100 protein-coding genes, 4 tRNA genes and 1 pseudogene (1 of these 105 running past the window's edge) are annotated in these 115,343 nt (G+C 44.0%); 65 read left to right on the top strand and 40 right to left on the bottom strand.

Features of this window, described 5'->3' with window-relative positions; translation table 11 throughout:
• The first annotated feature begins 298 nt into the window (after positions 1–298).
• The gene (locus tag GJQ68_RS15450; protein WP_162418211.1) at positions 299–538 is read left to right on the top strand and encodes a hypothetical protein; all 240 of its coding nucleotides are present in this window, start codon (positions 299–301) and stop codon (positions 536–538) included.
• 52 nt (positions 539–590) lie between these two features.
• Here the strand turns inward: GJQ68_RS15450 and GJQ68_RS15445 are convergent, their stop codons facing one another.
• From GJQ68_RS15445 to mltG, 5 genes are all read right to left on the bottom strand, one after another.
• Complete coding sequence (locus GJQ68_RS15445; protein ID WP_162418210.1) at positions 591–821, bottom strand: hypothetical protein; 231 nt, start codon at positions 819–821, stop codon at positions 591–593.
• Positions 822–1,895: 1,074 nt separating this feature from the next.
• Positions 1,896–1,980, bottom strand: a tRNA-Ser gene (locus tag GJQ68_RS15440).
• Between the two features lie 150 nt (positions 1,981–2,130).
• On the bottom strand, positions 2,131–3,090 hold the full coding sequence (locus GJQ68_RS15435; protein WP_162418209.1) for a YihY/virulence factor BrkB family protein: 960 nt from the start codon (positions 3,088–3,090) through the stop codon (positions 2,131–2,133).
• Positions 3,087–3,515: an acyl-CoA thioesterase gene (locus GJQ68_RS15430; protein WP_162418208.1), complete on the bottom strand. Its 429-nt coding sequence runs from the start codon at positions 3,513–3,515 to the stop codon at positions 3,087–3,089. The genes GJQ68_RS15435 and GJQ68_RS15430 overlap by 4 nt, the downstream gene beginning before the upstream one ends.
• On the bottom strand, positions 3,515–4,561 hold the full coding sequence (gene mltG, locus GJQ68_RS15425) for an endolytic transglycosylase MltG (protein ID WP_162418207.1): 1,047 nt from the start codon (positions 4,559–4,561) through the stop codon (positions 3,515–3,517). Before mltG ends, GJQ68_RS15430 begins: the two co-directional genes overlap by 1 nt.
• Before the next feature lie 226 nt (positions 4,562–4,787).
• Here mltG and GJQ68_RS15420 point away from each other — a divergent pair, with 226 nt between their 5' ends.
• The 5 genes from GJQ68_RS15420 (at position 4,788) to GJQ68_RS15400 (ending at position 11,200) form a co-directional block, all read left to right on the top strand.
• Entirely contained in the window at positions 4,788–5,417 is a 630-nt protein-coding gene (locus GJQ68_RS15420; RefSeq protein ID WP_162418206.1) for an L-threonylcarbamoyladenylate synthase, read from the top strand.
• Between the two features lie 63 nt (positions 5,418–5,480).
• A complete protein-coding gene (locus GJQ68_RS15415) occupies positions 5,481–6,116 on the top strand; it encodes a WbqC family protein (protein ID WP_162418205.1) in 636 nt (211 codons plus the stop codon).
• A gap of 84 nt (positions 6,117–6,200) precedes the next feature.
• Entirely contained in the window at positions 6,201–8,726 is a 2,526-nt protein-coding gene (locus GJQ68_RS15410) for an ATP-dependent Clp protease ATP-binding subunit (protein WP_162418204.1), read from the top strand.
• A 252-nt stretch (positions 8,727–8,978) separates the two neighbouring features.
• Positions 8,979–9,908, top strand: a complete 930-nt coding sequence (locus tag GJQ68_RS15405; protein WP_162418203.1) for a hypothetical protein — start codon at positions 8,979–8,981, stop codon at positions 9,906–9,908.
• Between the two features lie 2 nt (positions 9,909–9,910).
• The gene (locus GJQ68_RS15400) at positions 9,911–11,200 is read left to right on the top strand and encodes a hypothetical protein (RefSeq protein ID WP_162418202.1); all 1,290 of its coding nucleotides are present in this window, start codon (positions 9,911–9,913) and stop codon (positions 11,198–11,200) included.
• Positions 11,201–11,227: 27 nt separating this feature from the next.
• On the opposite strand, the gene GJQ68_RS15395 is transcribed toward GJQ68_RS15400, so the two are convergent.
• Positions 11,228–13,507 (bottom strand): GH92 family glycosyl hydrolase, encoded by a 2,280-nt coding sequence (locus GJQ68_RS15395; RefSeq protein ID WP_162418201.1) that lies wholly within the window; start codon positions 13,505–13,507, stop codon positions 11,228–11,230.
• Between the two features lie 14 nt (positions 13,508–13,521).
• On the bottom strand, positions 13,522–14,544 hold the full coding sequence (gene galE, locus GJQ68_RS15390; RefSeq protein WP_162418200.1) for a UDP-glucose 4-epimerase GalE: 1,023 nt from the start codon (positions 14,542–14,544) through the stop codon (positions 13,522–13,524).
• Positions 14,545–14,703: 159 nt separating this feature from the next.
• Between galE and rpsU the strand changes: the two genes are divergently transcribed.
• Genes rpsU through hpf form a run of 3 tightly spaced genes read left to right on the top strand, consistent with a single transcriptional unit; the run spans position 14,704 to position 16,176 of the window.
• Positions 14,704–14,898 (top strand): 30S ribosomal protein S21, encoded by a 195-nt coding sequence (rpsU, locus tag GJQ68_RS15385; RefSeq protein ID WP_162344160.1) that lies wholly within the window; start codon positions 14,704–14,706, stop codon positions 14,896–14,898.
• 56 nt (positions 14,899–14,954) lie between these two features.
• A complete protein-coding gene (locus GJQ68_RS15380) occupies positions 14,955–15,839 on the top strand; it encodes a tyrosine-type recombinase/integrase (protein ID WP_162418199.1) in 885 nt (294 codons plus the stop codon).
• 31 nt (positions 15,840–15,870) lie between these two features.
• Positions 15,871–16,176, top strand: a complete 306-nt coding sequence (gene hpf / locus GJQ68_RS15375) for a ribosome hibernation-promoting factor, HPF/YfiA family (RefSeq protein WP_162418198.1) — start codon at positions 15,871–15,873, stop codon at positions 16,174–16,176.
• 72 nt (positions 16,177–16,248) lie between these two features.
• Here the strand turns inward: hpf and GJQ68_RS15370 are convergent, their stop codons facing one another.
• Entirely contained in the window at positions 16,249–17,901 is a 1,653-nt protein-coding gene (locus GJQ68_RS15370; RefSeq protein ID WP_162418197.1) for an ArnT family glycosyltransferase, read from the bottom strand.
• Between the two features lie 78 nt (positions 17,902–17,979).
• A complete protein-coding gene (locus GJQ68_RS15365; RefSeq protein ID WP_162418188.1) occupies positions 17,980–19,074 on the bottom strand; it encodes a Gfo/Idh/MocA family protein in 1,095 nt (364 codons plus the stop codon).
• 192 nt (positions 19,075–19,266) lie between these two features.
• Between GJQ68_RS15365 and GJQ68_RS15360 the strand changes: the two genes are divergently transcribed.
• The 3 genes from GJQ68_RS15360 (at position 19,267) to GJQ68_RS15350 (ending at position 21,579) form a co-directional block, all read left to right on the top strand.
• Positions 19,267–20,220 carry a glycosyltransferase family 2 protein gene (locus tag GJQ68_RS15360; RefSeq protein WP_162418186.1) on the top strand — a complete coding sequence of 318 codons (954 nt, stop codon included), beginning with the start codon at positions 19,267–19,269 and terminating at the stop codon, positions 20,218–20,220.
• On the top strand, positions 20,201–21,049 hold the full coding sequence (locus GJQ68_RS15355) for a lysylphosphatidylglycerol synthase transmembrane domain-containing protein (protein ID WP_162418185.1): 849 nt from the start codon (positions 20,201–20,203) through the stop codon (positions 21,047–21,049). Before GJQ68_RS15360 ends, GJQ68_RS15355 begins: the two co-directional genes overlap by 20 nt.
• A 116-nt stretch (positions 21,050–21,165) precedes the next feature.
• Positions 21,166–21,579 (top strand): NUDIX domain-containing protein, encoded by a 414-nt coding sequence (locus GJQ68_RS15350; protein ID WP_162418183.1) that lies wholly within the window; start codon positions 21,166–21,168, stop codon positions 21,577–21,579.
• Between the two features lie 1,533 nt (positions 21,580–23,112).
• Here the strand turns inward: GJQ68_RS15350 and tsf are convergent.
• From tsf to trhA, 8 genes and pseudogenes are all read right to left on the bottom strand, one after another.
• On the bottom strand, positions 23,113–23,940 hold the full coding sequence (tsf, locus tag GJQ68_RS15345; protein ID WP_162418182.1) for a translation elongation factor Ts: 828 nt from the start codon (positions 23,938–23,940) through the stop codon (positions 23,113–23,115).
• A 108-nt stretch (positions 23,941–24,048) separates the two neighbouring features.
• Complete coding sequence (rpsB, locus tag GJQ68_RS15340) at positions 24,049–24,810, bottom strand: 30S ribosomal protein S2 (protein ID WP_162418181.1); 762 nt, start codon at positions 24,808–24,810, stop codon at positions 24,049–24,051.
• Between the two features lie 47 nt (positions 24,811–24,857).
• The gene (rpsI, locus tag GJQ68_RS15335; RefSeq protein WP_162344170.1) at positions 24,858–25,244 is read right to left on the bottom strand and encodes a 30S ribosomal protein S9; all 387 of its coding nucleotides are present in this window, start codon (positions 25,242–25,244) and stop codon (positions 24,858–24,860) included.
• 12 nt (positions 25,245–25,256) lie between these two features.
• A complete protein-coding gene (gene rplM / locus GJQ68_RS15330; RefSeq protein ID WP_162418179.1) occupies positions 25,257–25,700 on the bottom strand; it encodes a 50S ribosomal protein L13 in 444 nt (147 codons plus the stop codon).
• Positions 25,701–25,894: 194 nt separating this feature from the next.
• Positions 25,895–26,501: pseudogene (locus GJQ68_RS15325) on the bottom strand (Uma2 family endonuclease).
• Positions 26,502–27,843: 1,342 nt separating this feature from the next.
• Positions 27,844–28,554 (bottom strand): RluA family pseudouridine synthase, encoded by a 711-nt coding sequence (locus tag GJQ68_RS15320; protein WP_162418177.1) that lies wholly within the window; start codon positions 28,552–28,554, stop codon positions 27,844–27,846.
• Positions 28,555–29,077: 523 nt separating this feature from the next.
• A complete protein-coding gene (locus GJQ68_RS15315) occupies positions 29,078–29,470 on the bottom strand; it encodes a DUF302 domain-containing protein (RefSeq protein WP_162418175.1) in 393 nt (130 codons plus the stop codon).
• Positions 29,471–29,589: 119 nt separating this feature from the next.
• Positions 29,590–30,234, bottom strand: coding sequence for a PAQR family membrane homeostasis protein TrhA (trhA, locus tag GJQ68_RS15310; RefSeq protein WP_162418173.1), 645 nt, complete (start codon positions 30,232–30,234; stop codon positions 29,590–29,592).
• Positions 30,235–30,594: 360 nt separating this feature from the next.
• On the opposite strand from trhA, the gene rimO reads away from it, so the two are divergent.
• From rimO to GJQ68_RS15255, 11 genes are all read left to right on the top strand, one after another.
• Positions 30,595–31,920 carry a 30S ribosomal protein S12 methylthiotransferase RimO gene (gene rimO, locus GJQ68_RS15305; RefSeq protein ID WP_162418172.1) on the top strand — a complete coding sequence of 442 codons (1,326 nt, stop codon included), beginning with the start codon at positions 30,595–30,597 and terminating at the stop codon, positions 31,918–31,920.
• A 26-nt stretch (positions 31,921–31,946) separates the two neighbouring features.
• The gene (locus tag GJQ68_RS15300; protein WP_162418170.1) at positions 31,947–33,110 is read left to right on the top strand and encodes a hypothetical protein; all 1,164 of its coding nucleotides are present in this window, start codon (positions 31,947–31,949) and stop codon (positions 33,108–33,110) included.
• Positions 33,110–33,934 carry a class D beta-lactamase gene (blaOXA, locus tag GJQ68_RS15295; RefSeq protein WP_162418169.1) on the top strand — a complete coding sequence of 275 codons (825 nt, stop codon included), beginning with the start codon at positions 33,110–33,112 and terminating at the stop codon, positions 33,932–33,934. Before GJQ68_RS15300 ends, blaOXA begins: the two co-directional genes overlap by 1 nt.
• Positions 33,935–34,154: 220 nt before the next feature.
• Entirely contained in the window at positions 34,155–35,327 is a 1,173-nt protein-coding gene (locus GJQ68_RS15290; protein WP_162418168.1) for a tyrosine-type recombinase/integrase, read from the top strand.
• Between the two features lie 40 nt (positions 35,328–35,367).
• Positions 35,368–36,525, top strand: coding sequence for a hypothetical protein (locus GJQ68_RS15285; RefSeq protein ID WP_162418166.1), 1,158 nt, complete (start codon positions 35,368–35,370; stop codon positions 36,523–36,525).
• Positions 36,526–36,695: 170 nt separating this feature from the next.
• Positions 36,696–37,799 carry an NAD(P)H-dependent flavin oxidoreductase gene (locus GJQ68_RS15280; RefSeq protein ID WP_162418164.1) on the top strand — a complete coding sequence of 368 codons (1,104 nt, stop codon included), beginning with the start codon at positions 36,696–36,698 and terminating at the stop codon, positions 37,797–37,799.
• Positions 37,800–38,088: 289 nt separating this feature from the next.
• Complete coding sequence (locus GJQ68_RS15275) at positions 38,089–39,657, top strand: type I restriction-modification system subunit M (RefSeq protein WP_162418162.1); 1,569 nt, start codon at positions 38,089–38,091, stop codon at positions 39,655–39,657.
• Complete coding sequence (locus tag GJQ68_RS15270; RefSeq protein WP_162418160.1) at positions 39,647–40,783, top strand: restriction endonuclease subunit S; 1,137 nt, start codon at positions 39,647–39,649, stop codon at positions 40,781–40,783. Before GJQ68_RS15275 ends, GJQ68_RS15270 begins: the two co-directional genes overlap by 11 nt.
• A complete protein-coding gene (locus GJQ68_RS15265; RefSeq protein ID WP_162418158.1) occupies positions 40,780–41,298 on the top strand; it encodes a hypothetical protein in 519 nt (172 codons plus the stop codon). Before GJQ68_RS15270 ends, GJQ68_RS15265 begins: the two co-directional genes overlap by 4 nt.
• Positions 41,299–41,301: 3 nt before the next feature.
• Entirely contained in the window at positions 41,302–42,120 is an 819-nt protein-coding gene (locus GJQ68_RS15260) for a hypothetical protein (protein WP_162418157.1), read from the top strand.
• Positions 42,121–45,339, top strand: coding sequence for a type I restriction endonuclease subunit R (locus GJQ68_RS15255; RefSeq protein WP_162418155.1), 3,219 nt, complete (start codon positions 42,121–42,123; stop codon positions 45,337–45,339).
• A gap of 373 nt (positions 45,340–45,712) precedes the next feature.
• On the opposite strand, the gene GJQ68_RS15250 is transcribed toward GJQ68_RS15255, so the two are convergent.
• Positions 45,713–46,858, bottom strand: coding sequence for an IS91 family transposase (locus GJQ68_RS15250; RefSeq protein WP_162418152.1), 1,146 nt, complete (start codon positions 46,856–46,858; stop codon positions 45,713–45,715).
• The gene (locus GJQ68_RS15245) at positions 46,848–47,603 is read right to left on the bottom strand and encodes a tyrosine-type recombinase/integrase (RefSeq protein ID WP_162418151.1); all 756 of its coding nucleotides are present in this window, start codon (positions 47,601–47,603) and stop codon (positions 46,848–46,850) included. Before GJQ68_RS15245 ends, GJQ68_RS15250 begins: the two co-directional genes overlap by 11 nt.
• Before the next feature lie 402 nt (positions 47,604–48,005).
• On the opposite strand from GJQ68_RS15245, the gene GJQ68_RS15240 reads away from it, so the two are divergent.
• Positions 48,006–49,202 (top strand): DUF418 domain-containing protein, encoded by a 1,197-nt coding sequence (locus GJQ68_RS15240; RefSeq protein WP_162418153.1) that lies wholly within the window; start codon positions 48,006–48,008, stop codon positions 49,200–49,202.
• A 250-nt stretch (positions 49,203–49,452) separates the two neighbouring features.
• Here GJQ68_RS15240 and GJQ68_RS15235 read toward each other — a convergent pair whose 3' ends face one another.
• Complete coding sequence (locus GJQ68_RS15235; protein WP_162418152.1) at positions 49,453–50,598, bottom strand: IS91 family transposase; 1,146 nt, start codon at positions 50,596–50,598, stop codon at positions 49,453–49,455.
• The gene (locus GJQ68_RS15230; protein WP_162418151.1) at positions 50,588–51,343 is read right to left on the bottom strand and encodes a tyrosine-type recombinase/integrase; all 756 of its coding nucleotides are present in this window, start codon (positions 51,341–51,343) and stop codon (positions 50,588–50,590) included. The genes GJQ68_RS15235 and GJQ68_RS15230 overlap by 11 nt, the downstream gene beginning before the upstream one ends.
• Before the next feature lie 394 nt (positions 51,344–51,737).
• On the opposite strand from GJQ68_RS15230, the gene GJQ68_RS23375 reads away from it, so the two are divergent.
• From GJQ68_RS23375 to GJQ68_RS15200, 7 genes are all read left to right on the top strand, one after another.
• Entirely contained in the window at positions 51,738–51,899 is a 162-nt protein-coding gene (locus tag GJQ68_RS23375) for a DinB family protein (protein WP_235941584.1), read from the top strand.
• Between the two features lie 27 nt (positions 51,900–51,926).
• The gene (locus tag GJQ68_RS23370) at positions 51,927–52,205 is read left to right on the top strand and encodes a DinB family protein (RefSeq protein WP_235941582.1); all 279 of its coding nucleotides are present in this window, start codon (positions 51,927–51,929) and stop codon (positions 52,203–52,205) included.
• Positions 52,206–52,551: 346 nt separating this feature from the next.
• Positions 52,552–53,073, top strand: a complete 522-nt coding sequence (locus GJQ68_RS15220; RefSeq protein WP_162418149.1) for a TetR/AcrR family transcriptional regulator — start codon at positions 52,552–52,554, stop codon at positions 53,071–53,073.
• On the top strand, positions 53,073–53,624 hold the full coding sequence (locus GJQ68_RS15215) for a hypothetical protein (protein WP_162418147.1): 552 nt from the start codon (positions 53,073–53,075) through the stop codon (positions 53,622–53,624). Before GJQ68_RS15220 ends, GJQ68_RS15215 begins: the two co-directional genes overlap by 1 nt.
• Before the next feature lie 6 nt (positions 53,625–53,630).
• Positions 53,631–54,230, top strand: coding sequence for a GNAT family N-acetyltransferase (locus GJQ68_RS15210; protein WP_162418145.1), 600 nt, complete (start codon positions 53,631–53,633; stop codon positions 54,228–54,230).
• A 533-nt stretch (positions 54,231–54,763) separates the two neighbouring features.
• On the top strand, positions 54,764–55,351 hold the full coding sequence (locus GJQ68_RS15205; RefSeq protein WP_162418143.1) for an OsmC family protein: 588 nt from the start codon (positions 54,764–54,766) through the stop codon (positions 55,349–55,351).
• A 290-nt stretch (positions 55,352–55,641) separates the two neighbouring features.
• Positions 55,642–56,511 carry an SDR family NAD(P)-dependent oxidoreductase gene (locus GJQ68_RS15200; RefSeq protein WP_162418141.1) on the top strand — a complete coding sequence of 290 codons (870 nt, stop codon included), beginning with the start codon at positions 55,642–55,644 and terminating at the stop codon, positions 56,509–56,511.
• A 186-nt stretch (positions 56,512–56,697) separates the two neighbouring features.
• Here the strand turns inward: GJQ68_RS15200 and GJQ68_RS15195 are convergent.
• The 3 genes from GJQ68_RS15195 to GJQ68_RS15185 form a co-directional block, all read right to left on the bottom strand.
• Positions 56,698–56,771: transfer RNA gene (locus GJQ68_RS15195), tRNA-Ala, on the bottom strand.
• A gap of 42 nt (positions 56,772–56,813) precedes the next feature.
• On the bottom strand, positions 56,814–57,434 hold the full coding sequence (gene recR, locus GJQ68_RS15190; RefSeq protein WP_162418139.1) for a recombination mediator RecR: 621 nt from the start codon (positions 57,432–57,434) through the stop codon (positions 56,814–56,816).
• 11 nt (positions 57,435–57,445) lie between these two features.
• Positions 57,446–57,733, bottom strand: coding sequence for an ATP-dependent Clp protease adaptor ClpS (locus GJQ68_RS15185; RefSeq protein ID WP_162339987.1), 288 nt, complete (start codon positions 57,731–57,733; stop codon positions 57,446–57,448).
• Positions 57,734–57,786: 53 nt separating this feature from the next.
• Here GJQ68_RS15185 and GJQ68_RS15180 point away from each other — a divergent pair, with 53 nt between their 5' ends.
• Complete coding sequence (locus GJQ68_RS15180; RefSeq protein ID WP_162418138.1) at positions 57,787–59,238, top strand: sodium:solute symporter; 1,452 nt, start codon at positions 57,787–57,789, stop codon at positions 59,236–59,238.
• 29 nt (positions 59,239–59,267) lie between these two features.
• On the opposite strand, the gene GJQ68_RS15175 is transcribed toward GJQ68_RS15180, so the two are convergent.
• The 3 genes from GJQ68_RS15175 to GJQ68_RS15165 form a co-directional block, all read right to left on the bottom strand.
• Entirely contained in the window at positions 59,268–59,957 is a 690-nt protein-coding gene (locus GJQ68_RS15175; protein WP_162418137.1) for a sugar transferase, read from the bottom strand.
• Between the two features lie 317 nt (positions 59,958–60,274).
• Positions 60,275–60,613 (bottom strand): MGMT family protein, encoded by a 339-nt coding sequence (locus GJQ68_RS15170; protein ID WP_162418136.1) that lies wholly within the window; start codon positions 60,611–60,613, stop codon positions 60,275–60,277.
• Complete coding sequence (locus GJQ68_RS15165; RefSeq protein ID WP_162418134.1) at positions 60,600–61,484, bottom strand: mechanosensitive ion channel family protein; 885 nt, start codon at positions 61,482–61,484, stop codon at positions 60,600–60,602. Before GJQ68_RS15165 ends, GJQ68_RS15170 begins: the two co-directional genes overlap by 14 nt.
• A gap of 82 nt (positions 61,485–61,566) precedes the next feature.
• On the opposite strand from GJQ68_RS15165, the gene GJQ68_RS15160 reads away from it, so the two are divergent.
• From GJQ68_RS15160 to GJQ68_RS15120, 9 genes are all read left to right on the top strand, one after another.
• Positions 61,567–62,247 carry an SDR family NAD(P)-dependent oxidoreductase gene (locus tag GJQ68_RS15160; protein WP_162418132.1) on the top strand — a complete coding sequence of 227 codons (681 nt, stop codon included), beginning with the start codon at positions 61,567–61,569 and terminating at the stop codon, positions 62,245–62,247.
• A gap of 19 nt (positions 62,248–62,266) precedes the next feature.
• Positions 62,267–62,947 (top strand): GIN domain-containing protein, encoded by a 681-nt coding sequence (locus GJQ68_RS15155; protein ID WP_162418131.1) that lies wholly within the window; start codon positions 62,267–62,269, stop codon positions 62,945–62,947.
• Positions 62,948–63,263: 316 nt separating this feature from the next.
• Complete coding sequence (gene thrA / locus GJQ68_RS15150) at positions 63,264–65,711, top strand: bifunctional aspartate kinase/homoserine dehydrogenase I (RefSeq protein ID WP_162418129.1); 2,448 nt, start codon at positions 63,264–63,266, stop codon at positions 65,709–65,711.
• Position 65,712: 1 nt separating this feature from the next.
• Positions 65,713–66,657: a homoserine kinase gene (locus tag GJQ68_RS15145; protein ID WP_162418127.1), complete on the top strand. Its 945-nt coding sequence runs from the start codon at positions 65,713–65,715 to the stop codon at positions 66,655–66,657.
• Positions 66,658–66,684: 27 nt separating this feature from the next.
• Complete coding sequence (gene thrC / locus GJQ68_RS15140; protein WP_162418125.1) at positions 66,685–67,980, top strand: threonine synthase; 1,296 nt, start codon at positions 66,685–66,687, stop codon at positions 67,978–67,980.
• 195 nt (positions 67,981–68,175) lie between these two features.
• Positions 68,176–69,150, top strand: a complete 975-nt coding sequence (locus tag GJQ68_RS15135) for a Kelch repeat-containing protein (RefSeq protein ID WP_162418123.1) — start codon at positions 68,176–68,178, stop codon at positions 69,148–69,150.
• Between the two features lie 63 nt (positions 69,151–69,213).
• Positions 69,214–70,128, top strand: coding sequence for an aminotransferase class IV (locus tag GJQ68_RS15130; RefSeq protein WP_162418121.1), 915 nt, complete (start codon positions 69,214–69,216; stop codon positions 70,126–70,128).
• Between the two features lie 8 nt (positions 70,129–70,136).
• Entirely contained in the window at positions 70,137–70,856 is a 720-nt protein-coding gene (locus GJQ68_RS15125; protein WP_162418119.1) for a sulfotransferase-like domain-containing protein, read from the top strand.
• 282 nt (positions 70,857–71,138) lie between these two features.
• A complete protein-coding gene (locus GJQ68_RS15120) occupies positions 71,139–72,185 on the top strand; it encodes a hypothetical protein (RefSeq protein ID WP_162418117.1) in 1,047 nt (348 codons plus the stop codon).
• A 100-nt stretch (positions 72,186–72,285) separates the two neighbouring features.
• On the opposite strand, the gene GJQ68_RS15115 is transcribed toward GJQ68_RS15120, so the two are convergent.
• Entirely contained in the window at positions 72,286–72,477 is a 192-nt protein-coding gene (locus GJQ68_RS15115) for a hypothetical protein (RefSeq protein ID WP_162418115.1), read from the bottom strand.
• 145 nt (positions 72,478–72,622) lie between these two features.
• Between GJQ68_RS15115 and GJQ68_RS15110 the strand changes: the two genes are divergently transcribed.
• Entirely contained in the window at positions 72,623–73,390 is a 768-nt protein-coding gene (locus GJQ68_RS15110) for a hypothetical protein (protein WP_162418114.1), read from the top strand.
• 49 nt (positions 73,391–73,439) lie between these two features.
• Complete coding sequence (locus GJQ68_RS15105) at positions 73,440–74,000, top strand: DUF1349 domain-containing protein (protein WP_162418112.1); 561 nt, start codon at positions 73,440–73,442, stop codon at positions 73,998–74,000.
• Positions 74,001–74,135: 135 nt separating this feature from the next.
• Here GJQ68_RS15105 and GJQ68_RS15100 read toward each other — a convergent pair whose 3' ends face one another.
• The 3 genes from GJQ68_RS15100 to GJQ68_RS15090 all read right to left on the bottom strand — a co-directional run bounded on the left by GJQ68_RS15100 (position 74,136) and on the right by GJQ68_RS15090 (position 78,805).
• Positions 74,136–75,035, bottom strand: a complete 900-nt coding sequence (locus GJQ68_RS15100) for an ROK family protein (RefSeq protein WP_162418110.1) — start codon at positions 75,033–75,035, stop codon at positions 74,136–74,138.
• Positions 75,036–75,206: 171 nt separating this feature from the next.
• A complete protein-coding gene (locus GJQ68_RS15095) occupies positions 75,207–77,534 on the bottom strand; it encodes a PIG-L family deacetylase (RefSeq protein ID WP_162418109.1) in 2,328 nt (775 codons plus the stop codon).
• Between the two features lie 26 nt (positions 77,535–77,560).
• Positions 77,561–78,805 (bottom strand): ROK family protein, encoded by a 1,245-nt coding sequence (locus GJQ68_RS15090; protein ID WP_162418107.1) that lies wholly within the window; start codon positions 78,803–78,805, stop codon positions 77,561–77,563.
• A gap of 274 nt (positions 78,806–79,079) precedes the next feature.
• Here GJQ68_RS15090 and GJQ68_RS15085 point away from each other — a divergent pair, with 274 nt between their 5' ends.
• From GJQ68_RS15085 to GJQ68_RS15075, 3 genes are all read left to right on the top strand, one after another.
• Positions 79,080–80,066, top strand: coding sequence for an isoaspartyl peptidase/L-asparaginase family protein (locus GJQ68_RS15085; RefSeq protein WP_162418106.1), 987 nt, complete (start codon positions 79,080–79,082; stop codon positions 80,064–80,066).
• Positions 80,067–80,072: 6 nt separating this feature from the next.
• Positions 80,073–80,828 (top strand): copper homeostasis protein CutC, encoded by a 756-nt coding sequence (locus tag GJQ68_RS15080; protein WP_162418105.1) that lies wholly within the window; start codon positions 80,073–80,075, stop codon positions 80,826–80,828.
• Positions 80,829–81,024: 196 nt separating this feature from the next.
• Positions 81,025–81,483 carry a CBS domain-containing protein gene (locus GJQ68_RS15075; RefSeq protein ID WP_162418104.1) on the top strand — a complete coding sequence of 153 codons (459 nt, stop codon included), beginning with the start codon at positions 81,025–81,027 and terminating at the stop codon, positions 81,481–81,483.
• A 30-nt stretch (positions 81,484–81,513) separates the two neighbouring features.
• Here the strand turns inward: GJQ68_RS15075 and GJQ68_RS15070 are convergent, their stop codons facing one another.
• The gene (locus tag GJQ68_RS15070; RefSeq protein WP_162418103.1) at positions 81,514–82,290 is read right to left on the bottom strand and encodes a YdcF family protein; all 777 of its coding nucleotides are present in this window, start codon (positions 82,288–82,290) and stop codon (positions 81,514–81,516) included.
• Between the two features lie 154 nt (positions 82,291–82,444).
• Here GJQ68_RS15070 and GJQ68_RS15065 point away from each other — a divergent pair, with 154 nt between their 5' ends.
• The 7 genes from GJQ68_RS15065 (at position 82,445) to acnA (ending at position 95,242) form a co-directional block, all read left to right on the top strand.
• Positions 82,445–85,651: a UvrD-helicase domain-containing protein gene (locus tag GJQ68_RS15065; protein WP_162418102.1), complete on the top strand. Its 3,207-nt coding sequence runs from the start codon at positions 82,445–82,447 to the stop codon at positions 85,649–85,651.
• 1 nt (position 85,652) lies between these two features.
• A complete protein-coding gene (locus GJQ68_RS15060) occupies positions 85,653–88,526 on the top strand; it encodes a PD-(D/E)XK nuclease family protein (protein ID WP_162418101.1) in 2,874 nt (957 codons plus the stop codon).
• A gap of 57 nt (positions 88,527–88,583) precedes the next feature.
• Positions 88,584–89,750 carry a response regulator gene (locus GJQ68_RS23365; RefSeq protein ID WP_235941579.1) on the top strand — a complete coding sequence of 389 codons (1,167 nt, stop codon included), beginning with the start codon at positions 88,584–88,586 and terminating at the stop codon, positions 89,748–89,750.
• 55 nt (positions 89,751–89,805) lie between these two features.
• The gene (locus GJQ68_RS15050) at positions 89,806–90,603 is read left to right on the top strand and encodes an MlaE family ABC transporter permease (RefSeq protein ID WP_162418100.1); all 798 of its coding nucleotides are present in this window, start codon (positions 89,806–89,808) and stop codon (positions 90,601–90,603) included.
• A 1-nt stretch (position 90,604) separates the two neighbouring features.
• The gene (locus tag GJQ68_RS15045) at positions 90,605–91,357 is read left to right on the top strand and encodes an ABC transporter ATP-binding protein (protein ID WP_162418099.1); all 753 of its coding nucleotides are present in this window, start codon (positions 90,605–90,607) and stop codon (positions 91,355–91,357) included.
• Positions 91,354–92,328: an MlaD family protein gene (locus GJQ68_RS15040; RefSeq protein WP_162418098.1), complete on the top strand. Its 975-nt coding sequence runs from the start codon at positions 91,354–91,356 to the stop codon at positions 92,326–92,328. Before GJQ68_RS15045 ends, GJQ68_RS15040 begins: the two co-directional genes overlap by 4 nt.
• A gap of 133 nt (positions 92,329–92,461) precedes the next feature.
• Positions 92,462–95,242 carry an aconitate hydratase AcnA gene (acnA, locus tag GJQ68_RS15035; protein ID WP_162418096.1) on the top strand — a complete coding sequence of 927 codons (2,781 nt, stop codon included), beginning with the start codon at positions 92,462–92,464 and terminating at the stop codon, positions 95,240–95,242.
• A 491-nt stretch (positions 95,243–95,733) separates the two neighbouring features.
• On the opposite strand, the gene GJQ68_RS15030 is transcribed toward acnA, so the two are convergent.
• Both GJQ68_RS15030 and GJQ68_RS15025 read right to left on the bottom strand, forming a co-directional pair.
• Positions 95,734–95,806: transfer RNA gene (locus tag GJQ68_RS15030), tRNA-Lys, on the bottom strand.
• Between the two features lie 264 nt (positions 95,807–96,070).
• Positions 96,071–96,144: transfer RNA gene (locus GJQ68_RS15025), tRNA-Arg, on the bottom strand.
• Positions 96,145–96,398: 254 nt separating this feature from the next.
• Between GJQ68_RS15025 and GJQ68_RS15020 the strand changes: the two genes are divergently transcribed.
• Both GJQ68_RS15020 and GJQ68_RS15015 read left to right on the top strand, forming a co-directional pair.
• Entirely contained in the window at positions 96,399–97,853 is a 1,455-nt protein-coding gene (locus tag GJQ68_RS15020) for a DUF294 nucleotidyltransferase-like domain-containing protein (protein WP_162418094.1), read from the top strand.
• A 100-nt stretch (positions 97,854–97,953) separates the two neighbouring features.
• The gene (locus GJQ68_RS15015; protein WP_162418087.1) at positions 97,954–99,285 is read left to right on the top strand and encodes an MATE family efflux transporter; all 1,332 of its coding nucleotides are present in this window, start codon (positions 97,954–97,956) and stop codon (positions 99,283–99,285) included.
• Positions 99,286–99,686: 401 nt separating this feature from the next.
• Here GJQ68_RS15015 and GJQ68_RS15010 read toward each other — a convergent pair whose 3' ends face one another.
• The 3 genes from GJQ68_RS15010 to GJQ68_RS15000 are packed head-to-tail and all read right to left on the bottom strand — an operon-like array spanning position 99,687 to position 102,719.
• Positions 99,687–100,370, bottom strand: coding sequence for an ABC transporter ATP-binding protein (locus GJQ68_RS15010; RefSeq protein WP_162418085.1), 684 nt, complete (start codon positions 100,368–100,370; stop codon positions 99,687–99,689).
• Position 100,371: 1 nt separating this feature from the next.
• Positions 100,372–101,631 (bottom strand): ABC transporter permease, encoded by a 1,260-nt coding sequence (locus tag GJQ68_RS15005; RefSeq protein WP_162418083.1) that lies wholly within the window; start codon positions 101,629–101,631, stop codon positions 100,372–100,374.
• Positions 101,628–102,719 carry an efflux RND transporter periplasmic adaptor subunit gene (locus GJQ68_RS15000; protein ID WP_162418081.1) on the bottom strand — a complete coding sequence of 364 codons (1,092 nt, stop codon included), beginning with the start codon at positions 102,717–102,719 and terminating at the stop codon, positions 101,628–101,630. Before GJQ68_RS15000 ends, GJQ68_RS15005 begins: the two co-directional genes overlap by 4 nt.
• A 345-nt stretch (positions 102,720–103,064) precedes the next feature.
• Here GJQ68_RS15000 and GJQ68_RS14995 point away from each other — a divergent pair, with 345 nt between their 5' ends.
• The 4 genes from GJQ68_RS14995 (at position 103,065) to GJQ68_RS14980 (ending at position 107,643) form a co-directional block, all read left to right on the top strand.
• Positions 103,065–104,012: a sensor histidine kinase gene (locus tag GJQ68_RS14995; protein ID WP_162418079.1), complete on the top strand. Its 948-nt coding sequence runs from the start codon at positions 103,065–103,067 to the stop codon at positions 104,010–104,012.
• A 12-nt stretch (positions 104,013–104,024) separates the two neighbouring features.
• Positions 104,025–106,013, top strand: coding sequence for an ATP-binding protein (locus tag GJQ68_RS14990; RefSeq protein WP_162418077.1), 1,989 nt, complete (start codon positions 104,025–104,027; stop codon positions 106,011–106,013).
• Positions 106,014–106,196: 183 nt separating this feature from the next.
• Complete coding sequence (locus tag GJQ68_RS14985) at positions 106,197–106,622, top strand: response regulator (RefSeq protein WP_235941577.1); 426 nt, start codon at positions 106,197–106,199, stop codon at positions 106,620–106,622.
• A 4-nt stretch (positions 106,623–106,626) separates the two neighbouring features.
• Positions 106,627–107,643, top strand: coding sequence for a PAS domain S-box protein (locus GJQ68_RS14980; protein WP_162418073.1), 1,017 nt, complete (start codon positions 106,627–106,629; stop codon positions 107,641–107,643).
• A 7-nt stretch (positions 107,644–107,650) separates the two neighbouring features.
• On the opposite strand, the gene GJQ68_RS14975 is transcribed toward GJQ68_RS14980, so the two are convergent.
• Entirely contained in the window at positions 107,651–108,151 is a 501-nt protein-coding gene (locus GJQ68_RS14975) for a GNAT family N-acetyltransferase (RefSeq protein WP_162418071.1), read from the bottom strand.
• A 253-nt stretch (positions 108,152–108,404) separates the two neighbouring features.
• Here GJQ68_RS14975 and GJQ68_RS14970 point away from each other — a divergent pair, with 253 nt between their 5' ends.
• A complete protein-coding gene (locus GJQ68_RS14970; RefSeq protein ID WP_162418069.1) occupies positions 108,405–109,385 on the top strand; it encodes an aldo/keto reductase in 981 nt (326 codons plus the stop codon).
• A gap of 21 nt (positions 109,386–109,406) precedes the next feature.
• On the opposite strand, the gene GJQ68_RS14965 is transcribed toward GJQ68_RS14970, so the two are convergent.
• Positions 109,407–110,210, bottom strand: a complete 804-nt coding sequence (locus tag GJQ68_RS14965) for a 3'-5' exonuclease (RefSeq protein WP_162418067.1) — start codon at positions 110,208–110,210, stop codon at positions 109,407–109,409.
• A 327-nt stretch (positions 110,211–110,537) separates the two neighbouring features.
• On the opposite strand from GJQ68_RS14965, the gene dnaB reads away from it, so the two are divergent.
• Positions 110,538–112,118, top strand: coding sequence for a replicative DNA helicase (gene dnaB, locus GJQ68_RS14960; RefSeq protein ID WP_162418065.1), 1,581 nt, complete (start codon positions 110,538–110,540; stop codon positions 112,116–112,118).
• 42 nt (positions 112,119–112,160) lie between these two features.
• Positions 112,161–113,177, top strand: a complete 1,017-nt coding sequence (locus GJQ68_RS14955; protein ID WP_162418064.1) for a quinone oxidoreductase family protein — start codon at positions 112,161–112,163, stop codon at positions 113,175–113,177.
• 65 nt (positions 113,178–113,242) lie between these two features.
• Here the strand turns inward: GJQ68_RS14955 and GJQ68_RS14950 are convergent, their stop codons facing one another.
• Positions 113,243–113,569: a tetratricopeptide repeat protein gene (locus tag GJQ68_RS14950; protein WP_162340032.1), complete on the bottom strand. Its 327-nt coding sequence runs from the start codon at positions 113,567–113,569 to the stop codon at positions 113,243–113,245.
• A gap of 47 nt (positions 113,570–113,616) precedes the next feature.
• On the opposite strand from GJQ68_RS14950, the gene GJQ68_RS14945 reads away from it, so the two are divergent.
• The 3 genes in view from GJQ68_RS14945 to GJQ68_RS14935 are tightly spaced (at most 13 nt apart) and all read left to right on the top strand, a layout consistent with a single transcriptional unit that may run on beyond the window.
• Positions 113,617–114,348 carry an electron transfer flavoprotein subunit beta/FixA family protein gene (locus GJQ68_RS14945; RefSeq protein ID WP_162418062.1) on the top strand — a complete coding sequence of 244 codons (732 nt, stop codon included), beginning with the start codon at positions 113,617–113,619 and terminating at the stop codon, positions 114,346–114,348.
• A gap of 13 nt (positions 114,349–114,361) precedes the next feature.
• The gene (locus GJQ68_RS14940; RefSeq protein WP_162418060.1) at positions 114,362–115,327 is read left to right on the top strand and encodes an electron transfer flavoprotein subunit alpha/FixB family protein; all 966 of its coding nucleotides are present in this window, start codon (positions 114,362–114,364) and stop codon (positions 115,325–115,327) included.
• 6 nt (positions 115,328–115,333) lie between these two features.
• On the top strand, positions 115,334–115,343 hold the start of the coding sequence (locus GJQ68_RS14935) for a bifunctional nuclease family protein (protein ID WP_162340035.1). The gene runs 605 nt beyond the window's last position; 10 of the gene's 615 nt are visible here — the first part of the coding sequence; the start codon lies at positions 115,334–115,336; the stop codon falls past the right edge of the window.

Raw genomic sequence — 115,343 nt, 5'->3', positions numbered from 1 at the left:
CTCAATTTCCCCGGGGAAAAAAGTTTGAATTTTGTCCGTTCCTACCAAAACCCAAACACTTTTCCCCTCCCCAAGGATACCCATGCATTCCGTCTTTCCGGATAGGACTAGCTAACCTCTTCGGTCGACCAAGATCCTATCCGACCACTCCATCCAAGCGTATCTAGTCCCATATCAGGAATCCATAGTGGAAAATGGTTGCAGGTGAAAAAAGGTAAATAGAATTTCTCAATAATTAGTCATGGATTTACAATATTTCGTTTAAATTATTAACACAAAAATGTTAATATAATAAACAATGAAAGACATCTCCATGATCGTAATGCAATTGAAAAACCGGCAAACCCAGATAGACCGGAAAATCAACCAGCTTATAGACCAGAACCTGGATCCCTTTCCATTTGAAAGGTTGGAAAAAGGTAAAAAGTTAAATGAGCTGATTCAAAAAATCCTGCAGGCCATCGAAGGGGATGACTTGATTCTGGCCGGTATGCATATTAAAGAATTGGAAATTGAGGGCTTGAAACTGGACCTTTGATTGTATTGCCGCTTTTGGTGTATTGAAAGAAAAATATTACTGGACCCGATTATTAGTGACCTCTTTGTTCCAGTTTCCTCATAAGCTCCTCGTTTCTGCGCTCAAGCTCCCTGATCTTTCTGTCGGAATTGTATTCGCTGGGTTTAGAAAGGGAATAGATAAACCAAACCCACACCGTAATGGCCACTATCAGACCCGGCCATTCGTTTTCGCTGCCCAAAGCACCAAACATGGCTACCAGGCAAATAAAGGAGACGATGAAAAGTTTGATCAGGAATCCCATTGTTGTTTTGCTGTTTAAAACGATGCCTTAAGTTACTAATTTTTGAGTTGAAATAAAAGTATTTTGGATGAAAATAATTTTATAAATTTCTTGTTGCACTAATCCTGCTTTTTTACTTTTTAAATGAATTCTGGTATCGGTAATTCACTTTTTGACCTGTCATGGCACCTTAAGCGACCCAAAAATACCGACTCAAACTCCATAAGCACTTCACCGGTTTCGCGCAACAGCGTTTTCATGCTTGGCTTTACAAGCCGCACGAAAACTTAGTTGTTATCAATAGTTTATAAATATGTACCATACAGGAAGTTGATTTTTTGATAGAGCATTTAAATAATTTAAAATGGATCAATCACAACCAATACTTAAAATACTTAAGACGTAGTGACGTGAGCAGGAGAGAATTTTATTTACAGCTATTATTGTTCTAGGTGGTCACGGGATGTCTTCATTTGACTTATTTTTTTAAAAATTTCGTAAACTTCTCAATATACAAATTCAATTCCGCCTTGCAGGTTTTGGCGTTAAGAAATCAGGACCGCGGGTTGGCAACGGCAGAGGCATGTTTGACGAAGGGTTTTGGGAAAGTTATTACCTAGATTAAAAGCTTCTTAAACCAAAACCGTGAGGAGTTTGCCTCTGTGCGGGGGGTGTCCGGATTTTAGCCAAAAGATGCACAGCGGCGGGGTTTTTGATTACTTTTTGACCTGCAGCAAAAAGTAATAATGACAAAATATATTAAGCAGCGATTATATTTTAAAAACCACCCCAACATTACACAGAAAAGGACTACAGAGGCAAAAAGCTTGGATCAAAGGATCAGGGCAGGGGAGAGGTTACCTTATTTTGATATATCTGATAAAGTCTATCAGATTACAGACTACTTCAGATAAATACAAAAGGGCTGAAACTTGAAGAGGCAACATTCATTCCTGGAGGATTTGAATGAGCAGAAATTTTAATTTATTAAGATTTAGGGTCTAAAAGATAAGCAAATTCGCCCCTGAATTCGCCCCTGATTAAAAAATAAAAACCCTAACTTACTATATTTCAAGTAGTTAGGGTTTTACTCAGCAGAGGAGGAGGGATTCGAACCCCCGGAACCTCGCGGTTCAACGGTTTTCAAGACCGCCGCAATCGACCACTCTGCCACTCCTCTAATTGTTTTATAACTCGTTCCAGCTCCTCAGCACAACCGCCCCAATCCGCCGGATTTTTACTCTCCCTGAACAATTTATCAGGTTTCGGTCTGCAAAGGTAGGTCATATTCTAGCTTTTACAAATATTTGCCGCTGAAAAAATAGCTGATTCAGTTATTTTTTTCTCTTTGCAACAAGACCTTTTTCGACCGCTTTTTGCTGCTAGCCTTGTCCAAACTCACATTGATCTCAAAACCAATCAATACCAGAATGGAAGTGATCCATAACCAAAACATGACCGCGATCATGGTGCCAATCGACCCGTATAATTTATTATAACTGTCAAAATTATTCAGATAGAAGGTAAAAAGGAAAAATCCCAGCGTAATCAATAAGCCAGCAACCACCGACCCGGTAGAAAAAAACTTCCATTTGTCATGCACGGCCGGCGCAAAACGGAAAATAAAGGCCGTGGCAATCATAAATAAGGTGAGCAACACGAAAAAGCGGAAAAAAGCCAGGGAATAGTAATAAATACTGTTGCTTACAAAGTCGAACTCAGAGATTCTTAGTAGTAATTCGCTGCCCACCAACATCACCAACACGGCCCCGCAAATGCTCACTACCAATACCAATATGATGCTTACCGCAATCAACCGGGTGCGGAAAAAACCCCGGTATTCCTTGGTCCGGTATACGGCATTAAAGGCGTTCATCATGGATATCACTCCGTTGGTGGATAGGTATAAGGCCAGGAAAAAACCCAGAGACAATAAACTTTGCCTGGGTTTGCTGACAATATCCATAATGGTGGGAGCGGCTTCATCGTAAATATTATCCGGTAAGATATCGCGCACAAATAACAATATGTTGGCTGTCGTTACCTCCGGAAAAAAAAACTGGATAAATGGAATGGTATTTAGCAAAAATAGTAGCAAGGGGAACATGGCCACTGTAAAATTAAACGCCATTGCACTGGCCCGTTCGAAAACATCGTCTTTTTGGAGATGGTAAAAAAAGATCTTCCCTACATCGTAAAGATTCTGGTCCGGATTGCCAAAATGGATCGGCCGGAGTTTTAAGGCCTGCTCGTGTAGATTATCCAGAAATCCGTCAATGCGCTTTTTCACGAGTTGTTTTTGACTGAAGTTTCAAAATAGGGTCGCATCATTTCCAGCAGCTTCTCCGGAGGACGGCAGGGGCGGTGCGTATCTGTTTTGAGAAATGTCAACAGGGTTTCTCCGGTATGGATCAATACCTGCTGCTCGTTGAAAATTTCATAGTGAAACCGGATGCGCACTCCCGGGATCTCCCGGATGCTGGTACGGATGGTCAGCTCTTCATCGTACTTTCCCGGCAAAATAAACCGACTCTGGTTTTCCAGTACGGGCATCATGATTCCGTTTTCTTCCATTTCTTTGTAGGAAAACCCAATACTTCTCAAGGCTTCCACGCGGGCTACCTCGTAGTAGGTGGCGTAATTGCCATAGTAGACGTAGCCCATTTGATCTGTTTCCGCATACCTAACCCGGAGTTGATGGTCTTTTGTAAACATTATCGGTAAATTTTTGAAGCATTTAGCGCGTTTTGGTATCGTCGGGCATTGTTGAGATGCTCTCGAAGGGTCCTCGCAAAGGCATGGTAACCCGAGAAATCCTCTTTGGCACAAAAATACAAATAATTGTGCTCCTGGAAATTAAGCACCGCTTCCAGAGAGCTGATTTCCGGAAGATTTATCGGGCCGGGAGGAAGTCCAGCATATTTGTATGTATTGTAAGGGCTTTCCACCTCTTTGTGCACATTCAATACCCTTCTGATGCTGAAATCACCCAAGGCAAATAGCAGGGTGGGATCGGCCTGCAAGGGCATGTTCCGGTCCAGTCGATTGATATATACGCCGGCGACTACCGGTCTTTCGTCAGCTTTATTCGTCTCTGCCTGCACGATGGAGGCCAGCGTGGATACCTCCAAAGGACTCATTTGGAGTTGTGCTGCTTTGGCTTTACGCTCCTCCGTCCAAAATTGATTGTATTCCCGATACATGCGATCAAATAATTCTACAGGACGCAGGTTCCAATAGACCTCGTAGGTATTGGGAATAAACATGGACATGACCGATAAGGTGTCAAAATCGTATTTTTCCAAAAAAGCTCCGTCCTCCAGCAAGGATAAGAAATCACCTTGCTCCATTTCCAGATTGGAAGTGATTTTGCCAGCCAACTCTTCCGGAAGCCGGATGTTGTTAAAGGTAATGTTTACGGGGGTTTGCATACCCGAACGCAGCAAGGTTACCAGCTCCCGGTTCGACATCTTCGGCTGAATGGTGTACCTACCCGGTTTTACGGATTCGGTATAGCTCATCACCTTCGCCACAAAGCTAAAAGTGATGATTTCATTAACGACACCTGTTGCTATCAGGCGATCCCGCACCTCGTCGAATGAACTACCGGTAGGAATGGTGAAGATTTCCGGATTGTCACGGTCTACCAAGGTGTTTGGCGAAAAAAAAGCCTGGTAAAAATAAAAACTCAGCGAAGTAAGTAAAACAGAAAATGCTACCAACCCCACCAGTAGGTATTTCTTTTTTTTGTCTGTAAGCATGTGATCCTTTGCTTGACCTGCTGGCATAGCGTCCTTATAGCAGGCAGGTCTTGTTTTCAATGTTTCCGACAAATATACTATTAAAACGGGGACTTGGTTTTCTGGACAAATAAAATCCGGATAAAAACACTGCTGTACTTTCATATTGAAGATTAAATGATTTATTTTATGGTTTTGTTTGGCATCGGGAAAAAGGTTGCCGGAAGGGCTTTATTATCCAAAAATTATGGCTGCGGCATTTATCAAACTTTATCCGGAAAATCCGGACCCAAGGAGGGTTAATCAAATAGTGGAGGTCCTTAGACAGGGGGGAATAATTATTTATCCCACGGATACCATTTACGGTATGGGTTGCGATATTTTCAACCAGAAAGCGATCGAAAGGGTCTGTTTGATCAAAGGAGTTAAACCCAAAAAGCAAAATTTTTCGTTTATATGCTATGATCTCAGCAATATTGCTGAGTATACCAGGGCGCTCAGTACCCCGGTATTCAAAATGATGAAAAAGGCCCTTCCCGGCCCGTTTACTTTTATTTTGGATGCCAATAATAAAGTGCCTAAAATGTTGAATAACAAAAAGAAAACCGTTGGTATTCGGGTGCCGGATCACAGTATTCCCCGGACATTGGTAAAGGAGCTGGGGCAACCGATCCTCACCACTTCCATTCGGGACGAGGATGATGTGATCGAATACAGTACCGATCCGGAATTAATCTACGAGAAGTACAAAGACTTGGTAGACCTGGTCATAGATGGTGGATACGGCAACAATGTAGCCTCTACCGTCGTTGATTGTACCGGCGATCAAATCGAAGTAGTGCGGCAAGGTTTGGGAGAAATGAATGAAATCGTCTGAGGAATATGTCGTTTCTTTTGTGATAAGCCTTACTTTGACCTAACTTTAGGGAAATCAAGTTGAATGAATCAGGAATCGCCCGAAGTTCTTACCGATGCCTTGTATTTACCGCCACTTTCCTATTTTGTCGCGATAGGGGATTGCCGGAAAATTATTCTACCGGGTGGGGATTTGATAAGGAGGCAATCGTTTGTAAATAAAACGGTGGTTTTGTTGGCAAATAAGACGGAGGTCCTAAGTGTGCCGGTGCATGGAGTCAGGAAAAAACAGCCGGTCAGGGATGTTCGGATCGACTACCAGCAAAAATGGTTGAATGTTCACTTAAAAGGAATACAGAGTGCCTATGGAAAGTCTCCTTTTTTTGAGTATTTTTATGCTGATCTGGAGCGTGTGTATTTACGAAAGCACCCGTATTTATTGGATTTGAACCGGGAACTACTGACACTTTGTCTCACATTTTTGAGATGGAATGTCATATTGGAGGTAAGTGAAAAAAAGGGGGAAGAATTCTCCTGTCGTGATATTCGGGGGCTTATTCACCCTAAACGGCTGAAAGATAGGGGAAACATCTATACGCCTTACCCTTATCAGCAAATATTTGGCGCAGACTTTGTGCCTGATTTGTCTATTGTGGATTTGTTGTTCTGTGAAGGTCCCGGTGCCAATCGCATTTTGAACTTGTCAGAAAAAAGTAATTGAACAATATGCAAAAGTATTGTGTTTTTAAAACAAATTCGATAACATTAGTCAACGATTTGAAATAATACCATAAGAAAGGATATAATGGAAGCAAAATTTTCAAACAGAGTTAAAGAGGTGATCTCCCTCAGCCGCGAAGAAGCTTTGCGATTGGGGCATGATTACATCGGTACAGAGCACCTCTTGTTAGGAATGATTCGCGAAGGAGAAGGTGTGGCTGTTTCCATTCTTAAGAAGCTTGGGGTCCCTTTGGACGAACTGAGAAATTCCGTGGAGCGGGCTGTAAAAGGTACAGCAAACCATAATGTTAAAAATCTGGCCAATATTCCCTTGACCCGGCAATCTGAAAAGGTGCTGAAAATAACGTATTTAGAAGCGAAAATATTTAAAAGTCAGCTGATAGGGACCGAACACCTGCTGCTTTCAATCCTGCGGGACGAGGATAATATTGCTACTCAAATACTTCAGAAATTTGATGCCACCTACGATTCGGTAAAAGAAATGCTGGAATTTCAAACCGATCAATCTCCCCGGTCCGGAACCGAGGCAGATGATTCGGATGAGGAAGGGTCCAAGTTGTTTGGTTCTTCCAGCGCGTCTACCGGAAGTTCGAAAGGTTCGGCGGAAAAGTCCCGTACGCCTGTATTGGACAATTTCGGTCGCGACCTAACCCGAATGGCCGAGGAAGATAAGTTAGACCCCATCATTGGTAGGGAGAAAGAGATTGAACGGGTAGCGCAAATCCTTTCCCGAAGAAAGAAAAACAACCCCATTCTGATCGGTGAACCGGGAGTGGGTAAAACGGCCATTGCCGAAGGCCTTGCCCTCAGAATCATACAGAAAAAGGTTTCCAGGGTTCTGTTCAATAAAAGGGTGGTAACCCTGGATTTGGCCTCTTTGGTGGCTGGTACCAAGTACCGTGGGCAATTTGAAGAGCGTATGAAAGCGGTGATGAACGAATTGGAGAAATCACCAAACGTAATCTTGTTTATAGATGAGTTGCACACCATTGTAGGTGCTGGCGGAGCTAGTGGCTCCCTGGATGCTTCCAATATGTTCAAACCTGCTTTGGCAAGAGGAGAAATCCAATGCATTGGAGCCACTACCCTGGATGAGTACCGGCAGTACATTGAAAAAGATGGTGCCCTGGCCCGAAGGTTCCAAATGGTGATGGTAGATGCTACCTCTCCTGAGGAGACCGTGCAGATCCTGGAAAACATCAAAGACAAGTACGAGGATCACCACAATGTGAATTATACCCCCGAAGCCATTCAGGCATGTGTAAATCTGTCGGACCGGTATATTTCAGATCGTTTTCTTCCGGATAAGGCCATTGATATTTTAGATGAAGCCGGTGCCCGGGTGCATATAAACAATATCCATGTACCGGAAAACATCCTGAAGCTCGAAGAAGAAGTAGAAAAAATCAAAGTAGAAAAAAACAGGGTAGTCAAGAGTCAGAAATACGAAGAGGCTGCCCAGCTCAGAGATAAAGAAAAGAAACTTCTGGAACAATTGGAAAATGCCAAAGCCAAGTGGGAAGAAGATAGCAAGACCAAACGGTACACGGTAGAAGAAGATAATGTAGCCGAGGTAATTGCCATGATGACCGGTATCCCCGCCAGACGAATCGCCCAAAATGAAGGAGCCAAGTTGCTCAACATGGGCGAGGAGCTGAAAGGGAAAGTGGTCGGACAGGATGAAGCCATTAAGAAATTGACCAAAGCAATCCAGAGAACCAGGGTAGGCTTGAAAGATCCCAAGAAACCCATTGGTTCCTTTGTATTCCTGGGCCCAACTGGGGTGGGGAAAACAGAATTGGCAAAAATGCTGGCTACCTACCTGTTTGACAAAGACGATTCGCTAATCCGTATCGACATGTCTGAATACATGGAGAAATTCTCCGTATCCAGGTTAGTTGGGGCGCCTCCGGGCTACGTGGGGTATGAAGAAGGCGGTCAGTTGACGGAAAAAGTCCGTAGAAAGCCATATTCTGTCGTTTTGCTCGATGAGATTGAGAAAGCACACCCGGATGTCTTCAATATTTTACTTCAGGTACTGGATGACGGGGTATTGACGGACGGACTTGGTAGAAGGGTGGATTTTCGAAATACGATCATTATCATGACATCCAATATTGGTGTCAGGGATTTGAAAGACTTTGGTGCGGGCATCGGTTTTGCTTCCAAAGCCAAAGAAGAGAACATGGATGATGTGATGAAATCCACCATTCAAAATGCTCTTAAGAAAGCATTCAGTCCGGAATTCCTGAACAGATTGGACGATGTGGTTATATTCAATTCCCTTACCAAAGAACATATTCATCAGATCATTGATATCAGTCTGAAGAAATTGTTCACCCGAATTACCGACTTGGGTTATGACATCGAGTTGACAGACAAGGCCAAGGATTTCCTTTCGGAAAAAGGCTACGACAAACAATACGGTGCCCGCCCCCTAAACAGGGCCATTCAGAAGTACCTGGAAGACGCGCTGGCAGAAGAGATTCTAAAAGGCGAGCTTTCGGAGGGAGACGTAATCATAGCAGATTATTCCGGAGAAGGGGATGAACTGGATATCAAAGTAACGAAGAAAGAGAAGGCCGATTAATTCGGTAAAGCTTATAGTGATACATCTTATTTGGGGCAGCCATTTTGGCTGTCCTTTCATTTTTATTTAAATGGAGCCGGTTTTAAAAACATGGATAGGTTTTTATTCGTAAAAATCAATGGTAGATTGATTCGTTTTTTAATCAGGTATTACCCAATTAGGCAATGAGCCTTAAGTTTGGGTATACAGGAGAACAATAGCTGGTGAACGCATTGTCGCTTATACCGCTCATCGCGATTAACATGTACGAAAATGAGTATTTTTATTGAAAAATTAATGAAGCTTTTCTTCCTGTTGTCAATCATTCCCTTTTTGCTATCCGAAAAGCTTCAACAGAAGTATGACCTAAAAATAAATCCTCAGGTAGCCTATTCTATTTTTACCGGGCCGAAAAAGGTTGCCAAGATTGAGGAGAACTTTATTGACGAAACCAGTGGTATGGCGGTGTCCCGAAGGTTTCCGGATTTGATTTACGTGCACAATGATAGCGATGGAGCTCCCGAAATATACGTGTTGGATACGCTTGGCAAGTATCAGGGGAAGATTCGGCTGGAAGGTGTGGTTAACCGGGATTGGGAAGACCTTGCTATGGGCCCGGGTCCCAAAGAGGGAGAATCCTATTTGTATATTGGAGATATTGGGGATAACTTCAGCAAATACGAAGAATTGATTATTTATAGAATTCCGGAACCCAGGGAGGTAAGTGCAGAGTGGGTGGTCGTTCCTGAAAAGATAACGTTGAGGTATCCCGATGGTGCCAAAGATGCGGAAACCTTACTAGTAGATCCTATCAGTGGGGATTTATTTGTGTTGACCAAAAGAGATGCCCGCAACACCCTGTACAAAGTGTCGGCTACTGACTTGAACGATGGTGATACCGTGGTATTGGAGAAAGTGATGGAATTACCCATAATGCTATCGGTAGGCGGGGATATATCGGAGGATGGTTTACAAGTGGCCATCAAAAATTATTGGGTAGTGTATTATTGGGAGAGAGTGCCAGGGATGTCCCTGGAAGAATGCCTGATGCAAAAACCCCGGCTCCTTCCCTACGATCCCGAACCGCAGGGCGAAGCACTCGCATTTAGCCCTGACGGAAATACTTACTTTACCCTTAGCGAAAAGAAATTGCGGGTGGACCCGGTTCTTTACCGTTACGAGAAAATGCAAAAAACAGATTGAAATTGACTGAATACGAAACCCCAAAAGGCCTGTCGGCCAAAGCGTACGATTCCGGTTTTGAACTGGCTCACGATTCCTACCAATCCCTAAGCAGGGCCAGTGACGGCAGGTTGTATTACGTGCTTTCATCCGAATCACTGGAAAAAGGCGGACAGCTTTTTCGCTTTGATCCCGCGACGGAGCAAATTGACCGCTTGGCTGATTTGACCGAAGCTTGCGGCGAATCCAAACTAAATGCCATCCCTCAGGGCAAAAGCCATGTGCCCTTTTTCGAAAGCGGAAAGAAGCTGTATTTTGGGACCCACGTAGGTCACTACGAAATGATTCAAGGTATGGAACGGTTACCGGAAAATCCTCCCAATGGCCTGAAACTGTATCCTGGCGGGCATTTTTTATGCTGGAATATGGAAACGGAAACGCTGGAAGACTTGGGAAAAGTTCCCAATGGAGAAGGGATCCTAACCCTGGCCATGGATACCCACCGCAACCAATTGTACGCCCTTACATGGCCCTACGGGAATTTCATCCATTTTGATCCGGAAAGCAAAGAAATCATACAGATCGGCTCCATCTCTGAAAAAGGGGAAGCTGGCTTTCCGGGCAAGGATTACCGGGTATTGTGCCGCTCCATGCTGGTGGATCCTGATAACGGAAAAGTATATTTTACCAATGCGGAAGGAGATATCTTCTCCTATAGTCCCTACCTGAAATCCAGGCCTGAAAAGCTCCGAAACGTTCATATGCGCCGGGATTACTTTGGCGAATACGATCCCAAAATACCCGGAGATATGGGATACAATTGGCGTAAAATTCTTTGGAACGGGTCAGAAAATACAGCCTACGGCATTCACGGAAACTCGGGTTACCTCTTCCGTTTTGATCCTAAAAAGGAACAGTTAGAGGTAATCGATCGCTTGTGTTCCCTGCCTTCAAAGAGAAGTGGCATGTTTGACCAGTTTAGTTATGGCTACCTGGGCTTTGATTTGGCACCCGACGGCGAAACCCTTCACTATCTCACCGGAGGACCTGTAGGAGACGGCCTGTACGAAAGCAAGAAAATTGCCAAAGGAGCCGCCAAAGCACTGGAAAACCTGCATTGGGTGACCTACCACCTTCCTTCCGGGAAGTATACGGATCACGGTCCTGTTTTTTATCCGGATGGCAGTATTCCTACCTATGTGAATTCACTTGCCCTGGACGAGGATCAGCAGGTATATGCACTCGCAAGAATGAAAAAACCCTGGGGAGAAATTCAGGATCTGATCAAATTGCAGCCCTTCGATACCGCTTAAGAAAAGCAGGGGAAGCATTTTAGAAAATTAAGGGTTTTCGCTCATTTGCAATCGAAGTACCCCACCCTTGACCAGGTCATTGTGACGAACGCCCATCTCCTGAAACGGTTTTCCATTGAAACGTTTACCATGGATATAATAGTGATCGGGTCCGTTGTTCTCCGCCCGGATGGTGATGGTTTTTCCCGGATAATAATCCGGATGTAACTGGATCACGGCTTTGTCAAAAATGGGACTTCCCAATTCATAGATAGGGTTTTCATCCGTTCCCGCATTCATCTGAAACAAGCCCAGCTTCATTAATACGGCCAGCGAACCCATAAGGCCCTGATCCTCATCGCCATTATAGCCCAGGTGTGGGGTAAGTGCAGAAAAAGCCTTGTCTAACACTTTTCGTGACCAATACTGCGTGAGATCCGGCCGGTCCAGGTAATTGAAGACATAGGCCATCTGCATGGAAGGCTGATTGCCGTAGTTTACCGGGATTCTCCGGTATTCGGGATGGGTTTCTACGGCATGAGAAGTGCCCGAGGTGAAGCCCAGTTTTTCTGCTGCTAGAAACTGTTCCTGAAGTTTTTCAACGGCTTTTTCTTTTCCGCCCATAAGTTCAGCCAGGCCAGGCAAGTCATGCGGCACAAACCAGGTAAACTGGGCGGCATTGGCTTCCACAAACCCCTTACCATACTCATAAGGGTCGAAAGGTTCCATCCATTCTCCTTCTTCGTTTTTGGGCCGCATCCAGCCGGATTCGGGATCGTAAACGTTTTGATAATGGTTTGACCGGGCCAGAAAATGGGCCGTATCTTCTTTTTTCGAAAGGGCCTTGGCCAATTGCGCCAGGGTCCAATCCTGAAAACTGTATTCCAGTGTTTGCCCCGCACCTTGCTCGTGCCCGCCAAACCGGCCCCTCGGATTGGGATAGGGGACGTATCCTTTATCTATATAGTCTTCCACATTGCCGCCCTTGGCTGAAAGGTGTTCGTATCCGGATCTGCCCATCATTCCCCCGGGGAGGTGGTTTTTCTTTAGCCCCTGATAAGCCATCTCCACGTCAAACCCTCGTATCCCTTTTTGGTACAGACCGACAAAAAATGGCGTGGAGGAAGCTCCGGTCATGACATTGGTATAATTGCCTCCGGAAGGGCCCCTTGGAATCAAGCCTCCATCCTGGTAATACTGCAGAAAACTATTGGCAAATTCCTCGGCAATATCCGGATAGACCAACGCCCATAACACACTAATGGTCCACTGCGCACCCCAGAAAGAGTCGGAATTAAAATGCCTGAAACGCGGGTTGCCGGCTTCGTCCAGCGGTACCTGTCCGATGCGCAGGCTGCTCCCCGTATGATCGGGATAGGCACCATTTACATCGCTGATGGTACGCCTTCCCTGCAAGGCCTTCCAGAGGTCGGTGTAAAATCGTCTTCGCTGGGCTTCGGTATTTCCTTCTACCTGAATCCTGCTGAGCATTTCGTTCCAGACCGCCCGGGTTTCCGACTCCACCTGCTCAAAATCCCAGTGGGGAAGTTCCTGCTGCATATTTTCCAAGGCATTGTCCGGATGGGTGTATGAAATACTTACCTTCATCTGCAGTGGTTTAGCCTCCAGGTTTCCGAAGCCTACAATGATATGAGGGGAATCCGGATGCTCCACCCAGCTCTGAATATCCTGGTCAAAGGCTACCTGAAAATGGACCGTGATCGGTTTGGGTCGTCTGGAGGTAGGAGCATTCGTGACACTCCCTACCAGCGTTCGGTTTCCCCTTTTTTCCAGGTGCCCATCCAACATTGCACTGGGTCCCAACGGCCCCCCCAGGTGGAACAGAACACCGGATTGCTTCCCGGAAGGAAAGTGGTAACGATGCATGCCTACCCGATGAGTGGCGGTAAGCTCGGCTTCGATGTCAAAGCGGTCCAGGTACACCTGATGGTAGCCGACGCGGATGGTTTCCTTATCATGGCTGTAAGGAGAATAATAGTCGTTTAGCAAGGCCTCTGGCGCATCCGTATAGCTCAGGGGCATCACCGAAACTCCAGACAGTTGCCAGGCATGAATGTGACTGAACCCCTTGATGCTGTCGGCATCGTAGCGGTAGCCACTGTTCCAGGCACCGTCTATTTCGTGGTCCGGACTTAGATTAACCATCCCAAAGGGACGGGTGGCCGAGCTAAAATAAAACCACCTGGAATTAGCGGCATCCAGCAGCGGGTAGACCATGTCTGCTGGCTGCGGGTCGGGTTTTAGCTGAAAGCTTAAAAGAGGTAAAAGAGCGATAAAGATGGCTAATCGGGACCAGCGGGTATTCATAAGGGACTATGGGGTTATGCGGGGTTTTTAGAAAGGGCTAACTGCCAATTCCAGCTGTCACGAAGGGAATCTTCCAGGGAATATTTGGCCTGCCAGTTAAGTTCACGATTTATTTTTTCGGTATCCGCCCATACTTTTTCCACATCTCCCGGTCTTCTAGGGCCAATTTTGTAATTCAAAGCCCGGCCGCTGACTTTTTCAAAAGCCCGGATTACCTCCAGAACGGTGTTTCCCGTCCCGGTGCCTACATTGAATAGGTCGTAGAGGGGAGCGGTTTTAGTTTTGAGATAGCTGATGGATTTTACATGTGCTTCAGCCAGGTCCATTACATGGATGTAATCGCGGACACAACTGCCATCGGGAGTGTCGTAATCATCCCCAAATACGGTTAATTCTTTCCGGATTCCTGCTCCCGTTTGAGTAACAAAGGGGACCAGATTGGATGGAACTCCGGTCGGCAACTCCCCGATAAGCCCCGATGGATGGGCACCAATGGGGTTAAAATACCGCAATGCGATGGCGGCCAGCCTGGCTTTGCTTTTAACCTGGTCGGTTAAGATATCCTCACAGATTTTTTTGGTGTTCCCGTAAGGGCTTTCCGCATCCTTTCTGGGAGTACTTTCTTTGACCGGTAGCGTGTCCGGCTGCCCGTAGACCGTACAGGAAGAAGAAAATACCAGGTTTTCCACCCCGTATATTTCCATGATTTCCAGTAGGACCAAAAGCGAAAAAATATTATTTCGGTAATAGTTAAGCGGATACTCGGTACTTTCTCCCACGGCCTTGTAAGCAGCGAAATGAATCACTCCGGTCAGTTCATTTTCCGAAAATATTCTTTCCATTAGGCGCTTATCGTTGCAGTCCCCCTCGTAACAAGGGATGGACTGGCCGGTAATTTTTTGCAAGCCATCCAAAACGCTTTTTTCGGCATTTGAAAAGTCATCGACAATGATGGGCTGGTAGCCAGCATCCACCAGAGCGACGGCGGTATGTGACCCGATGTATCCGGCTCCTCCGGTAATCAAAATTTTTTCCATGACCAAATATAAAGTTAAATCCCGTCGGGGAGAAATATTACCCGGGAAAAACCTGGTAAATGTACCGATGGTACCCATCCATTATTCTTTGGGATCCCGTTTTTCTTTGTATTTCCATTTACTTTATTTAACTTTGCGGGCTGAAAGGAGGTGTATTATATGATCGTAGTAAACGTAAAAGAGAACGAATCAATCGAAAAGGCGCTGAAGCGTTTTAAGAAGAAATTTGACAAAACCGGAGTCATCCGTGAGTTGAGAAGCAGGCAGCATTTCGAAAAGCCTTCCGTAAGCAGAAGGACGGAGGTAATTAAAGCCGCCTACAAACAAAGAATGCAGGAACAGGAAGGGAAATAAGAAAACCTTTCGTTTTCATAAAATTTATAAGCATATTGGTGTATTAAATCACCGATATGCTTTTTTCATTTATAAATTACCTGGAAAACGAAAAGAGAGCGAGTGCACATACCGTGCTGGCTTATAAGAAGGACTTGGAGCAGTTTTCTGAATTTTTAGAAACTGCTTTTGCCATGAATAGGCTGGAAGAAGCGAGCCATGCGGAAATCAGGGCCTGGATGGTGGATCTGATTGAGGAAGGACTTTCGGAGGCCACCGTCAACCGTAAAATGGCTACGCTCCGAACGTTTTTCACTTTTTTGCTCAAATCTGAAGTAATCAGCCGGGATCCCACGGTGAAAATACAGTCCCTCAAGAAAGGAAGAAAGCTCCCGACATTTATTCCGGAAAATGAAATGGCACTGCTGCTGGAGGCCGCAAATTTCGATGCGGGTTTCGAAGGGCAGCGTGATCGGATGGTGCTGCAGGTATTGTACCTGACCGGTATGCGGCTTTCCGAACTGATTGGTTTGCGATGGCATGCGGTGGACCTGGGAAGTGGGCAGCTAAAGGTACTGGGTAAAGGGAAAAAATACCGAATTATTCCTATAGCTACTCAGCTTCAAAAGAATATCCTTTCCTATAAAAAAGTATTCGAGGAAACATTTTCATTTGCAGACGGAAATGACTATTTTATCGTTAGAAACAACAAGGAAGCAGCTTATCCGATGATGATTTACCGAATTGTCAAAAGGTACCTTGATCTTTTTATTCAGACCACCAAAAAAAGTCCTCACCTAATGCGACATACCTTTGCCACCCATCTGCTGAATAAAGGAGCTGACCTCAATGCGGTCAAAGATCTTTTAGGCCATTCAAGCCTTGCCGCTACCCAGGTGTACACCCATAATTCGATCGAGAAACTGAAGGCTGTGTACGAACAGGCACATCCTAAAGCGTAAATAAAAGTCAAACTTTTAAACAGTGATTATTATGAAATTACAAATGCATTCAATTCATTTCGACGCCGATCAGAAGTTGATCAACTTTATCCAGAAAAAGGCTGACAAGCTGGATACCTATTACGATCAGATCATTGACGGAGAAGTTTTTATGAGGCTGGATAAAAATGATAGGAGTGAGAATAAAATCGTGGAAATCAAGCTGAATGTACCCGGAAAACAACTTTTTGCTAAAAGTCAAAACGATTCCTTTGAAGCCGCTGCCGACGATTCGGTGGAGGCATTGAGAAGGCAGATTAAAAAATTCAAGGAAAAGCTGGTAATCGCCAAGCAATAAGAAATGTTGTTCACGTAAAAAAAGCTGCTCTCGGGCGGCTTTTTTTCGTTTAAACCGTTCCGAAGCGCTTCTTTATGGAGCTAAACGCTCGACCCAATAATATTTTTTACCCCATTCCTTCTTTACGGCCTTTGTCTCTCCGCTGAAAATGGCCGCTATCATTTCCTGCCAGTGTTTTGGATCCCAATTCAGGCTGGCCAGATCGCTGGAAAACGCGCCGTTTGGCAGTTCCTTCTGGGGCTCGTCACAGATTAGGTACCGGTATTGTTCAGGTACTTCCGCCAGATTTTTAAACGTTTTCATCTTATATACCGGCCCCAATCCAATTCGGATTTTACTGGCGTAATGGGGATGGCCTAAAAAGGCGATTTGGCTGTTGCCGGGAATGGATTGTTGCTCCAGGTGTACGCGAAGCTGTACGCCTTGATGAGGGATGGAAAAGGGATGCGAAAGCAAAGAAAGGTTGAAAAATACCAGCAAAATAGAGGTACCCAATACCGGCAACCGGTAAGCAGGGACCGCAAGTTTGAAAGCCAGGAAGATACTGAGGCTTAGCCCGACTGCCCATTGAAAATATATGGGCAATGGATTTTTGAAGCCTATTACCGGCAACAGGGCTACCGTCAGCAATAGCCAGTTTATTCCCAGAAAGATCCATGCGGATACTTTCAGGCTGTTAGTTAGCGAATTTCCTTGTCTTTTAAGGAGGATTGCTGCCAGTCCAATGGCGGCTACAGGGGTGACCGGTAGCAGGTACCTTTCGTAAAAAGTGGATACCAATCCGGTCATGGCGATTATGGATGCAACCCAAACGGCTACAAACCCAAAAAACACCTTGTTTTCATGAAAAACGGAGAGAAAGTTTTTTTTCACGTTTTTAAGTGCCGGAATGAACCAGGGAACAAACAAAACCAACATTAAAAGCAAGGCCAGGGAAAAATGCCGGATAATCTGCCAGACCCTGCTGCCCATCCGCATGCCCAGTTGGTCCTCATAAAAGGAGTCCAGGTACACCGGCCCGAATTTATAGTACATGGCCACAAACCAAAACAAGCCAATGACGACACCACTTAGAAGAGCGGGAGGATAAAGCAGTTGCTTCAAGGATAGCGGCTGCCAGGGATTAAATCGCAGGTAGGCGATGGCGATCACTCCCAGTGCAGCAGCGGGAAGGCCTTTTACTTCAAACGCCAGTCCCAGGCTTAGGTAAAATAGCCAGAGGTATTTTTTTGGTGCCTGTTTTCCGTATCGGATCAATCCGCTCACCCCAAGGGCGGCAAGTGTCATAAAAAAAACCAGCAATATGTCTGGAATGGAACGGGTACTGCTAAAAATCACAATAGGATGCGTCGCCACTATCCAGGCAGAAATTTGAGGCAGTCGGCTGCTGTTGCTGATCAGGCTGGCAATCCGGTACACAAGCGGAATCAGGGATGCACCGGCGATCAAAAACAGGAGTCTGGAAGACAGGGCAGAAACTCCGAGGGTTTTGAATCCCACTAGCACCGTCCAGTAGGTAAGTATTGGTTTTTTAAAGCGCAAGTCACCATTTCCCAGATAGGTAGTCAGGTAATCCCCGTTTTGCATCATTTGGATGGCCGCATCCGTATAGTACATTTCGTCCGGATAATGCAAATGAAAATCCAGCGCAAACGGAGCAATTAAAAGCAGAAATGCCAGCAGAGGTAACTGGTAGCCTTCGTACCATTGTCGGGTTAGTTCCATATGATCAAAAAGAATGTACGAAAGTAGAAAAAAATACTGCTTTTGGGAAGGCATTTCTTCCCAAAAGCAGGCTTTCAATTAAATCGTTACCCTTCTTCCACTTTTGGCGGATTTCAAAATAGCTTCCACTATTTTAATATCCCTCAATCCTTCTTCTCCGGGAACTAAGGGGGCTTTATCTTCCAAAATGGCCAGGGCATCGTCATCCATCTGATTCGCCTGTTGCCAGGGAACCTGGTAGGGATGGTTGATTTCTCCAAGTGGGCTTTTGCCCTTCACACCTGCATAAGCCGAGTAGGGTTGCATTTCGATGTCTCCCTCTGCACAGTCAATGGTTAGGAAGTTGATGTTTTCCGCAAAACTGGTCTTGATGTCCGCATGCACGCCTCCGGGGAACTCCAATTTGGCTTCCACCACATCTGCCAGTCCGTCCTGGTATATTTCCGGACGCGTGGAGATGGCCTTAGCTGAAACGACCGCTATGGGCTCCATATTGGTACCCATGCGGGCACCTTGGATAGAATAGACACCCATGTCGTAGATGACCCCTCCGCCCATTTCTTTCTTTTGCTTCCAGTGGTCGGTTCTGTTTTCCCGGTAGCCGGCAGCACATTCCACATAGTTGACCTTCCCGAGTTTATTTTGCCGAACGATGGAGCGGTATTCCTGGGTATTGGGCTCATGTTGCAGCCGGTAACCAATGGTTAGTTGTACCTTGTTTTTCTCACAGGCATCGATCATATCCTGACATTCTTTGCTGGTCACCGCCATGGGTTTTTCACACCAGACATGTTTTCCTGCATTTGCAGCCCGTATGGTGTACTCCGCATGCATGGAAGGAGGGAGCACCACGTACACCACGTCGATATCCGGGTTGTCTGCAATACTATCAAAGTTCTCGTAGTTGTATATATTCTTCTCCGGCAGCTGGTACTTTTCCTTCCAGGCTACCGCCTTAGACGGAGTGCCGGTTACAATTCCTGCCAGGTAGCAGTGCTCGGTTTGTTGCAGCGCAGGAGCCAACAGGTCGGTGCTGTAATAGCCCAGCCCCACCAAAGCCACGCCGATTTTTTCTTTTTTGGATCGGGCCAAAAGTTGTAGGGGGTTGACCAGGGCAAGACTGCTGCCCAGCGCCATGGTTTTGAGGGCATTTCTTCTGGAATGCGTGTTCATTGGGTTTACTAGTTTGGTTTGATAAATAGAGTTTTCCAGGAATTCCTGGCTTTTTCACCATCAATATAGGGATTTTTAACCGATGGGCCAATAGCACCAAACGGGTTCAAATGGAGATATAGTTGGGAATGTTTTTAGGACTCCATTTGTCCCCGTTTTCAAAAAAGCGTAATTTTGGTAAAATTTTGTCCTATGGCCCACCCAGAGATTTCGGTAGTCGTCACCATTTTTAACGAAGAAGGCAATATCCCTCCCTTACTGGAGGCGATTTATGCGGCCCTTTCCTCCCTTAGCTACGAACTGATTTTAGTCGACGACGGCTCCACCGACCGATCCTTGGAAAAGATGAAAGCCCTGGTCAATGAGCGGACGAAAATTTTGGTTTTCAATAAAAATTACGGCCAAACCACCGCTCTGGCTGCTGGGATTGACCATTCCAAGGGGCAGTATATTGTGACCATGGATGGTGACCTTCAAAACGACCCCAGCGATATTCCGATGATGCTGGAAATGGCTAAAAAGGAAGATTGGGACGTGGTGGCCGGGAGAAGAGCTAACCGGCAGGATGGTTTTGTGCTCCGAAAACTGCCTAGTAAAATGGCCAATTGGCTCATCCGTACCACTACCAAAGTGTACCTTTCCGATTATGGCTGCAGTTTGCGGATCTACAAGGCTCAAATTGCCCAAAACATGGGCTTGTACGGAGAGCTGCACCGCTTCATTCCCGTCCTTGCCCGGCAGGAAGGAGCCCGAATGACCGAAGTGGATGTCAAACACCATCCGCGCATTCACGGAACCTCCAAATATGGGCTAAGCCGCACCTTTAAAGTGATCGCTGACCTCATTCTGATGCTATTCTTTCAGAAGTATTTTCAACGCCCCATCCATATTTTTGGTACCCTGGGATTACTGTCCCTGGCCTTGGGTGTTTTGGTGAACTTTTACCTATTGGTGGTGAAATTAATGGGAGGAGACATCTGGGGCAGACCCATATTGTTGGTAGGCTCCATTTTGGTGCTGGGCGGTATTCAGTTGATCACTACCGGCATTGTGGCCGAAATCATTGTCCGTACCTATTTTGAGTCACAGGATAAGAAAACGTACACCGTGAAAGCAACCCATCAAGGTGGTCAGGAAGCGAGTTAAACTTTTACTGAAAATACTCCTAACCGGAGCAGCGCTGTATTTGGTTTTTAACAAAATCGATACCAAGACCACCTGGCGAGTCATTCAGTCCGCACATATTGGCTGGTTGGCATTGGCCTGGATATTTTTTGTCGTCTCCAAAGTATTTAGTGCCTTTCGGTTAAACCGGTATTTTCAGGATATTGGCCTGAATCTACCCCAAATCAAAAACTTGAAATTATATGCCATCGGCATGTTTTACAACCTTTTTCTGCCGGGAGGCATTGGGGGCGACGGGTATAAGGTCTATCTGTTGAACAAAACCCATCAGGCACCCGTGAAAAAGTTAATTCATTGCGTGTTGCTGGACCGGGGGAACGGGCTTGCCGTACTCCTATGGCTGATGTTTGGGTTGATGCTATTTCTGGACCTGCCATGGGAATACCCCATTTCCTTATTCTGGGTGGGCTTGCTGGCCATGGTAGCCCTTCCTTTTGGTTTTTACCTGGTGATGTATCTTTTTTTTAGACCCTTTATGTCCTCCATTCCGGCAAGTACAGGGTACTCCTTTTTAAACCAGATCTTGCAGCTCTTCAGTGCCTACTTTATCCTGGCCGCGCTAGAGGTGGAACAACAATTCGTAACCTACCTGTTTGTCTTCCTGGTATCCAGCACGGTATCGGTTTTGCCCTTGACCATCGGTGGGGTAGGGGCCAGGGAACTGGTATTCGTGTATGCCCACGATCTGGTGGGTATCGATCGGAACGTGGCGGTTGCCTTTAGCCTGCTGTTTTTTCTGATCACCGTGTTGACCTCTCTAAGTGGGATTTTTTTTAAGTACCGGAAATAAAAAAAGTTTTTTGCTTTGAATGCATTGGTAGGGCGAAACTTTTTTTATGGACCCCATTTTGGGTAAAGATTGCACCATTTTTGAGGTATCGATTCTCTATACCAACGTATCTGCCCATGTACCGTTACGACTATCCCCGTCCTGCCCTGACCACCGATGCGGTGGTATACGATAAGTCAGAAAACCGTGTCTTGCTGATTAAGCGAAGGAATCCACCCTTCGAAGGTAAATGGGCCTTGCCCGGGGGATTTGTCGAGAAGTATGAATTACCCGAACAGGCCTGCAAAAGGGAGCTGAAAGAGGAAACATGCCTGGAATTGCCGGAAGGTGAAATGCTTGGCGTTTTTGCAGAAAAGGGCAGGGATCCCAGAGGCTGGATGGTAAGTGTGGCTTTCTTGTTCCCCATCGAACATACCCAGGCAGCCCGGGCCGGGTCAGATAGCAGCGAGGCAGCATGGTTTTCACTCTCCGAGCTTCCGGAACTTGCCTTTGACCATGGCAAAATACTTCAGCAGGCGGGGTTAATTTAAATCGTATGTTGTAAATTTTTTTCGTGACCAGTCAGCCTGTAATTGGAATGATAGAACCTACGGCTTTTTGATGCCGCTAATCCATACGTGCACAAATCCCCCTTGCTAAGGGGGTGAAGGGGGATTTTTTGTGTTTTGACCATTTATACGTTTACTGATTTCTGTAAATTTCCGGTAGGACTAACAATGAATAAAATTTAAATCTGTAAACTTTTTTCAGGACGGGGCTATTTTCGTCCCTAAATCCCCCAGCCCCCTTTGAGAAAGGGGGAATTGCTGAAAAGGAGATTTTTTGCTGAAATTAGGTAATGTAATCGGGTTGAAGGACCGTTAGGTTTTTGAATTCCGTAAAGCCAAACGGCTACAATTCCCTCCGCCGCGGCGGAGGGCAACGCCTGTCCCGACCAGAGTCGGGAGGGGATTTTTTTGTATTTTGACCAGTTTCAGGCCGGGTCACGCACCATTATCCTATATTAGGTTTACTCTTTTTTCCATTTACCGCATTTTTTGCGTAAGCCTATTTCAGGACGGGTCAATTTTTCGTCTTTTAATCCCCCAGCCCCCTTTGAAAGGGGGATTTGCTGAAATTGAGATTTTTTGCTAAAATTGGGTAATGCAATCGGGCTAATAAACGCCAAGGTTACTAAATTCCGTAAACCCGAATGCATATAGAATCCCTCCGCCGCGGCGGAGGAAAAGGGGGATTTGGATTCGTGCGGTTTACCGGGAACGGTATTAATGAGTAGCTTTTTCAGCCCGTTTCAATGATACTTATTCAGCTTTAATTGGGTAAACGTCCATTCGATTCACATGCAATAGTGGACTGCCAGCGCTTTCTGGTACTGTAACTAAATCCCCCTTTTAAGGGGGCAAGGGGGATTTTTATGCACATTTTAATTCACAAAAAATTTTATTTTTTTAAATTTAAATAATAAAATCCACTCATTGTTTAAGGACAAAATTGTTTAATCGAAGCGGTCAAGTACCTTTCTGATTTTTCGCATTTGATTGATTGGCTAGTTGAGAACGAAAAAAATCCCCCAGCCCCCTTTGAAAGGGGGATTTGCTGAAAATGGGATTTTTTGCAAAAATTAAAAAATGTAATCGGGCTGAAGGACCGTTAGGGTTTTGAATTCCGTAAAGCCAAACGGCTACCATTCCCCCTTATCAAGGGGGCAAGGGGGATTTTTTTGTATTTTGACCAGTTTCAGGCCGGGTCACGCACCATTATCCTATATTAGGTTTACTCTTTTTTCCATTTACCGCATTTTTTGCGTAAGCCTATTTCAGGACGGGGCTATTTTCGTCTTTAAATCCCCCAGCCCCCTTTGAAAGGGGGATTTGCTGAAATTGAGATTTTCGGCTGATTTGGTTTAGATTCATCCGCCTGAGCAAACAACTAAGGCAGGAAAGCATTCAGAAAGGATGAAATCCCGGTGCAGCGGAAGAACTCGATTGGGATTTTACCCGAAAACAAAAAAACCTGACCACAAAGGGCCAGGTTTTGATTTTATAATGGTTTGTTAAAGGCAATTAGCCAATGGAAATACGCTTGAAATCCACTACCGTCAGGCCTTTATTGACACTTTCCAGGTACTGGGCGATGGTCTTTCCGGGATCCTTTACAAAGGTCTGGCTAAGCAGGGTGTTCTCCTTGTAAAACTTATTCAATTTTCCCAGGGCAATTTTTTCCAGCATGGCTTCAGGTTTTCCCTCTTGCCTTGCCTGGTCTTTACCGACCTCTATTTCTCTTTCTACTACAGTGGAATCTACGCCGTCTTTGTCGATGGCGACGGGATTCATGGCAGCGATTTGCATGGCCACGTCCTTTCCTGCCTCCGTTACGGCATCTCCGGACTGGTTGAGTGCTACGAGTACACCTAATTTGCCATTGGAATGGATGTAAGGTTCTACCGCTTCACCGGAAACTTTCTCCAGATGAGAAACTTCGATTTTTTCACCGATTTTACCGGTCATTTCAGTGATTTTTTCGCCGACGGTGCTTCCGTCAAACGGCAAAGCCATTACCGCATCAATAGAATCCGCATTTCCTTTTACGGTGGCTTCCAATATGGAATTGGCAAAGCTGACGAATTCGTCGTTTTTGGCAACAAAGTCGGTTTCACAGGTAAGGGAGATCAGGGTACCGGTTTTGCCATCTGCACTGACATGCGTGGCGACCACTCCTTCTTTGGTTTCCCTGTCTGCTCTGGAAGCGGAAACCTTCTGTCCTTTTTTTCTCAGGATGTCAATAGCTTTTTCAAAATCTCCTTCTGCTTCGGTAAGGGCCTTTTTACAGTCCATCATACCGGCGCCGGTCTTTTGTCTCAATTTATTTACCTCTTGTGCAGTAATAGCCATTGGTCTATGTATTTTTTTGTTGATTGAAAATTAGGTACTGACAGTAAAACAAAAATTGAACACGAGGCCATTGCCCGTGTCCAATTTTATATAAAATGTCAAAGTGGATTATTCGTTGGTTTCAGCGTCGGCTGCTTTTTTTGCTTCTTCCTCTTCGGAAAGTTTGGCTTCGTCTTTATCTTTCTTTCGTTCAGACAAACCTTCTTCAATGGCTGCACCGAAGGCTTTCACCAGGAGTGAAATGGATTTAAATGCATCGTCATTGGCAGGGATAGGGAAGTCCACCTCGTTGGGGTTGGAATTGGTATCCACCAATGCAAACACCGGAATGCCCAGCTTTTTGGCTTCCGAAAGGGCAATGTGTTCCCTTTTGATATCTACGATAAACAGGGCCGCGGGAAGACGGGTAAGGTCGGCGATGCCACCCAGTACGTTTTCCAGTTTTTCCCGTTGACGGCTGATCATCAACCGCTCTTTTTTTGCCAGGTTGCTGTAAGCATCGTCCTTTGACATTTTGTCAATGGTGGACATTTTCTTCAGGGATTTACGGATAGTGGCAAAATTGGTCATCATGCCTCCCAGCCACCTTTCGGTAACGAATGGCATTTTGAGCCTTTTGGCTTCTTCCGTTACCAGGTCCTTGGCTTGTTTTTTCGTTGCTACAAACATGACTTTTTTGCCTGAGCGAACGATCTGCTTGATTGCGTTGGATGCTTCTTCAAGGCAAACGAGCGTTTTGTTTAGATCAATAATATGGATCCCATTCTTCTCCATGAAGATGTAGGGTGCCATTTTAGGATCCCACTTTCTTGTTAAGTGTCCGAAGTGAACACCAGCATCCAGTAAGTCTTTATATTCTATATTGGCCATTTAATAAAATTGTTGTTTTTATAGTTTGTGGAAAAGAATATCCGCAATTATCGTTTAGAGAACTGGAATCTTCTTCTTGCTTTTCTTCGTCCAGCTTTCTTACGTTCCACCATTCGGGAATCACGGGTAAGAAATCCTTCTTTTTTCAACGGTCCGCGGTGCTCCTCATTGATTTCGCACAATGCCCGGGAGATAGCCATACGGATGGCTTCGGCCTGTCCACTGATTCCTCCTCCGTCTACATTGATATTGATGTCGAAGGCTCCGTCTTCGTTGACCAATACCAAGGGTTGCTTTACCACAATTTGGTGCAACTCAAAGGGGAAATACTTGTCCAGCGCCCGTTTGTTTACGGTGATGTTGCCGTTTCCGGCCTTCATGTAAATTCTGGCTACGGATTCTTTTCTTCTTCCGATTTTGTTAATTACTTCCATTGATGGCTGGCATTAAAGTTTTACTTCTTTTGGTTTCTGCGCACTGTGAGGATGTTCTGAACCGGCATATACGTACAGGTTGGTGTACATTTTTCTGCCCAGCCTGTTTTTTGGCAGCATGCCTTTGACGGCTTTCTCTACCAAGGTCCGGGGGGCCTTCTCCATCAGGATTTTGGGGGTCGCTATGCGCTGTCCTCCCGGATATCCTGTATGACGAACGTACACCTTTTCGTTCCATTTCTTGCCTGTAAGCCTGATTTTCTCGGCATTGATGACAATCACGTTGTCACCACAGTCCACATGAGGGGTAAAGTTAGGCTTGTGCTTCCCTCTCAACATTTTTGCCACTTCGCTCGCAAAGCGGCCGAGGATTTGGGATTGGGCATCCACTATCACCCAATTTTTATCCACCGTGGCATCGTTCGCTGATATGGTCTTATAGCTTAAAGTATTCACTGTGTAAACGTTTAATAATTAGCTTGTTAAATACATTTCACCCTCAAAAAGGGACACAAAGATAGAAGTTAATTCCATCAATTGCAAAGGAATCTAAAGTTTACTACCTTATTTTCACAAGAATAGCGCCGCCGGAGAAGGCTTGTCCGGATCCAGACCTGTCCGGTTTCCAAAACCTGACAGGTCTACTCTCGCTAATCCATTTCCTTAAAAAGCGATTCCAAATCCAGCACAAATCCTTCGATGTATGCTGATTTGACGCTATCTCCACTGGTAAATAACCGGGAGGGTACATACTTGTCCGCTTTGAGTGTATACACCAGCAGGGTCTGCTCATTCGGATGAATGATCCAGTATTCCTTCACCCCACTTTCTTCGTAGACTTCGTATTTATATTGGAGTTCCTTTTTGTTATTCCCCGGGGAAAGAATTTCGATGATTAGTTCCGGCGCTCCCAGGCAACCGGCCTCATCCAGTTTTTTTTGGATCGCAAATCACACAAATATCCGGCTGCACCACGGTGAAAATTTCTTCGTTCTTCAATGATTTTACTGGTAAGCGCACATCAAAGGGAGCTTCATAGACTTCACAGGGCTTACCTTTTAAGAATTGGTACAATTCGGTGGCTATGTGCAGGGATATTTTTTGGTGCAGCCTTTTGGGAGCGGCATTCATTTTAAAATACCGCCCTTTGATGATTTCCATCCTCTCTTCCAGGTCCCAACGTAGGTAGTCGGCATAGGAATAGGGCCCGTATTCCGCTGCGGGTTCATTTACGCTGTTGGAGCGATTTTCGTCCATGTTGTAATTTACGAAAAAATGGGGGTAATGGAATTTGTTTTTCATCAAAGTTATGAAGTGGAGGTAAAAGGGACCAGGATGAAATGACTAACCTTTTACGATTGATCCCAGCCGCATATTTTAGGCAGCTCGGATGATATCCGCTTTAATATTAGGAAATCACTTACTCGTTAGGGTAGCTAGAATCCCGGTTACGCCAGTGCAAAACCTGCCAGGTCTCAATCATTTTGTAGGAAAGGATGGGTTGTATGTCTCGATAAACAACGAATATCATCCGGATTTTGATGAAAGTCAATTGAGGTTTAAGGTAATTCGATTTGATTGGGAGAAATGAATAGGATAGCTCTGCTCTGTGCAAGTCTTTCTTTCGGGGGCACAGCCCGGTGTGGATAGCTTTTGACACCCCTGAATCTGCGAGTCCAATTGCAAGTTGGGAGATTAAGTTGTTTCCGTTAATGCTTTTGTTCCCTCGTTTTCGAATTTTAAGTTCTGATTGCCTTGATTAGGGCTGCCGAAGGACAATGGTTCTATTTAGTGGTCGCTGATTCTTCTTCCTACTTTTGGGCCTGGAAATACCAAACCTGTAGGCAGGAGATCAAGATAAAAACCCTTCCCCTCGAAATCCCCACACCCTCCTGAGTAAATTCAGGACAGGCTCGCTTTTCTGCCGGCCTTTGCAATTGACTCTTTCCAAGCCGTTTCGTCAAAGATGGTAGCTACTTGTAATAAAGGGATCAAGGTTTTATGAGTTGGATTTGCTACACTAAACTAGATAGAGGAGATAAATTTCCGCCTTGCAGATTTTGGCGTTAAGAAATTCGGACGGAGGGAAGGGAAGGGCAGAGGCATGTTTGACGATGGTTTTGGTTTGTAATTGCCTTTCTTAACGAGCTTTTATTACCAAAACCTGAGGAGTTTGCCTATGCGCGGGGGGCGTCCGTATTTTAGCTAAAAGATGCACAGCGGCGGGGTTTTTGGTTACTTTTTGACCTGAAGCAAAAAGTGACAAAAGTTAAAAACCCAATTGACCGCCGAATTCCTTTTCCAGCCGGGCACCGTACCTTTTTAACACTGGCCTTTTTGAGTTTTGCAAAATGCTACCTAAGCTAATTAGCGGCTTTTGAGAGTAATTGTGATTTCCTTTAGTTAGGTGACCGCTTGAATTACCGGATTAGAAATAGAAAATCCGGTTTTCTGGAGACTCAATTCGCTCCCTTTATCGGTGCACTATCGTAGCCCTGGGTAATCAGAAGGCGCAGCCGGAGTATTTGTAACCGATTGTTCCTGGCATTAGCTTTCCAGCGGTATCCTGGACCCCACTCTTCCGTTAATCCCGCTGCTACTAACTGGTTTTCTCCAATTGCTTGATCAATACCGCGAAATCCTTGGGATAGGGGGCTTCCGCAGTAATGGGTTCACCGGATAGGCCCTCAAAGCTGATGGAATGTGCATGGAGGGAAACCCGCTGCATGATGGGCCGTTCCTCGGTGTCTTTTTTTAGGTTAAACTTGCGCTTGAGCTGGGACAGGTAGAGGGGCTTGCCGCCATACAGCGTATCCCCGCAAATGGGGGCACCCAGATAGGCCAGGTGTACCCGGATCTGATGCAGCCTGCCGGTGATGGGCTTACAGGCGATCAGGCTGTGGGTAAAATAGGTTTTTAGGGTTTTGAAAAGGGTTTGCGCCGGTTTTCCCTGTGCCGCAATGCGGGCGATCCCCTTGTTGCTGGCCGTCAGGTTGCGGTCCACCAGAACCCCGTCTAAATCGTGGATGCCCTCGGCTACGGCATGGTATACTTTTTCTACGGTACGGTTTTCGAATTGCAGGGCGATATGCCGGTAGGCTTCGGGGTTTTTGGCAAAGACCAGGCAACCGGAGGTTTCCTTATCCAGCCGGTGGCAGACCTGCAAGTCTTCCCAATACTCCTTCCCGATGGCAAGCATGTTTTGCGCTTCATGCCGGTCTTCCAGCGTGGCGAAGTAAGGAGGTTTGTTGACGATGATGTAATCCTCCGTTTCCAGCAGTATCAGTGATGTAAAGTCTATTTTTTTCATACCTCCCTATTTCGGCCCAAAGTTCCGAAATTAGCCGGTATAAAAAAACCAAAAGAAAAGAAAGGAGCGGGGTATCGCATGTTGCGTAGTATTTCTCGCAGCGGTCGCAACGGGTTCGCTACGCACGCAGCGGCTGGTTTCATTGTGCTTCGAATGCGCACAAATCTCCCTGCTAAGGTGTTGTAGCCGTTTAGGTTTACGGTATTTCAATAGCTTCACGGTCCTTCAGCCCGATTATATTTTTCAATTTTCGCTATAAAGCACATTTTCAGCAAATCCCCCTTTCTCAAAGGGGGCTGGGGGATTTAGGGACGGAAATCTGACAGAAAATTACGATCTTAAAAACGGAATACACGAAAAAATCCCCTCCCGACTCTGGTCGGGACAGGCGTTGCCCTCCGCCGCGGAGGGAATAGTATCCGTTCGGGTTTACGGTATTTCAAAAGCTTCACGGTCCTTCAGTCCGATTACATTTTTCAATTTTTGCAATAAATCCCATTTTCAGCAACTCCCCTACCTTCAATCATACCAACCCGGCAATGACCTTTGCCAGTCTTTCTTTTACTTCCCGGGCCAGGGGCTTGATTTCATCTTTGCCTACCGGGACCATAGCCGCTTCCGGGTCGATGGCCGACACCTCAAACTTGCCATCTGGTAGTTGGCGGATGCTCACATTGCAGGGCAGCATGGCGGTCATGTTGGGGTCGATGCTTAGAACCTTGTCAGCAAAACCAGGGTTGCAGGCACCCAGAATCAGCATCGGAGGATAGGTTTTGTCCAACTTCTTTTTCATCGTGGCCTGTATGTCTATTTCGGTCAATACCCCAAAGCCCTCTTCCTTCAGTGCGGCGGTTACTTTCTCTTTTACGATATCGATGGAAGCGGCTTCCAGTTGTTTATCCATGTGGTAACTCATATTCTACGTTTTTTTGGTTGAAATTTAAGTTAAAGCTACGCTAATTTCGTACCACTTCCTGTGACTTGGGTCACAGGCTATCTATAAACAGCTGGTCGCGTTAAAATGAGCATGCTGGCTCAGGTGATCATGCCCATAATGGCAATGAAATGCAACACCGTCCCTGCCAATACAAACAGGTGCCAAATCGCATGGGCATAGGGCATTTTTTTATTGGTATAAAAAATTACGCCAATGGTATAGGCCAATCCTCCTGCCGCAATGAGCAAAATGGTCTCCAGTTGGAGTTGGGCTACCAGGGGCCGGATGAAAAAGACGGCCAACCAGCCCATGCTCAGGTAGAGGATAAGTGAAAGTTTTGAAAATCGATGGGTATAAAAAATTTTAAAAACCAATCCGATCAGGGTAAGTCCCCAGACGACGCCTACATATACCCACCCCGAACTTCCTCCGAGGCCAATTAGTAAAAAGGGCGTGTAGGTTCCCGCAATCAAAAAATAAATGCTGATGTGATCGAAGGTGCGCAATAAAGATTTGACAGGGCCTTCGGGAAAAGCGTGGTAAAGGGTGGAAAAGGTGTACATCAGTAGGATGGTGGCCCCGAAAATACTGCAACTGACCACGTGGATCAGGGTTCCGTTTAAAACCGAAAAAACGACCAACAAGGCGATGGCCACGATACTGAACAGAATTCCAAAAAGATGGGTTATGCTATTGGCAAATTCCTCTTTCAGATGTTGGTTACTTTCATCGGGCCCAGGCATGGAGGTCTGACATTTGGTGTGGTTACAAATATCGGGTAGAAAATCAAGGGTAACCAGCGATTGCTTCGGAATTTATGAGAGGGAAGCTGAAAGCACCTTCCCTGGATACCCCGGCCTTAAAAAAAGGAAAAGGCACCGATTCTCATCGGGGCCTTTCGTAAAAATGTTGCAAGGAGTAATAAAAAAATTGTCGCTGTATTACTTTTTCAAAAGTAGGGGGAATTAATTTTTAACCGTACGAAGGGCGGTTAAGGATTCATTATAAAAATCGTTACCAATTAATAATATAATAACATCATCTATGACCGACCGGTAGCACTGGTTTTATGTCAGGTATATTTTGTACTTTTGCAGGAATTTATGAAAGCAAGAACCTTAAAAAAAGATAAAGTCAATATCATCACCATGGGCTGTTCCAAAAACCTGGTGGACTCTGAAGTGCTGTTAAGCCAACTGAAGGGAAATGGTATTGATGCCCGGCATGAATCCAATGCCCGGGACAATAACATCGTCATCATCAATACCTGCGGCTTTATCGACAATGCCAAGCAGGAATCGGTCAATACCATTCTGGAGTATGCTGCTGCCAAGGACAAGGGATTGGTGGACAAGGTCTATGTGACCGGTTGCCTATCCCAACGGTACAAAGATGACCTGGAGGCAGAGATCCCGCAGGTAGATGCTTTTTTTGGTACCCGGGAGTTGCCAGCTTTATTGAAAAAGTTTAAAGCGGATTACAAACATGAACTGGTGGGGGAACGGTTACTGAGTCATTCGGTGCACTATGCCTATATGAAAATTTCCGAAGGCTGCGACCGGCCCTGTTCCTTCTGCGCCATTCCGCTGATGCGGGGAGGCCATGTATCCCGGCCCATTGAAGAACTGGTAAAGGAGGCACAGCACAAGGCCGCTAACGGTACGCGGGAGCTGTTGCTGATCGCTCAGGATTCCACTTACTATGGACTGGACTTGTACAAAAAACGCCGCCTGGCGGATTTGCTGGAAGCACTTTCCGAGGTGCAGGGAATCGAATGGATCCGACTACATTATGCCTATCCGACGGGATTTCCCCTGGACATACTCGACGTGATGGCGGCGAAAGAAAATATCTGCAATTACCTGGACATCCCTTTGCAGCACGGCTCTACTTCGGTACTAAAAGCCATGCGAAGGGGCACCACTCGGGAAAAACAGGAAGCCCTGATCCACCAAATCCGGGAACGCATACCCGGTATTGCCATCCGCACCACCTTGATCACCGGTCATCCCGGAGAAGGGGAGGAGGAATTCGAAGAAATGATGGACTTCGTGCAGCGCATGCGCTTTGAGCGATTGGGGGTTTTTACCTATTCCCATGAAGAGGATACCCATGCGCATAGCCTGGAAGATCATGTGCCGGAAGAAGTAAAACAGGAGCGGGCCAACCGGCTGATGGAAGTGCAGGAACAGATCTCCTTCGAACTCAATCAGGAAAAGATTGGAAAGACCTTCAAGGTATTGATTGATAAAAAGGAGGGAGGCCATTTTGTGGGACGGACGGCTTACGATTCGGTGGAGGTGGATAATGAGGTGTTGATAGATGCGGCTAGTGGTTATTGCCGCATTGGTGATTTTGTTACGGCAAAAATAGTGGATGCTACCGAATTTGATCTGTACGCAGAGGTGATCGCAGCCAAGGCGAACTAAATTAATTTTCGATAAAAAATATACCTATGCAGTTAGTAGAAGTCCGTACCAAAGCCCATGAAAAGGAGTTTACGGAAATGGCCGTCCGGCTATACCGGGAGGAGAAGAACTGGATCCGGCCGCTGGATAAGGACATAGAAGACCTGTTTCATCCCGAAACGAATAAATTGTATAAGAGTGGCGGAAAGGCCATCCGCTGGCTGCTGCTGGATGATCAGGGAGAAACGATTGGCCGCAATGCGGCCTTTGTCAACCCCAAATGGAAAGAAAAGCAGCCCACCGGTGGCATGGGTTTTTTTGAATGTGTGGAGGACAAAGAAGCTGCCTTTTTGCTTTTTGACGCGGCCCGGGATTGGTTGCAGGCGCAGGGGATGGAGGCCATGGATGGTCCGGTCAATTTTGGCGAGCGGGACAAGTGGTGGGGCTTGCTGGTGGAGGGTTTTTCTCCTCCGAATTACAATATGTACTGGCATTTCCCGTATTACCGCTCCTTTTTCGAGGAATACGGCTTTCAGATCTATTTCCGGCAGTTTACCTACATGCGCAAGGTGCGGGGAGTGGTGATGGATCCCAAAATTGAAGCCCGGGCCAAAATCATCCGCGAAGACAAGAATATCACCTTCCGGTACCTGAAGGGGAAGGAGCTCTGGGACAAATTTCCGGAGTATTTTATGAAGGTTTATAATAAGGCCTGGACAGGCCATATGGGGAAGACCATTTCCGAGCGGGAGGCCCGGCTGATCCTGAAAAGCATGAAGCCCATCGTGGATCCGTACCTGGTCTATTTTGGCTTTTACAAGGAGGAGCCCATTTCCTTTTTTGTGAGCATTCCGGAAATCAATCAGGTCTTCAAGTACGTCAACGGAAAGTTGGACCTGATGGGAAAACTGAAATTTCTCTGGCACAAGGCCGTGCATCCGCCCGACAAGATGCTGGGATTGGTATTTGGGGTGGTGCCCGAGTTTCAGGGAAAGGGCGTGGAAAGCGCCATGGTGACCGAATACAGGGACAATATTGCCGAAAAGAAATTGTCCTACGAGACCATCGAGATGAACTGGATCGGGGACTTCAATCCAAAGATGATGCGGGTCTGTGAGCAACTAAACGCCAGTATCTATAAAACGCACCATACCTACCGGTACCTCTTTGACCGGGAAAAACCCTTTGAACGCCATAAGGTCTTAGGCTGATGAAGAAAAGCAACAGGTATTACATTCTCCGAATCCTTTTGATGGGATTGATTTTCGGGTATTTGTCCGAATCCGCCTTTGGGCAGCAGGTACAGTCTGCCGAGCTGCGGGAAATCCTGGACAAGGCAGGCCTCAGCGGGAGCATTCTGGTGTATAGTGCTGAAGCTGATACCTATTATTCCAATGATTTTGACCATGCCGAGAGGGGTCAGTTGCCCGCTTCTACCTATAAAGTCCCCCATTCCCTGATTGCCCTGGATCTGGGAATCGCCGAAGATGAGGCAACGGAATTTCCCTGGGATGGGGAAGCCCGGGCCATGTCCCAATGGGAGCGGGATTTGACCTTTAAGCAGGCCTTTCACCTGTCCTGCGTGCCCTGCTACCAGGAAATTGCCCGGAAAATAGGGCTGGACCGGATGAAGGACTACCTACGTCGGCTTGATTTCGGTCAGATGGATGTGCGTGCCAGCAACCTGGATCAATTCTGGCTGCGGGGAAATTCCCGGATCAGCCCGATGGAACAGATCGGCTTTTTAAAACGCCTGTACAGGCGGGATTTGCCCTTGTCTGCGGAAACCATGTCGATTTTTCGGGAGCTGATGGTCATGGAAGATACCGAAGACTACCGCCTTAGCGGCAAGACCGGCTGGTCAGTGGATCAGGGGGTAGACAATGGCTGGTTTGTGGGCTATCTGGAGAAGGGGGGAGCGGTGTATTTTTTTGCCAGCAACCTGGCCCCCGGCCCGGGAGTCAGTGATGCCGATTTTCTTCAGGCCAGAAAAGGGCTGACGATGGAGGCACTGCGGGTGCTGGGTTTTTTGTAGGGGGTATTTCGGAATTATTATTTCCAACTCCTTTATTTTCCCTGGCAGACACTATCACCCCTCTTTTTTGGTTTAGTCCGGCAGGTTCCGGCATCAGATACCCCTTCAATCCTGGATCGTGTCAATTCAAAAACAAACGTTTACAAACGTTTATAATCGTTTACAAACGGTTATTTTCCGGTTAATATACCCGTTTACTTTTTTATTTGGAAAAAAAGCCATGGAAAAGCTAATTCTTTACAAACCGAGCCCAAAATCCGGAAGATTTAAAGTATATATCCCCTATTCGCTAAAAGCGGAGCGAGCGCAATTTAAATCGATAAACGGAAGTTTTTACCATCCCAGCCAGCGTTTGTGGAGTCTGGTAAATACCGAAGAAAATATGGAAAGGGTTAAAAATATATTTGGTAAAAAGCTGGATATTCGTGATTCAGTGCGGCAATCGGCTAAAATGCCGGTTTTTGTCCTGAATGAAAAAAGTCAGCAGGAATTGGATCGGCTTCACCAGAAATTGGTACTAATGGGTTTTAGTCCGTCTACGGTAGGCAATTATAAAAGTGCCTTTTCTAAATTCCTGAAATTTTTTGAGTCCCGGGATTTACTGGATCTAAGCAAGGAAGAGATCGAAGGCTTTGTATACCATCAGGTAAGTAAATACAAGCTTTCCGAATCTTCCCAAAACAGCCTTATAAATGGGATAAAAGCCTATTTCGAACATGTATTGGGTAGGCCAAGGGAATACTATGAAATCCAACGCCCAAAGCGAAGCCACAGTTTGCCGAACGTGCTTAGCAAAGAAGAGGTGGTAAGCCTGATACAAAAAACTGAAAATCAAAAGCACCGCACGATCTTACTAACGATCTATAGTGCAGGATTGCGGATCAGTGAAGCCATTAGGCTACGGATTTGCGACATACATTCGGAGGAGGGATACCTTTTTATCAAAGGATCGAAGAACAAAAAGGACCGCAAAACAGTCCTTTCCCCAATTTTATTGCAGGAACTTCGGGCCTATTACAAAGCTTACCGGCCGTCTTACTGGTTATTTGAAGGACAGGAAGGGGGCCAATACTCGACGACAAGCATTCAGGCAGTATTCAGAAGAGCCGTTAAAGCCAGCGGAATCAATCCCTGGGCAACGGTGCATACCCTACGGCATAGTTTCGCCACTCATTTGCTTCAGTCGGGAACCAATTTACGGATGATACAGGTATTGCTTGGGCATAGCCGGTCCACGACCACGGAGATTTACAGCCATATCCTGGCCGTTTCCAATAAAAATGTGGTGTCTCCGCTTGATTCCTTATCCGAAATCCTTAATTTGTCCAATGAAAACCGGGAGAGGGATGATGGACATAGTACATATACACGCAACTCCCCCTCCAAGACATAGCTTTATACAATTGTTAGGCATAATTTAACGAAAGACCCATTTGAGACGAGACAGGATATATGAAGATTCGAAATTTACTGCTGATTTTTCAGTTGAAGATTGGAATGATTTAATAAAACTCAAACTCGAAAAATATTTTATAAGCAATACACTTTTTGAAAAAAACAAAGAAGTTTTAAGAACTGAATTAATCAATTATATTGGAATTTCTGAAAAACCTCATTACTTCAAATTATTTGAATGGACTTATGAGTTATATGCTGATTGCATTAAAATTGATAAACAAAAAACTATTAAGATAATTTCAGAATCTTTTCAAGACATATCCAGTACTGATATGAAATGGATGACTAATGTCTTAACTCAGCCTGATTATCAACAATTTTCTGAAAGAGATAAAATCAGTTACTACTTTAAAATAATTGATGAAACACTTGAAGGTGTATTTAAGCCAAGACTTAAGTTATTAGACAAACTAATAAGATTTAAATTAGGACAAAATGTAATTGACAATTCAAATTTTGATTTTGGAAAAATAATAAGAGAGTTTCCAACCGAATTTGAAAATGAAATATGTTTATTCTTAAAAGACCCTCTATTTTCAATATCGACAAATCAATGGAGAAATATTTCGGCACACAAATCTTATGTTATCAAAAAAGATAGCGTTGAAGTTAAATATGGTAGAAATAATATTCATTCTAAATCCATATTGATTGAAGAATTTTATAAAATTACACATTGGACTCAAGATATTTATAGAAGTATAAGACTTGGACAAGTATTTACGAACCTGAATTATATAGAAGAAATAGTAACGGAATTAGGCGGAACCGAAAATCTCAATGTACGATTTGAATCTGCATTATTACACATTACTCACAATATGCAAATTGTTGGATTTGAGTTTGTTTCGACTGAAGAACTTTCAGAGACTTTTTGTTTAAATGTAAAAGGTAAATTGAATCACGATTTGAAGTCTTCATTAATTCACGCTTCACAATGTTTAGACCAATTATCTTGTGCTGTTTATGATGACGAATTCACAAAAGAGAATTTTAAAAATACCAGAATAAGTATTTTGGATGATAACTTAAATATATTAGGCTCAGCGACAATACCAATTGATATTGCATTAAAGAAAGTGAAAAATGAAATAAGTCTAGAAGAATATTTAGACCATATGAAATTTGAATAATAAAAACTATGCCTAACAAAGGCTATAAGCAATTGGGGTTTAGGTGTTTAAATAAAAAATAGTTAATAAAATAAAGGTCAGTGCTTAACTGAAAAGTTAGGATAAAAAATCCCCAACTGCTCATAGCCACGACCGTTGGGTGCAACCTAAAAATAAAAAATACTTCAAAAATGGAAAATCAAGAAAACAAATCGTCAAGGAGAAATTTTCTCAAAACAAGTTCTTTAGGCGGAATAGGTTTGTCAACTGCTTTCATTTCTTCTACTGCACTAGCCAGTCAAAAAGTAAAAGAACGAGAGATTGGTAAATTAAACGAAAGCAGTAAAAAGCTTTTAACCCTATTCAATTTAAAATATCCATTCTTCCAAGCAGCACCTGGTGGTAGTAAATTAGCTGCAGCAATTGCAAAGGCTGGAGGAATGGGATGCGTCCAGCTTACATGGTCATCTGCCGATGATTCGTATGAATGGATTCAGGAATTGAATAAAGAGACCAATGGAAACTTTTTTGCGAATTATATTCTTCATTTTGAGCCTAAATCGATAGAAAAATTATTAGAAGCAGGTTGCCGGAACTTTCAGTTTTCATGGGGGTTACCAAGCCAAGAAATTATTTCAAAAATAAGAAATGCAGGTGGAAAATTTGGCATACAGGTATCAAGCAGAGAGAATGCAGTAAAGGCGGTCGAACTAAAGCCAGATTTCTTGATCTGTCAGGGTTTAGAGGCTGGTGGGCACATACAAGCAACACAATACAACAAATATGCTTTACCTCAAGTATTGGAAGTAGCTGGTGAAATACCTGTGTTAGTTTCTGGAGGTATCAGTACAGGGGAGGATATTCGGTCGGCTATCCACAATGGGGCTGCTGGAGTTGTTATGGGCACTCGATTTATTTCCACAAAAGAAAGTAACCTAACTGATGGTTACAGACAAAAGTTGCTTGAAGCCGGAGAGAATAGTACGGTTTATACCAATTGTTTCAATCAGGACTGGAATGCCATGCATAGAGTATTGAGAACTAGCACATTTTTGAATTGGGAAGCCGAAGGTTGCCCACTACAAGGGAATAAGCCAGGAGAAGGAGAAGTGATAGGAAAAACACCGTGGGGAGGTGATATTCTTAGGTATTCAGGACGCAGGCCTGTAGAAGGGGATACTGGAGATTTAGAGAGCATGTGTATGTACGCAGGAGAAGGAGTCGGGAAAATAAAGGATATTCCAAGTGCTGCTGAATTAATAGAGAGGCTTTGGAAAGAGTTTGAAAACAAATAAAAGGCAGCACCCAACATTTTGTATAAGTAATGGCAGGCAAAGTGCTAAATATAAAGGTTTATAACCTACTCAAACTGCATAGCGGTTTGATAGGAAACTACCACGCAATCTGCCACTACTCATACAATTTACCGTTGTGCGGCATACAAAGAAAGCCCACGCACAAACAGCACATTTGGTTTTTGCCGACACGCAAAGCCAACGCTGAAAAAACCAAAAGAGCTGTTTTTTGCCAACGCTCTGACAGAATGAACGAAATTTGAAAACGATAAAAAAGAACTTAAAATAAATGGCCAAACAGAAAGTAAAGGAAAAAGCGATTGAAGAAACATTGTGGCAATCGTGCGACAAGTTGAGAGGCTCGGTAGAGCCTGCCGAATACAAACACGTAGTACTCGGACTGATTTTCCTGAAATTCGCGAGCGACAAATTTGAACAACGCAGAAACGAACTGATTGCCGAAGGCAAAGAGAAATATGTGGAAATGAAAGATTTCTACGCTATGAAAAATGTGTTCTATTTGGAAGAAATTTCTCGGTGGAGCTACATCATCAAGAATGCCAAGCAAAACGACATTTCCTTAAAAATTGACACTGCTCTCAACACTATTGAGAAAAACAACCCTGCTTTGAAAGGTGCTTTGCCCGACAATTATTTTTCTCGTTTGGCATTGGATAAAACCAAACTTGCTTCCCTACTCGACACCATCAACGACATTGACACGCTCAAAGACAACGGACAAGATGTGATTGGACGTGTGTATGAATATTTCTTGGGCAAGTTTGCCTTGAAAGAAAGTAGTGGAAAAGGCAAAGGAGAATTCTATACGCCCAAAACCATTGTGAACTTGATGGCGGAATTGATAGAACCCTACAAAGGCATCATTTATGACCCTTGCTGTGGAACGGGCGGAATGTTTGTGCAGTCTATCAAGTTTATTGAAGCACACCAGGGAAGCAAAAAGGAAGTTTCCATTTACGGACAGGAAAATACGCCTACCACTTACAAATTGGCAAAAATGAACTTGGCAATTCGTGGTATTGCTGCCAACCTTGGCGACAAACACGCAGACACTTTTTCCAACGACCAACATAAAGACCTGAAAGCCGATTACATTATGGCGAATCCGCCATTTAACTTAAAGGATTGGCGAGGCGAAAATGAACTCTTGGATGACCCACGTTGGATGGGTTATGAAGTGCCACCCAAAAGCAACGCCAACTACGGTTGGATTTTGAATATGGTTAGCAAGCTTTCTGAAAACGGAGTAGCAGGTTTTATTCTTGCCAATGGCGCACTTTCGGGCGGTGGCGAAGAATACAAAATCCGTAGAAAACTGATTGAAAATGATATGGTGGAAGCCATTATCATCATTCCACGAGATACTTTTTATACGACTGATATTAGCGTTACGCTTTGGGTTTTGAACAAAAACAAAAAGCAACGCACGGACAATACCAAAGACAAACCTAAAAACTACCGAGACCGCACAGGCGAAATCTTGTTTATGGATTTAAGACGTTGGGGCAGCGAATACGAGAAAAAATACATTGAACTCACCGAAGATGATATAAAAGAAGTAGCCCTGAACTTTCACAATTGGCAACAAGCCGATTATGAAACCACCTACAAAGATGTACCCGAGTTTTGCAAATCTGCCAGTTTTGAAGACTTGAAAGCCAACGATTTTTCATTGGTACCGAGCAAATACATTGAGTTTGTGGACAAGGACAGCGGCATTGACTTTGACACCGAAATGAAACGCATTCAGCAAGATTTTAAAACCCTGCTACAAGAAGAAAAAGAATCACAAGCTCAATTGATAAACGCTTTTAAGATATTAGGTTATGAGTTATAAGCGTTTGGGCGATTACATACAATTGGTTGACAACCGCAATAAGGGTTTGAAGGTTACAAATCTCTTGGGCATCAACATTACCAAAAACTTTATGCCTTCTGTTGCCAATGTTTCAGGAACTGACTTGTCCAAATATAAAATCATCCAAAAAGGGCAATTCGCCTATTCTGCAATGCAAGTTGGCAGGGATGAAACCATTCGTCTTGCACTTTACACGAATGATGAACCTGCGATTATCTCGCCAGCCTATTTAGTCATTGAAAGCAAAGATGAAAACGAGTTGATTCCTGAATATATGATGATGTGGTTTCAACGCTCTGAATCTGACAGATACGGTTGGTTTATTAGTGATAGCAGCGTAAGAGCGAGTTTGGATTGGGAACGTTTTTGTGAAATTGAGATTCCTATTCCCGACATTGACGAACAACGCAAATATTTAGCCCTGTACAAAGGCTTGCTCACCAACCAAAAAACTTATGAAAACAGCTTGGAAGATTTGCAGCTGATTTGCGATACCTACATTGAGGATTTGATAAAGAAAGAACCGCTAAAAAGATTGGGAGAATATATTCAGCAATCGGATGAGCGGAATAGGGATTTACAAGTATCGTTTTTGCAAGGCGTTTCTACTTCTAAAGTTTTGATTGAAACTAAGGCAAATACAAGCGGAGTAAATTTCTCAAACTATAAAGTAGTTAGAACAGGTGAATTTGTCTATGTGGCGGATACTTCTCGCAGAGGAGACAAAATTGCTTTGGCTATGAATAGTGCAGAACCTTGCATTGTCTCAGCAATCTACACAGTTTTCAAAGTCATTAAGCCTAAAGAATTGCTTCCAGAATATTTGTATCTGTATTTCCAAAGAACGGAATTTGACCGATACGCTCGTTTCAATTCTTGGGGAAGTGCCAGAGAAACTTTTGATTGGTCAGATATGTGTGATGTAAAATTGCCCATTCCGAGCATAGAAAAACAAGAAGCTATAGTCACCATTTACCACACTTTAGAAACCCGCAAACGCATCAACGAGCAATTAAAAGAAAGCATCAAGCCGCTTTGCCCTGTGCTGATGAAAGGGGTTGTGGAGAGTATGGAAGTTGAAAACCTTAAAACAGAAGCCGTATGAATTTTATCCTAAGACTTTTTCTAACATTCAGTTCGGTTTCATTCTTTTTGATTGTTTATCTCATTCAAAATGAAGTGAATCCGTTTGAAACACAACTTGGAAATTACGCTTGGGTAACCTATGCAGTTTATGTGCTAATTCCGTTTTTGCTGACACTCATTTCACTTGGTATTTGTAAACTTTTAGCCAAGTCAACCATCAACAAAGTGGTGTCGCTTGAAACTTCCAACAATGATTTTTTGGCCAATTATTTAGCCTTCTTCTTTGTGGCATTAAGCGTAAAAGGACTTATTACTTTTTGGGTGGTTTTTGGAATGACCATCCTATTCACTTTTGTTTCTCGGGTTTCATATTTCAACCCAGTGTTTTTGGTGTTTAGGTATAACTTCTATTACGTCCATACAGGCGAAAACGTGAAAGTAATGCTGATTAGCAGAAAGAAATTAAAAAGCCCCCAGACATTCGAAGCAATGTCTGTAAGAAGAATTAACGATTACACCTTTATAGAAATCTAAAATATGAGCGAACTAATAGGAAAAGTACAAGGTGAGTACAAAAACATTTTAAACCAGACAGCAGACATCATTGCCGCCTTAGATATTACTGCTATTGAAGCCATTGATTTTACACCAAGCCATAAACTTGATGAAGACGAATGGTTTCGATTAACCAACTTTTCGCAGCAGGGTTTTTACATTGATGAATGCAATACAGCATATAGCACAGCAAGTCTAAATCAAATTGCGAATAATGAATACAAGAATATTGCAGCAATAGCGATTATTCAGAACGGACAAAAGCATTTTCAAAGAATTACACCTTCCTTATTTATCGCTCGGAAAACTATTCTTGACTATTCGGGTGCACCACAAATTGTAGAGCATAGAAATCAAATTGAAATAAGAAAGGAATCAGATGCCGTTTACCTTGCTGCAAGCGATACCCTATATTTTAAGACCATTGGAAAACTGAAATTGATATTCCCAGGAATTGAAGAACTGCACCGAGAAGCCACACAAGAGGAAGTAGATGCGTTTGTTGGCAATGATTTTATCAACTTGGATGGTGTTCAGGCTACTTCCATTGGAGCATTAAACAGAAAACGTATTGCAGATATTGGTGTAAAGTACAATGGTTTGACCGCTCAAAAGAAAACCCTTCTAATCAACTATGCAAAAGAAAAAGCGGGTGTTGATATTGAAAATGATGCATTTAAAGTTCAATCTGAAACCGACTTAAAAAAGGTTTTGTATGCAATGGACCAGCGATATTATTACGCAGATATTTATGAAGAAAACCGAGTAGCAAGTTCAGTGAGAGTAATTACAAATAACTAAATGAAATTCACAGAAGCGAAATTAGAGCAAGCATTTATTGAGCTTTTAGGAAATGAAGGCTATCCGCATTTTGTGGGCAGTAGTTTGGTACGTGCAGATGAAAGCGAAGTAATCATTGAAGAAGACCTAAAAACCTACTTGCTCACCCGCTATCAAAATGCCAATCTCACCGAGGTAGAAGCACAATCCATTATTTTACAACTCAAAACACTTTCTTCAGCAGACCTTTACGAAAGCAACAAAAAAATAATGCAGTGGTTGGCAGATGGTTTTATTCTGAAACGAGAAGACCGCAACCAAAAAGACATTCATATTTCGCTCATTGATTATGCAGGTTTAGACCGTCAGCGACAAAGTGAAAATTTAGACATCATTGCTGCTGAACCCGAGGAACAATATCCACCTGATACCAATGTTTACAAGTTTGTCAACCAATTGGAAATTGTTGGAACAGAAAGACGCATTCCAGACGGTATTTTATACATCAATGGTTTGCCTGTGGTGGTTTTTGAGTTTAAAACCGCCATTCAGGAAAACACTACCATTCACAATGCTTTTGTTCAACTAACCACTCGCTATAAAAGAGACATTCCTGAACTATTTAAATACAATGCCTTTTGTATCATTAGTGATGGCGTGAACAACAAAGCAGGTTCATTCTTTGCACCTTACGAGTTTTACTACGCTTGGCGAAGGATTGCAGGCTTGGCAAAAGACGTGGACGGCATTGACAGTATGTTCACCTTGGTTCAAGGTATGCTGCATAAAAACCGCTTGCGAGATATTATTCAGAACTTCATTTACATTCCCGATTCATCCAAAAAAGACGAGAAAATCGTTTGTCGCTATCCGCAGTATTACGCAGCTCGCAGTTTGTATGAGAACATCAAAAAAGCGGAGAAACCAGACGGTGACGGAAAAGGCGGAACTTATTTTGGAGCAACAGGCAGCGGAAAGAGTTTTACAATGCTTTATCTCACTCGCTTGTTGATGAAAAGCAAGCACTTTGAAAGTCCGACTATTGTACTTATTACCGACAGAACCGACTTAGACGACCAACTTTCAGGTCAATTTACCAACGCAAAACAATTCATTGGCGACAATGCAGTGGAAAGCGTAGAAAGCAGAGCCGATTTAAGAACCAAAATGCAAGGCAGAAATAGCGGTGGTGTATTCTTGACCACCATTCACAAGTTTACAGAAGACACCGAACTGCTCACCGAAAGAACCAATGTGATTTGTATTTCGGATGAAGCACACAGAAGCCAAACTAACCTTGACCAAAAAGTAAAAGTCACCAAAGATGGTGTGAAGAAAACCTACGGTTTTGCGAAATACCTGCACGATTCATTACCCAACGCCACTTTTGTTGGATTTACAGGAACGCCAATAGATGCAACTTTGGATGTGTTCGGAAAAGTAGTAGATGCCTATACAATGACCGAATCTGTACGAGATGAAATCACGGTACGAATAGTTTATGAAGGCAGAGCAGCCAAAGTTGCCTTGCACAACAGCGAATTAGAGAAAATTGAAAAATACTACGAGGAAGCAGCCGAAGCAGGAGCTAATGAATATCAAATAGAAGAAAGCAAAAAGGCAACGGCAACAATGAACGCCATTTTAGGCGACCCAGACCGTTTATTGAAATTGGCGGAAGACTTTGTAAACCATTACGAAAACAGAGTAAACGAAGGTGCTACGGTAAAAGGCAAAGCAATGTTTGTTTGCAGCAGCCGTGAAATTGGCTACGAGTTTTACAAAAATGTAATCGCTTTAAGACCTGAATGGGCTGAAGTACGAATAGCAGAAGAAGGAGCAGGTTTAACAGACAAGGACAAAAGGGAAATCAAACCAATGGAGCGTATCAAAATGATAATGACCAGAGGAAAAGACGACCCAAAAGAAATGTACGATTTGCTCGGCACTAAAGAATACCGAAAGGAATTGGACAGGCAGTTTAAAAATGAAAAATCCAATTTTAAAATCGCCATTGTAGTCGATATGTGGCTCACAGGTTTTGATGTGCCATTCTTGGATTCCATTTACATTGACAAGCCTATCCAGCAACACAATTTGATACAGACCATTTCGAGAGTTAACCGAAAGTTTGAAGGCAAAAACAAAGGCTTGGTTGTCGATTACATTGGCATCAAGAAGGCAATGAATATGGCTCTTGCCAAATACAACAAAGGCGAAAGAGAAAACTTTGAAGACATTCAAGAATCGCTGATAGTTGTAAGAAATCATTTGGACCTTTTAGCCAAAGTCTTCCATAAGTTCGATAGTTCAAAATATTTTGGTGGTACAGCTTTAGAACAGTTGAATGCCTTGAATATGGCTGCTGAATATGTTCAGTTGACCAAAGACTTAGAAACCCGATTTATGGGCTTGGTAAAACGCCTAAAAGCCGCTTATGATATTTGTGCAGGAAGTGAACATCTGACACAAAAAGAAAGAGATTACACTCATTTCTATTTAGCGGTTCGGTCAATCGTTTTCAAACTGACCAAAGGAAGTGCACCCGACACGGCACAAATGAACGCAAGAGTTCGGGAAATGATAAAAGATGCTTTGGAAAGTGATGGCGTTCAGGAAATCTTCAAACTCGGTGACGAAACACAAAGCGAGCAAGACCTTTTCTCAGAAGACTACTTGGCGAAGATTGATAAAATCAAATTGCCACATACCAAAATTAAATTGCTTCAACAGCTTTTAGCCAAAGCCATTGGTGAGATGAAGAAAGTCAACAAAGTAAAAGGAATTGACTTCTCTAAGAAAATGCAAACCTTGGTAGAACGCTACAACGAGCGGAAAGAAGATGACGTTTTGCGAAGCGAAGTGTACGAAGAAATGGCAGAACACTTGACAAACTTAATATGGGAAGTTCAGAAAGAGTTTTCCGCAGGAGACGAATTGGGAATTGACTTTGAAGAAAAAGCCTTTTACGACATTTTGAAAGACCTGTGCATCAAGTATGACTTCAAATATCCAGAGGACAAACTGATTGTTTTAGCCCAGGCAGTAAAAGACTTGGTGGACTCACAAGCAAAATATCCTGATTGGAGCAAACGCGAAGACATTAAATCTGCTTTAAAAGTCGGACTTATAATACTCTTGGACGAACACGGATATCCGCCAGTAGAAAGAGACGAAGTATATAAAGACATATTTGAACAAGCAGAGAATTTTAAGAAAAACAGAGTAATAACGAAATAATGCCAACGCTAAAAGCCATACACATTTGCAATTCGCACCAGCCCACGCTGCAACCAAAAATTGCAAAAGAGTATGTCTTTGCCAAAGCTCACAGACGACCGAAAAAAAAGTACGACCGCACAATAACTAAGCATTCTGACGGCTGGAACAGCCTAGTCTGAATGCAGTGTTGAACGAAAGGGTGCTGGGAATTAAAGGTACTATGGGGAATGGTTTTCTCCTTTTGCTTTTATAGTGCTGGGAGATTGAAAAAGTTACTGAGTTTAAGTTGTTCTTTGACCTAGGGTTGTTTTTCTATTAGCTATTATTCAATAGGTAAACGGTTTTGGAGCGAATTTTAAGCTGTTTTTACCATTTGGGCATACCTGTCCCATTAAGCTACCTGGCGCTTATTGTTTTGCTTGCTGATTTTGTTGAACCAGCTTGGCGGTGGCCCCCTTTGGTCGAAACATGCCACTGTATGCAGTTCTCCGTTCTTGCAATAAGGACACTTTTTGAGCAGGAGAGCTGGTTTTTCCCCTACTTCTATTATAACCTGACCGATCTGACAGTCGATATTGACTTTGTGGGTAGCCTTGAAGGCACTGGCCAGGATGCCATAATGCCTGATTCGGGTAAAGCCTTTGGGTAGGATATGAAGCGTGAACCTTCTTAGGAATTCATCTGCTTTTAGTGTGTAGGTTTCCTTTTTGCCTTGTTTCCGGTAATTCTTTACCGTAAAATCCACCTTGTTATTTTGGAATTTTTTGATTCGTTGGTTGCTGATGGCAATCTTGTGAGAGTACCTTCCCAGGTATTCGATGACCTGTTTGGGGCCAAAGAATGGTTTTTTGCAATAGATGACCCATTTCTTGGAGAACAATTGCTTTGCAGTTTTCGGGTCCAACAACTTCTTTTCCCTTAGTGCCTGCACCATTCTGGCTCTGAAGACGGTGGACATTTTCTTTACCGGAAAAAGGAAACGCCCCTTAGAGAGAGAAGCCTTCCATTTACCGGAAGGTGTTAGTCCACCAGCAGGAACAATACAGTGCAGATGGGGGTGTAAGCTTAGGTTCTGGCCCCAGGTATGTAAAACACTTACCATTCCAGTCCTTGCACCTAGCAACTTGGGATTGGCTGCAAAATCCCTGAGGACTGACCATGCGGTTTGAAAGAGCAGGTGGTAAAGTACATCAGGTTTGATCAATGCTAATTCATTGAGCGTATCGGGCAGGGTGAAAACGACATGAAAGTATGTAGTATTCAACAGGTCCTTTTCCCTGTCCTGGATCCAGCGTTCACGTAGGTGTCCCTGACAGCGGGGACAATGCCTGTTTCGGCAACTATTGTAACTGATGTGTAGCTTGTTGCAATCAGGATTGTCACAACGGTCGATATGCCCTCCCATCTCAGCGGTTCGGCAACGCATCAGCGCATAAAGCGTTCGGGCTTTCCACGTATTGGAGGCTATCGTTGGAATATCGGTATGGAAAGCCCTGATAATATCGGCAAGCTGACAGGCGGAATACCTATTGCTCATAAAGTTTCTCCAGTGGGCTAAACGGAGTCCTCCTGCCGACCCTTGCCACGTGGAGATAGACCAAGGTAGTATTAATATCCACATGGCCGAGGAGTTCTTTGAGTGTAAATATGTCAGTGCCCATCTCTAGGAGATGAGTAGCATAGCTATGTCGGAGAGCGTGAGCGGTGACTTGTTTCTGTACACCGCTAGCCCGCCGGGCTTCCCGGGCGGCCCACTGTACACCTCTGGCACTTAAAGGAACAGGTTTTCCAGCACTGTTATTTCCGTTAAAGAGATAATCGACAGGTCTTTCTACCTCCAAATAAGTTTTAATTCCTCTTGCCAGAAGATCGCAGAGAGGCACATACCGGTCTTTTCGGCCTTTTCCTTCCCGGATATGGAGCATTTTTCGGTCCAGGTCGATATCCGATATTTTGAGCTTGCAGCATTCAAAGTTCCGCAGTCCACAGCCGTAGAGCAGTGCCAGGATAAGACGGTGTTTGAGTAATTTTGGTGCTTTTAACAGTTCTCTGACCTCTTGCTGACTAAGGACGACAGGCAGTTTTTTAGGCCTTTCGATAGATGGAAGTATGACACTACTTTCCTTTCGGTCAAAGATTCGAAACAGGTAGCGCAGTCCGTAAACGGTGTGTTTGAAGAAACTATCGGAGGGAGTGTGGTGCTTACGCTTGAGGAAATGAAGGTAATCCTGTATGGCTTCGTCATCTAGTTTAAGCAGATCACAATTGAGATGAATACCCATATGAGCCAGACATCGGGCATAGTTGGTGAGAGTACTTTGGCTTTTACCGGAAATGGTTATAGATCTCCGGAGCCTTTTGAGCTGTAAATCAAAGCCCGGTACATTTTCACAGGCCTTTTCAATGATAGATTGCTTTTTTTTTCATAGCTTAAAATGTTTAATATTTATGATAAGTCTAATGTAGGAAGAAACGGCAATAATTGCCGGCTTCCTGCCTTAGCAGGATTCGTTCAACAATGGCTATACGTAATGCGGGAGAAAGTGCTGATATGAAAGTAATTACATTAAATAAACTAACTGCTAAACGGAAAGTGAAGTGCCTTGAAATCCCGCACTACGCATAGCCGAGGCCGTTAGCGGTCATTGAAAAAAACATAGAACTAGAAACAACAAACTTTACGAATGAAAAGAATTGAAGAAATAGACGCATTACGAGGTTTCGCATTATTTGGAATTGTAATGACCCATATGTTTGAAGGTTATTTGGCAAGTTTTACGCCACCTCAATATGTAGGATTCAATATTTTATCTTCAATAGATTCAGTTTCTAAAACTATTATTCAAAATTTATTTATAGGCAAATTCTATGCAATTTTTTCGATGCTTTTCGGATTAAGTTTCTATTTAATATTAGGTAGCAAGAAGGATTCGAATTCGTTAAAATTTGCTTGGCGTCTTATATTACTTTTCTTGATTGGGTATATCCATCATATACATTATCGTGGTGATTTTCTAACTGTTTATGCAGTCTTTGGTATGGCTTTAATTCCATTTAGAAAACTACCAACAAAGTTAATATTTGTCCTTGGTTTATTCTTTGCACTCAATGGACCAAGTATTATTTTAAAAACAATATCATTCATTCAGCCACCTTTAGAGATAAGCCAACCTACCACAATAAGTCCAAGTCCAGTAGAACAAGCAACTCGTTATTTTCAATTGATACTTGATGGAGAGTATAGAAAGCTAATTGTCTCAAATAGCACTATCGGATTTATCAATAAATACAACTATCTGAAATTTAGTGGCAGACTTTGGGTAATTCCAGGTTTGTTTCTTTTAGGTCTTTGGGTTGGAAGAAAAAAATGGCATGAGAATATCGAAAAAATTCCACTTATTAAATTAATTCTTGTAACGGCTGTAATCGGAATTCCATTAATCTTAATTAATTTCTATTTTTCAACGCCAATCTATTCTGAACTCGTTCGTTATTTTGCTTCAATTGCTAAAGATGCATCTAATATTTTTATCCCACTTCTTTATATAGGATTGGTTCTGCTTCTTTATAAATCAAGAATTACTCAAAAGTTTGTAAAACAGTTAATACCAGTCGGAAAAATGGGCCTTACAACGTATGTTCTACAATCTGCTTTCGGAATTTTCATTTTTTACGGTTATGGATTAGGCTTGTTATTAAAATTATCAGGAACAGGAGCACTTGGACTTGGGTTGCTATTTTTTCTCATTCAAATATTGTTTAGTAATTGGTGGTTCAGCAAGTATAAATTTGGCCCTTTAGAATGGCTATGGAGAAGTGGGACAAATGGAAGATGGCAATCATTAAAGATTACTGAAGAACAAAAAACAACGAACCGCTAATAACTAAGCATTCTGACGGCTGGAACAGCCTAGTCTGAATGCAGTGTTGAACGAAAGGGTGCTGGGAATTAAAGGTACTATGGGGAATGGTTTTCTCCTTTTGCTTTTATAGTGCTGGGAGATTGAAAAAGTTACTGAGTTTAAGTTGTTCTTTGACCTAGGGTTGTTTTTCTATTAGCTATTATTCAATAGGTAAACGGTTTTGGAGCGAATTTTAAGCTGTTTTTACCATTTGGGCATACCTGTCCCATTAAGCTACCTGGCGCTTATTGTTTTGCTTGCTGATTTTGTTGAACCAGCTTGGCGGTGGCCCCCTTTGGTCGAAACATGCCACTGTATGCAGTTCTCCGTTCTTGCAATAAGGACACTTTTTGAGCAGGAGAGCTGGTTTTTCCCCTACTTCTATTATAACCTGACCGATCTGACAGTCGATATTGACTTTGTGGGTAGCCTTGAAGGCACTGGCCAGGATGCCATAATGCCTGATTCGGGTAAAGCCTTTGGGTAGGATATGAAGCGTGAACCTTCTTAGGAATTCATCTGCTTTTAGTGTGTAGGTTTCCTTTTTGCCTTGTTTCCGGTAATTCTTTACCGTAAAATCCACCTTGTTATTTTGGAATTTTTTGATTCGTTGGTTGCTGATGGCAATCTTGTGAGAGTACCTTCCCAGGTATTCGATGACCTGTTTGGGGCCAAAGAATGGTTTTTTGCAATAGATGACCCATTTCTTGGAGAACAATTGCTTTGCAGTTTTCGGGTCCAACAACTTCTTTTCCCTTAGTGCCTGCACCATTCTGGCTCTGAAGACGGTGGACATTTTCTTTACCGGAAAAAGGAAACGCCCCTTAGAGAGAGAAGCCTTCCATTTACCGGAAGGTGTTAGTCCACCAGCAGGAACAATACAGTGCAGATGGGGGTGTAAGCTTAGGTTCTGGCCCCAGGTATGTAAAACACTTACCATTCCAGTCCTTGCACCTAGCAACTTGGGATTGGCTGCAAAATCCCTGAGGACTGACCATGCGGTTTGAAAGAGCAGGTGGTAAAGTACATCAGGTTTGATCAATGCTAATTCATTGAGCGTATCGGGCAGGGTGAAAACGACATGAAAGTATGTAGTATTCAACAGGTCCTTTTCCCTGTCCTGGATCCAGCGTTCACGTAGGTGTCCCTGACAGCGGGGACAATGCCTGTTTCGGCAACTATTGTAACTGATGTGTAGCTTGTTGCAATCAGGATTGTCACAACGGTCGATATGCCCTCCCATCTCAGCGGTTCGGCAACGCATCAGCGCATAAAGCGTTCGGGCTTTCCACGTATTGGAGGCTATCGTTGGAATATCGGTATGGAAAGCCCTGATAATATCGGCAAGCTGACAGGCGGAATACCTATTGCTCATAAAGTTTCTCCAGTGGGCTAAACGGAGTCCTCCTGCCGACCCTTGCCACGTGGAGATAGACCAAGGTAGTATTAATATCCACATGGCCGAGGAGTTCTTTGAGTGTAAATATGTCAGTGCCCATCTCTAGGAGATGAGTAGCATAGCTATGTCGGAGAGCGTGAGCGGTGACTTGTTTCTGTACACCGCTAGCCCGCCGGGCTTCCCGGGCGGCCCACTGTACACCTCTGGCACTTAAAGGAACAGGTTTTCCAGCACTGTTATTTCCGTTAAAGAGATAATCGACAGGTCTTTCTACCTCCAAATAAGTTTTAATTCCTCTTGCCAGAAGATCGCAGAGAGGCACATACCGGTCTTTTCGGCCTTTTCCTTCCCGGATATGGAGCATTTTTCGGTCCAGGTCGATATCCGATATTTTGAGCTTGCAGCATTCAAAGTTCCGCAGTCCACAGCCGTAGAGCAGTGCCAGGATAAGACGGTGTTTGAGTAATTTTGGTGCTTTTAACAGTTCTCTGACCTCTTGCTGACTAAGGACGACAGGCAGTTTTTTAGGCCTTTCGATAGATGGAAGTATGACACTACTTTCCTTTCGGTCAAAGATTCGAAACAGGTAGCGCAGTCCGTAAACGGTGTGTTTGAAGAAACTATCGGAGGGAGTGTGGTGCTTACGCTTGAGGAAATGAAGGTAATCCTGTATGGCTTCGTCATCTAGTTTAAGCAGATCACAATTGAGATGAATACCCATATGAGCCAGACATCGGGCATAGTTGGTGAGAGTACTTTGGCTTTTACCGGAAATGGTTATAGATCTCCGGAGCCTTTTGAGCTGTAAATCAAAGCCCGGTACATTTTCACAGGCCTTTTCAATGATAGATTGCTTTTTTTTTCATAGCTTAAAATGTTTAATATTTATGATAAGTCTAATGTAGGAAGAAACGGCAATAATTGCCGGCTTCCTGCCTTAGCAGGATTCGTTCAACAATGGCTATACGTAATGCGGGCGAAAGTGCTGAAATTCAGCATTTTTACTCCTGAGAAACTTCGCGGTGGGCGGACAGTGAATCGCTCCGAAACCCGCGCTACGCTTATACTTGACCGTTGGCTTTAATGTAAAACGACATTCTCGAAAACAAAAAAAAATGACCCAATCTGAACTCATAATTTTAAATTTTACAGAGATAAGGAGAAGAAGCATAAAACTTTGGAGGGGGCTTCCTGAGAGCTATTATAATTGGAAGCCAGACGAAAAGGCAATGACTGCCATAGAAATGGTAAGGCACGTTTTGGAAGCCGATTATTGATGGAATATCATAATCAATAATGGGAATATGACAAATTATCAAACCCCTTGGAAAAATCGACCATTTATTAGCGTCGCTGACGAACTTGAATTTGCTAAACCCTATAGAAATACTTTTTTAGAAAGTGTTCGGCAATTTTCGGATAGGGTATTAAACGAAACCGAAATCGTCCATCCAGGAAATGGAGAAAAGAAAATCCTTGGAAAATACTTATTGCGCATTGGATATCACGAATCTGTTCACGCAGGACAATTCCTTTCGTATTTAAGAGCAATGAAAATTAAGCGGCCGGAAATATGGGAATGAAAATGAAGAATTCGAAAGCACCTTTGTATAAGCGTAATGCGGGGTGAATAGCTAAAATTGTGGGTATTAGCTTCTTTTAAACTTTTCTTTAGGTGGGAAGGGAAATGCTTTGAATCCCGCGATACGCTTGTGTGTGCCGAGAAACAGTTCATCGGCAATTTTAATTTCGCTGCATGCTGTAAATGAGAAGATAGAACCGACTCATCAGGGTTGCTTTAGGAGGTTTGGGGTGAAACTTGCCTATCCGTGATTCTACCCATCGGCACAATTAAAAAAATCGTGATTTCAAGAAAATTTTAATCGAATCTATCATTTTTTTGTATTTTTGACTGAACAGTCAGTCAGTATGGAAAAGAAAGAGAAAATAATAGTATCAGCCTTGCATCTATTTGCAAAAAATGGTTATACAGAAACCTCTGTAGATACCATTGCGAAACACGCCAACGTATCAAAAGGATTAACCTATAGTCATTTTAAAAACAAAGAGGATTTATTAAGGGTCGTTATTGAAAGTACAATAACCGAAATGACTGCGAAAATGATGCAAATTGAAAATCATTCTATTTCATCATTGCTGCAAAATCTAAAAACAAGTCTTATAAAAGATAAGGATATGGTACGTTTGTCAATTCTTTTGCTAATTCATCCACAGACACCCGCTTTAGTAACAACAATGCTCAATAAGCAAAAATTAGAATTGATCGAATTACTCTCATCATTATTAGAAGTTAACTACAAGGAAAAAGCAAGAGTTGAAGCCGAATTACTTCTTGCAACAATTGATGGAATTACCATGGATTATGTATTGAATCCTGATATTGAAAATTTAGAGAATAGAATAGATTATATAATAAATAGATACGAATAATGATATCAAGAACCATTAAACCACCAAAATTTCTACACGATATTCACGGGAATTCAACTACTTTATTTGATATGATACTTACCTATATGGCTGGACTGATATCTATCGTGAGCATTTATATTTTATACCTGCAAAACAATCTGGATATCCCGGTTTGGAAGCTTGTTTTGCTACTCGCAATAAGTGCTGATATTGGAGCAGGTGTTGTTGCCAATTTTACAAAGGGAACAAATTCATACTATGGGGGAGAAGGTAAAAGCAAGTTAAGAATAGTGTTTATTCTATCCCACGTTTTTCATGCTGCAATTTTTCTTTATACCTTAGATTTATTTTTTATAAAGACAATAGGCTTGGCCTGTTTCGTCATTATGTCCACCTTATTAATAAACGCAATTAGAAACAAAGATGGTCAAAAAGTGGGTGCAGCACTTTCTATGGTAGTTGGGATTGGGGCAATTTTGATTTTAGAAATCTCCAATCCGCTATTGTTGTGGTTTTTTCCTTTATACATGACTAAACTTTTTATCGCATTCGGAATAAGACGCTATTAAACACCTATGAAACTAAATATCAAAAATATTGGAACTAGAGATATATATCTAGCATCTGAGCTGCTTACCAGGAATTTTGTTTCAGACCGAGGTGTCATGATGCTTTTTAAAGAGAACGACGCAAAGTATACTGAAAAAGTAAACCATTGGTTTAGAGCGACTCTGAAAATGCTAATCGATAATAAGCAAATCATAAAAGGTGCTTTTTGGGGAGATGAACTTGTTGGGGTTTCTATTGTAACACATGCTTCTTACAAACCATCCATTTTGTCATTATTAAAGTGGTCGTATTCTGTTTTTATGACCTGTGGAATGAAAACTATTCGGCAATCGGCCAAGCACGATCATTCCAGAAGAAAAACGTTTACAGATAAGAATCAATTAATTTTGGAGTTTATTGCTGTGAACCAGGAACACAGAGGTAAGGGCATTGGCAAAAAATTGTTTGAGAATTTAGCTGCTTTAGCCAACAGCAAAAATGCTTCTGTATGGTTAGAAACTACAAAGGATTACAACATTGAGATATTTAATAAGATGGGCTATCGTTTAGTTGATACAAGGAATGAAGAAACGGTTAGCTATTATGTTATGACCAATGGTAAATGAGTCAAACTCAACTCATGGCATCGTACATGCGGGTTTTTATGGTTGTCGAAGGTGATTGGACATTAAAATGTGAGGTGCATTCCGACAAGTTAATGGTTTCGTATCCGCGAGGCCCTGCCAAAAGCCGCAAAGGGAAGTTTTAGAATGTTGAATACTGAGGAAACCTGTTTACTGTCCGTAGGGGAGGCGTCATTCAGGCGGGCGTTGCCTGTTCCGTTGTCCGGCAGGAAACCCTGGCAGGGCTGATTTACAGAACTCGGGAATCCCTAAAAAATCAGTAGATGGACCTGCCCGCCCTAATGAGAATTTTCCTGTAACGGGATAGGAGTGAGGGAAGGGGCAGGGTTCTTCAATCCCATCACATCGACCCAGTTGAAAGAGAGGATGATTTTATGAATGGAAATCAGTACGATACGGATCAATCGCAAAAGTGCTAACTGACGCAACTACTTATAGTCGAGACCGTTGGTACAGATAAGCGCAAATGGATATAGTTTATAATTGAATGCTTATCATTCTAAAATAGATGTTCAATGGAAAGCGATGATATAAAATTTACAGCTAAACATTTAGCTAACAAACTTAAACTGCGAACTGGAAATTCTGAAGTAGTAAGGAGGCATAATAAACTGAAAGCAATCTATGACGATGATCCTAAGGAGGCATTAATAACGGATTCAGCAGTAGTTAAAGGTGAAAACCTGGAAGATCCCTTCCACTCTAACGTTTTCATGAACGATGAACTCAATGTACCTCTAAAAACCGGTCTTCATCGTGCTGTTGGAGGCGATCATGATTACGCCACTCCCGGGGACATTTTGTGTGCCGCATTAGCGGTTTGCCTGGAAAGTACTTTAAGAATGATCGCAGATAGGTTGGAAATACAATTAGATCAAACAAAAGTGTCGGTTGAAGCCGCTGTTGATGTCCGGGGAACATTACGGTTTGACAAATCTGTGCCGGTAGGTTTTCAGAAAATGAACTTAGAGGTAGTATCAGGTGCTAAAAATGCGGGAGAAAAGGTTTTGAATTCATTATTTGGTGCAGCCGTAAGAAGTTGCGTGGTTTATCAAACGTTAAAACCGGGAATTCCGATAACAAAAACGTTGAAAATAGTGTGAATCAATCTTAAACTGGTACGGATAGACAGGCTGGTTGACGGATCTGAATGCCGTGTGGAATCCTTGTACAGGACAACTTAAATGAACCGTTGAGCATGTGCCGGGAATTTGCGGAGATGGTTTTTTCCTTTTATTTTTAGAGCATTAGATAGTAAAAGTTGCTGTTTTTAAGTGGGTTATTTGTCCGAACTCCGGGCCCGTTTCATGTGGGTACTTTGGCTTTTTCCTTATGGGATGATAGGTTTAGCGTGAGCAAAATGATTCAAGCCAACTGCACCGTATAGATTCGAATGATGATGGTTGAAAAGGTATGTTTGATAACCGGAGGAAATTCCGGAATTGGTAAGCAAGCGGCTATTCAGTTGGCTCAAATTGGGTTTCATGTCATAGTCGGTGTCAGGAATCTGGAACGAGGAGAAGTCGCCCTGGCAGAAATCAGAGAGAAATCGGGTAAAAAGGACGTTGAATTATTACAGATTGATTTGTCATCAAAGAAATCAATAATTGATGCGTCAAACGGATTAAAAAATAGCCATGAGAAACTTGATGTTCTCATTCATAATGCAGCGGATTTTGATATTTCACGTAAGCGACCTGAAAAATCGGTTGATGGCATGGAGTCTATTTGGGCAACCAACCACATTGGCCCGGTGTTGCTGACTAATTTGCTTATGGATTTGATTAAAAAAAGTGAGCAAGGCAGAATCATTACAATTGCTTCACAGGGCTTGGTAATGCATCCAAAATTGACAGTGGATTTGGATGACCCTGAATTTGAAAATAGGAAATTTAGCGTTTCCAGTGCGTATTATCAATCAAAGCTTGCCCAGGTAATGTATACCTATTGGCTAGCCGAACAATTAAAAGATACTAACATCACCGTAAATGGTATTCGAGTAACCAATGTGCAGGTAGATATAAGCCGGTATCCAACTATTTCGAGATTGATGAAATTTCTTTACGCCATAAAAAGTAAATTTTCCATTTCACCTGAACATATGGCGAGAACCTATACTTACTTAGCAAGCTCTTCGGATGTAAGTAAAACGACTGGGAAATACTTCAATGAGAAAAACAAACCGGTTAGTTCATCCGCATACAGTATGAAAAAAGAAAATATTGATGCCGTCATGGAATTGACGATGAAGTACCTTAATTAAATCAACGCGTTCCGTTCAGTAAACCACCCATATAGTTTTGACGGTCTTCTGTAATTAGTGAAAAATTAAGTTCTTTCTTCCACATTCTGATCAGCAGAAGGGATGTTTTTGTCGATAGGCTATCGGGAATGGCAAAAAAAAGCCCCGCAACTGAGACCGTTACAGGGCATTGTAAATTGCATAAAGTGGAGGATAACGGATTCGAACCGATGACCTCTACACTGCCAGTGTAGCGCTCTAGCCAACTGAGCTAATCCCCCGAATGGGAGTGCAAATATAAATAGGTAAATCTATTCGCCAAATTATTCCGCCGAATATTTTATCCGCGTCAGGATGCTTCTTCCCAGCGTGACTTCGTCCGTGTATTCCAGTTCACCGCCCACGGGAATGCCCCGGGCAATGGTGCTAACGTGAATCCCTTTGTCTTGCAGCTTTCGGGTGAGGTAAAAAGAGGTGGTGTCCCCTTCCATGGTGCCGGGTAGCGCTAGGATCACTTCCGTAACCGCCTGCCCGGATGGAGGATGGTCGATTCTTTTGAGTAGGGATTCGATATTGATTTCTTCGGGTCCGATACCCTGTATGGGCGAGATCACTCCCCCCAGGACATGGTAAAGTCCAGTGTACTGATTCGTGTTTTCGATGGCCAGCAAGTCCGGCAAGTCTTCTACTACACAAATCAGGCTTTTATCCCGTTTATTACCCTCGCAAATGCTGCAGGTATCGCTGTCGGATACATTGTGGCAGATGGCACAATACCGGATGTCGGTACGCAACTTCAACAGCGCGTCTGTCAGGGACAGCGTAACGGGTTCTTTCTGTTTTAGGAGGTGTAGGGTTAAGCGCAGCGCCGTTTTTTTACCGATACCCGGAAGCCTGCTGATTTCAGTAACCGCGTCTTCTATTAATTTGGAAGGGAAATTCACCAAAGGCGGCGTTAGACAATGGTAGCCTGAATGCCAGCATCCAGGATGGATTCACACATGGGCTTTAACTTTCCGATGCTGCCTTTCTTTACGGAGCACTTGCCTTTGTAATGAATGATCATCGTACATTGTTCAGCTTGTTCCTGGCTGTGTTTGCAAACCTTAATCAAAATTTTGCTCACATGGTCGAACGTATTGAAATCATCGTTGAAAACAACCAGGTCGTGCTCCTCCTTGTCTACCTGCTCATCGAGCAGTAACTCTTCTTCGGTTTCCACTAAATGTTCTAAAGGTTTCATTTTGCAAAGTTAATAATTAATCACAACTTTATCGGCCTTTAGCCTGAAGCAATATGGATTCTAATTTAGTACTAATTGTCATAACGTCCTATTTTTTGTTGTTGTTCCTCATTTCCTGGCTTACTTCCAGAAAATTAACGGCAGACACCTTTTACACCGGCGACAGGCAGTCTCCCTGGTTTTTGGTGGCCTTTGGAATGATCGGCGCATCTTTGTCCGGAGTGACTTTTATTTCTGTGCCGGGGGAGGTGGGGAGTACCCATTTTTACTACTTCCAATTGGTACTGGGCTATACCGCCGGATACGCGGTGATCGCCAAGGTATTGCTTCCACTGTATTACCGTTTAAACCTGGTTTCCATTTACTCGTACCTGGAGAGACGCTTTGGGTTTTGGTCCTACAAGACCGGAGCCTTCTTTTTTATCCTTTCCAGGACACTTGGCTCTTCCATTCGTGTATTTCTGGTGGCCGGAGTGTTACAGTTGATACTATTTGACCGTTGGGGCATCCCATTTTGGGGCTCCGTATTGATTACCGTTTCGCTTATCTGGCTATATACTTTCAGAGGGGGGATAAAAACAGTCGTTTGGACGGATACGTTACAAACTCTTTTCATGTTGTTGGCGGTGGTGGTCAGCATGGTGCTGGTATCTCAGGAGCTGGGGATAGGGGGAATAGGAGATCTGGTGGGAGTGGTCGCCGATCAGCCGTATTCCCGGATCTTTGATTGGGATTGGAAGTCAGGGACGAATTTTTTCAAGCAGTTTTTTTCTGGGGCATTTATTGTAATCGTCATGACCGGTCTGGATCAGGACATGATGCAGAAAAACCTTACCTGCCGAAACCTGAAAGACGCGCAGAAAAACATGTTTTGGTTTACCAATATCCTGGTAGTGGTGAACCTGGTTTTTCTGGTTTTGGGAGTGCTGCTCTACCTGTATGCAGCGGAGAATCAAATTGCGCTACCGGAGCGGACGGATGACTTGTACCCATTGCTGGCCACTTCCTATTTCTCCACTTTTGCCGGGATTGTATTTGTGTTGGGGATAACGGCGGCGGCGTACAGCAGCGCGGACTCGACCCTCACAGCGCTGACGACATCATTTTGCTATGATTTTCTGGAAATAAATAAAAAATACGAAGGAGCCGCTGCGGTCCGTATTCGGAAAAAAGTCCATTTGGGATTTACACTGCTAATGTTTTTCGTTATTTTGGCCTTCCGCTGGATCAATGATCAGAGTGTGATCAACGCCGTATTTACCATTGCCGGCTACACCTATGGGCCCTTGCTTGGGCTTTATAGCTTCGGTTTATTTACTTCGTTTCAGGTAAAGGATAAGTGGGTTCCCTTTCTGGCGATTCTGGCTCCCTTGATCTCCTTTCTGATTTCCTTTCAATCCGAAATGTGGCTGGGAGGATACCAATTCGGTTTTGAACTGCTTATTTTAAATGGAGCGCTGATGTTTCTGGGACTGCTTATGGTCAGGAGCAAAGAAGTGGCCTGAGACTAAAAAGCAAAACACCGGTAAAGGTACTAATAGGCCTGATCCTTGTGCAACAATAGCGAAAGAATCGTCCAAACGATAATTTTCAGGTCCAATAGGGGGGACCAGTTATTGACATAAAAGATATCCAGTTTACACCTGGAATAGATATCGTAGAAATCCCTGGTTTCTCCCCGAAAGCCTTTGGCTTGAGCCAGACCGGTAATTCCAGGCTTTACCGTATGACGAAACATGAAGTTGTCAATTTCGGCAGAGAATTTATAGTTCATAGGTACTGCGTGCGGTCGTGGCCCGACAATGGACATGTCGCCTTTGATTACATTAAAAAACTGAGGCAGTTCGTCCATGCTTGTTTTGCGAAGGAATTTCCCTATCCAGGTGACCCGGGGATCGTCCTTGGTGGCTTGTTGGGTATCTGCTTGTTCATTAATGTACATGGTCCGGAACTTGTAACAATAAAAGGGAATATTGTCCTTTCCGTGCCGGAGCTGCTTAAAGATAATCGGACCCTCCGAAGTGATTTTAATGATAATCCCAATGATCGGAAACAACCAGGAGAATACAAAAACAACCAGGCCAAAACTGAAAAACAAGTCGAAGGTTCTTTTTAAAATTTGCTGGGATTCATCGAAAAATACCTCAGGAAAAGAGCGGTGAATCCCTCCTTTTCCATACATCGTTTTAATTCGTGGTTTTCTCTCTGTAAGTGTAGAGGCCATACGTGCTGGTTTTGATTCTTAATGAGTAAATTCCTTCCAAACCATTATCATGCCACAAAATCGATAATGTAATTTTGTCTTTTTAAAAATGCATTTCAAAACTAATTTAAAGGGTTTTAATTTCCTAATTTTCAAAGGTAATTTTTGATAATGGTAATATTAAAGCCTAAAAAATTAATAAATAGTTAATTTTAAACCTGTATACTTAAATATTTTGTAAAACAGATCTGCTCATAATTTGTTTCAAAAAACCACAATATAAAAGCAATGAATTAGCTGACATTCCGGTACCGGACCGGAAACTTAAAATCGGTGCTTTAGTGGATGAGGTGTTGGGTAGGGTCCCAAAAAACCCGTTCAAAATCTTTGACCTGATCCTGTTCGATAGCAACCCCTTCTTTTTCCAAGAGCCGTTGCATGGCGTTAATGTCTTGAAAGTGGTTTTTACCTGTTAGCATTCCAAATCGGTTTACCACCCGGTGTGCGGGAATGTCCTTCTGCTGATGGGAGGCATTCATGGCCCAGCCGACCATGCGGGCACTCCCTTTGCTACCCAAATAGGCTGCAATGGCCCCATAGGTACTGACCCTTCCTTCGGGAATTAGCATTACGACCTGATACACCATGTCAAAAAAATTGATCTTATCCTGCTTCATGTTCCAAATCAATGAGGGTTTGGTTGACAAGTCTTCTGATTTTCTTTTCAGCCAGCTTGGAAGGGGTGTTTAATTGGATTTGCAACTTTAATTTAACGGTGTCCTTCCTGATATCGAGCGCCTTCAGGTTTATTCCGTTTGCTTTTATTTCCTGATGAAAGGGTTTTAGGGTAAGTTTAAGTTTTTCTTCGGTCCGGTCCACGTTTAGGCTTGGGCGATTGCTCATTTCAAACTCAAAGGTGAGTCTTCGTACGCTTTGGCGACTGTGATTCACCACTTGGGAGGAAAGGATCAGGCTATTAGGAATCAATACCAGGTCGCCGTCATCATTATTTAGTACTACATTCAGTAGGGTGATGTCTTGGATGATTCCTTTTTGGTCGGCGATTTGGATGAAATCCCCTAGGGTAATCTGGTCTGAAAACATGATAATCAGCCCGTTAAACATATTGGTGATGTAATCTTTGGATAGAATCGCAATAGCCGCAGCCACCAGAGCGATGCTACCGAGGAACTCCATGGGTTTAATTTGGAAAAAAATCATTACGGCAAACAGAAAAAAGATCACATTTAGCATGTTGGCAATGTGATTGATTCCCAGTACAAAATTAGAATGCAATGATTCGGATTTCTTTTTTCTCAGGTAAAATCGAACCAGGAATAGCCTTCCCAGGGAAATCAGTATGTTTCCTGCCAGAAGAAAGACAAGGGCGTCCATCATGGAAGAAAATCGGAGCAGCAGGGGATCTCGCTCCCAATCAAGGATCTCCCGGAGAAATGCTAAAATAAGGTAGGCAAGAATTTTTAATACAAAAACAACCCGTCTTCTCCGTTCATTTGCCTCCAACTTGCTTTTTCCTAATTCGACCATGTTTCTTAAAAATAAATCTTAATTTTATGTTTTGGCTTTTGCCATGCAAAAGTACCGGATTGTAACCAAACTAAATAATAGCATGAATAGAAATATTATCATTACGGGAAGTGCAGGGAATTTAGGCGGGGCAGTAGTGAATAAGTTCAAACGAGAAGGGTTTAAAGTCATCGCTGTCATTGAACCGGACAGTGGGCATGAGGTGGAGGATGCCGACGACACCTACCAGGTGGATGTCTCCGATGAGCGTTCGGTGGAAGCCTTTAGCAAAGAATATCAGATGCAGTATGGAGACCTGGAATGCGTAGCCTTGCTGGTGGGCGGTTTTGGCATGGGGGGAATCGAATCCACCAGCACGAAGGATTTGGATAAGATGATCCGTCTTAATTTTTTCAGTGCATTCAATATGGTGAAATATTTTCTACCCATAATGAAAAAAGCGAATAATGGCACCTTTCTTTTTGTCGGGGCTAAACCTGCCTTGCAGCCCGAAGAAGGGAAAGACGTTTTGGCCTATGCACTAAGTAAAGGACTGGTGATCGATCTGGCGGAGTTTACGGCCAATGAAACAGCCGACCTAAAGGTGAGGTCGCATGTGTTTGTGCCCAGTATCATCGATACCCCGCAAAACAGGGAGTCCATGCCCAAAGCGGATTTTGGTCAATGGGTTAAACCTTCAGAAATAGCAGAAGCCATGCACTACGCAGCTACTAATGCTTCCCTGAGAAACATGACGTTTAAATTATATGGTGGCGTGTATTAATGAATAAATGGATATGAGTATGCAAGGATTTCTAGCAGTTGTTTCATTGATTCTGATCGGATTCATGGCGGAAGCCCAAACGGTATCGGAAACCAGAACCCTGAATGCATTTGATCAGTTAGTGCTGAGTAACTCCATTGAGGCGGAGCTGGTGCCGGGAGATAAATATGAGGTTACCATCACCGCATCCGGGATAGCACCGGAAAAGGTGCTGACGGAAATAAAGAAAAGGAAGTTGGCAGTCAGCATTTCCGGTAGTAATCCTAAATCCAGCGCTGTAAAAGTGGTGATCAGCTATAAGCTACTGGATGATGTGGAAGTGGATGCCGGTGCCAAAGCAATTATAAAAGGGGTGTTAGATCAGAAATCCATCCGGCTGCAGGTCGCCAGTAACGGCTATCTGGAAGCTGAAGTAAATGCAGACGACCTGTATCTGTGGGCAGAGACAAATTCCAAAATGTATGTCAAAGGCAATGCCAACAATCTGGATTATAATGCCTTTACCAATGCTGAAATAGATGGGGAAGGCCTCGTGGTCACTAATGCGGAGGTGCGCACCAATACCAACGCATCGGGCTCTTTTGAAGTGTTGGAATCCCTCAAAGGATCAGCCGCTACCCGGGGCCGGATCAAATATAAAGGAGATCCAAACGTGCTGGACATCAAAGAGAGTATTGGTGGTGCGATCGAAAATTGGTGACGCAGCATGAACGCCTGATTTGCAAACGGTTTTTTATCTATATGCCTATGGGCATTTCTAGTCTAAAAAACTTGTGTTATATAAAATTTGTCCTTAGAATTGTGCCTTCAAACAAAAACGCATGGTTTTCGCAGTAAGAAGTATTTTCAATCCCTTGGCAACCGGACCCGTTCCGCTTGCTGGCTGCAGCATTTTTTTGAGCCGTACCACCACCACTTCCATCACGGGGTAATCCCGTGTGCAGATCCATAGTGCCCTAATCCCAAAAAGGTCTTCCACCACCTTTTCTTTTACATTTTAACCGAAATAAGTAGCAATGAAAATAGTAAAATTCGGAGGTTCGTCAATCGCTGATTTGGATAGCATACAGAACGTGCTATCCATCATAAAAAATGCATCCCAAAAGGAAGAGTTGGCCGTTGTTTTTTCTGCCTTTGGAGGGGTAACGGAAAACCTGCTGATGTGCGCACATCTGGCCAGACAAAACGATCCCGATTACCAGCCACTGCTTCGGGGAATGGAAAAAAGACACCTGCAACTGGTCAAGCAGTTGATTCCTGTACAGAAGCAGTCCAGCGTGTTGACCTATGTAAAAATACGGTTCAACGAACTGGAAGATTTGTATCATGGGATTTTTCTGATCAAAGAGTTTTCGCCTCGTACCTCAGACTATGTCGTAAGCTTTGGGGAGCGAATTTCGGCCTTTATTCTGGCAGAGGCACTAAAGGAAATTGATTTGGACACCCATTTTGTGGATGCCAGAGACCTGATCCGCACCAACGATCGGTTTGGAAATGCCAAGGTGATTTTTCCGACCACCAACCAATTGATATACGATTTTTACTCCAAACACAAGGGGTTGCTGGTTATTACCGGGTTCGTGGCTTCCACCCATAAGGGCGAAACCACCACCCTGGGAAGAAGTGGATCGGACTATACCGCCGCGATCTTTGCGGCGGCGTTAAAGGCGGATAGCCTGGAAATTTGGACGGATGTGACTGGAGTCATGACCGCAGACCCGAAATTGGTGTATTCCGCCATCACCATACCTCAGCTCAGCTACAGCGAGGCGATGGAGCTTTCTCATTTTGGAGCCAAGGTGGTCTTTCCGGCTACCATGCAGCCAGCCATGAAGCGAAAGGTGCCCATTTATATTAAAAACACCTTTCACCCGGAAGAAGAAGGAACGCTTATTTGCGAATCTTCCGAAAACACCAAATTGATAAAAGGGATCTCTTCCTTAAGCCACATCTCTTTATTAAATGTACAGGGCTCCGGGCTGGTGGAAGTCGTAGGAGTGAGTAGCAGGGTCTTTGGAACCCTGGCCCAGGCACATGTAAACGTGGTACTGATCAGTCAGGCCTCCTCGGAACACAGTATTTGCATTGCCATAAAAAGCGATGATGCAGACATGGCCAGAGAAGTGCTCGAAAAGGAATTTCAATACGAAATCCTGGCCGGCGAGATGGATAAAGTTCAAATCATGCCTAATATGGCTGTTATAGCCGTGGTAGGAGAAAACATGAAGCATCATCCGGGAGCCAGCGGCAGGTTATTTCAGGCACTTGGAAGAAATAATATCAACGTTTCGGCGATTGCCCAGGGCAGCTCTGAATTGAATATTTCGGCTGTCATCAGACAGTCTGATCTTCAGAAAGGACTGAACGCCCTTCACGAGGCGTTCTTCTTGTCCGATAATAAGGTATTGCACGTGTTTCTGATCGGAGTGGGGCTGATAGGGAAAACACTCATAAAAATGATCCATAGCCAACTGGCCAAATTGCAGGAAGATAACATGTTGGATATCAAAATCCACGGCTTGGCCAATTCCCGTTTTATGGCTTTCGATGAAGATGGTTTTGACCTTTCCACCTTGCCCGTACCTTCGGAAAAAGATCTGCCCATGAATCTTCAGGTATTCCTGAATACCATGAACAGTATGAATTTTTCCAATTCTGTTTTGGTGGATTGTACTGCCAGCCAGGAAGTAGCAGATACCTATCAGCGGGTGCTGGAATCAAAAGTGGCCATTGTGACCCCAAACAAAAAGGCCAACTCCGGCACGCTGGAAAAATATAAATCCCTGAAAAGGCTTTCCGATCAGCGTAATATTAAGTTCTTTTACGAGACCAACGTGGCGGCAGGACTTCCGGTCATCAATACCCTGCATGACCTGATCTTGAGTGGAGACAGGGTGATCCGAATTGAAGGAGTGCTAAGTGGTTCTATGAATTACATCTTTAGCGAGCTTAGTAAAGGTACTCCTTTTAGTAAGGTAGTGGCACAGGCCAAAGAAAAAGGGTATACCGAACCGGATCCCAGAGATGATTTGAGTGGGATGGACGTGGCCCGAAAGATTCTTATTTTGGGTAGAGAAGCAGAGCAGGAGATGCATTTTGACGATGTGTCGGTTCAAAGTATGGTTCCGGAAGATTGTGCCAATATCGAGTCGGTGGAGGCTTTTCTGCAAAAGTTAGAGGAGCACGATGGGCATTTCAAGCAGCTATTAGACGAGGCAGACCAAAAGAATGAAAAACTCCGCTTCATGGCTGTCCTTGAAAATGGAAAAGCAACCGTCGGATTAAAGTCGGTAGCTAGCAACCACCCATTTTATTCCCTGGTAGGAAGTGATAACATGATCCTCTTCACCACGGAGAGGTACCATGAGTTTCCCATGATCATCAGGGGACCGGGAGCCGGGGCAGATGTAACGGCAGCCGGCGTATTTGCAGACATCATCAGGTTAGGAAATTATTCGAGATAAAATGGAAAGGCAAAAAGTCACCGCATTCGCACCGGCCACCGTGGCAAATGTTTCTTGCGGGTTCGATATATTGGGGTTTGCCATCGAAGACCTTGGGGATAAAGTCAGCGTGTACCTTTCGGATACCCCTGGTATTCGGGTGATCAGGATTGAGGGTGACAAGGGGAAGCTTCCCTATGAAGCCGATAAAAACACTTGCTCGGTAGCCATTCGCGCCATGTTAGATGCACTTGATTTCAAGGGCGGGGTGGAAATCGAACTTTTCAAAGGCTTGCCACTCGGAAGTGGAATGGGCTCCAGTGCCGCCAGTGCAGTCGCTGCTTTGGTGGCGACCAATACCTTATTGGGAAATCCCTTTGAGAAAAAGGATTTGTTGCCTTTTGCTATCGAATCGGAGCGGATTGCCTGTGGAGCAGGGCATGCGGATAATGTGTCACCAGCTTTGCTGGGAGGGTTTGTGCTGATCCGGGAATACCATCCCCTGGACGTGATTCCCCTGCACGTGCCCAGAGGCTTGTATTGCACGCTGGTCCACCCTCACCTGGTGCTGAATACCTCCGATTCCAGAAGTGTGTTAAGAAGAAATGTCTCCCTTCAGGATGCGACAACGCAGTCCGGAAACATAGCGGGGTTGGTAGCGGGTCTTTTTCAGGAAGACATGGCACTTATCAGCCGCTCCCTGAACGATGTCATCGCGGAACCTTCCCGATCTGTATTGATTCCGGGCTACGAAGAGGTTAAGGAAGGAATCAAGCCCGCAGGAGCCTTGGGTTGTGGTATTTCAGGGTCCGGCCCCACCATCTTTATTTTATCTCCTTCCGAGGAAATCGCCTGGGAAGTGAGCCGAATGGCACAGAAAATTTTTGATGCCATGCAACTGCCCATAGACCTGTATGTTTCAGCCATTAACACCAGGGGGGCTTACATCATTGACGAGGAAATTTGATCCACATGACACCCAGGTAGCGTTACCATGAACTATTTCAGTACCAACAATTCGAATCATAAAGTCTCCTTAAAAGATGCCGTTATAAAAGGCCTGGCTCCGGACCAGGGGCTGTATATGCCTGAAAGAGTACCGGAATTGCCCAAACGTTTTTTTGAGCAATTACCCACGCTTTCGTTCCGGGAAATGGGTTACGAAATCATGGGGGCACTTTTTTCCGACGACCTGAGCCCTGCCCAGATTAAGGAATTGGTAGACCATACCCTGGTATTTGATGCCCCTTTGGTACAGGTGGAAGAAGGAATTTACAGTTTGGAATTGTTTCATGGCCCCACCCTTGCCTTTAAAGATTTTGGTGCCCGATTTTGCTCTAAACTCATGAGCATGCTTCAGGACAAGCGGGAATTAAAAGTGCTGGTGGCTACCTCAGGAGATACCGGCAGTGCCGTAGCTAATGGCTTTTATGGGGTGGAGGGAGTGGAAGTAGTCATTCTTTACCCCTCTGGTAAAGTGAGTGAGCTTCAGGAAAAACAATTTACCACATTGGGAGGAAACGTTCGGGCCATAGAAGTAGATGGCGTGTTTGACGATTGTCAGCAAATGGTAAAACGGGCATTTCTGGATCCGGAATTGAACAGTAAGGTGTTACTGACATCTGCCAACTCAATTAATATCGCCCGGTGGATTCCACAGTGCCTGTACTACTTCTATGCCTGGTCCCGACTACCTCAGAATAATCAAAAAACGGTTTTTGCGGTGCCGAGTGGTAATTTTGGCAATCTTGCTGCGGGGATACTGGCAGAGAGAATGGGCTTGCCTATTGACTATTTTGTAGCAGCTACGAATATTAATAAAGTGGTGCCGGATTACCTGAATGGAACCGCTTTTTCTGCGAAGCCCTCCTTACAGACCATCAGTAATAGCATGGATGTCGGGAATCCCAGCAATTTTTACCGCTTGCTTGCTTTGTTTGGAAACGATGAATCCTTACTCAAGGAACGAGTAAAAGGATTTTTTTATACCGATGATATGACCCGGGAAGCGATGCGAAAGGTCCGGGCACAAACCGACTACATCATGGATCCCCATGGTGCGATTGCTTACCTGGGGCTGAAAGATTTTATGGAAGCTGCTTCTGAGCAATATCAGGGCGTGTTTTTGGAGACAGCTCATCCCGGGAAATTCAGGAATGTAGTGGAAGAAACCCTGAAAATCCAACTACCCCTGCCGGAACGTCTGCAGGCCTTTATGAAGCAGGAGAAGCAAGCGGATAAGATGGCCAATGACTACGAGGATTTCAAGCGGTATTTGCTTGAGAATTAAATTTAAAAAGTCCCTCAAGGCTTTTCAAAACAGGGAAGTATTCTCCGGGTAATTACGTAAAAAAATAGGAAGGGCAATTCGAAAAAAAGACCTGTCTCTAAGGGAGCTGAAAAAAGCTTCTACATTTATCCCTTACAAACCCTGTAATTTTGTACTTTCACATCTAACAAGTACAACAAAAGAACCCAACCAACTATGAAGTGGATACAAATGATTGCATTGCAGGGCCTATTGCTGGGCCTCCTGCTGCCGGCAAATGCCCAGGACTGGGAGACGCTGGAACCTGAAACAACTTGTACCGCCAGACACGAATGTGCTGGTGCGGCGGTGGGAGGCAAACTGTACCTGATGGGTGGAAGAGGGGAAAAACCAGTGGAAGAATACAACCCGTCTACCGACAAATGGGAAACTAAAGGTTACGCTCCCTTTGAAATGCACCACTTTCAGGCAGTACCTTATCAAGGGAAAATATATGTTATAGGGGCTTTCACCGGAGGTTACCCCCATGAAACGCCGGTAAGTCACGTGTACATTTACGATCCCCGGGACGATAGCTGGACCAAAAGTCATGAAATCCCGGAATCCCGTAGGAGGGGAGCAGCCGGAGTGGTAGTGTACCGGGACAAGTTTTACCTGCTGGGTGGCGCGCAAGATGGCCATTGGGCTGAAAACAGGGACTACTTAGACGAATACGACCCAAAGACGGGTGAGTGGAAAACATTGCCCTCCATGCCCAGGCTTAGGGACCATTTTCAAGCAGTAGTAGTGGATGACTTGTTATATGCTGTGGGTGGCAGGAGATCCTTTGCCAAAGAGGGGCATGGCTTTGAACTTACCTATGAAGAGGTAGATGTATACGACTTTGACAGTGGTAAATGGACGACCTTGGAAGACCATCCGCTTCCGACCGAGCGTGCCGGCAGTTCGACGATTGCCTACAAGGAGGGTTTTTTGGTATTAGGAGGAGAAAGCGATGCTCAGGTAAAAGCCCACGATGAAGTCGAATATTTTCATCCCACCGAAGGATGGATGCTATTGAATCGACTTGAAAGAGGAAGGCACGGGTTTCCTGTCGTGGATATTGGGGGAGATTTGTATTTGGCGGCAGGTTGTGGAAACCGGGGAGGCAATCCGGAACTGAACAGCTTGGAAGTAATGGCGAAAGATTGATTTTTTTTAGTTGATCCAGCAAGCCAGGCTGGATTTAGAATTAGGTAAAATTGAATAGAAAAAATGGTTAAGGGTACACATCAGGCAAAGGAAGATCCCAGAAACAAGGACATACAGATTTTTATTAATGGCACCTTCCATGCCCGGGATCAGGCTAAAATTTCTGTATTTGACAGTGGGTATTTGGTTGGCGATGGGGTATGGGAAGCTTTCCGGGTTCATGAGGGAAAATTAGTGTTTATAGAACAGCACCTGGACCGGCTGTGGCAATCGGCAAAAGTGACTGGTATTGACCTTCCGTTTTCAAGGGAAACGTTGATAGACGATATTCGAAAGACCCTTGAGGTGAATGACATGCATGATCACATTCACGTTCGGGTAATGGTCACCCGGGGGATTAAGAAAACACCTTCACAGGATCCCAGGCTTACGATTTCCGGTCCCAATCTGGTGATCATCGCCGAGCATAAACAAGCGGCAGCGGAAAGTAAAAATCAGGGAATTCGGCTTTTCACCAGTACCTTCCGAAGAGGAAGCCCCGATTACCTGGACCCACGGCTAAACTGCCACAGCAAACTTCATGAAGTGCAGGCCCTCATGCAGGCCATCGAGGCGGGCGCAGATGAGGCCTTGATGCTGGATGTGAATGGCTTCGTATCCACTTGCAATGCTACCAACTTCTTTATGGTAAAAGATGGGGAGGTGTGGACTTCTACCGGACAGTACTGTATGAACGGGATAACCCGCTCAAAAGTAATAGCCCTATGTGAGGCCAAAGAGGTAGTTTGCTATCAAAAAAACTTCTCCCTATTTGATGTTTATGGGGCAGATGAAGCCTTTGTCACCGGTACCTTTGGAGGGCTTACTCCGGTGGTAAACATTGATGGCAAATCTATTGGAGGTGCAGAAGCAGGACCTGTAACCCGGCAGTTGAGCACCTGGTATGAAGAACTTATTTTACAGGCAATTCACTCTTGAGTAACCCCATGTCTACCAAACGATTATTTTTATGGTCCGGCCCACGAAATATTTCCACGGCCCTGATGTACAGTTTTTCCCAACGGGAAGACTGTTTAGTGGAAGATGAGCCGCTGTACGCCCATTACTTAAGTCGATCCCCTGCCCGGCCTTACCATCCTGCTTCGGAGTTAATACTGCAGCAAATGGAAAATGATGGACAAAAAGTAGTGCAGCACATGCTCTCCAAAACAGGAAAGCCTTTATTATTTTTTAAAAACATGACCCACCACCTGATTGAACTCGATTGGTCCTTCATGAAGCAGGGAATGAACGTAATTCTAACCCGGAACCCCAGGGAAATGCTTTTGTCTTTCTCCAAGGTGATAGCCAAACCCGTAATGGAGGATGTAGGCTACGCCATGCAATGGAACCTGCTCCAATACCTGAGGAAAAATGATTTCCCTTTTGTGGTAGTAGAGGCCAAAAAGTTCCTTCTGGATCCGGAAACGCAACTTCGACAGTTGTGTATGGAGTGTAGTATTCCCTTCGATCCTAATATGCTTGCCTGGAAACCAGGGCCGCTTCCGGAGGATGGGTGCTGGGCCAGCTATTGGTACCAAAATGTCCACCGGTCTACCGGCTTTCAGCAGTATACTGAAAAGATAGAAGAGCTTCCGGTGCAGTTATTGCCTTTGTATCATGAATGCGAGCCCCTTTATCAGAAATTACTGGATTACTCCCTTTGATCGGTAGTAAGCTTGTTGAAAATAAAGGATAAGGCGTTGCTTATTATCTTCGTGAGGAAAGAATAGTCACGAAAGAGGGAGATTAGTAAGAAAAATCACCTGGAATCAGGGGTAATTTTATAATGCATGGGTTTCCCGCTTGCTTTGTCGTTTTATAAAACATAATTTTGTAGCATATTCCTTCCGCCCGGAAATTCAGGAGAATTTACGCTGATCATCCGGGCCTGCACATCGGTAATGTACACAACTAAAGTACATCCTCAAAATTGAAAATACGTACCAATGGAAAACGACCAGCCTGTTGAAGTTAATGTGATGCCCAAAGGATTGATTTACTTGCCAGAACCAGAAAAGGGGGCAACGTATATTAATGAATTTGATTTGGAATCTCATTATTATGCTCCCGAAAAGAACTCGGATGAGAATTTAAATTATAAATTTTTGCTTCCCGCTTTGGAAAAAATCAAGGGCCAGGATTATGATTTTGTAGTGGGATTCGATCATTCGCTCAACCGGACCATTATCGGATATCCCAATCCGGAAGGCAGGTTTCTGGTATTTACAGCGCATCAACAGGCAGCGCTTTTGGCCCACACCTTTTTAACGGAGGACGGATACCCTGAATTTGGGGAGGAAAAAGATAAGTTAGTGATCAAAGGGATTGTTTTGTCCCAACAAATAGATAAAATTGTCACCAAAAATAACGGAGCCTATAAAGAGTCTCACTCCGGGTACGAAGATCTGCGGGAAAGAATCATGACCATGGATGATGCGTATACTCAATTCCTTGCTTTTGATGAGCGAAACCATGTGCTCATGGATTTGGAGAAGGAGAAAAACGTGGCCAAGCAGTTGGACCTGATTTTTTCGCAAGTCAAAAAATTGAAACAGCAGGAAAAAACGTTGTTTGATTTTCACGTGGACCTTCAAATCAAGTACAAGCTGTATGGTGAAAAGACATTTAACATTACTTCTGAAGGGGAAAACAAAAAGATTTTTGACCGATTCCGCTCCAAACCTCCTTCCGATGCCATGCATGAGGAGTTGGTTAGTATTTCGGATTACAAAAAACAATTATTTTTCAATAAACTAACCGGAAGAAAAAGTGAGCCGGAGCTTCGGCAATTGGATATCGTACAACTGGAGTACAGCAGTGGTCTTAAAATCAGTGTGGAGCTGATCGACGGGGGAGATAAATTGCTCCTACACCTCAGTGATTTTACAGATTGTTACAACAAAGAATCGTTCGCTACTTCACGTAAGAATATCCACGATCGTTTGTTGAAAATAGTGGTATCTCTGGGCAAAATGGTCATTAACGTTACCTGATTTCTGATTATTTTTTGTTCAGAAAGGGTCGCATAGGAAAGTTAGGGTTTTACCGTCTGGTAAGACCTTTTCCTTAAATCTGGAAATCGGAGAAAAGCATTTAGTGCTTTTCTTTCGTTTTTTTATCTTTTTTTTCGGATTCGTTTTCCTGGTCAGGATATTCATTCCTTTTAGGTGGTCTCGGACCACTTCCAGCGGTGCCAGGGGTCTTTCTATTGGATCCTTTATCCACCTCATCTTTCGCTAAACTAAAATTGTAAACGAAAACCTGAAATTGCGTGCGGTGTTGCATGTTTTTTTAGTTTGATTCAAAGAAAAAGTTGTCTAAAATCATGCCGTAAAAAAATGGTAGCATCTGGTTTGATTCTTGTGGATTTCCTGTAGGGAAGGAAATCCAATATAGAACCTTTTCTTAAACCAGTTAAACGAATGTTTCTATGAAAGCTGACAAAAATAATACAGCGCAAAAACTTAGAAATACATTGAAAGAATTTCAGATAGGGTACCTATCATTTTGCTTATTGTTGCTTGTGTCTGGATGTGTGGAAGAAACACCCCAACCGGAACCCGACGAAGTGGTAATAGCAGATACCTTTGAGTCGGGTATGAATGGATGGGAAGGTGGATTTGCGGATTTGCCTGTTGATGCACACGATCGGTTTGAACTAGAAGTTAGTCTGGACAATTTGCCGGAGGAAACGGGAGAAAGTGGTCGGGCCATACGCGTACAGGGGCAGAACGGAAGCGATGATTTATTTATGTTTCTCAAAAAGGAAATAGGCGGACTGGATCCTGGAGCTACTTATGAGGTGGTTTTTGAAGTCACCCTTGCATCCAGCTATCCCGAAAGCTCCGTTGGCATTGGCGGAAGCCCAGGTGGCTCGGTGTTTTTAAAAGCGGGAGCGGTCGACCGGGAACCCCTACCCGAACCGGTGGAGGAGGCATCAACGACCTATCTACGGATGAACATTGATAAAGGAAATCAATCGCAGGATGGCGAAGACATGTATGGGTTGGGTACCATTGGCATAGAGGGAGATGACTTTGTCTATGAAATGATCATGCGGGACAATGGAAATCGTCCTCAGGAAGTTCGTGCTGACAGTAGTGGAAACCTTTGGTTGATCGTTGGTACGGATTCGGGGTTTGAAGGAATGACGGTTTTGTATTACCAGGAAATCAAGGTAACTTTAACCAAAAAGTAGACTAAAATAGCTGGTAGTTACATGGGGTGACGAACAAAATTCTTAAAATATGCCTAAAAATCAATGGGAAGGATTTCGATGGATGAATGAGCCTCGCAAGTGGTCTCTGAAAGAGGACCGTTTGATTTTGATTACCGATACGCAAACCGATTTTTGGAGGATTACTCACTATGATTTCGTCAAAAACGATGGGCATTTTTTTTATCGGGAAATCAACGGGCCCTTTACCTGCCAGCTTCAATTTTCCGGAACCTATCGGGATTTGTATGACCAGGCCGGACTTATGTTGCGATTGGATGATAGCAACTGGATAAAGGCAGGTATTGAGTACGTATCCGGCATGGCAAAGGCCAGTACCGTCTTAACCAGGGATTTCTCGGATTGGTCCGTACGGGAGTTAAAGGAAGTGCCCATTGATTTTTGGGTTAGAGTAAAACGGGGAGGGGATTATGTGGAAGTTTCGTTTAGTACCGATTCGGAAAATTTTGAAACCCAGCGACTGGCTTATTTCCCTCCTGGTCCTTCCCTCCAGGTAGGCATCATGGCAGCTTCTCCAAAAGGGCAGGGGTTTGAGACGAATTTTATTTCGTTGGAAATAAAGGAAGGATAAATCAGGAAAAGATAGCTTCCGTAAACCCCTGGAGTATTGCTAAATGGTCTCCTGTAGCCGGTCCTGAAATGAATGAATGGGGCCTATATCCATGCCAATCATCGTTGCCGCGGTGGTGAGGGTTTACGGGTAGCCTTAAGCCAAGGAGGTGCTTTCATCGACGGGATTTTCGCTGCTGACAAGAAATTGATTCTCTTCAACCAATGAAATCGCTCCTAGAATGGCAGAATCCTCTAGCTGGGATACATAGATGTTTAGGTTTCCAGATATGGGTTTGTAGGGAAATTGGTGAATGGTCTTTTGTAGGCCATTTCTAAAGAATGGGTAAGCTTTCCGAATGGAACCGCCAATCACAATGGCCTCAGGCGCGTAGGCTAGGAGAAGCCTATATATCAGCTGCCCGAGATGGCTACCATAGGCTTCAAAGATATCGAGTGCCTTTTGATCACCTTGCTCTGCTTTCACGGAAAGCTTTTTGGCACTTAGCTTGTATTCCCTTTTAAAAAACTTACTACTACAATAATCCTCGAAGGTCTGGTCCAGGTAGGGAACAGCCCCCCATTCGCCCGCTCCACAGAGCCTTCCGGTATAAAGGTGCCCGTTTGCAATGATTCCTGTGCCGATGCCCGTACCCAGGGTAATGGCAATAACATGCCGGTGCTGCTGCGCCGGCCCAAATTTATATTCTCCCAAAGCAAAACAGTTGGCATCGTTATTTATGGCTACTGGCACGTTAAATTTTTTCTCCAGATAGGCCTTTAAATTGACTTTTTGAAAAGATGGGATATTGGCCAGGTTGTAAACGATGCCTTCCCCGGGGTCTACCAGGCCTGGGATTCCGATCCCGATCGATTTAAATCCTGACGAAGTATAACTTGCGATTTGAGAAGATATTGCCTCTAAAATTTCTTCCTGAGGTAAACTGGCAGGAGTTCGGCTTTCTTTTCGCTCGATAATTTTCCCGTCGCGGACCATTCCAGAGCTGATTTTTGTGCCTCCGATATCCAATCCAAGAACCAATTTGCTTGCTTTCATTTTCTAAATGATTTTCGGGCATTGCCCGATTATACTTAATTGTGATGCCGGAATTTCCCGGCAGTATACCTGAACTGACCCAATCCTGAAACAAGCAGTTTGATCAAAAAAGGGAAACCATCCGCAAGGTTACTTCCTAACCTGCGGATGGTTCGTTTTATTACAAAACGCTTATAACATTCCTTCCGTGGATTTCTCCAGTTCCCTTGCCTCCATCAAAAATGATTCCACGTCCATTTCCCTGAAAAATATCAAGCCGTGACTGGAGCGGACTTTTGCCGTTTGGTGTTGGTAGAAGTAATTTTTACCGAGCAATAACTGCACGTCACTCAATTGATTTACCCAGGTCCTTCTTGCCAGGGTACTGAATTTTCCATTGTGAGCATAGCTTGGAAAGGAGGCATTCACCTGGCTTAAATAGCAATTGGCGAAAGAATCTTCCATAACAGACATGTCTCCCAATGAAACGGGAACGATTACGTTTGATTCTGCAGCATCAAACTTAAACCAGACGTTGCGGTAGCCAACGATTTTGAAATCGGATAAATCCTCTTCAAGACTCCATTGCCTGACGGCCTCGGCAGTTGCCTGCAATACCTTGTAATGCGTGTCGGGCCCACTTCCTTCCGGGTCCAGTGTAAGGCTCAATTTGGTGGGCTTTATATCCCGCAACATGTTCAATATGGGTTCCACATCTCGTTTTTTGTCCGGTTGTTCGGTAAAAATATCTCCAGTATAAAAACCGAGCCTCAGGTGATGAACATTTTTGACCTGTACCCCAAAATGTGCCCAGACCAATTCTTCCTCAAATTCCCGGATCATTCCTTTCAATGTCTGGATGTTTTTCGGATTCTTTTCTCCGTCGTAGGAGTTTTTTAGCACGGTAATGATCTCATTGATCTGATCCCGCAGCTGCATGGTGGTTTTAATACCGAAGGTGAAAACAATGGCGCGTACTACCCGGTGACATAATCCCCGCAACCGCTCTTCGGCATTTTCGGAGGCGACGTTAGTCAGGTAATGGTATACATCCTTATCCATTTTAAGCTTGTACCCGGATTCGTAAAAGTCATCAAATTTCACCATTTGGATGCGCCCTTCATCCAGAAATTTCTTGGTGCTTTTCAGGGTCTCGATGACAAAGGTGTTGGTCACTGCAGTAAACCCGGATGTTAAAACGGCAAAATGTGCCTGATTGCTGTTTTCATGGAGTTGTTTGGTGATTTGGGGGAGTATTCCCAGCGAAATATCATCGTGGTGTGGACCTGTGTGGAGAAAAACTTCATTTTTCTCTTCTTCCATTCCCTTGTCAATCTTCGCACTGATACTTTTAATGACCTCTTTAACGGTATTCTCATTCAGGTCAGGAATCTGACTTGTGTATTTATCGTTTTTCAGGTCCTCCAGGGTAATTCTATGCCCGTATTTTTGTAGCCTTTTACAAAGGTCCAAAACAGCTCTTTCCGTTTTGGTGTTATTCCAATTTCCGGTAAAGTAATACTGGTCGATACTGTCCGTAAGCTTGGAAGCGGCTCCTTTGGTCATGTAGAACCTTCCGTTTTTAAGTTTTTGCAGGACCGTTGCCGGGTAGACGTTGGTCATGGATCTTTCCAGGGATTGCTTCACGATGGGCGCTTTAGCCTCTCCTGCCGCAATGATAATGGCCACCGCCTCGGGATTGTGTACAATCGTGTCCAGGCCGATGGTAATCACCAGCCTATTGGCAGATATCTCAATTCCGCCCAAATCGCCTGCGGCTACTGCCTGGGTTTCAAAATTGGTCTCGGTGAGGCGTGTCGTTGAAAATATATCAGAACCTCTGGTATTAAAGGCAATGTGTCCGTCAGGACCTATTCCGCCTACAAAAAAACCAATGCCACCCTTTTCCCGTATTTTCGCTTCGTATTCGCCGCACCACTGGTCGATAAGGTAAATGGATTCCTGCTGTAATTTTTCCAGGGGCGTGGTGTATTCCCGGAAACGCAGTGATAAATCTACCTTGGAATCCGGGAAGATTTCCCGATAGGATTTCCCCTCCGCCAATGGGATTTCATCGGAGTTGATAAGCAGCGCTTTTTTAGGATCCAGTCCAAATCCTTCAATGTAAAACTTGTTTACGTAGTGGTAGAAACTGTTTTTCTGCTGGGAGGAAATGGGGTAAAACTCATCAATTTGTACAAATTGCAAATCCTTCAACACCGGTTTCTTACACTCTTTTAACCCGTATTTTTCCCGGATTTCCAATCCCTTTTTCTTTTCCCAATTCTCCAGTAAAAATTGGGTCCATTTGATAAAATACTCCGGTGTCTTACCGGTGGGTAAACTGATTACGCCGTCCGGGTTGGTAGAAACCCATTCTAAAAACCTACAGGCAGTAAGTAATCCCAGTTTTGGGAAATTATCGACGGTGAGGTAGGGAATTTTGGTAGTGATGGTTTCTGTTTCAGAATCCTTAAAAAACGCCTCTTCAGTCTTTGAAAGTGGGTAATTTGCTAACATATGCCTTTATCTTTATTGTTGTTTATCTAGTGAGAATTGATCGTGTCTTCAAAGATGTGCTCGTTTACGATGGCAATAGCTCCACGAAGTCCTACTTCCTTGCCGAGCCGGGATAGTTCAATGGATGTCTTTTCCCTTAATTTGGCCATGCTGTAAATGTTCAATGCCTGTTGGATGGGGGTGGTGATGTACTGATTGGCTTCGGCAATGGCCCCACCTAATATAATGAGCTCGGGATTGATTAGCTGTATGAGAATGGCAATTCCCCGCCCCAAATCCAGCCCTACATCGGATAAAATGCTGATGGCACGCTGGTCCCCAGCCATGGCCGCTTCCACGACGATGGAGGGTTCGAGGTTATCTTCCTTTCCTTCGGACATCCGGGCAAGTATGGAGTCTTTATCCAATGCAATCGCCTCCCGGGCGAGTCGCACGACAGCCCCTCCGGATGCCACCGATTCCAAACATCCCCTCTTGCCACAGCTACAGCTTATTTCCTTGGAGTCAAATAGCGGAGAATGACTAAACTCTCCGGCAAAGCCTGAGTACCCTCGGTACAGTTTTTCATCGATAATGATTCCAAGACCTATACCCCAATCTACAAATATTCCCAATACATTTTTATGGGTGCTTTTATTCCCGAATTTAAACTCGGCGAGGGTTTTAGCCCGTGCATCATTTTCTATAAAAACCTTTCGCTCAAATTTGGCTTCCAATTGCTCTTTCAGGGTTTTTTTTCCTGATTTTAAGTAGGTATGGTTTATCCCGGCAACGCTGTCTACCAAACCAGGCATGCTGATGCCCACCGCAATGACTTTTTCATCCGAAATCCCGGAAGACTGAATGACGTCCATGGCAAATTCGTGGATGCTGTCCAGCGTTGTTGCCTCGTTGTTCAAGGGAAGTTTAACCGTCTTTATCTTGGTAACCTTCTCATTTTTGGTATTGTATAGTGCCGCTTTTGCCCCATAGCGGCTTAGATCCATGCCCAAAATATAAAATGAATCCGGTGCAAGCCCGTAAAGATCCGGCTTTCTACCGCCCTGAGACTGTCCACGTCCCTCCTTAATAACGATGTTTTCTTCCAGCAGATCCGTCAGCAAAAGGTTTACGGTAGGTAAACTAATCCCTACGAGCTGGCAAATATTGCTGGCCGTATTGTTTCCCAAGGTGTATAGTTCTTTTACTATCCTCAGTTTATTGATGTAGTTTTTTATCTCAACCACACCCTCTTTTTCTTCCAATACTATGTTTGGGTCTATTAAATTCATATTGCGAATTTTAATGCAAGTTAATAAAAATTTTTATTTAATAAGCAAAACTTAATTCAAAAAAACAGTATCTTTTAAGTAGTATTGGCAACCAAATAGAATGAGATCTAATTTGTTTGGAAACCCTGGAAACTTACACCAATATGAATCATATTCTACCTACGTAGAAATTAAGTTATTTATAAAAATATATAAAGCCAAGCTATTTTTTGAAAATATTTTATCATGTTTGTTCTAAACTTTAACCTTATCACTTCAACTCACCAAAAACACCATGGAAGGAAGAAGAAAATTTATTAAATTATCGGTACTCTCCACCATTGCAGGTCTACCCCTGACGGGATATCCAAAAACCCCTTTCGCCAGCTCAGGGAGTGCTCCTTTGCAATACAAACCGCAGGTATTGTCTACCTGGAATCACGGGATGCCAGCTAATGACAAAGCCTGGGAAGTACTCGGGAGTGGAGGGACCATTCTGGATGCAGTCGAGCAGGGGGTAATGGTAACGGAGAACGATTTGAGTAATCTATCCGTCGGACTGCAGGGCTTACCGGATCGCGAAGGCATTGTCACCCTGGACGCTTCGATCATGAAAGGAGATGGGTCGTGTGGCGCAGTGGCCTTTGTGAGGCAAGTAAAACACCCAATTTCCCTTGCAAGGAAGGTAATGGAAAAGACGCCTCACGTAATGATTGTGGGCGAAGGTGCCCGGCAGTTCGCTAAATCTGAGGGAATGCCAATGGAAGCGGAAACGCTGAGTCCCAAAGCAGAGGAAGCCTATAACCGCTGGAAGGAAAAGGCCAAATACCAACCCATTATTAACATTGAAAATCACGATACCATTGGTATGATCGGGCTGGATAAAGACGGCTCCATGGCGGGATCTTGTACCACTAGCGGATTGGCTTATAAAATGCACGGAAGAGTAGGAGATAGTCCGATCATAGGAGCAGGCTTATTTGTCGATGATACGGTAGGAGCGGCCACCGCCACTGGGTTGGGCGAGGAAGTGATCCGCATTTGTGGGGCATTTTTGATTGTGGAGTTGATGCGACAGGGGAGAACTCCTCAGGAAGCCTGTGAAGAGGCGGTAAAAAGGGCGGTGGCCAAAAGTAAGGATCTGGACAATACTCAGATTGGCTTTTTGGCCATGAATAAGGAAGGAAGTTTTGGTGCTCATGCCATACGTCCGGGCTTCAACTTTGCCCAGCACCACCAAAATGGCAGGAAATTAATTGATTCCGGAAGTTGGTTCAAATAAATAGGCATGACTAAAAATAGGATCCTTTTTGAAGCGCCAGTTTATACCCATGAAGCAGCGATTTTGGCTGCTGCCAACGGAGTGGACCGCCTGGAATTATGCGCTGATTACGGAGAAGGGGGAACCACCCCGAGCGCTGGTTTGCTGAAGGTTATCAAAAGACAGGTTCCCATTCCGGTTTTTGTGATGATCCGGCCGAGAGGAGGTGATTTTATGTATGCTCCCCAGGAGCTGGAAGCCATGCAGGAGGATATTGAAATCCTTGGAAATATCGGGGCAGATGGCTTTGTTTTTGGCGCTCTTCGGCCAAGCGGAAAAGTCGATACTGAAGCTTGCAGAAAGCTACTGGAAGTAGCTCGGGAAAAACCATGCACCTTTCACCGTGCATTTGATAAAGTGCCGGATCAATTTGCTGCACTGGAAACGATTGTGAACCTTGGGTTTAAGCGGATCCTTACCTCGGGCGGCAAAAACAGTGTCTCAGAGGGGACATCCGCTTTGTTGGGTGTTTTGACACAAGCAGCCAACCGGATTACCGTCCTTCCGGGCGGTGGCTTAACTGGCAAAGACCTGGTATCCTTCAATCAGACGGGTTTTCTTCGGGAAGTACACCGTTCCTGCAAGTATTTCCGGTCCTCAGAGGGAGCCCAACAAAAAAGCGAGGTTCGCCTTTCCATGCTTGATCAAACCGAAGGAAAGGTATTGACAGTAGATCCGGAGCTGGTTCGGTCTTTTCGAAAAACCTTGGATAATCTGGGGTAATTTATTCTCACCTTTTTGGTGGGGAACCGCCGACAAAAGTAGATCCCCTTTTTCCCTGGGCTATTGGTGATTTCTACTCAAAAAAACCTGCTTTCAGAACCAAATTTGTGTTGAGTCTCAGAAGTTAATTATTCTTAAAATTTGTGAAAGCCATGATATTTGGGTATATTATTCGTTCAATAAATCCTATAACGATATGGTAAAAAGTTTTCAGGGGGTTCGGGAAGCCCCTATCAAACCAAGTAATCAGCCCATTTTGGTAAGTGACTTCATGTCCACCAATCTGGTCACATTCCATCCCGAAGATACCATAGACCATGTGATCAGAGTGCTGACAAGGAAGCGGATTTCAGGTGCTCCCGTTGTGGATGAGGCAGGTAAGCTGGTAGGAATTATTTCGGAAGGAGATTGTCTGAAAGAGATTATCAAAGGCCAGTATACCAATACACCTAAATTTCCTGCTGCGGTAGAAGAGCACATGACCAGAGATGTCATTACCATGCCTCCGGATATCACTATTTTCGACGCTGCGGATCGGTTTCTGACCTTAAAGATCCGACGGTTTCCAGTCGTCAGAGATGGTAATCTGATTGGACAGATAAGTGTCAGTGATGTGGTTCGGGCCATGCCTAAATTGAAGGCTTCTACCTGGTAGTTCACCTCTTTACCTGTCCGGAAAATCCAACTAGGTATAACCAGCTAATTTATAAACGACAATACCTACCCATTCCTTTACAAGTCTGTGCCAGGTGAAAATAGATTGGACACTGGGTTGAAAAACGGATTGTAAGGAAAGCCGCGGCTCCGATGCGTAATAGTCTACCGGGAACGTATCCGGATAAAGGCCTGTTTTTTGAAAACAGGCCTTTGCGCGTTTCATATGAAAAGCGGAAGTAATCAATAAAAGGTTGGCTTCCGCCATTGGTAAAAACCCAGCTTGGTCCAGAACTTGCCGTGTAAAAAGGGCATTTTCCCTCGTGTTGACAGCCTTTGTTTCCAAAATAAGATCTGATTTTTTCACCCCTGCCCACACCAAAAATTCGGCCAGGGATTCCGCCTCGCTTTTAGGGTGAATGGGATCGAATCCTAATCCACCTGAGATCAGTATTTTTTTTAATTTCCCCATTTTATATAATTGGAGGGCGTGGGTAACCCGGTCGGCCCCTTTGTTGAAATAGGTCCGGTCTTTGGGTAGTTTGTCGATGTTCGTGATTCCGGTGAGTACGATTCCGATCTCATAAACGGGCAACGTTTCCAGTTCCCTCGGTGCTGGCTCCCAGGCGTGCATGAGGCGATTGGAAATATAACTGTTCGAAAAAAAGAGGAACAATACCATGGCTCCGAAAATAAGACGTTTCCCAAATTTTCTGTGGATAAAAAAGAACCCTATCACCAAGGTCGCCAGGCAAATGGTGAAGGGCATAATTAGAAAACTAAATAGCTGGGAAAAATAAAAAAACATATTCGAAAATGGTTAAGTAGAAATTTGTCTGTTACCGGTCTGGGACAAAAATATCCAAAAAATAGCTTCGGCAGGCTATTTTTCTTTTTAACTTCAACCTCTCAATTGACTGCAATCAAATATTGCAGCTTCACCTGCGTAATTTGGTTTTTTTATGGCATCACAGACTCCTTTTCACATTTATAAATCCTCAGCAGGATCGGGAAAGACGTATACGCTGACGACTGCCTATCTAAAATTGGCACTGGAAAATCCATTGGCCTTTCGTCAGATACTTGCCGTGACGTTTACCAACAAGGCGACTCAGGAAATGAAGGAGCGGATCATTCAGGAGCTCAAACGAATAAAGAATAAGGCGGACGAAACCCAGCCCATGGATCGTGACTTGATGGGAAGATGGGATCTGAAGCCCTCGGAATTGTCCCAACGTGCGGCCATGGCGCTGACGGCTATTCTTCATGATTACGGCTCCTTTTCAGTCAGTACGATCGACAGCTTTTTTCAACGTGTGATTCGTGCGTTTGCCAGGGAGATAGACCTCCAAGCCAAGTACGATGTTGAGTTGGACCAGGAGAGCATTATGGAACGAATTGTGGACCGGCTGCTGATGCGGGTGGTTGATGAACCGGATTTGCATCGCTGGCTGGTGGACTTTTCCATTCATGAAATTCAGAAAGGCAATTCCTGGAATACCAAAAAGTCCATTCAGGATCTCGGCAAGAAAGTATTCCAGGAGGATTTTAAAAAGGTACAAAAAGAGATACGGAATTTCCTGGAGGAACCGGATAATCTGAAATCGTTGATTTCCCATCTGTATCAGCAAAAACAACTGGTGATTCGTCAGGCGGAAGAAATGAAAGCAGAGGCGCATCAGATCCGAAAAAATCTAGAATTGGAATGGGAGGATTTCAAGGGGGGGAGCAGGTCCTTTGTCAAGAAAATCGATCAACTGGGTAATCCGGAATCCCCCATACCCGAACTCACCGATCTCCAGAAAATATTTAGTAAGAATCCCGAGGATTGGTATACCAAAACGAGTAAAAAGAAATCGGCCATTGAAGCCGCGTTTCACGAAGGTTTGGGGGAATTATTTTCCAGATTTGAACCCCTGCTAAAAACATGGAATACGCTCGATGCCATGACAAAAAACCTGTACGTATTTGGGCTATTCGGGTATTTGCTGGAGGAGTTGGAAGGGTTAAAAGAAGAAGAAAACATGCTGCTTATTTCCGAAGCAAATGATTTTCTCCGCTCCATTACGGCTGAAAACGAGGCTCCTTTTATTTACGAGAAAGTGGGAAATCGCTTTCGTCATTTTTTGTTGGATGAGTTTCAGGATACCTCAGGCTTTCAATGGGAGAGCTTTCGCCCCCTGCTTCTCAACTCACTCTCAATGGGAAAGACTAATTTAGTGGTGGGAGACGTGAAGCAGTCCATTTACCGATGGAGGGGAGGTGAAATGCGTTTGTTAATGGACCAGGTCGAAAGTGAAACACGGCATTTTGGGCTGGAAGTTAAAAATCTGGACACCAATTACAGAAGTTTGCCTCAGGTGGTACTTTTTAATAATTCCTTGTTTTCAACACTGTCCCGGTTAGTAGCGATGTCATTAACAAAGGAACTGGGTTCAGATGAGGGGGAATTGATTTCCACGGCCTATGCCGAAATCAATCAGAAAGTTTCTTTAAAACAGGAATCAAAAGGACAGCCAGGAAAAGTCCGATTGGAATTTTTGGAGCCGGAGAAACCCCAAAATTATTCCGATGCGGCATTGGAGGCACTTCCGGCCATGGTGGATGAATTGATGTCAAAAGGATACCGGCAAAAGGACATTGCCATTCTGGTCCGAAAAAACGACCAGGCAGCGAACATCGCCGATGCCTTTATGGCCTATGAAATTCCAGGACAGGAAAAACGATATGAGGTCATTTCGGACGAAGCCCTGTTTTTACATAAATCAGCAGTAGTAAGGTGCCTGTTGGCGGCTTTAAAACTGGTGGGCAATCCCGACGATGGCTTGTCCGGAAAAAATCTTTGGGTGCAGTGGGCAAGAGCCAAAAACCTGCTCTTAGGGCAGGAATTTTTTCTTCACGGAACCTTGCCGCAGCCACATTCCGGATTGGAAAAGATATTTTTTGAACGGATCCACCAGCTAAGAAAACTTCCGTTGATGGATTTGTTGGAGGCATTGGTGGAGCTTTTAGGGTTGAACGGAGAACTTGCCGAGCGGGCCTATTTATCAGGATTAAAGGAATCGGTATATGATTTTGTGGGTAAAAACAGGGCCGACCTGGCGAGTTTTCTAGTATGGTGGGAGCAACAGGGGCATAAACGCACCGTAAAGCTTCCCGATACCCACGATGCCATCCGAATCTTAACGATTCATAAGTCCAAGGGCTTACAGTTTAAAGTTGTTTTGTTACCTTTTTTGGATTGGAAGGTCTTTGATACGGCAAAAGACCCAATTGTGTGGGCCCCATACAGTGGAGATGAGGCAGTACCTCCGGTAATCATGCCGCTTACCGTTAGGAAAGAATTGTTAAATTCCGCTTTTGCACCTGCCTACAGGGAGGAAAGTTTGCTGAGCCATTTGGATACCCTGAATATGCTATACGTAGCATTTACCCGGGCAGAGGAGGTTATCTGGGGTCTGGTGCCCTTCAAGGAACCCGAAAAAAGAAATGGTATTGGAAGAGTAGACGATCTGTTGTTTTTTGCCCTAAACCAACAGGTTGCAGAGGGAGAATTGAATCTGAAAGCCCACTTTGATTCCAAAACGCGTATCCTGGACCTGGGAAGCTGGCCAACTTGGGATTCCGGGGTCAAACCGGCCATTGACCGGCAGGAAATCATGGCCTGGAAATACCGCCCCTGGAGAGACAGCCTACAGGTTCGGCAGGTGTTTGGGGATTTTGACGAGACGGGGATGATTGCCAAACGCGATTTCGGCAGATTGGTTCATACCCTTATTGAAAAGTCCAGTACCAGAAAGGACTTTGTCCTGGAACTAGAGGCACTGTATTTTGAAGGGGCAATTAATAAGGAGGAAATGGTACTCCTGGAGAAGCAATTTAAAACCCTATGTGAGGTCCCTGAATTCAATAGCTGGTTTGATGACGGCTATCGGATTTTAACGGAGCAGGGTATTTTGATGCCGGGAGGAGGAAGTAAAAGGCCCGACCGGCTGGTATTCAAAAAAGGCACCGTGGAAGTTGTTGACTTCAAAACCGGAAAGGAGAGCCCATCACACAGGGATCAGGTACGGGGGTATATGGAACTTATCCGGCAGATTGAAAAAGATAAGGCTGTTACGGGCTTTCTCTGTTACTTAGAAACCGGATCAATAATCAGGATCAGTTAAGATGGATAGTTTTTTAAAAGAAACAGCAAAGACGCTTTTGCAATCAAAAGGAGACCTAAAGGGGGTAAAAGTGATTTTACCCAACCGACGGGCTGGCCTGTTTTTTGTCAAGTACCTGAGTCAGATGGCAGATAAACCGCTCTGGATGCCGGAAGTGATCACCATTGAGGATCTGTTTTACCAGTTCGCAGAAAAAAAACCGGCCGATAAATTAACCTTGATATATGAATTGTATCGTGTTTATCAGGCGTTAACGGAAAGAGAGGAAAGTTTTGACAGGTTTTTTTTCTGGGGGGAAATGATTCTCAAGGATTTCAATGACCTGGACCAGTTTTTGGTAAATCCTGAAAAGTTATTCACTAACCTGAAAGAACAGAAAGTACTCGAGAGCGATTGGAGTTTCCTGAGTCCCGAACAGGTGAAGTTGATCCGGGAATTTTGGGCTTCGTTCGAAGGAAGGGATCGTGCTCATCAGGAGAAATTTTTAAAATTCTGGGACATCCTTTATCCGCTCTATACGGGGTTTAATGCTGCTATAGAGAGCTTGGGAATGGCTTATGGTGGTAAAATATACCGTGACGTGGCGACAGGATTGGAAACGTTAAAACCAATAGAGGAGCAATTGGTCTTCGTAGGGTTTAATGCATTCACGACCACGGAAGAAAGATTGATTAAGCATTTGGTCAACCATTTTGGGGCCGAAATTTTTTGGGATCTGGACACCTACTACCTGAATCAACCGGAGCAGGAGGCCGGACTCTTTTTCAGGAGCTACCAAAAGGATCCCATCCTGGGACCTACCTTTCCGGAGCGAATTCCAAATTTCCTGCAGCAGCACAAAGCAATGATTAAAACCTACAACGTGCCCCTGAAAATCAATCAGGCAAATTTGGTGGCTGGGTTGCTGGAACAGGTAAAAGGCGAGGAAAACTGGGAGGAAACAGTAGTGATTTTACCGGAAGAGCAATTGTTATTTCCCTTATTAAACGTCTTACCGGAAAAGATCAATCGGGTCAATGTAACCATGGGCTATCCGGTCCGGCAAACACCGGTTTATACATTTCTGGAAGCTGTTTTGGAATTGCAGCGCTATGCGAAAATGGAGGACGGGGAGCTGCTGTTTTACCACAAACCAGTCAAGGATCTTCTGAGCAATGTGTTTTTAACCGAAATGGCTCCTGAATTCTCGAAGCAGGTTCATGACGAATTGCTGCGCACCAATGCCATCTATTTTCCTGCCGGGAAACTTCGGGAAGGAGGGGAAGTGTTTGCACTGGTTTTTCAGTTATATACAGCGGAGACCATTATGGATTACCTTTTGGAGCTCATCCGGGCATTAGCGGCTCCGTTGGAAGAGAAAAGCATGGAGCGAACGTATCTTTACCAATGTTTCAAGCAAATGAACAGGCTGAAAGCGGTTTTTGATCAAGAGATAAAGGAAGCGGTCAGCGTGGGCTTTTTTACCAGGCTTTTCAGGCAGGTATTTGCGGAGAGTAGGTTGCCATTTCAGGGAGAGCCATTGGAAGGGCTTCAACTGATGGGGGTTTTGGAAACCCGTAATCTTGATTTTAAGCGGGTGATTATCTGCTCTATGAATGAGGGAAGTTTTCCACCATCCAAATCCATGGATTCACTCGTCCCCTTTAATTTACGTCAGGCTTTTGGCATGCCCGTGCAAGAGCAGAACGATGCCATTTATGCCTACACCTTCTACCGTCTACTGCACCGTGCGGAGGAGGTGCACCTTATTTATTCCACTGCCGGATCCCAGGGACAGGTGGGAGAAAAGAGTCGGTACATTCACCAGTTGCAGATTGAAATGGAACACAGTGGGATACAGAAAGACGATACCCTGGTGCATGTTCCCGTAAACCTCACGCAAGCCAAGCCCATTCAGATTCAAAAATCTCCTTCCATCCTGCGGGTATTGGAGCGGTACACGGACAGTCCCGGAGAAGGCCAAACGGCCACCTCATTTTCACCTTCTGCGATAAATATGTATCTGGACTGTCGTCTTAAATTTTTTCTAACCTATATCGCCGCTGTGGAAGTACCGGATGAGGTGCAGGAAGCCGTTGATCCTGCTATTTTTGGTAATTTGGTTCACCAGTCTCTGGAAAATTTGTATGCAGGATTCATAGCCAGAAAAGGCAGGAATTGGGTGGAGGCCTCAGATATCGACGGGTTGATGGATTACATCAGTCCTGCGGTGGAAAAGGCCATTCGTGCACAATATTTTCTGGATGAAGATGCAACATTGAAATTAACTGGTCAACTGACCATCGCCCGAGACGTGTTGCAAAAGTACCTGGCAGGCGTGTTGGAACAAGACCGCCTCACGACTCCATTTGAAATTATTTCCCTGGAAGGAAACAAAAAATATGCTACCCAATTACCGGTTACTACCCGGTCGGGTGTCAGGAGGGTGTCCTTATCAGGTATTATAGACCGGGTGGATCGGGTTGGAACGACCATTCGGCTCATTGATTACAAATCTGGAAATGATAAGAAAGATTTTAAGGGAATCCCTGGTTTGTTTGACAGGGAAGATAAATCCAGAAACAGGGCAGCGATGCAAACCTTATTTTACGGGTTGCTTTATGAGGCCAGGCATCCGGAAAATAAATCACCTTTGAAACCGGCATTATTTAGTTTGCGGGACGTATTTAAAGAAGATTTCTCACCCTATTTGCGAGAGGTGCTGGGTCCGGGAAAAAGGCAAGAAGTAAATGATTTTGCAGATTACAGGGAAGATTTTGTGGGAGAACTTACCCGGATTCTGGAAGAAATAATAAATCCTGGCCAAGATTTCGACCAAACGGATGATTTGGAGAAATGCAGGCTTTGTCCTTTTTCGGAAATCTGTTCCAGATAGGTGTCTCACTTTAGATTTTTGATGAAATTGATTACCTTTAGCGCTTTGATGTTGAAGATGAAACCAACCATTCATTCTGTTTGGATAATTGGATTAACTGGCGGATTGGCATTGTTTGTATCGCCGTATCTGGTCAAGGGTTTGGATTGGATTTCCTTTCAGGAAAATGCCTGGCATTTCCTACAGCTATATGGTTTTATTTCCAGCGTGGCATTGATTGTCATTTCATTTACTTATAAGCAAATTAATGCCAGGGACATAGGGAATTACGGGGGAATGTCCCATCAGATTTTCAATAAACTCCCGAATTGTGTTTGGGTTTTTTCATTGGATAACCGAAGATTGGAAATGTCTAATGAGGTAGCCGAAGCCATCTACGCGATTAAGGAACGATCCGATCCATTTGAGAGTTTTAAGTTTCAATTTTTTAACAGCAGAATCGGAAATAAGGTACTTGGGGGAGAAAATTGTGTTTTCAGTAACATTGTCATGATCGACAAGCTATACGAACCCAGGTATGTAGATCTTTTTGGTATCCCATTTAGTAACAGGAAGAAGGAGAAAATGGTCTTGGTGATGGTGTTGGATCGTTCGGAGGTGCATCGTTCACTGGATCAGATCCGGAAATTATCTGAATCCCTGCAACAGCAAAATGAGCAACTCAGAGAGTATTCGTTTATGAACTCTCATACGATAAGGTCACATTTGACCAACATACTAGGATTGATCCAGGTAGGGGAAAAGGGAATATCGGGTGAAGCCCTCGGGATGTTAAAAGAAGCTGCCGAGCGTCTGGATTCTGAGATTCAAAACATGAACAAACTATTGATGGAAAAGGACCGAAACACAAAAAAAGTGGAGCAGAAAGAGCAAACGATCGTATTTGTAGATGATGATAAGGTGCAACACATGATCAACAAAAGGATCTTGCTCAAAGTAAACGAAGAGCTTAAGCTTGTGTTCTTTGAAAACCCATACAAAGCCTTGGATTGGTTGGAAGAAAATAGAGCAGATGTGCTTTTGCTGGACATCAATATGCCGGAGATGGATGGCTGGTATTTTTTGAAGTTGATGGAGGAAAAAGGAATCGAAATGGATGTAAAAATGCTTACCTCATCTCTGGATCCTGATGACTTGCAAAAGAGTAAAGCTTACCATCAGGTAAGTGGTTTTTTGATAAAACCGCTAAAAGATGAAAATATTGCGGAATTTTTGGCCAATTAGAAGTATTGGTTGAATTTTGTTGTCAAATTGCAATTCTAAATTAAACCCTCAGAACATGTCGGGAGAGTCCACAAAAAAAGACAAGGTAATCAGTAAGCGTATCGATCGGTTTTTTATGGGGCTGGAGAGTGCTTACCTTTTCGTCAAAAGGTTTTTCAAAGAAGTTTGGTTTCCCCCTTACGAATTCAAGGAAGTAATCAGGCAATGCTATCAAATAGGCTACAATTCCCTGCCGTTGATTTCCCTAACGGGGTTCATCGTTGGAGTAGTATTTACCAATCAATCCAGGCCCTCTCTGGCCGAATTTGGAGCCACCTCCTGGCTACCCGCCTTAATTTCCATTGCCGTCATCCGGGCCATGGGTCCCTTGGTCACTGCCCTGATTGCCGCCGGAAAGGTGGGGTCCAGTATTGGTGCAGAAATCGGATCCATGAAGGTCACAGAACAAATTGATGCCATGGAAGTGTCCGCCACCAATCCGTTTAAATTTCTGGTGGTATCGCGAGTTCTAGCCAGTACGTTTATGATTCCCGTATTGGTGCTTTACACGGATTTTGTGGCCCTGTTGGGAGCCTTTGTTAATGTTCATGCAAATGAAATGACAAGTTTAAGCACGTTTTTTGTACAGGTATTTGATGCCTTATCTTTTCTGGATATCACGTCTTCTTTAGTAAAGTCGGTTATTTTCGGGTTTACCATTGGAATCGTTGGTTGTTATAAGGGGTATAATTCCACCAAAGGTACGGAAGGAGTGGGTAAGGCAGCCAATTCCGCTGTGGTAATGGCCATGTTTTTAATTTTCATAGAGGAGTTACTCTCCTTGCAAGTAACTAATTTCTTTAGACAACTGTAACATGATAGAATCGGTAGTACAGGCAAGGAACCTGGTAAAATCATTTGATGACCTGCACGTCCTCAGAGGAGTGGATCTGGATTTGTTCCGAGGTGAGAACCTGGTAGTATTAGGTAAATCAGGTAGTGGTAAGTCTGTCTTGATAAAAATCATGGTAGGACTGCTGACTCAGGATGAAGGATCTGTGAAGGTGTTAGGGCAGGAAGTCAAAGACCTGAATTCCAAGCAGCTCAATGAATTGCGGCTAAAAATCGGCTTTTCATTTCAGGCCAGTGCCCTTTACGATAGCATGACGGTCAGGGAAAACCTGGAGTTTCCCCTGGTACGAAATGTAAAGAACCTGAGTAAACGGGAAAAGGATAAAATGGTGGAGGAGGTTCTGGACAGTGTGGGGTTATTACAAACCATTAATCAAATGCCTTCTGAACTTTCGGGTGGACAGCGCAAAAGAATTGGGATTGCCCGAACACTCATTCTTCAGCCCGAAATCATGTTGTATGACGAGCCCACCGCAGGTTTGGATCCCATTACTTGCATGGATATCAATAATTTGATCAATCAGGTGAATGAAAAATACAAGACTACTTCCATCATTATCACTCATGATCTTACCTGTGCCAAAGTAACCGGTGATCGCGTGGCCGTTTTATTGGATGGTACTTTTGGTGCCAGTGGAAAATTTGAAGAAGTATTCGAAAATGCCGAGGACGGCAGAATTAAATCATTTTATGACTATAATTTCATTAAGCAATGAGAAATGACAATAAAAAATCAGTTACTGTTGGCATTTTTGTGCTGATAGGTATCATCATTTTGGTTACCGGTATACTCACATTAGGAGCGCAGCAAAAAGCCTTTGTGAAAAGTATTCGGGTGTTTGCTGTTTTTGATGACGTTGGTGGACTCCAAACCGGGAATAACGTTTGGTTTTCTGGTGTTAAAATCGGCACCGTTAAGAAAATCAATTTCTTTGGGGAATCTCAGGTGGAAATTGAAATGAATATTGAGGCTTCAGCCGTAGATTATATCAAGAAGAATTCCAAAGCGACGATCAGTTCCGATGGTCTTATAGGAAATAAAATCATCGTTATTTATGGAGGAGCAGGGCAGGGGCCAGCTATTGAGGAAGGAGACCGGCTGACAGCGGTCATGCCATTGGACACCGACAGAATGATGGAGACCTTACAGGTAAATAATAATAATTTGGTATCCATTACCGAAGATTTGAAGGTGTTAACCGGAAAAATTGCCAACGGAGAAGGAATCGTAGGAGCCGTTCTTACCGATAGCATGTTAGTGAAAGATTTTAAGTTGATGATGAGCAATTTGCAGCGAGCGGCAGCAAACAGTACCCGAATGACTTCAGAACTTGCCACTTTTTCCGCGGGCCTTAATCAAAAAGGAGGGCTTATTGACGAGCTGGTAAATGATACGATTATTTTTGAAAGTCTGAGAACTACCATTCAAGGGCTGGAAGCGACTGGTGAAGAAGTAAATAGTGCCGCTGAAAGTTTCAAAGAAGTTAGCGAAAACCTGAATCAAACCGATAATGCCGTAGGAATGCTGCTTAATGACGAGGAATTTGCGTCTTATCTCAAAAATACCATGGTGAATCTAGATACCGGAACGGTCCGTCTAAACGAAACGCTAGAAGCCATGCGGTACCATTGGCTGTTTCGGGGGGCGTTCCGGAAAAGAGACAAAGCTCAAAATAAACCCGAGTAAAGCTGTCAAAATAGTAATTAGAAGTGTATCGGTTTTCCTTTGAAATTTGATAAAAAAACGTATATTAGAGGCAGTGGAAAATCGAATCCATTACACCATTTAAATCCTTTTTTTCATTAAACCAACACAACTCATGGCTTATGATCCGTATCAAATAAAAAAGAAATTAAAATCTTCTCAAGGGGATCTGACTTATTGGAGTCTGGAGGCCCTACAGAATCAAGGATACGCAATCAATAAATTACCCTTTTCCATCCGGATTCTTTTGGAAAATGCTTTGCGAAATTTTGATGATTTCGCCATCACCAGAGAAAATATAGAAACCCTGCTTAATTGGAAACCGGAAGTCTCTGATAAGGATATCCCCTACAAACCGGCGCGGGTGTTGATGCAGGATTTTACGGGGGTACCTGCAGTCGTAGATATTGCCTCCCTGAGGGCCGAGGCGGTAAGAAAAGGGAAAGACCCCGAAAAAATTAATCCACTAATCCCGGTAGATCTGGTAGTAGATCACTCCGTACAGGTGGATTTTTTCGGCACCAATTATTCATACAAAAGGAACGTTGACGTGGAGTACGAGCGTAACGGAGAGCGGTATGAATTTTTAAAGTGGGCTCAGAAATCTTTTAATAATTTTTCCGTAGTTCCTCCCGGGATGGGCATTTGCCACCAGGTCAATCTGGAATACCTCGCTCAGGGGGTTATTTCCAGGGATGGGAATGTTTTTCCAGACACACTGGTTGGAACCGATTCACATACGCCAATGGTCAACGGAATTGGGGTAGTCGGATGGGGAGTAGGCGGAATTGAGGCCGAAGCCGCCCTTCTAGGCCAACCCATTTATTTTATCATGCCGGAAGTAGTCGGACTTCGGCTTACCGGTGCCCTTCCTTTAGGGACTACTGCCACGGACATGGTGCTTACCATTACCGAATTGCTAAGAAAGCAAGGGGTGGTCGGCAAATTTGTGGAAGTATTTGGTCCGGGGCTAGACGGTTTATCCGTTCCTGATCGCGCTACCATTGCCAACATGTCTCCTGAATTTGGTTGCACGGTGACTTATTTTCCGATAGATGACCGAACATTGGACTATATGTCCCGGACTAACCGAACGGAAGAGCAGATTCAATTGGTAAGAGACTACACCAAGGCCAATATGCTTTGGCGTGCCAATGAAGATGATATCAATTATTCTACAGTGGTGGAACTTGATCTCAGCTCGGTAGAGCCAACCGTCTCCGGACCAAAAAGGCCACAGGATAAAATCCTCGTGAGAGAATTTAAAGATAAATTCGGCTCTTTGTTAAAAGAAATACATGGAAGAGATTACATTCCTATAGACAAACGCGATGTAGGAAGGTGGTTCGGTGAAGGCGGCGGAAATCAGCCGGTAGAAGGTGCGGAATCGCCAGCAGAAAAGCAGGTGGAAATCGAAACGGAAGTTAAAAATGGGTTGAAGACCGTTGTGGTCGAATTGAACAACGAAAAATTTGCCCTCCATGATGGGTCGGTTGTCATTGCTGCCATTACTTCCTGTACCAACACTTCCAATCCCAGCGTGATGATTGGCGCAGGCCTGGTAGCCAGAAAAGCACGGGAGAGAGGCCTGGATGTGAAGCCGTGGGTAAAGACTTCATTGGCTCCCGGTTCCAAGGTAGTCACGGATTACCTGGAACACTCGGAGTTATTAGATGATCTGGAAGCCCTGCGATTTCATGTGGTAGGCTATGGTTGCACCAGTTGTATTGGGAATTCGGGCCCTTTGCCTGCTCATATTGCCAAAGCTGTGGAAGAAAATGATCTGGTCGTTGCATCGGTGCTCTCGGGAAACCGGAATTTTGAAGCCAGGGTTCATCCTCAGGTGAAAATGAATTACCTGATGTCCCCCATGCTGGTTGTGGCCTATGCCCTTGCCGGTCGGGTGGATGTGGATTTGAACAACGAACCGTTGGGTTATGACCCCAACCTGGAACCTGTTTACCTGAAAGATATTTGGCCTTCCAACGAAGAAATCTTTGAAGTGTCAAATAGGGTGCTGTCTCCCAATGATTACAAAAAGAATTACGGGGAAATATTTGAGGGAAATGAACAGTGGAGAACGCTTCAAGCACCAAAAGACAAAGTGTACCAGTGGTCAGATAAATCCACCTATATCAAGGAAGCTCCTTTTTTCCAAGGAATCTCGGAGGAAGTTCATGAGGCCGATGATATTTTGGGGGGCAGGGTACTGCTCAAATTAGGAGACTCCATTACCACGGACCATATTTCCCCTGCGGGTTCTTTTTCTCCGACTTCACCTGCTGGTAAATACCTGATAGGAAAAGGAGTGGAGCAAACCATGTTTAACTCTTATGGCTCCAGAAGAGGGAATGACGAAGTGATGGTCAGGGGTACCTTTGCCAACGTAAGGATCAAAAATCAACTTGTTACAAAAGAAGGCGGACATACCTTGCACATGCCTTCTGGTGAAGAGATGACCGTATACGATGCTTCCCAACAATATCAAAAGGACAACGTTCCGTTGCTGGTGCTGGCCGGTAAAGAGTACGGCAGCGGTTCTTCCAGAGACTGGGCAGCAAAAGGCACGACGCTGTTGGGAATTAAGGGCGTTATTGCCGAAAGTTACGAAAGAATACATCGGTCTAATCTCGTTGGAATGGGAGTATTGCCCATGCAGTTTGCCAAAGGGGAGTCCTCTGGATCCCTCGGCCTGACGGGTAAAGAAGAAATCTCTATTGTAGGTATCGCCGACGGTCTGAGTCCCTTAAAAGTCCTGAATGCAAAAGCAAAAAAGGACGATGGAAGTGTGGTCAATTTTGACGTGATCGCCCGATTAGACTCTGCCATTGAGGTCGAATATTATAAAAACGGAGGAATCCTTCATTATGTCCTAAGACAATTCCTGAAATCGTAGGCAATCATGCCTAATTCGTTAAAGCAGCTGTATTTTTGTGCAGCTGCTTTTTTTTGGTCCATTCAATCCTGCTTCAAAAATCAAGATTTAATTTAAATCGGTTCCAGCCCTGCTTCGGGATAAACTTCTCGCCCACCAATACGTGGTTAAAAAAGAAAAACGTGTCCCAAAGAACAAGATTAAAGTAATTACAGACCCACCCTGCACCCTGGCCCAAGCCTAAAAATGTTCACTGGACATTTCCTTAACGGCTTGTCCTCCCGCTGGGGCTTCCCGATTGCCTCCTGGAGTCGGCATCGGGATAAACTTCTCGCCCCAAAAACGCGCGTAAAAAATAAAAACTTGCTCCGAAGAACAAGTTTTCTACAAATTGTGATCCCGCTGGGGCTTCCCGATTGCCTCCTGGAGTCGGCATCGGGATAAACTTCTCGCCCCAAAAACGCGCGTAAAAAATAAAAACTTGCTCCGAAGAACAAGTTTTCTACAAATTGTGATCCCGCTGGGGCTCGAACCCAGGACCCATACATTAAAAGTGTATTGCTCTACCAGCTGAGCTACGGAATCCAAACGATGTGATCCTGTCAGGACTCGAACCTGAAACCTTCCCGACTTAAAGTCGGGATGCTCTACCCAATTGAGCTATTGAATCGAAATTATGTGATCCTGTCAGGACTCGAACCTGAAACCTTCCCGACTTAAAGTCGGGATGCTCTACCCAATTGAGCTATTGAATCGAAATTATGTGATCCTGTCAGGACTCGAACCTGAAACCTTCCCGACTTAAAGTCGGGATGCTCTACCCAATTGAGCTATTGAATCGAAATTATGTGATCCTGTCAGGACTCGAACCTGAAACCTACTGCTTAGAAGGCAGTTGCTCTATCCAGTTGAGCTACAGGACCTCTGTGTTATTGATTTCTTTAATTTCAGTTTATGCCCTCGTAAACCTGAAACCTTCCGGACCCAAAAGTCGGGATGCACTTTCCAATTGAGCTACAGGACCAATAAATAGAAACAGGCTTTTCAGCCTGTTTCGGAGTGCTTTTTCAAAAGCTTGTGCAAATGTAAGGCGGTTTTTTTTAATTACAAACTCAAATTCACAATTACTTTTCTTTTACTCGGGTGTATTGATCATCTTTGCAAAAAAAGAGTTTTCATGTCTGAGGAGCCATTGACACCTATTGATGACTTTTATGTCAAAACTATCGGAGAAATACCGTTAAAGGAAATCCTGTTATGTTTACCCCACACTCCGGTCTCGAAAGCAGCCCGGATAATGCGCGATGAAAAGTCAAGTTGCCTTTTTGTGGGAGATAGTAAAGAGATGATTTACGGAGTAATTACTGACATTACGCTGCGAGACAACGTTGTGGCATCTGGGGTTTCTCCTGAGAGCTCTGTTAGGGAAATCATGGATCCCGCACTAGTGGCCATTTCCAAGGACACGTTGGTATATGAGGCGTTGCTACTCATGTTTCGCACGAAAACCAGGTACTTGCTAGTCAAGGAGGGCGGAGCCTACATTGGGGTAACTAGCCGGAATAAAATATTGACCGTACAGTCCCAATCACCATTTATTTTTATCCAGTCTGTCAAATTGGCTGTGGGCAGGGAAGAACTAAGAGAAAAATGGAAACAAGTGCCTCGGATTGTTGATCAATTAATTCAGCGGGGAGTACGGGCTGAAATCATCAATCAGATTATTTCAGCCATTGCTGATTCGATTGCGTTACGTGTCATCGAACAGGCAATTAAAGAGAAAGGCACTCCCCCGGCAAGGTTTGTTTTTTTTGTCTTGGGAAGTGAGGGACGGAAAGAACAAACATTAAAGACAGATCAGGATAACGCCATCATTTATGAGGACAAAGCCAATGAGCAAAGGGAATTGGTACGGACATTTTTTTTAGATTTTGCCAAGGGCGTTTCGGAGGATTTAGACTTTATCGGTTTTAATTATTGCAAGGGAGGGTTTATGGCCAGTAATCCCAAATGGACTCACTCACTTTCCCACTGGAAATCCAATTACGCCAGTTGGTTTCAGGAATCCAGCATGGAAACAGTAATGAGTTATGGGACTTTTTTTGATTGTCGACCCATTTATGGTGATTTTTCACTGCTGAAAGGTTTAAAGGACTTTATGGACGAGCAATTACAACATCCACTGGAACGTTTTTTTTACAATATGGCGCAAAATGCCTTGCAATACGATACTCAGCTAACTTGGTTTCGAAACATTCGAACCTTCAAAATAGATAAAGAACAGGTTTTTGATATCAAAAAGGCCATGACACCGATGGTAGATACCATTCGCCTGTACGCACTGGCAAACCGGGTATTTGAAACCAATACGGGAAAAAGGTTGAAGTTGTTAACAGAAAAAGGAGTCTTTACCAAAAAAGAATCCGAGGAACTATATCAGGGGTATTATTACCTGATGGGATTGCGGTTGGAAAAGCAGGCCATAGCCGTAATCCGGGAAAATAAAGATCCATTGAATTACATAAAAATAGCAACTTTGACCAAGGTTCAAGCAGTAACTATCAAGGAAATCTTTAAAGTAATCCGAGATCTTCAAATAAAAGTTAAAATTCAGTTCACCAAAACTTTTTAGTTACTTTGTATAATTGAAGTTTATCCATTGGGATAAAATCGGTACTTTGCCGGGATAATTCATTTTCAGGAATTCCTTGTTTTCAGGAAATCCAATTCCTATGGAAAAAAATAACCATTCTTTTGGTAAGGCACCTGTTGGTAAATTATTACTACAGCAAGCGGTTCCGGCGGCAGTTGGTATATTGGTTTTATCCATATACGGAATTGTGGACACTATTTTTGTCGGCCGTTTTGTAGGGTCACTTGGTATTGCTACCATTACGGTTGTCTTGCCGATTACGTTTTTGATTTCAAGTATAGGCATGTCCATCGGGGTAGGAGGAGCATCGGTGATTTCCAGGGCTTTTGGGGATGGCGATGATGTCAGGGCTTTTTCCACCTTTGGAAATCAAATAGGAATGACCTTGACCCTGGCCCTGCTTTTTGTGGGCTTGGGTTTTTTGTTTTCGGATGAGATTTTACAACTTTTTGGAGGAAAAGGAGCTGTATTGGAGCCCTCCAAAGAATACTTTTCTATTATTTTAATTGGAATTCCTTTCTTGGCCTGGGCGATGATGAGTAATAATGTCATTCGGGCAGAAGGCTACCCTAAAGTGGCCATGTACACCCTGATCGTTCCGGCCGTTTTCAATATTATTCTGGATCCCATTTTTATTGTTTGGCTGGATATGGGATTGAGGGGCGCAGCCTGGGCTACTACAATCTCTTACATTGCCAGTGCTGCTTACACCTTGTGGTTTTTCATGTTTGGAAAATCTATTATGAAAGTGAAAAGTGCCTGGTTTAAACCTGATTTCCAGATCGCCCGGGAAATTGCAGCATTAGGAGCAGTGACCCTTGCCCGGCAGGGAACGGTGAGCGTATTGGCGATCGTTTTGAATAACGAGCTTTTTATATATGGTGGAGAAATGGGCTTATCGGTTTTCGGAGTGATCAATCGGGTAATGATGTTTGCCAATTTCCCCGTCCTGGGGATCACACAGGGCTTTGTGCCCATAGCAGGGTACAATTACGGGGCTAAACTGAACGATAGGGTTCACCAGACGATCCGACTTGCCCTGAGGTCCTCTAGTCTAATAGCACTGCTTATCTTTGTTCTGATAATGACCTTTACAAGTTCTTTGGTTCAGGTATTTACGGAAGATGAAAAACTTATCATGGAGAGTATCCCGGCCATGCGAAAATCTTTTCTGGCCACCCCATTGCTTGCATTCAGTTTGATCGGAAGCGCTTATTTTCAGGCCATAGGAAAACCGAAAGCTGCGTTGTTACTGGCATTGAGCAAGCAAGGGATTTTCCTGATTCCGCTAGTAATAATCATGCCGCTGTTTTTTGGTCTAGAGGGGATTTGGTATGCCTTTCCCCTGGCAGATACCGGAGCTGCGGCCATATCCTATTTTTACCTTAAAAAGGGAACAAACGCCTTATAGAGGTCTTTCTCACATGTCAGATTAGAAGGCTTCCCTAGGATGTTTGGGGAAGGTTTACGAGGTCCCTGTTAAACCGATTTGAAAAATAAAAAATTCTGGTAAAAAAAAGCCCCGATCAAACGATCGGAGCCTTTTTACTAGACCTAACCAACTTTAATTTTTTTTAACCTTTACAGATAGGGTTCGGTGTTCATCATCCCAATCGTAAAGCCACTTGCGCCAATCTGGTCAATTTTCTGATTCAAAAAAAATCAGAAAGAACGTTGAGCCAGAAGTTTGCTTTATGCCTATTCTTTAATGCTGTACCTGTATTTATTTCAATAACAAGGTATGTATAAACCATCCCATTCTGTATGACAAATGTCACAGATAGGGCTGATTTTTATCAAAAAGCATTGGCGTTAATGGGAAATGATGCGTCCATCCTCCATCACGATGGTCCGATCGGTTTTCTCCGCAAAATCCGGATCGTGGGTAACGATAAGTAGGGTTTGATTGAAATCTGTGGCCAATTCTTTAAAAATTCCAAAAACAATATCGCTGTTTTTTTTATCCAGATTTCCAGAGGGCTCATCCCCCATAATGATCAGCGGATCATTGATCAGTGCCCTGGCTATGGCTACACGCTGTTTTTGCCCACCCGAAAGCTGGTTGGCCTTTTTAAGAGCATGGTCTTCCATTCCAAAAATCCGAAGCTTCTCCATGGCCTTTTCTTCGAGCTGCTCCCTGTTCAATTTTCCTAATTTCAGTCCGGGTACCATCACATTTTCCAATACTGAAAATTCGGTGAGTAAGTAATGAAATTGAAAAACGAATCCAATTTTCTCATTGCGGATGCGGGAAAGGTAGCTGGAAGATTTGTCGGTAATCATTTCCTGGTCTATCAATAGCTTTCCCTGGTAACTGGTATCCATGGTAGATAGAATGTAAAGAAGCGTCGATTTCCCACAACCAGATTTACCCATAACCGATACAAAATCCCCGCGATTGATCGAAAAGGAAATTTTTTTGAGTACTTGGGTTTTTACCGGGCTGTAGAAAAATTTATCAATATTCTGTGCCTCCAATACCGTCCTGTTGTCCATTTTATTTTCCTCTGATAATATCTACCGGGTCGACCCCGCTCGCTTTTTTGGCGGGGAAATAACCGGCAAAGTAAGTCGTGACTAAACTAAATATCCCTCCGATAAGGTAATAACGCGGGTTAAAGTCCACAGGAAAGGTCTTAATGGTAGGCAAAGCCTCTGTCTCAAATGGGAGCTGGTCAATACCTAGCCCTGCCAGGTAGCCAAGGCACAAACCAAGGGTACCTCCTGCCAACCCGATAATTAAGGCGATGTTGATAAAAATAATGTTTACATCCCTTCCAGAAAATCCGATTGCTTTTAAGATGGCAATGGTATCCATTTTTTCATAAATCATCATGTTCAGGATATTGTAAATACCAAATCCCGATACAATTAATAGCGTAATCCCGACGGCATAACTAATCAGATTCCTAATCTCTGTTCCTGTCTCAAATTGAGCGTTGACCGTTTGAATATCATCTGCGTTAATCTTAAAAAGGGCAGCATAATCTCGTGCCATGGAAGGAGCCAGATCCAATTCCCGTAGTTTTACCTGAATGTCCGTGATGTAGGAGGGGGGCTCGCCCAGTATTTTCTGGACCGTTTGAAGGGATGCATAACTTTGGATATTATCCAATTCGCCCAGACCTGATTGATAATACCCCACCACTTTCAATTGTACCTGGTCTCCACGGGAAGTCGTCGCTTGAATGACATCTCCAATATCCGCCAGCATGCGGTCAGCAGCCCCTTTCCCCAGGATGATGCTATTGTTAGTTTGAGTCAGGTCCATAGGTGTACCGACAGTAACATAATCGGATAATGCAAACAAGTCATTTTCTGCTGGTACGTCGATTCCACTTATCGTTCCGGAAATATCACTTGAACCAACATTAAAAAACACCTGGGTAGACACCTTGGGGGCAACGCCCAAAACCCGGGGATCTTCCTCCAGGGTTTGGATAATGGCACTGCTATTGTAAATACGCAACCGGCTGCTCGTAGGTTTGATTGACCGAATGGTATTGGTATAATTTTTATATTTATCCGATTGGTCTATGGGTTGATCCGGGTTAGGCTTGATTTCATTATAAAACCGAATATGGGGTGTACGATTAAGCACCAGTCCATCCAGCATCTGGTTTAGCCCATTCATAAAACCAAGCAGCGCAATAAACATGGTGATACTAAACGTGACACCAACAGCCGCCACCATGGTTTGCTTAAACCTTGCCAGCATGAGAGAACGCGCAATGTGTAATAACAAACCGTACTTCATGGTTTTAACAGTTCGGTGGTTTCGTCTATTCCGCTAATGATTTCTGTTTCACTGTAATTTTTAATACCCGTATTGACCTGCAAGGTATCACCGCTGGCAGTGATCACCTGATTGCCCTGAATAATGTAGGAACTGGGAATTAAAAGCGCATTTTCCTTTGCCTCTAAGATAATATTAGCTTCGAGTGTTAGGTTTGGATACAATGTCTTTGGTTTGGTCACCAACGAAGCCTCCACCACGAAACTTTTGTTTCCGGAATCCATCATCGGATTGATTTTGGAAATCCGGGCATCAAAAACCTGATCCTGGTAACTGTCAAAGCTTATCATTACCTCCTGGCCTAATTCGATCTGAGAAATATCGTACTCATCTACCAATAATTCCAATATAAATTCTTGTCCATCCCCGATTATGGCCAGGGTATTCTGGGCGTTTACCAGTTCCCCCTTTTCCTTTAGCACGGAATACACACGCCCGTTAATCGTACTCTTGATTTCCAGCTCATTGGCCAAAGCAGAAGCTTTTTCCAGGTTTTTTTTAGCAGTGTTTTCGTTATGATCTAATTCCCTTTCCAGAGTTTCTTTTTTGAGTTTCAGTGAAGCATATTCGGTTTTCCTCTGGGCATAGGACAGGAGGCGCTGCTCTAGTTGCAGGTCCGTGCCTATTTCCCGTTCATTTAGCCTTTTTTGTCTCTCCAACAAAAGCGAATCATGGGCCATTTGGGATTGAGCCAGGTCAATTTGCACTTCCAACTCCCGAATTTTTTCCGAGTTATTTTCTCTTTCCGAAAAGGATCTTGAAAGGGATGCAATTTCCCGGTTCAGGATGGCGGTTTCGTTGGACAGCGAAAACAAGCGCATTCCGATTTGGACAGAATCGCCCTCTTTTACATAAATTTCCTCGATATAGCCTGTAGTATTCGGCTTTACTTCGTATTGGTTTTTACTTACCACTTTCCCGGAAGCATAAACAGATAAGGTGATGTCTGCCCTAACCGGGCTGGTTTTTTCCGCCTGGGGATGGCAGGAAATCGTAATCAACAAGCCGCAAAAAATGGTACTCGTAACAATTCTATTTACACTAAGCATGGTTCAGAAATTCCTTGTTTCAGTAGTTTATAATGGTTTTTTTATGGACACAGAGCCTGTCCCGATCCTGAATCGGGAGAATCTCGCCTGCTTTCCCCTAATAGCATAGCTATCGGGGCATCCCACTGACTAACGTAATCGGCATGCCTGTCTCAGTCAGGCTCGATTTCATGGTAACAAGTTATGGGAATTTTATCTTCCTTTAATATAAATAAAAGAAAAATACTTGCTTACTTTGGATTAATTAAAGAACGAAATCAGAATCCAGTTGAATTTTGTTTTGTATTTTAACCGGAGGTTTTGACGATGGGAAAGAATTCAGTTTGAAGGTAACCACTCATTAAGATGGAAGCGAGTAAAAAGATTTCGATTATTTATGTGTTGGTCGGAGTCCTATGGATTTTTGGAAGCGATAAACTGATTCATTTTTTGTGGGGAAGTATGGATATGGCACAGTTGGGTTATCTACAGACCGCTAAGGGGGTTTTTTACGTGGTGCTAACGGGGTTTTTATTGTACTTATTGATTAACCGGCATTACCATTTTTTGGACAAGAAGGTAAAAGAGTTGGAGCTGGCTAATAGCAAATTAGAAGAAGAACGACTAAAATCAGAGCATTCAATAAACCAACTGGACCAGTTTATCCTGGTCGCATCCAATGACCTCGCAGAGCCTGTACGACAGAGTCAGGGTTTTTTAGAATTGTTTATCAGAAAAAATGAAAAAACATTGCCAGAAAAATCGATAGCTTTCTTGCGACTTACCTTAGATAACTTTATAAAAATAAAGCATGTAATACAGGATTTGGTTTCCTTTTCACAGCTTTCGGAAAAAGGAATCCAGGTAGAAGATGTAGACTTGAATGAGGTTCTTGAAAAGGTTATTCACCTGAATTCCAAAAAAATCAAAGAGGGGAATATTGATATTAGAAAGGAAGCGCTTCCCATTGTGAGGGGGGATTACAAACGTTTTACCCAGCTTTTTGACCATTTGTTAAATAATGCCATTAAATTTGGAGACCCTGAACGGGCATTGCGAGTAGCTATAAGTGCCTCCCGGAGAGAGGATAGGCTCATTTTGGCGATAAAAGATAATGGGAGAGGGATATCTCCTGAATACCTTCAAAGTATATTTTATATTTTGCAGCAATACGACCATGGGTTTATTAAAAGAGGTACGGGTATGGGGCTGGCCATTTGCAAAAAAATCGTAGAAGATGTGGGAGGAGAAATATGGGCTACTTCCGTACAAGGAGAGGGTAGCACGTTTTTCGTGGCGTTTAAGGACAAGTAAATTTTTCATGCGATGAAACAAGATAAAGGATACTCCATTAACCTGCTATCTGTTTTTGATGATGCCACTGTCGGAATTGCATTTATCGATCCGGTGGGAAATTGGGAACAAGGAAACTCAAATTTTTTACGTTTTACCGGATGTGATGAAGAATATTTTTCCCGCCTTGCCTGGGATGACGTTTTTGAGAAGGACGAAAATAATACCGGCTTTTCCAGTGCCATTAAGGCTGCGTCTTCCAGGTTTGCCCCTGTGGTGCTAAAAGTTTTGCGAAAGGATGGTAGGCAGGTATGGCTGAATGTCTTTTTGCTTCCGTTAGAAAACAAGCATTTTGCCTGCATTGCAGAAGATATTACAGAGGAAATAATCTTCAAGGAGCTTGATCAACTGGAGCGGGATGTTTTGGAAAAAAATGCCCTGCCTTATTACCGGTTGGAAGAAGTTTTGGATGAATTCATTCAGGGATTGGAACAGATTTTCCCGGAGACGGTCTGTTCCATTATGAAAGTGAGTGATGATAAAGTGTATTGCTGGTCGGCGAAGGGCCTTCCGGAAGATTACCTTCAGGAAATCGAAGGGGTCAGTATCGGTCCAAAAGCCGGGTCCTGTGGAACGGCGGCATTCTTCAAGTCTGCCGTGATCGTGGAGGATATTTCGAGCGATTACCGCTGGGAAGCTTACAAGTCCACCATTTTATCACATGGATTTAGGGCTTGTTGGTCCAATCCGATTCTTTCAGCTTCGGGAAAAGTACTGGCGACTTTTGCTATTTATTATAGGAAGGTTACCTCTCCGGAATCGATAGAATTAGATTTCATCAACAGATCTGGTAAAATCCTTGCCATCATTTTGGAAAACTACCAATCCGTTCAGTCTCTTCAACAAAGTAACCAACGGTTTCAATACGTAACCGAAGCGACTTCTGAGGCTATTTGGGACGCTGATTTAAGAAAAGGGACCGTCGTTTGGAGTCAAGGATATCATACCCTTTTTGGACATCCCCACCAGCAAGATGAGATGGATGGTAGTTCCTGGTCGGATTACATTCACCCCGATGATTATGATGCGGTTACCGGTAGTATCCAGCGCATAATTGATGGTAGAAAGAAAACCTGGACCCAGGCGTATCGGTTTCGGAAGGCGGATGGAAGCTACCTGAGAGTTGAAGACAAAGGCTTGGTCGTAAGGGACCCCGAGGGTAAGCCGCTTCGCATGGTAGGGGCTATGAGAGATATTTCTGCCCAATATGCTTACAATCGTTCGCTTAAGGAATTAAACCGATCCTTGGAAACTAGCAAGAAGCATCTTGAGGCCACCAATGCGGAATTAGAGCAATATGCTTTTATTGCTTCGCACCACCTTCAGGAGCCTTTGCGAACGGTGATTGGATTTATGGATAATCTTTACAAATCCTACGGAAATGATCTGGATGATAAGGCCCGCAGATACGTATTATTTGCAATGAATGATGCCAAACAAATGAGGCAGCAAATTCTTGATTTATTGGAGTACGGCACCATCGGAAAAGAGCAAAAGCAACCGCCATTTCAATGGCTTGAAACCTCCCGTTTAGTAGAAGATGTATTACGAATAAACAGCGAATTCATCCAACAGGCGGCTGCAAAGATCGAAGTCGGTACTTTGCCTCGCGTCTGGGGTGATAAAAAGCGATTGATTCAAGTGTTTACGCATCTGATTTTAAATGGAATCAAATACCAGCCTCCTTCTCAAAAAGCAGAAATTTTCATCAGTAGCCAACAGAAAGAAGGAGAAGTTGTCATTTGCGTTCAGGATAATGGGCTGGGTATAGACGCAGCCTATCATCAAAAAATATTTTTGCTGTTCCACCGGTTGCATGGAAAGGACGCGTTTCCGGGAACCGGAATTGGTTTGCCGGTCTGCAAAAAAATAATAACGCATCATGGAGGCAGCATTTGGGTGGAATCACAGCTTGGGAAGGGTAGTAGGTTTTATTTTACCATACCTTCAAAGTCAGAGTAAAATGTTTGGGATTATGTCCGATTCCCTATTCACTAACAGCCTGAACTTAAATTATTTAGAATATTGTTATTAAAATTTGTGGGGTAATCTTTGGATTTAAACTAGATTTGTTTTTTATTCAACTAGTCCGAAAGCTGCTTTCTGGTATAGTAGGCTGACCAACCATAACTTTAAAAAATGAAAATGCTAAAGCTTTTTTTAATAGAGGATAATGAAGGAGACATTCTGTTAATATCAGAGGCTTTGGAAGACCTGAGTTTTCCCCTTCAAATCACCTGCGCTAAAGATGGTCAGGAAGCCGTGGAGTTTCTTAAAACCTGCGTCCATGGAAGCCAAAGCGAAGTGCCTGACCTCGTTCTACTGGATATTAACTTACCCAAAAAAAATGGGCAGGAAGTGCTCCATTTTATTAAAAATTCGGAAGGATTGAAACGGCTTCCAGTAATCATGTTGACTACTTCATCTAGTCATAACGATATTCTGGAATCGTATCTAAACCATGCCAATAGTTACATTACCAAACCGGTAGGCTCGGAAAGTTATCAGGATATTCTGGAGAAAATTGAAAAGTTCTGGTTTTCCCTGGCTCAGCTTCCCTCAAAATCCTGACTCCATGTCACCTGCTTATGAAAATCTAAAACTTTTGGTTATCGAAGATAATGAAGGTGATTTTTTATTGGTGTCTGAAGCCATTGAGGAAAAATTCCCTACCGTTATCATCGATAGTGCGCCTACCTTTAAAAGTGCATCCGGAAAAAAAATGAGTGACTACCAGCTCATTTTGCTGGATTTGTCGCTTCCTGATAAAAGTGGAGAACAATTAATCAAAGAAATCCTTGGTCTGGCAGGGAAAATTCCGGTGGTGGTTCTGACCGGATATGCGGATCGAAATTTTGCAGTTAAGTCTATCGGTTTGGGAATGTCCGACTACCTTGTCAAAGACGAACTCCACCCGGATATCCTATCCCGAAGTATTATCTACAGCATTGAAAGAAAGAAGGTTTTCAATCGCCTGGAAGAGTCTGAACTACGATACAAGGAGCTTTTTCACCTTAGTCCGTTACCAATGTGGGTGTATGATAAGGTATCACTTGGATTTTTGGATGTCAATGAGGCGGCGATTCAGTCCTATGGCTATTCCATGGAGGAATTTCTTTCCATGACCATCGAGGATATACGACCTGAAAATGAAAAGGGAAAACTTTACAAGGCCCTTGAAGAAGGTAAACGAGTCGGTGGGCTAAGAAATGCAGGAACTTTTTTGCACACCAAGAAAAACGGAGACGTGATCACCGTAGAAGTGAGTTCAAACCTGATCAACTTTGATGGACAGCCCGCCAAACTGGTTTTGGCTAATGATGTCACCCTGAAAAAAGCCTACATAGAAACCATAGAACAACAAAACAAACGCCTGAAGGACATTGCCTGGGTCCAATCCCATGTGGTTAGGGCACCTCTGGCGCGGCTGATGGGGCTGGTGAATTTATTGGGAATAGAATTGAAAGACCTTTCCGAGGAGAAAAAAGAGCTGTTGGATCATATTTTGTTTTCAGCAGATGAACTGGATGAAGTGATCAAGGACATCAACGGAAAAGCCCGTGACATCGATCTCCCGGATAATGAGGGCTAGGAAACGTTCAAATGGGCTTTAGCAGTGAGTAATCATCCATCACAAAGCCTTTTCCAATGGGAATGACCTCTTCCCTGAATTTTTGGAATCCCATCTTCAAATAAAAATCCAATGCCTGTTTATTGTATTTATTAACGTTTAACTCCAGGTTTTTCATCCCTTCCTTTTGACCGGCCGTTTCCAGGGTCTTCAAAAACTTGCTTCCCAGACCTTTGCCCTGGGACTCAGGCAAAATGTATAGTTTGTGAATTTTTAGGTGTGGTTTGTTTAGGTAATTGGTTTCAAAGGAGGAAAATCCCAGCGCTTTTTGTTCCTCATATGCGATTAAAAAACGATGACCTTTTGCCTCTATTTGTTCCTTCAGAGCCGAGGTGCTGTACATTTTTTGCATCATGTAGGCCAATTGTTCCTGGCTGAGGATCTTTCCAAAAGCAGACGGCCAGGTTTCTGCTGCCATTTTCTGCACCAGGGGAATCTGCTCAATACCTGCAGGTAAAAGTTGAATCATTTCAATCGGATTGGATGGTGTGGGATTTTTCTCAAGAGCTAAACTTGTAATAACTGCCTGACAAAAATACCAACAATTTTTATTTTTTAAGAAATTTGTAAGATTTAGAAAAATGGAACATATGGCTTATTCTTAACCGAAGATCAGATTAAAAATTAGGGCTTGAATGAAGGGGATATCCCGTTTTTTGGTTAGCTTCATATCCAGCTATTGAAATTTTAACGCTATTTAAAATGATATTTCACGGGTAATTATGGAGTATAGAAAATTTGGAAATACCTCCCTTCGGGTTAGTGAAATCGGTTTTGGAGCCTGGGGAATCGGGGGGCCTTCCATGGCTGGGGACATCCCAATCGGTTGGGGAAGTGTGGATGATAAGGTGTCCGAAGAGGCAGTGAAAAAGGCTTTGGATTTAGGGGTGAACTTGTTCGATACCGCAGATTTTTATGGACTAGGGCATTCCGAACGGCTGCTGGGAAAAGTACTGGGCAATCGGCAAGATGTGATTTTGGCCAGTAAACTGGGGCATCGGTTGGATTCGAATGGGGCGATTTATACGGATTATTCCGCGAAGCACATTATTCGGTCTTGTGAGGAAAGTTTGCGCAGGTTAAACCGGGAGGTAATCGATTACTATCAGCTTCATACCGCCAAAGTCGCCGATTTGGAAAAAGGGGAATGCGTTTTAGCCATGGAAAAACTCAAAGATACGGGCAAGATCCGCTATTGGGGGGTGTCGTTAAATACCTTTTCGCCGGAGCCAGAGGCTGAATACTTGTTTTCACATAAGGTGGCTGACGGCATGCAATTGGTGCTGAATATTATGAACCAGCAAGCCCTGCCAATAGTAAAAAAATCCCAGCAGCTGGGTTATGGAATACTGGCGAGAATGCCGTTACAATTTGGTTTGTTGACGGGTAAATTTTCCAAATCCACCCGTTTTCCGAAGGACGATCATCGGGTTTTCAGATTACCACCGGAATTGCTGGGGACTGCTCTGGATACGCTGGAAAATGGCGTTTGGCACTTATGCGAAACCTATGGACTTTCAAAAACCGAGTTGGCGATGAGCTTTATTTTGAGTTTTAAAGGTGTCTCCTCGGTGATTCCCGGTATCAAAACACCCCGGCAAGCCCATCAGAATACGCAGGGTATTCGCCCGCTGACGAAAGAGGATCTGGACTATCTCTGTTCACTATATCCCTTGCCTTTTAAGTCATTACTTGGCCAATAAGGAAAAAGTCAGCAATCAGAATTATTGATTGAATCCCCTTAGCTTTACCTGGGTAAGTTTTCTTTTGGTGTCCAATGGAAAGTCTCCTTTCATCATCCAGTCATAATAGCCCGGCTCTTCCTTCAAAACCTGAGCCACGGGTTTGCCCTTTTGCTTGCCAAAATTAAAACACTCCTCGCCCTTGTCATTGAAAACGAACCGGCCTGCCAAATCCACCATTTTTTCATTGATCATGTTATGGATTTTTTTCATGTCATTTTCCATGGTACCCACGGTATTTCCCTGGAGATCCTCCATTTCTTCACCCGCATATCGGTTGATTTGGGCCTTGAAAACCTCATAGGTGGCCAGGGTATCGGCTTCGGCACTATGGGCGTTTTCCAGTACTTTCCCACAGTAAAATTTGTAGGCCGAAGCGAGGTTTCGCTTTTCCATCATAAAAAAGATTTTTTGGGCGTCGAGCAAATTCCGTTTTTCTATGTCAAAATCTATTCCCGCCCTCAAAAATTCCTCTACCAACAAGGGGATATCGTATTTTAGAACATTGAATCCAGCCAAATCAGCACCTTCAAAAAACTGGTGCAGTTCCCGGGCGACATCCTTAAAGGTTGGCGAATCTGCCACGTCCTTATCGTATATCCCATGAATAAGGGAAGATTCCAGTGGGATGGGTACCGTAGGATTGATCTGCATTGTTTTGATTTCTTCCCGCCCTTCAGGGTATACTTTTAAAATCGATATTTCGACGATTCTATCCGTAGATACGTTGATTCCGGTGGCTTCAAGATCGAAAAAAGCAATGGGTGATTTTAAATTCAATTCCATGATTGGGTGTTTATTTGGTACAGAAGAAGTTTCACAGGGGAATGAAGAAAGTCAGGAAACAAAAACAACCTGGTTTTGCGTCTGCTACATTCCTCGAAGGATTTCTTTAAAAATTATTTTCAAGGCACAAATATAGGGAATTTTATGGCTTTAAATACCTAACCGGTTTTGGTAAAGTGCCGTTAATTCATTTTTAATTAAAATTAAAAAGACTTTGGAATAGATGTTGGTGCCAAGTCGTTGTCTATATAGTGCTTAGCATTTTGTGGATAATAAAGTGCATAACTTGTTCAAAAACTTTGTACTGAAAGGGGTACTTTTGCAGATATGGCTGAAAACGACAGTAGTAAATCGGAGCGAAAAATGGGATTGAGGAGAAGGCCCTCTGAGCCTTATGGTGCCCTGGGGAAATTACCTCCGCAGGCCATTGATTTGGAGGAAGCGGTATTGGGTGCTCTGATGCTGGAAAAAGATGCACTTACCGCTGTGGTGGACATTCTTTCTTCGGATAGTTTTTACAAGGACGCTCATAAATTGGTTTATGAAGCCATTTTGGACTTGTTTAATGCCGGGGAACCCATCGATTTGCTGACAGTTACCAACCAACTTCGAAAGAACGGAAAGCTGGAGCTGGTAGGAGGTGCCTATTTTATCACCGAACTCACCTCTAAGGTTTCCTCCGCTTCCAATATTGAATACCATGCCCGGATTATCACCGAGCAGGCCATGAAGCGGGACATGATACGCATATCATCAGAAATCCAAAAGGAAGCATTTGAGGATACCACCGATGTGTTCGAACTGCTGGACAAAATGGAGCAGTCTCTTTTTGAAATTTCTGAGAATAACATCAAAAAGAACTACATGGACATGCGTTCCATCATGCGCGAAGCCATTGTGGAGTTGGAAAGCAAAAAGGGACAGAAAGACGGCCTTACGGGAGTTCCTTCTGGTTTTACCGGTCTTGATAGGGTCACCTCCGGCTGGCAAAAGTCGGATCTGGTGATCATAGCGGCAAGGCCTGCCATGGGGAAAACGGCCTTTGTACTTTCTGTCTTGCGAAATGCCGCCGTCGATCATGACCGGCCGGTAGCCATTTTTTCCCTGGAGATGTCTTCCCTTCAGTTGGTAAATCGACTGATAAGCTCGGAAGCAGAACTTGATTCGGAAAAAATAAAAAAAGGAAACCTTGCCGATTACGAATGGCAGCAATTGATACATAAGACAGGTAAACTTACCTCCGCCCCTTTGTTTGTGGACGATACGCCAGCCCTATCCATTTTGGAGCTCCGGGCAAAATGCAGACGGCTTAAAGCACAAAACGACGTGCAACTGATTGTTATTGACTATTTGCAATTGATGTCCGGGGATAGTAAAGGAAACCAGGGAGGTAACCGGGAGCAGGAGATTTCAAGTATATCCAGGGCCTTGAAAAAAATTGCCAAGGAGCTGAACGTGCCTGTCATTGCGCTGTCGCAGCTATCAAGGGCCGTAGAGACAAGAGGCGGCGACAAGCGGCCACAGCTATCCGATCTCCGGGAATCCGGAGCCATCGAGCAGGATGCAGATATCGTCATGTTTTTATACCGGCCGGAATATTATGGAATTACGGAAGATGAGGACGGCAATAGCACCTCCGGGGTAGGGGAAGTAATCATCGCCAAGCACCGGAACGGCTCCCTGGAAAGCGTCAAGCTCAGGTTCATTGGAAAATACACCAAATTTACCGACCTGGACATGAACGTTCCCTACCAGCCGCAGGATGCGCTTTATGGAAGCAGGTTTCCCAGCAGTGCCGGCGGGCAGGGTTTTGATGATGCCGGCATGGTAAGAATGGGGAGTAAGGCAAATGGAGATGCCCAGGGAGATAATCCCTTTCCGGAAGGGGACGACAAAGCTCCATTTTAGTAATCCCAAGCGAATAATCCGTTAACCTTAGATACCAAACTCATGAAATGCATTGTACTGGATAGTAGTCATAAAGATGGAATAACCTTCGTGGAGCTCCGGGAGCCCATACCTGAAGCCTGGGAGGTAAAAGTAAAAATCAGTGCCGCGGCTTTAAATCACAGGGACCAATGGTGTCGGGAACAAAAATACCCTAATTTAAAGGATGGTATTATATTAGGATCGGATGGAGCCGGTGAAGTGGTTGCGGTAGGAGAGCAGGTGGATAAATCCTGGATTGGGAAAGAAGTTCTAATCAATCCTGCAAAAAACTGGGGAGAAGACGCTGCAGCTCAGGGTCCGGATTTTAGCATATTGGGAATGCCCGAACACGGCACTTTTGCGGAGTATTGCTGCGTGCCGGTAGATAGGGTTCATCAGAAACCAGCCCATCTGGATTCTGTCCAGGCAGCGGCACTTCCCTTAGGTGGTGTGACAGCCTACCGGGCTACGGTCGTTCAGGGAAAGGTGAAAAAAGGAGATAAGGTATTGGTCACTGGGTTTGGAGGAGGCGTGGCCCAAATGGCGGTTCAATTTGCCCTCTCTAAAGGAGCCAGGGTGTTCGTTACCAGTGGTGCCGCCTGGAAGCTGGAAAAAGCAATAGCTATGGGAGCCGAGGCGGGCTATTTGTATCATTCCGATTCCTGGACAGATGAGGCAATGGCCCATTCGGATGGTTTTGATTTGATCATTGACAGTGCCATGGGGGCTACGGTCAACCAACTAATGGATGTCGTGCGGCCGGGCGGGAGACTGGTGTTTTACGGCGCTACGCTGGGAAATATACCGGAGCTGAATGCCCGAAAATTATTTTGGAAACAAGTGACCCTACAAGGGACAACCATGGGATCCGACAGGGATTTTGAAGAAATGCTGGCCTGGGTAACAAATCAGGAGCTTATCCCTGTGGTGGATGCTGTCTTTCCGCTAAGCAGTGCACTATTGGCATTTGAAAAAATGGAAAAAAGTTCTCAACTGGGAAAGTTGGTGTTGCAAACAGGAACGGAGTCGCAGGATTAGCCTGTTGGCGGGATGCCTTTGGGGAATAAAGTGATTTATCCGGTTATTGCCATGGAAAACAGGAGCTAATCGTTCTCAAATTGGAAATTTAGGTAAGCGTTTTGCAGTTCTTTGAGTGCGTGAGCATTGCTTTGGTTTTTAGCAAGTTCGATTCCTTCCAGGTAGGTGCTTTCTGCTTTTTCCATCAGCCCCAGGTCGGAAAACAACCGGGCAGCATGGTAATAAGAAGGAAGATAACTTTTATGTTCACGTAATAGTTTGTTAAAATAAAAAGAAGCCTTTTCTTTGTCTTGGTTTTGATATTCCAACGCCAAGGCATAAATATTAAATGGATTTCCGGGTTCCTCTTCCAGGTACATTTGCAGTTCCCGGACTCTGTCATGCTGATTCATGGTTTTGCGTTTAATTCCTAGTTGACAAATTTAATTAAAAATAATACATGAAAATATTGGTTTGTATCACGCATGTGCCGGATACCACTTCAAAGATTAAATTTACCGATAATAACACCCAATTTGATAAAACGGGCGTTCAGTTTATCATCGGTCCATACGATGATTATGCGCTTGCCAGAGCGGTTGAGCTGAAGGAGCAAAGTGGAGGTAGCATCACGGTTTTAAACGTTGGAGAATCGGATACGGAGCCTACCTTACGGAAGGCGTTGGCGATAGGAGCCGATGAAGCCATTCGTATAAATGCTTTTCCTAAGGATGCAGCGTTTGTTGCCAGTGAGATTGCCCGGTTCGCGAAAGAGGAAGCCTTCGATCTGATTCTTATGGGTAGAGAATCCATTGATTACAACGGAGGCATGGTTCATGGGATGGTGGGAGAGCTGCTGGGCATTCCTTCCGTTTCTCCGGTGATGAAATTGGATATTGAAGGAAATACAGCTACTATTTCGCGCGAAATTGAAGGGGGGAAAGAGTTTATTTCCGTAGACCTCCCGTTTGTTGCAGGTTGTCAGGAACCCATTGCGGAATGGAAAATCCCGAACATGCGAGGAATCATGTCCGCCAGAAGCAAACCTTTGAAAGCGATTGATTCGGAAACGCCTGGAAGCAAGACTGAAACGAAAAAATACGAGTTGCCTCCTGCAAAGGGAGCGGTAAAATTGGTGGATACGGTAGAAGAGTTGGTTGATTTGTTAAAAAACGATGCCAAAATACTTTAATTAACGAAAGAAAATGTCAATATTAGTATATATAGAGAAAGATCAGGGCCGAATCAAAAACTCTTCCCTGGAAGCCGTTTCTTATGCGGCCGCCCTGGGGGAAATAACCGGGGATAAGGTGCAGGTAGTAAGCCTTGGAGAAGCGGTGGAAGGAGAAGCGGAGCTGCTGGGCAAAGCAGGGGCTGCCGGAGTCATTCAGGTAACGGATGATCGTTTGGCTGCCGGAGTCATTCAGGCCCATGCCGAAGTGGTCGCTCAGGTTTTTGATAAGGTAAAAGCGAAAACGCTGGTTTTAGCCAAATCCTCTCTGGGGGATGCCGTGGCGGCGCGTTTAGCGGTAAGGCTGGAGGCTGGCATGGCCACCAATGTGGTAGGGTTGCCGGATTTGACCGATGGGTTTGTTGTTAGAAGGAGCATTTTCACCGGAAAAGCCTTTGTGGACACCGGTATTCATACCGAGAATAAAATACTGGCCATAAAGAAAAATATCCAGCCTGTGAAAACAGACGGATCGGCCGCTCCGGTTGAAAACGTTACGATAGATCTTCCCGGGGAGACTTTCTCAGCAAAAATAACAGGAACTGAAAAGGCCACTGGAGAAGTATTGTTGCCGGAAGCGGATATTGTGGTTTCGGGAGGAAGGGGACTCAATGGCCCCGAAAACTGGGGGCTGATAGAAGACCTGGCAGATGCACTGGGAGCTGCGAAAGGTTGCTCAAAGCCCGTCTCGGATTCGGGCTGGAGACCCCATCACGAGCACGTGGGACAAACCGGTGTGAAAGTAGCGCCTTCCCTGTACCTTGCGGTAGCCATTTCTGGTGCCATACAGCATTTGGCAGGGGTAAATGCTTCCAGATACATGGTGGTAATTAACAAGGATCCGGAAGCCCCCTTCTTTAAAGTGGCTGATTACGGGATCGTTGGGGACGCATTTGAGGTGGTCCCAAAATTGACTGAAGCGATTAACGCATTAAAATAATAGACCGTGGATAATA

The organism is Cyclobacterium roseum (genome assembly GCF_010119225.1).
Classification (GTDB): Bacteria; Bacteroidota; Bacteroidia; order Cytophagales; family Cyclobacteriaceae; genus Cyclobacterium; species Cyclobacterium roseum.
This window is presented reverse-complemented; position numbering and strand designations above follow the sequence as displayed.

Bases quoted from the DNA above. Each gene is read 5' to 3' on its own strand.
- GJQ68_RS15125 (WP_162418119.1), top strand. From the start codon at position 70,137: ATGTCTACCAAACGATTATTTTTATGGTCCGGCCCACGAAATATTTCC.
- GJQ68_RS15380 (WP_162418199.1), top strand. From the start codon at position 14,955: ATGCTTTTTTCATTTATAAATTACCTGGAAAACGAAAAGAGAGCGAGT.
- rimO (WP_162418172.1), top strand. From the start codon at position 30,595: ATGAAAGCAAGAACCTTAAAAAAAGATAAAGTCAATATCATCACCATG.
- GJQ68_RS15250 (WP_162418152.1), bottom strand. From the start codon at position 46,858: ATGAGCAATAGGTATTCCGCCTGTCAGCTTGCCGATATTATCAGGGCT.
- GJQ68_RS15395 (WP_162418201.1), bottom strand. From the start codon at position 13,507: ATGAATACCCGCTGGTCCCGATTAGCCATCTTTATCGCTCTTTTACCT.
- GJQ68_RS14970 (WP_162418069.1), top strand. From the start codon at position 108,405: ATGGAGTATAGAAAATTTGGAAATACCTCCCTTCGGGTTAGTGAAATC.
- GJQ68_RS15110 (WP_162418114.1), top strand. From the start codon at position 72,623: ATGAAAGCTGACAAAAATAATACAGCGCAAAAACTTAGAAATACATTG.
- GJQ68_RS15215 (WP_162418147.1), top strand. From the start codon at position 53,073: ATGATATCAAGAACCATTAAACCACCAAAATTTCTACACGATATTCAC.
- GJQ68_RS23365 (WP_235941579.1), top strand. From the start codon at position 88,584: ATGAAACCAACCATTCATTCTGTTTGGATAATTGGATTAACTGGCGGA.
- GJQ68_RS14985 (WP_235941577.1), top strand. From the start codon at position 106,197: ATGCTAAAGCTTTTTTTAATAGAGGATAATGAAGGAGACATTCTGTTA.
- GJQ68_RS15205 (WP_162418143.1), top strand. From the start codon at position 54,764: ATGGAAAGCGATGATATAAAATTTACAGCTAAACATTTAGCTAACAAA.
- galE (WP_162418200.1), bottom strand. From the start codon at position 14,544: ATGGAAAAAATTTTGATTACCGGAGGAGCCGGATACATCGGGTCACAT.
- GJQ68_RS15265 (WP_162418158.1), top strand. From the start codon at position 40,780: ATGAATTTTATCCTAAGACTTTTTCTAACATTCAGTTCGGTTTCATTC.
- trhA (WP_162418173.1), bottom strand. From the start codon at position 30,234: ATGCCTGGGCCCGATGAAAGTAACCAACATCTGAAAGAGGAATTTGCC.
- GJQ68_RS15220 (WP_162418149.1), top strand. From the start codon at position 52,552: ATGGAAAAGAAAGAGAAAATAATAGTATCAGCCTTGCATCTATTTGCA.
- GJQ68_RS15315 (WP_162418175.1), bottom strand. From the start codon at position 29,470: ATGAGTTACCACATGGATAAACAACTGGAAGCCGCTTCCATCGATATC.
- GJQ68_RS15365 (WP_162418188.1), bottom strand. From the start codon at position 19,074: ATGAACACGCATTCCAGAAGAAATGCCCTCAAAACCATGGCGCTGGGC.
- acnA (WP_162418096.1), top strand. From the start codon at position 92,462: ATGGCTTATGATCCGTATCAAATAAAAAAGAAATTAAAATCTTCTCAA.
- GJQ68_RS15005 (WP_162418083.1), bottom strand. From the start codon at position 101,631: ATGAAGTACGGTTTGTTATTACACATTGCGCGTTCTCTCATGCTGGCA.
- GJQ68_RS15300 (WP_162418170.1), top strand. From the start codon at position 31,947: ATGCAGTTAGTAGAAGTCCGTACCAAAGCCCATGAAAAGGAGTTTACG.
- GJQ68_RS15290 (WP_162418168.1), top strand. From the start codon at position 34,155: ATGGAAAAGCTAATTCTTTACAAACCGAGCCCAAAATCCGGAAGATTT.
- GJQ68_RS14975 (WP_162418071.1), bottom strand. From the start codon at position 108,151: ATGATTCAACTTTTACCTGCAGGTATTGAGCAGATTCCCCTGGTGCAG.
- GJQ68_RS15155 (WP_162418131.1), top strand. From the start codon at position 62,267: ATGCAAGGATTTCTAGCAGTTGTTTCATTGATTCTGATCGGATTCATG.
- GJQ68_RS15070 (WP_162418103.1), bottom strand. From the start codon at position 82,290: ATGTTTTTTTATTTTTCCCAGCTATTTAGTTTTCTAATTATGCCCTTC.
- GJQ68_RS15160 (WP_162418132.1), top strand. From the start codon at position 61,567: ATGAATAGAAATATTATCATTACGGGAAGTGCAGGGAATTTAGGCGGG.
- GJQ68_RS14955 (WP_162418064.1), top strand. From the start codon at position 112,161: ATGAAATGCATTGTACTGGATAGTAGTCATAAAGATGGAATAACCTTC.
- thrA (WP_162418129.1), top strand. From the start codon at position 63,264: ATGAAAATAGTAAAATTCGGAGGTTCGTCAATCGCTGATTTGGATAGC.
- GJQ68_RS15415 (WP_162418205.1), top strand. From the start codon at position 5,481: ATGAATCAGGAATCGCCCGAAGTTCTTACCGATGCCTTGTATTTACCG.
- hpf (WP_162418198.1), top strand. From the start codon at position 15,871: ATGAAATTACAAATGCATTCAATTCATTTCGACGCCGATCAGAAGTTG.
- GJQ68_RS14965 (WP_162418067.1), bottom strand. From the start codon at position 110,210: ATGGAATTGAATTTAAAATCACCCATTGCTTTTTTCGATCTTGAAGCC.
- GJQ68_RS15260 (WP_162418157.1), top strand. From the start codon at position 41,302: ATGAGCGAACTAATAGGAAAAGTACAAGGTGAGTACAAAAACATTTTA.
- GJQ68_RS15145 (WP_162418127.1), top strand. From the start codon at position 65,713: ATGGAAAGGCAAAAAGTCACCGCATTCGCACCGGCCACCGTGGCAAAT.
- GJQ68_RS15255 (WP_162418155.1), top strand. From the start codon at position 42,121: ATGAAATTCACAGAAGCGAAATTAGAGCAAGCATTTATTGAGCTTTTA.
- GJQ68_RS14950 (WP_162340032.1), bottom strand. From the start codon at position 113,569: ATGAATCAGCATGACAGAGTCCGGGAACTGCAAATGTACCTGGAAGAG.
- GJQ68_RS15200 (WP_162418141.1), top strand. From the start codon at position 55,642: ATGATGATGGTTGAAAAGGTATGTTTGATAACCGGAGGAAATTCCGGA.
- GJQ68_RS15010 (WP_162418085.1), bottom strand. From the start codon at position 100,370: ATGGACAACAGGACGGTATTGGAGGCACAGAATATTGATAAATTTTTC.
- GJQ68_RS15235 (WP_162418152.1), bottom strand. From the start codon at position 50,598: ATGAGCAATAGGTATTCCGCCTGTCAGCTTGCCGATATTATCAGGGCT.
- GJQ68_RS15185 (WP_162339987.1), bottom strand. From the start codon at position 57,733: ATGAAACCTTTAGAACATTTAGTGGAAACCGAAGAAGAGTTACTGCTC.
- GJQ68_RS15175 (WP_162418137.1), bottom strand. From the start codon at position 59,957: ATGGCCTCTACACTTACAGAGAGAAAACCACGAATTAAAACGATGTAT.
- GJQ68_RS15320 (WP_162418177.1), bottom strand. From the start codon at position 28,554: ATGAAAAAAATAGACTTTACATCACTGATACTGCTGGAAACGGAGGAT.
- GJQ68_RS15450 (WP_162418211.1), top strand. From the start codon at position 299: ATGAAAGACATCTCCATGATCGTAATGCAATTGAAAAACCGGCAAACC.
- GJQ68_RS15065 (WP_162418102.1), top strand. From the start codon at position 82,445: ATGGCATCACAGACTCCTTTTCACATTTATAAATCCTCAGCAGGATCG.
- rpsI (WP_162344170.1), bottom strand. From the start codon at position 25,244: ATGGAAGTAATTAACAAAATCGGAAGAAGAAAAGAATCCGTAGCCAGA.
- GJQ68_RS15050 (WP_162418100.1), top strand. From the start codon at position 89,806: ATGTCGGGAGAGTCCACAAAAAAAGACAAGGTAATCAGTAAGCGTATC.
- tsf (WP_162418182.1), bottom strand. From the start codon at position 23,940: ATGGCTATTACTGCACAAGAGGTAAATAAATTGAGACAAAAGACCGGC.
- GJQ68_RS15280 (WP_162418164.1), top strand. From the start codon at position 36,696: ATGGAAAATCAAGAAAACAAATCGTCAAGGAGAAATTTTCTCAAAACA.
- GJQ68_RS15100 (WP_162418110.1), bottom strand. From the start codon at position 75,035: ATGAAAGCAAGCAAATTGGTTCTTGGATTGGATATCGGAGGCACAAAA.
- GJQ68_RS15430 (WP_162418208.1), bottom strand. From the start codon at position 3,515: ATGTTTACAAAAGACCATCAACTCCGGGTTAGGTATGCGGAAACAGAT.
- GJQ68_RS15170 (WP_162418136.1), bottom strand. From the start codon at position 60,613: ATGAAGCAGGATAAGATCAATTTTTTTGACATGGTGTATCAGGTCGTA.
- GJQ68_RS15360 (WP_162418186.1), top strand. From the start codon at position 19,267: ATGGCCCACCCAGAGATTTCGGTAGTCGTCACCATTTTTAACGAAGAA.
- GJQ68_RS15015 (WP_162418087.1), top strand. From the start codon at position 97,954: ATGGAAAAAAATAACCATTCTTTTGGTAAGGCACCTGTTGGTAAATTA.
- GJQ68_RS14945 (WP_162418062.1), top strand. From the start codon at position 113,617: ATGAAAATATTGGTTTGTATCACGCATGTGCCGGATACCACTTCAAAG.
- GJQ68_RS15275 (WP_162418162.1), top strand. From the start codon at position 38,089: ATGGCCAAACAGAAAGTAAAGGAAAAAGCGATTGAAGAAACATTGTGG.
- rpsB (WP_162418181.1), bottom strand. From the start codon at position 24,810: ATGGCCAATATAGAATATAAAGACTTACTGGATGCTGGTGTTCACTTC.
- GJQ68_RS15130 (WP_162418121.1), top strand. From the start codon at position 69,214: ATGGTTAAGGGTACACATCAGGCAAAGGAAGATCCCAGAAACAAGGAC.
- GJQ68_RS15405 (WP_162418203.1), top strand. From the start codon at position 8,979: ATGAGTATTTTTATTGAAAAATTAATGAAGCTTTTCTTCCTGTTGTCA.
- rpsU (WP_162344160.1), top strand. From the start codon at position 14,704: ATGATCGTAGTAAACGTAAAAGAGAACGAATCAATCGAAAAGGCGCTG.
- GJQ68_RS15420 (WP_162418206.1), top strand. From the start codon at position 4,788: ATGGCTGCGGCATTTATCAAACTTTATCCGGAAAATCCGGACCCAAGG.
- GJQ68_RS15090 (WP_162418107.1), bottom strand. From the start codon at position 78,805: ATGAATTTAATAGACCCAAACATAGTATTGGAAGAAAAAGAGGGTGTG.
- GJQ68_RS15000 (WP_162418081.1), bottom strand. From the start codon at position 102,719: ATGCTTAGTGTAAATAGAATTGTTACGAGTACCATTTTTTGCGGCTTG.
- thrC (WP_162418125.1), top strand. From the start codon at position 66,685: ATGAACTATTTCAGTACCAACAATTCGAATCATAAAGTCTCCTTAAAA.
- GJQ68_RS15040 (WP_162418098.1), top strand. From the start codon at position 91,354: ATGAGAAATGACAATAAAAAATCAGTTACTGTTGGCATTTTTGTGCTG.
- GJQ68_RS14995 (WP_162418079.1), top strand. From the start codon at position 103,065: ATGGAAGCGAGTAAAAAGATTTCGATTATTTATGTGTTGGTCGGAGTC.
- GJQ68_RS15120 (WP_162418117.1), top strand. From the start codon at position 71,139: ATGGAAAACGACCAGCCTGTTGAAGTTAATGTGATGCCCAAAGGATTG.
- GJQ68_RS15240 (WP_162418153.1), top strand. From the start codon at position 48,006: ATGAAAAGAATTGAAGAAATAGACGCATTACGAGGTTTCGCATTATTT.
- GJQ68_RS14990 (WP_162418077.1), top strand. From the start codon at position 104,025: ATGAAACAAGATAAAGGATACTCCATTAACCTGCTATCTGTTTTTGAT.
- GJQ68_RS15210 (WP_162418145.1), top strand. From the start codon at position 53,631: ATGAAACTAAATATCAAAAATATTGGAACTAGAGATATATATCTAGCA.
- dnaB (WP_162418065.1), top strand. From the start codon at position 110,538: ATGGCTGAAAACGACAGTAGTAAATCGGAGCGAAAAATGGGATTGAGG.
- GJQ68_RS15115 (WP_162418115.1), bottom strand. From the start codon at position 72,477: ATGCAACACCGCACGCAATTTCAGGTTTTCGTTTACAATTTTAGTTTA.
- mltG (WP_162418207.1), bottom strand. From the start codon at position 4,561: ATGCTTACAGACAAAAAAAAGAAATACCTACTGGTGGGGTTGGTAGCA.
- GJQ68_RS15105 (WP_162418112.1), top strand. From the start codon at position 73,440: ATGCCTAAAAATCAATGGGAAGGATTTCGATGGATGAATGAGCCTCGC.
- GJQ68_RS15270 (WP_162418160.1), top strand. From the start codon at position 39,647: ATGAGTTATAAGCGTTTGGGCGATTACATACAATTGGTTGACAACCGC.
- GJQ68_RS15080 (WP_162418105.1), top strand. From the start codon at position 80,073: ATGACTAAAAATAGGATCCTTTTTGAAGCGCCAGTTTATACCCATGAA.
- GJQ68_RS15230 (WP_162418151.1), bottom strand. From the start codon at position 51,343: ATGGGTATTCATCTCAATTGTGATCTGCTTAAACTAGATGACGAAGCC.
- GJQ68_RS15075 (WP_162418104.1), top strand. From the start codon at position 81,025: ATGGTAAAAAGTTTTCAGGGGGTTCGGGAAGCCCCTATCAAACCAAGT.
- GJQ68_RS15350 (WP_162418183.1), top strand. From the start codon at position 21,166: ATGTACCGTTACGACTATCCCCGTCCTGCCCTGACCACCGATGCGGTG.
- GJQ68_RS15445 (WP_162418210.1), bottom strand. From the start codon at position 821: ATGGGATTCCTGATCAAACTTTTCATCGTCTCCTTTATTTGCCTGGTA.
- GJQ68_RS15020 (WP_162418094.1), top strand. From the start codon at position 96,399: ATGTCTGAGGAGCCATTGACACCTATTGATGACTTTTATGTCAAAACT.
- GJQ68_RS23370 (WP_235941582.1), top strand. From the start codon at position 51,927: ATGACAAATTATCAAACCCCTTGGAAAAATCGACCATTTATTAGCGTC.
- GJQ68_RS23375 (WP_235941584.1), top strand. From the start codon at position 51,738: ATGACCCAATCTGAACTCATAATTTTAAATTTTACAGAGATAAGGAGA.
- GJQ68_RS15045 (WP_162418099.1), top strand. From the start codon at position 90,605: ATGATAGAATCGGTAGTACAGGCAAGGAACCTGGTAAAATCATTTGAT.
- GJQ68_RS15245 (WP_162418151.1), bottom strand. From the start codon at position 47,603: ATGGGTATTCATCTCAATTGTGATCTGCTTAAACTAGATGACGAAGCC.
- GJQ68_RS15180 (WP_162418138.1), top strand. From the start codon at position 57,787: ATGGATTCTAATTTAGTACTAATTGTCATAACGTCCTATTTTTTGTTG.
- GJQ68_RS15370 (WP_162418197.1), bottom strand. From the start codon at position 17,901: ATGGAACTAACCCGACAATGGTACGAAGGCTACCAGTTACCTCTGCTG.
- GJQ68_RS15165 (WP_162418134.1), bottom strand. From the start codon at position 61,484: ATGGTCGAATTAGGAAAAAGCAAGTTGGAGGCAAATGAACGGAGAAGA.
- GJQ68_RS15060 (WP_162418101.1), top strand. From the start codon at position 85,653: ATGGATAGTTTTTTAAAAGAAACAGCAAAGACGCTTTTGCAATCAAAA.
- GJQ68_RS15135 (WP_162418123.1), top strand. From the start codon at position 68,176: ATGAAGTGGATACAAATGATTGCATTGCAGGGCCTATTGCTGGGCCTC.
- GJQ68_RS15085 (WP_162418106.1), top strand. From the start codon at position 79,080: ATGGAAGGAAGAAGAAAATTTATTAAATTATCGGTACTCTCCACCATT.
- blaOXA (WP_162418169.1), top strand. From the start codon at position 33,110: ATGAAGAAAAGCAACAGGTATTACATTCTCCGAATCCTTTTGATGGGA.
- GJQ68_RS15410 (WP_162418204.1), top strand. From the start codon at position 6,201: ATGGAAGCAAAATTTTCAAACAGAGTTAAAGAGGTGATCTCCCTCAGC.
- GJQ68_RS15095 (WP_162418109.1), bottom strand. From the start codon at position 77,534: ATGTTAGCAAATTACCCACTTTCAAAGACTGAAGAGGCGTTTTTTAAG.
- GJQ68_RS14940 (WP_162418060.1), top strand. From the start codon at position 114,362: ATGTCAATATTAGTATATATAGAGAAAGATCAGGGCCGAATCAAAAAC.
- GJQ68_RS14980 (WP_162418073.1), top strand. From the start codon at position 106,627: ATGTCACCTGCTTATGAAAATCTAAAACTTTTGGTTATCGAAGATAAT.